The 113,067-nt window shown below is 60.8% G+C and carries 110 protein-coding genes and 5 tRNA genes (1 of these 115 only partly in view); 59 read left to right on the forward strand and 56 right to left on the reverse strand.

The features are described from left to right. Positions 1–30: 30 nt before the first annotated feature. Both ACT3UA_RS06780 and ACT3UA_RS06785 read right to left on the reverse strand, forming a co-directional pair. A complete protein-coding gene (locus ACT3UA_RS06780; RefSeq protein ID WP_141393511.1) occupies positions 31–561 on the reverse strand; it encodes a hypothetical protein in 531 nt (176 codons plus the stop codon). Between the two features lie 410 nt (positions 562–971). After that, the gene (locus tag ACT3UA_RS06785; protein ID WP_141393512.1) at positions 972–1,274 is read right to left on the reverse strand and encodes a hypothetical protein; all 303 of its coding nucleotides are present in this window, start codon (positions 1,272–1,274) and stop codon (positions 972–974) included. Between the two features lie 215 nt (positions 1,275–1,489). Between ACT3UA_RS06785 and ACT3UA_RS06790 the strand changes: the two genes are divergently transcribed. Beyond that, complete coding sequence (locus tag ACT3UA_RS06790; RefSeq protein ID WP_096285329.1) at positions 1,490–1,798, forward strand: hypothetical protein; 309 nt, start codon at positions 1,490–1,492, stop codon at positions 1,796–1,798. Positions 1,799–2,297: 499 nt separating this feature from the next. Here the strand turns inward: ACT3UA_RS06790 and ACT3UA_RS06795 are convergent, their stop codons facing one another. The 5 genes from ACT3UA_RS06795 to ACT3UA_RS06815 form a co-directional block, all read right to left on the reverse strand. Beyond that, positions 2,298–3,140: an aldo/keto reductase gene (locus ACT3UA_RS06795; RefSeq protein WP_096285331.1), complete on the reverse strand. Its 843-nt coding sequence runs from the start codon at positions 3,138–3,140 to the stop codon at positions 2,298–2,300. Positions 3,141–3,199: 59 nt separating this feature from the next. Further along, positions 3,200–3,649: a hypothetical protein gene (locus ACT3UA_RS06800; protein ID WP_096285333.1), complete on the reverse strand. Its 450-nt coding sequence runs from the start codon at positions 3,647–3,649 to the stop codon at positions 3,200–3,202. Between the two features lie 151 nt (positions 3,650–3,800). Beyond that, a complete protein-coding gene (locus ACT3UA_RS06805) occupies positions 3,801–3,992 on the reverse strand; it encodes a YbdD/YjiX family protein (protein WP_096285335.1) in 192 nt (63 codons plus the stop codon). Between the two features lies 1 nt (position 3,993). Then, the gene (locus tag ACT3UA_RS06810) at positions 3,994–6,228 is read right to left on the reverse strand and encodes a carbon starvation CstA family protein (protein ID WP_255248398.1); all 2,235 of its coding nucleotides are present in this window, start codon (positions 6,226–6,228) and stop codon (positions 3,994–3,996) included. A 109-nt stretch (positions 6,229–6,337) separates the two neighbouring features. Beyond that, positions 6,338–7,315 carry an NAD(P)H-quinone oxidoreductase gene (locus ACT3UA_RS06815; RefSeq protein WP_096285988.1) on the reverse strand — a complete coding sequence of 326 codons (978 nt, stop codon included), beginning with the start codon at positions 7,313–7,315 and terminating at the stop codon, positions 6,338–6,340. Between the two features lie 62 nt (positions 7,316–7,377). Between ACT3UA_RS06815 and ACT3UA_RS06820 the strand changes: the two genes are divergently transcribed. Beyond that, positions 7,378–7,465, forward strand: a tRNA-Ser gene (locus ACT3UA_RS06820). A gap of 49 nt (positions 7,466–7,514) precedes the next feature. On the opposite strand, the gene ACT3UA_RS06825 is transcribed toward ACT3UA_RS06820, so the two are convergent. After that, positions 7,515–9,533: an FAD/NAD(P)-binding protein gene (locus ACT3UA_RS06825; RefSeq protein ID WP_096285339.1), complete on the reverse strand. Its 2,019-nt coding sequence runs from the start codon at positions 9,531–9,533 to the stop codon at positions 7,515–7,517. Between the two features lie 130 nt (positions 9,534–9,663). Between ACT3UA_RS06825 and ACT3UA_RS06830 the strand changes: the two genes are divergently transcribed. The 4 genes from ACT3UA_RS06830 to ACT3UA_RS06845 all read left to right on the forward strand — a co-directional run bounded on the left by ACT3UA_RS06830 (position 9,664) and on the right by ACT3UA_RS06845 (position 13,104). Beyond that, positions 9,664–11,754 carry a prolyl oligopeptidase family serine peptidase gene (locus ACT3UA_RS06830; protein WP_444615722.1) on the forward strand — a complete coding sequence of 697 codons (2,091 nt, stop codon included), beginning with the start codon at positions 9,664–9,666 and terminating at the stop codon, positions 11,752–11,754. A gap of 63 nt (positions 11,755–11,817) precedes the next feature. Beyond that, positions 11,818–11,909, forward strand: a tRNA-Ser gene (locus tag ACT3UA_RS06835). Between the two features lie 112 nt (positions 11,910–12,021). Continuing rightward, positions 12,022–12,426: a hypothetical protein gene (locus tag ACT3UA_RS06840; RefSeq protein ID WP_096285343.1), complete on the forward strand. Its 405-nt coding sequence runs from the start codon at positions 12,022–12,024 to the stop codon at positions 12,424–12,426. A 126-nt stretch (positions 12,427–12,552) separates the two neighbouring features. Next, positions 12,553–13,104, forward strand: a complete 552-nt coding sequence (locus tag ACT3UA_RS06845) for a DUF308 domain-containing protein (RefSeq protein ID WP_096285345.1) — start codon at positions 12,553–12,555, stop codon at positions 13,102–13,104. A 386-nt stretch (positions 13,105–13,490) separates the two neighbouring features. Here the strand turns inward: ACT3UA_RS06845 and ACT3UA_RS06850 are convergent, their stop codons facing one another. From ACT3UA_RS06850 to ACT3UA_RS06860, 3 genes are all read right to left on the reverse strand, one after another. After that, entirely contained in the window at positions 13,491–13,649 is a 159-nt protein-coding gene (locus ACT3UA_RS06850) for a hypothetical protein (RefSeq protein ID WP_176484140.1), read from the reverse strand. 91 nt (positions 13,650–13,740) lie between these two features. Next, positions 13,741–14,667: a hypothetical protein gene (locus ACT3UA_RS06855; RefSeq protein WP_096285347.1), complete on the reverse strand. Its 927-nt coding sequence runs from the start codon at positions 14,665–14,667 to the stop codon at positions 13,741–13,743. A 30-nt stretch (positions 14,668–14,697) separates the two neighbouring features. Next, complete coding sequence (locus tag ACT3UA_RS06860) at positions 14,698–16,818, reverse strand: RecQ family ATP-dependent DNA helicase (protein ID WP_096285349.1); 2,121 nt, start codon at positions 16,816–16,818, stop codon at positions 14,698–14,700. Positions 16,819–16,962: 144 nt separating this feature from the next. Here ACT3UA_RS06860 and ACT3UA_RS06865 point away from each other — a divergent pair, with 144 nt between their 5' ends. The 4 genes from ACT3UA_RS06865 to ACT3UA_RS06880 all read left to right on the forward strand — a co-directional run bounded on the left by ACT3UA_RS06865 (position 16,963) and on the right by ACT3UA_RS06880 (position 20,633). Then, positions 16,963–18,387: a phosphomannomutase/phosphoglucomutase gene (locus ACT3UA_RS06865; protein WP_096285351.1), complete on the forward strand. Its 1,425-nt coding sequence runs from the start codon at positions 16,963–16,965 to the stop codon at positions 18,385–18,387. A 13-nt stretch (positions 18,388–18,400) separates the two neighbouring features. Then, positions 18,401–18,874, forward strand: coding sequence for a hypothetical protein (locus ACT3UA_RS06870; RefSeq protein WP_096285353.1), 474 nt, complete (start codon positions 18,401–18,403; stop codon positions 18,872–18,874). A gap of 10 nt (positions 18,875–18,884) precedes the next feature. Further along, positions 18,885–19,337 carry an RrF2 family transcriptional regulator gene (locus ACT3UA_RS06875; protein WP_096285355.1) on the forward strand — a complete coding sequence of 151 codons (453 nt, stop codon included), beginning with the start codon at positions 18,885–18,887 and terminating at the stop codon, positions 19,335–19,337. Positions 19,338–19,457: 120 nt separating this feature from the next. Beyond that, complete coding sequence (locus tag ACT3UA_RS06880) at positions 19,458–20,633, forward strand: globin domain-containing protein (RefSeq protein WP_096285357.1); 1,176 nt, start codon at positions 19,458–19,460, stop codon at positions 20,631–20,633. A gap of 76 nt (positions 20,634–20,709) precedes the next feature. Here the strand turns inward: ACT3UA_RS06880 and ACT3UA_RS06885 are convergent, their stop codons facing one another. Together ACT3UA_RS06885 and ACT3UA_RS06890 are read right to left on the reverse strand one after the other, a co-directional pair. Beyond that, entirely contained in the window at positions 20,710–21,708 is a 999-nt protein-coding gene (locus ACT3UA_RS06885; RefSeq protein WP_096285359.1) for an alpha/beta fold hydrolase, read from the reverse strand. Continuing rightward, entirely contained in the window at positions 21,705–22,232 is a 528-nt protein-coding gene (locus tag ACT3UA_RS06890; protein WP_096285361.1) for a PadR family transcriptional regulator, read from the reverse strand. Before ACT3UA_RS06890 ends, ACT3UA_RS06885 begins: the two co-directional genes overlap by 4 nt. 613 nt (positions 22,233–22,845) lie before the next feature. On the opposite strand from ACT3UA_RS06890, the gene ACT3UA_RS06895 reads away from it, so the two are divergent. From ACT3UA_RS06895 to ACT3UA_RS06910, 4 genes are all read left to right on the forward strand, one after another. Next, the gene (locus ACT3UA_RS06895; protein WP_444615727.1) at positions 22,846–24,042 is read left to right on the forward strand and encodes an integrase catalytic domain-containing protein; all 1,197 of its coding nucleotides are present in this window, start codon (positions 22,846–22,848) and stop codon (positions 24,040–24,042) included. 85 nt (positions 24,043–24,127) lie between these two features. Continuing rightward, positions 24,128–25,195: an IS110 family transposase gene (locus ACT3UA_RS06900; RefSeq protein ID WP_096285363.1), complete on the forward strand. Its 1,068-nt coding sequence runs from the start codon at positions 24,128–24,130 to the stop codon at positions 25,193–25,195. A gap of 336 nt (positions 25,196–25,531) precedes the next feature. Next, entirely contained in the window at positions 25,532–26,314 is a 783-nt protein-coding gene (locus ACT3UA_RS06905) for an EamA family transporter (protein ID WP_444615729.1), read from the forward strand. Between the two features lie 31 nt (positions 26,315–26,345). Then, positions 26,346–27,554: a multidrug effflux MFS transporter gene (locus ACT3UA_RS06910; protein WP_096285367.1), complete on the forward strand. Its 1,209-nt coding sequence runs from the start codon at positions 26,346–26,348 to the stop codon at positions 27,552–27,554. A gap of 92 nt (positions 27,555–27,646) precedes the next feature. On the opposite strand, the gene ACT3UA_RS06915 is transcribed toward ACT3UA_RS06910, so the two are convergent. Then, positions 27,647–29,479 (reverse strand): phosphoenolpyruvate carboxykinase (GTP), encoded by a 1,833-nt coding sequence (locus ACT3UA_RS06915; RefSeq protein ID WP_105553392.1) that lies wholly within the window; start codon positions 29,477–29,479, stop codon positions 27,647–27,649. A gap of 319 nt (positions 29,480–29,798) precedes the next feature. On the opposite strand from ACT3UA_RS06915, the gene ACT3UA_RS06920 reads away from it, so the two are divergent. From ACT3UA_RS06920 to ACT3UA_RS06980, 13 genes are all read left to right on the forward strand, one after another. Beyond that, positions 29,799–29,875, forward strand: a tRNA-Arg gene (locus ACT3UA_RS06920). 748 nt (positions 29,876–30,623) lie between these two features. Next, positions 30,624–31,598, forward strand: coding sequence for an ABC transporter ATP-binding protein (locus ACT3UA_RS06925; RefSeq protein ID WP_096285371.1), 975 nt, complete (start codon positions 30,624–30,626; stop codon positions 31,596–31,598). Further along, on the forward strand, positions 31,595–32,500 hold the full coding sequence (locus ACT3UA_RS06930) for an ABC transporter permease (protein WP_096285373.1): 906 nt from the start codon (positions 31,595–31,597) through the stop codon (positions 32,498–32,500). Before ACT3UA_RS06925 ends, ACT3UA_RS06930 begins: the two co-directional genes overlap by 4 nt. 40 nt (positions 32,501–32,540) lie before the next feature. Beyond that, on the forward strand, positions 32,541–32,669 hold the full coding sequence (locus tag ACT3UA_RS06935) for a hypothetical protein (RefSeq protein WP_255248399.1): 129 nt from the start codon (positions 32,541–32,543) through the stop codon (positions 32,667–32,669). Between the two features lie 74 nt (positions 32,670–32,743). After that, a complete protein-coding gene (gene lxmK, locus ACT3UA_RS06940; RefSeq protein WP_255248400.1) occupies positions 32,744–33,850 on the forward strand; it encodes a class V lanthionine synthetase subunit LxmK in 1,107 nt (368 codons plus the stop codon). Then, positions 33,850–34,797, forward strand: coding sequence for a T3SS effector HopA1 family protein (locus ACT3UA_RS06945; RefSeq protein ID WP_176484141.1), 948 nt, complete (start codon positions 33,850–33,852; stop codon positions 34,795–34,797). The genes lxmK and ACT3UA_RS06945 overlap by 1 nt, the downstream gene beginning before the upstream one ends. A 171-nt stretch (positions 34,798–34,968) precedes the next feature. Then, entirely contained in the window at positions 34,969–35,139 is a 171-nt protein-coding gene (locus ACT3UA_RS06950; RefSeq protein WP_181148426.1) for an LxmA leader domain family RiPP, read from the forward strand. 44 nt (positions 35,140–35,183) lie between these two features. Beyond that, positions 35,184–35,354 (forward strand): LxmA leader domain family RiPP, encoded by a 171-nt coding sequence (locus ACT3UA_RS06955; RefSeq protein ID WP_181148426.1) that lies wholly within the window; start codon positions 35,184–35,186, stop codon positions 35,352–35,354. Between the two features lie 44 nt (positions 35,355–35,398). Further along, entirely contained in the window at positions 35,399–35,569 is a 171-nt protein-coding gene (locus ACT3UA_RS06960) for an LxmA leader domain family RiPP (RefSeq protein ID WP_176484142.1), read from the forward strand. Between the two features lie 92 nt (positions 35,570–35,661). Further along, positions 35,662–36,300, forward strand: a complete 639-nt coding sequence (locus ACT3UA_RS06965) for a flavoprotein (protein ID WP_096285377.1) — start codon at positions 35,662–35,664, stop codon at positions 36,298–36,300. Beyond that, entirely contained in the window at positions 36,297–37,157 is an 861-nt protein-coding gene (locus ACT3UA_RS06970; RefSeq protein WP_141393514.1) for a hypothetical protein, read from the forward strand. Before ACT3UA_RS06965 ends, ACT3UA_RS06970 begins: the two co-directional genes overlap by 4 nt. Positions 37,158–37,166: 9 nt before the next feature. Further along, positions 37,167–38,396, forward strand: a complete 1,230-nt coding sequence (locus tag ACT3UA_RS06975) for a M16 family metallopeptidase (protein ID WP_096285381.1) — start codon at positions 37,167–37,169, stop codon at positions 38,394–38,396. A 77-nt stretch (positions 38,397–38,473) separates the two neighbouring features. Then, positions 38,474–39,334, forward strand: a complete 861-nt coding sequence (locus ACT3UA_RS06980) for a hypothetical protein (protein ID WP_444615736.1) — start codon at positions 38,474–38,476, stop codon at positions 39,332–39,334. A 16-nt stretch (positions 39,335–39,350) separates the two neighbouring features. Here ACT3UA_RS06980 and ACT3UA_RS06985 read toward each other — a convergent pair whose 3' ends face one another. Both ACT3UA_RS06985 and ACT3UA_RS06990 read right to left on the reverse strand, forming a co-directional pair. Next, positions 39,351–40,025: a response regulator gene (locus ACT3UA_RS06985; RefSeq protein WP_096285386.1), complete on the reverse strand. Its 675-nt coding sequence runs from the start codon at positions 40,023–40,025 to the stop codon at positions 39,351–39,353. Positions 40,026–40,120: 95 nt separating this feature from the next. Next, on the reverse strand, positions 40,121–41,356 hold the full coding sequence (locus ACT3UA_RS06990; RefSeq protein ID WP_255248401.1) for a sensor histidine kinase: 1,236 nt from the start codon (positions 41,354–41,356) through the stop codon (positions 40,121–40,123). A 190-nt stretch (positions 41,357–41,546) separates the two neighbouring features. On the opposite strand from ACT3UA_RS06990, the gene ACT3UA_RS06995 reads away from it, so the two are divergent. Continuing rightward, positions 41,547–41,620: transfer RNA gene (locus tag ACT3UA_RS06995), tRNA-Arg, on the forward strand. 70 nt (positions 41,621–41,690) lie between these two features. On the opposite strand, the gene ACT3UA_RS07000 is transcribed toward ACT3UA_RS06995, so the two are convergent. The 6 genes from ACT3UA_RS07000 to ACT3UA_RS07025 all read right to left on the reverse strand — a co-directional run bounded on the left by ACT3UA_RS07000 (position 41,691) and on the right by ACT3UA_RS07025 (position 49,944). Continuing rightward, positions 41,691–42,710, reverse strand: coding sequence for a LacI family DNA-binding transcriptional regulator (locus tag ACT3UA_RS07000; RefSeq protein WP_096285390.1), 1,020 nt, complete (start codon positions 42,708–42,710; stop codon positions 41,691–41,693). 82 nt (positions 42,711–42,792) lie between these two features. Continuing rightward, on the reverse strand, positions 42,793–44,211 hold the full coding sequence (locus ACT3UA_RS07005) for a GH1 family beta-glucosidase (protein ID WP_096285392.1): 1,419 nt from the start codon (positions 44,209–44,211) through the stop codon (positions 42,793–42,795). Next, positions 44,211–45,026: a carbohydrate ABC transporter permease gene (locus ACT3UA_RS07010; RefSeq protein ID WP_444615813.1), complete on the reverse strand. Its 816-nt coding sequence runs from the start codon at positions 45,024–45,026 to the stop codon at positions 44,211–44,213. The genes ACT3UA_RS07005 and ACT3UA_RS07010 overlap by 1 nt, the downstream gene beginning before the upstream one ends. Before the next feature lie 61 nt (positions 45,027–45,087). After that, positions 45,088–46,239 carry a carbohydrate ABC transporter permease gene (locus ACT3UA_RS07015; protein WP_096285994.1) on the reverse strand — a complete coding sequence of 384 codons (1,152 nt, stop codon included), beginning with the start codon at positions 46,237–46,239 and terminating at the stop codon, positions 45,088–45,090. A gap of 68 nt (positions 46,240–46,307) precedes the next feature. After that, positions 46,308–47,639, reverse strand: coding sequence for an ABC transporter substrate-binding protein (locus ACT3UA_RS07020; protein WP_096285396.1), 1,332 nt, complete (start codon positions 47,637–47,639; stop codon positions 46,308–46,310). Between the two features lie 376 nt (positions 47,640–48,015). After that, the gene (locus tag ACT3UA_RS07025) at positions 48,016–49,944 is read right to left on the reverse strand and encodes an ExeM/NucH family extracellular endonuclease (protein WP_096285398.1); all 1,929 of its coding nucleotides are present in this window, start codon (positions 49,942–49,944) and stop codon (positions 48,016–48,018) included. 219 nt (positions 49,945–50,163) lie between these two features. Between ACT3UA_RS07025 and ACT3UA_RS07030 the strand changes: the two genes are divergently transcribed. Genes ACT3UA_RS07030 through ACT3UA_RS07040 form a run of 3 tightly spaced genes read left to right on the forward strand, consistent with a single transcriptional unit; the run spans position 50,164 to position 54,050 of the window. Next, positions 50,164–51,108 carry an ABC transporter ATP-binding protein gene (locus tag ACT3UA_RS07030; protein WP_141393515.1) on the forward strand — a complete coding sequence of 315 codons (945 nt, stop codon included), beginning with the start codon at positions 50,164–50,166 and terminating at the stop codon, positions 51,106–51,108. Positions 51,109–51,111: 3 nt separating this feature from the next. Then, complete coding sequence (locus ACT3UA_RS07035; RefSeq protein ID WP_096285402.1) at positions 51,112–53,442, forward strand: YhgE/Pip domain-containing protein; 2,331 nt, start codon at positions 51,112–51,114, stop codon at positions 53,440–53,442. Beyond that, positions 53,439–54,050, forward strand: coding sequence for a TetR/AcrR family transcriptional regulator (locus ACT3UA_RS07040; protein WP_096285403.1), 612 nt, complete (start codon positions 53,439–53,441; stop codon positions 54,048–54,050). The genes ACT3UA_RS07035 and ACT3UA_RS07040 overlap by 4 nt, the downstream gene beginning before the upstream one ends. 19 nt (positions 54,051–54,069) lie before the next feature. On the opposite strand, the gene ACT3UA_RS07045 is transcribed toward ACT3UA_RS07040, so the two are convergent. The 4 genes from ACT3UA_RS07045 to ACT3UA_RS07060 all read right to left on the reverse strand — a co-directional run bounded on the left by ACT3UA_RS07045 (position 54,070) and on the right by ACT3UA_RS07060 (position 58,514). Further along, positions 54,070–55,731 (reverse strand): ABC transporter ATP-binding protein/permease, encoded by a 1,662-nt coding sequence (locus ACT3UA_RS07045; RefSeq protein WP_096285404.1) that lies wholly within the window; start codon positions 55,729–55,731, stop codon positions 54,070–54,072. An 8-nt stretch (positions 55,732–55,739) separates the two neighbouring features. Further along, entirely contained in the window at positions 55,740–56,894 is a 1,155-nt protein-coding gene (locus tag ACT3UA_RS07050) for a DUF1611 domain-containing protein (RefSeq protein ID WP_255248403.1), read from the reverse strand. Positions 56,895–57,108: 214 nt separating this feature from the next. After that, positions 57,109–57,636, reverse strand: a complete 528-nt coding sequence (locus tag ACT3UA_RS07055; protein ID WP_096285406.1) for a SixA phosphatase family protein — start codon at positions 57,634–57,636, stop codon at positions 57,109–57,111. A gap of 86 nt (positions 57,637–57,722) precedes the next feature. Further along, entirely contained in the window at positions 57,723–58,514 is a 792-nt protein-coding gene (locus ACT3UA_RS07060) for a winged helix-turn-helix domain-containing protein (RefSeq protein WP_096285407.1), read from the reverse strand. A gap of 613 nt (positions 58,515–59,127) precedes the next feature. Between ACT3UA_RS07060 and ACT3UA_RS07065 the strand changes: the two genes are divergently transcribed. Beyond that, entirely contained in the window at positions 59,128–59,868 is a 741-nt protein-coding gene (locus tag ACT3UA_RS07065; protein ID WP_096285408.1) for a response regulator transcription factor, read from the forward strand. Beyond that, positions 59,865–61,346, forward strand: coding sequence for a sensor histidine kinase (locus tag ACT3UA_RS07070; protein WP_096285409.1), 1,482 nt, complete (start codon positions 59,865–59,867; stop codon positions 61,344–61,346). Before ACT3UA_RS07065 ends, ACT3UA_RS07070 begins: the two co-directional genes overlap by 4 nt. A gap of 11 nt (positions 61,347–61,357) precedes the next feature. Here ACT3UA_RS07070 and upp read toward each other — a convergent pair whose 3' ends face one another. Next, a complete protein-coding gene (gene upp / locus ACT3UA_RS07075; protein ID WP_096285410.1) occupies positions 61,358–62,005 on the reverse strand; it encodes a uracil phosphoribosyltransferase in 648 nt (215 codons plus the stop codon). A 200-nt stretch (positions 62,006–62,205) separates the two neighbouring features. On the opposite strand from upp, the gene tadA reads away from it, so the two are divergent. Together tadA and ACT3UA_RS07085 are read left to right on the forward strand one after the other, a co-directional pair. Then, positions 62,206–62,682, forward strand: coding sequence for a tRNA adenosine(34) deaminase TadA (tadA, locus tag ACT3UA_RS07080; protein ID WP_096285411.1), 477 nt, complete (start codon positions 62,206–62,208; stop codon positions 62,680–62,682). Between the two features lie 94 nt (positions 62,683–62,776). Then, positions 62,777–62,867 (forward strand) — tRNA-Ser (locus ACT3UA_RS07085). A gap of 175 nt (positions 62,868–63,042) precedes the next feature. On the opposite strand, the gene ACT3UA_RS07090 is transcribed toward ACT3UA_RS07085, so the two are convergent. Continuing rightward, entirely contained in the window at positions 63,043–63,588 is a 546-nt protein-coding gene (locus ACT3UA_RS07090) for a DinB family protein (RefSeq protein ID WP_217990363.1), read from the reverse strand. A gap of 104 nt (positions 63,589–63,692) precedes the next feature. Here ACT3UA_RS07090 and ACT3UA_RS07095 point away from each other — a divergent pair, with 104 nt between their 5' ends. Beyond that, entirely contained in the window at positions 63,693–64,649 is a 957-nt protein-coding gene (locus ACT3UA_RS07095) for a helix-turn-helix transcriptional regulator (protein ID WP_096285420.1), read from the forward strand. A gap of 237 nt (positions 64,650–64,886) precedes the next feature. On the opposite strand, the gene ACT3UA_RS07100 is transcribed toward ACT3UA_RS07095, so the two are convergent. The 10 genes from ACT3UA_RS07100 to ACT3UA_RS07145 form a co-directional block, all read right to left on the reverse strand. Further along, positions 64,887–65,429, reverse strand: coding sequence for a YaeQ family protein (locus ACT3UA_RS07100; protein WP_096285421.1), 543 nt, complete (start codon positions 65,427–65,429; stop codon positions 64,887–64,889). A gap of 27 nt (positions 65,430–65,456) precedes the next feature. Beyond that, the gene (locus ACT3UA_RS07105) at positions 65,457–65,795 is read right to left on the reverse strand and encodes a YciI family protein (protein ID WP_096285422.1); all 339 of its coding nucleotides are present in this window, start codon (positions 65,793–65,795) and stop codon (positions 65,457–65,459) included. 130 nt (positions 65,796–65,925) lie between these two features. Beyond that, positions 65,926–66,192 (reverse strand): DUF6457 domain-containing protein, encoded by a 267-nt coding sequence (locus ACT3UA_RS07110; RefSeq protein ID WP_096285423.1) that lies wholly within the window; start codon positions 66,190–66,192, stop codon positions 65,926–65,928. Positions 66,193–66,211: 19 nt separating this feature from the next. Continuing rightward, positions 66,212–66,820 (reverse strand): molybdenum cofactor guanylyltransferase, encoded by a 609-nt coding sequence (gene mobA, locus ACT3UA_RS07115; RefSeq protein WP_096285424.1) that lies wholly within the window; start codon positions 66,818–66,820, stop codon positions 66,212–66,214. Next, positions 66,817–68,055 (reverse strand): molybdopterin molybdotransferase MoeA, encoded by a 1,239-nt coding sequence (locus tag ACT3UA_RS07120; RefSeq protein WP_096285425.1) that lies wholly within the window; start codon positions 68,053–68,055, stop codon positions 66,817–66,819. The genes mobA and ACT3UA_RS07120 overlap by 4 nt, the downstream gene beginning before the upstream one ends. A gap of 94 nt (positions 68,056–68,149) precedes the next feature. Continuing rightward, on the reverse strand, positions 68,150–68,911 hold the full coding sequence (locus tag ACT3UA_RS07125) for a sulfate/molybdate ABC transporter ATP-binding protein (protein ID WP_096285426.1): 762 nt from the start codon (positions 68,909–68,911) through the stop codon (positions 68,150–68,152). Continuing rightward, positions 68,908–69,720 carry an ABC transporter permease gene (locus tag ACT3UA_RS07130; RefSeq protein WP_096285428.1) on the reverse strand — a complete coding sequence of 271 codons (813 nt, stop codon included), beginning with the start codon at positions 69,718–69,720 and terminating at the stop codon, positions 68,908–68,910. The genes ACT3UA_RS07125 and ACT3UA_RS07130 overlap by 4 nt, the downstream gene beginning before the upstream one ends. Further along, positions 69,717–70,532, reverse strand: coding sequence for a molybdate ABC transporter substrate-binding protein (gene modA, locus ACT3UA_RS07135; RefSeq protein ID WP_096285429.1), 816 nt, complete (start codon positions 70,530–70,532; stop codon positions 69,717–69,719). Before modA ends, ACT3UA_RS07130 begins: the two co-directional genes overlap by 4 nt. A gap of 696 nt (positions 70,533–71,228) precedes the next feature. After that, positions 71,229–71,651 carry a molybdenum cofactor biosynthesis protein MoaE gene (locus tag ACT3UA_RS07140; RefSeq protein WP_096285430.1) on the reverse strand — a complete coding sequence of 141 codons (423 nt, stop codon included), beginning with the start codon at positions 71,649–71,651 and terminating at the stop codon, positions 71,229–71,231. Further along, complete coding sequence (locus tag ACT3UA_RS07145; protein WP_096285431.1) at positions 71,648–72,862, reverse strand: ThiF family adenylyltransferase; 1,215 nt, start codon at positions 72,860–72,862, stop codon at positions 71,648–71,650. The genes ACT3UA_RS07140 and ACT3UA_RS07145 overlap by 4 nt, the downstream gene beginning before the upstream one ends. 60 nt (positions 72,863–72,922) lie before the next feature. Here ACT3UA_RS07145 and ACT3UA_RS07150 point away from each other — a divergent pair, with 60 nt between their 5' ends. From ACT3UA_RS07150 to ACT3UA_RS07170, 5 genes are read left to right on the forward strand one after another with little or no spacing between them, the layout of a single operon-like run. Further along, entirely contained in the window at positions 72,923–73,192 is a 270-nt protein-coding gene (locus tag ACT3UA_RS07150; protein ID WP_096285432.1) for a MoaD/ThiS family protein, read from the forward strand. A gap of 9 nt (positions 73,193–73,201) precedes the next feature. Next, a complete protein-coding gene (locus tag ACT3UA_RS07155; RefSeq protein ID WP_096285438.1) occupies positions 73,202–74,464 on the forward strand; it encodes a molybdopterin molybdotransferase MoeA in 1,263 nt (420 codons plus the stop codon). After that, positions 74,457–74,945 (forward strand): cyclic pyranopterin monophosphate synthase MoaC, encoded by a 489-nt coding sequence (gene moaC, locus ACT3UA_RS07160; protein WP_096285440.1) that lies wholly within the window; start codon positions 74,457–74,459, stop codon positions 74,943–74,945. Before ACT3UA_RS07155 ends, moaC begins: the two co-directional genes overlap by 8 nt. Continuing rightward, the gene (locus tag ACT3UA_RS07165; protein ID WP_343252120.1) at positions 74,929–75,435 is read left to right on the forward strand and encodes a molybdopterin-binding protein; all 507 of its coding nucleotides are present in this window, start codon (positions 74,929–74,931) and stop codon (positions 75,433–75,435) included. Before moaC ends, ACT3UA_RS07165 begins: the two co-directional genes overlap by 17 nt. A gap of 30 nt (positions 75,436–75,465) precedes the next feature. Further along, positions 75,466–75,675 (forward strand): DUF1653 domain-containing protein, encoded by a 210-nt coding sequence (locus ACT3UA_RS07170; RefSeq protein ID WP_096285442.1) that lies wholly within the window; start codon positions 75,466–75,468, stop codon positions 75,673–75,675. Between the two features lie 103 nt (positions 75,676–75,778). Here ACT3UA_RS07170 and ACT3UA_RS07175 read toward each other — a convergent pair whose 3' ends face one another. Next, on the reverse strand, positions 75,779–76,072 hold the full coding sequence (locus ACT3UA_RS07175; RefSeq protein WP_096285444.1) for a DUF6966 domain-containing protein: 294 nt from the start codon (positions 76,070–76,072) through the stop codon (positions 75,779–75,781). A gap of 92 nt (positions 76,073–76,164) precedes the next feature. Further along, a complete protein-coding gene (locus ACT3UA_RS07180; RefSeq protein ID WP_096285446.1) occupies positions 76,165–76,833 on the reverse strand; it encodes an alpha/beta hydrolase in 669 nt (222 codons plus the stop codon). 215 nt (positions 76,834–77,048) lie between these two features. On the opposite strand from ACT3UA_RS07180, the gene ACT3UA_RS07185 reads away from it, so the two are divergent. Continuing rightward, positions 77,049–77,441: a VOC family protein gene (locus ACT3UA_RS07185; RefSeq protein WP_096285448.1), complete on the forward strand. Its 393-nt coding sequence runs from the start codon at positions 77,049–77,051 to the stop codon at positions 77,439–77,441. Positions 77,442–77,445: 4 nt separating this feature from the next. On the opposite strand, the gene ACT3UA_RS07190 is transcribed toward ACT3UA_RS07185, so the two are convergent. From ACT3UA_RS07190 to ACT3UA_RS07210, 5 genes are all read right to left on the reverse strand, one after another. Then, a complete protein-coding gene (locus ACT3UA_RS07190) occupies positions 77,446–78,228 on the reverse strand; it encodes an IclR family transcriptional regulator domain-containing protein (protein ID WP_176484143.1) in 783 nt (260 codons plus the stop codon). A 99-nt stretch (positions 78,229–78,327) separates the two neighbouring features. Continuing rightward, complete coding sequence (locus ACT3UA_RS07195) at positions 78,328–78,984, reverse strand: 3-oxoacid CoA-transferase subunit B (protein WP_096285453.1); 657 nt, start codon at positions 78,982–78,984, stop codon at positions 78,328–78,330. Beyond that, positions 78,984–79,655: a 3-oxoacid CoA-transferase subunit A gene (locus ACT3UA_RS07200; protein WP_096285455.1), complete on the reverse strand. Its 672-nt coding sequence runs from the start codon at positions 79,653–79,655 to the stop codon at positions 78,984–78,986. The genes ACT3UA_RS07195 and ACT3UA_RS07200 overlap by 1 nt, the downstream gene beginning before the upstream one ends. Positions 79,656–79,696: 41 nt before the next feature. Continuing rightward, on the reverse strand, positions 79,697–80,908 hold the full coding sequence (locus tag ACT3UA_RS07205; protein WP_444615753.1) for a thiolase family protein: 1,212 nt from the start codon (positions 80,906–80,908) through the stop codon (positions 79,697–79,699). Between the two features lie 269 nt (positions 80,909–81,177). Beyond that, positions 81,178–81,393: a hypothetical protein gene (locus ACT3UA_RS07210; RefSeq protein ID WP_096285459.1), complete on the reverse strand. Its 216-nt coding sequence runs from the start codon at positions 81,391–81,393 to the stop codon at positions 81,178–81,180. Between the two features lie 169 nt (positions 81,394–81,562). Between ACT3UA_RS07210 and ACT3UA_RS07215 the strand changes: the two genes are divergently transcribed. The 8 genes from ACT3UA_RS07215 (at position 81,563) to pcaC (ending at position 88,043) form a co-directional block, all read left to right on the forward strand. Beyond that, positions 81,563–82,309 carry an IclR family transcriptional regulator gene (locus tag ACT3UA_RS07215; RefSeq protein WP_096285461.1) on the forward strand — a complete coding sequence of 249 codons (747 nt, stop codon included), beginning with the start codon at positions 81,563–81,565 and terminating at the stop codon, positions 82,307–82,309. A gap of 14 nt (positions 82,310–82,323) precedes the next feature. Further along, a complete protein-coding gene (locus tag ACT3UA_RS07220; protein ID WP_444615756.1) occupies positions 82,324–82,461 on the forward strand; it encodes a hypothetical protein in 138 nt (45 codons plus the stop codon). Positions 82,462–82,620: 159 nt separating this feature from the next. After that, complete coding sequence (locus ACT3UA_RS07225) at positions 82,621–83,817, forward strand: 4-hydroxybenzoate 3-monooxygenase (protein WP_096285463.1); 1,197 nt, start codon at positions 82,621–82,623, stop codon at positions 83,815–83,817. A 56-nt stretch (positions 83,818–83,873) separates the two neighbouring features. Next, complete coding sequence (gene pcaH / locus ACT3UA_RS07230) at positions 83,874–84,707, forward strand: protocatechuate 3,4-dioxygenase subunit beta (protein WP_096285464.1); 834 nt, start codon at positions 83,874–83,876, stop codon at positions 84,705–84,707. Next, positions 84,708–85,286, forward strand: a complete 579-nt coding sequence (gene pcaG, locus ACT3UA_RS07235; protein WP_096285465.1) for a protocatechuate 3,4-dioxygenase subunit alpha — start codon at positions 84,708–84,710, stop codon at positions 85,284–85,286. A gap of 143 nt (positions 85,287–85,429) precedes the next feature. After that, positions 85,430–86,836, forward strand: a complete 1,407-nt coding sequence (locus ACT3UA_RS07240) for a lyase family protein (protein ID WP_096285467.1) — start codon at positions 85,430–85,432, stop codon at positions 86,834–86,836. Then, entirely contained in the window at positions 86,818–87,615 is a 798-nt protein-coding gene (locus ACT3UA_RS07245; RefSeq protein ID WP_176484144.1) for an alpha/beta fold hydrolase, read from the forward strand. The genes ACT3UA_RS07240 and ACT3UA_RS07245 overlap by 19 nt, the downstream gene beginning before the upstream one ends. A gap of 17 nt (positions 87,616–87,632) precedes the next feature. After that, a complete protein-coding gene (pcaC, locus tag ACT3UA_RS07250; RefSeq protein ID WP_096285469.1) occupies positions 87,633–88,043 on the forward strand; it encodes a 4-carboxymuconolactone decarboxylase in 411 nt (136 codons plus the stop codon). A gap of 83 nt (positions 88,044–88,126) precedes the next feature. Here the strand turns inward: pcaC and ACT3UA_RS07255 are convergent, their stop codons facing one another. Beyond that, positions 88,127–88,567, reverse strand: coding sequence for an acyl-CoA thioesterase (locus ACT3UA_RS07255; protein ID WP_255248404.1), 441 nt, complete (start codon positions 88,565–88,567; stop codon positions 88,127–88,129). Positions 88,568–88,617: 50 nt separating this feature from the next. Further along, entirely contained in the window at positions 88,618–89,742 is a 1,125-nt protein-coding gene (locus tag ACT3UA_RS07260; RefSeq protein ID WP_096285474.1) for a hypothetical protein, read from the reverse strand. A gap of 180 nt (positions 89,743–89,922) precedes the next feature. Here ACT3UA_RS07260 and ACT3UA_RS07265 point away from each other — a divergent pair, with 180 nt between their 5' ends. Continuing rightward, on the forward strand, positions 89,923–91,770 hold the full coding sequence (locus ACT3UA_RS07265) for a calcineurin-like phosphoesterase C-terminal domain-containing protein (RefSeq protein ID WP_444615761.1): 1,848 nt from the start codon (positions 89,923–89,925) through the stop codon (positions 91,768–91,770). 144 nt (positions 91,771–91,914) lie between these two features. Then, complete coding sequence (locus ACT3UA_RS07270) at positions 91,915–92,889, forward strand: D-2-hydroxyacid dehydrogenase family protein (RefSeq protein WP_096285478.1); 975 nt, start codon at positions 91,915–91,917, stop codon at positions 92,887–92,889. Here the strand turns inward: ACT3UA_RS07270 and ACT3UA_RS07275 are convergent. Beyond that, a complete protein-coding gene (locus ACT3UA_RS07275) occupies positions 92,855–93,571 on the reverse strand; it encodes a phosphatase PAP2 family protein (protein ID WP_444615763.1) in 717 nt (238 codons plus the stop codon). The two genes, ACT3UA_RS07270 and ACT3UA_RS07275, sit on opposite strands and share 35 nt — an antisense overlap. Positions 93,572–93,635: 64 nt before the next feature. On the opposite strand from ACT3UA_RS07275, the gene ACT3UA_RS07280 reads away from it, so the two are divergent. Further along, a complete protein-coding gene (locus ACT3UA_RS07280; RefSeq protein ID WP_444615765.1) occupies positions 93,636–94,094 on the forward strand; it encodes a 23S rRNA (pseudouridine(1915)-N(3))-methyltransferase RlmH in 459 nt (152 codons plus the stop codon). A gap of 194 nt (positions 94,095–94,288) precedes the next feature. Here the strand turns inward: ACT3UA_RS07280 and ACT3UA_RS07285 are convergent, their stop codons facing one another. The 4 genes from ACT3UA_RS07285 to ACT3UA_RS07300 all read right to left on the reverse strand — a co-directional run bounded on the left by ACT3UA_RS07285 (position 94,289) and on the right by ACT3UA_RS07300 (position 98,335). Next, complete coding sequence (locus ACT3UA_RS07285; protein ID WP_444615767.1) at positions 94,289–95,584, reverse strand: sodium/glutamate symporter; 1,296 nt, start codon at positions 95,582–95,584, stop codon at positions 94,289–94,291. Between the two features lie 7 nt (positions 95,585–95,591). After that, positions 95,592–96,530: a formimidoylglutamase gene (hutG, locus tag ACT3UA_RS07290; protein WP_096285486.1), complete on the reverse strand. Its 939-nt coding sequence runs from the start codon at positions 96,528–96,530 to the stop codon at positions 95,592–95,594. Between the two features lie 827 nt (positions 96,531–97,357). After that, positions 97,358–97,996 carry a hypothetical protein gene (locus tag ACT3UA_RS07295; protein WP_096285490.1) on the reverse strand — a complete coding sequence of 213 codons (639 nt, stop codon included), beginning with the start codon at positions 97,994–97,996 and terminating at the stop codon, positions 97,358–97,360. Positions 97,997–98,044: 48 nt separating this feature from the next. Further along, a complete protein-coding gene (locus ACT3UA_RS07300) occupies positions 98,045–98,335 on the reverse strand; it encodes a hypothetical protein (protein ID WP_096285492.1) in 291 nt (96 codons plus the stop codon). Between the two features lie 487 nt (positions 98,336–98,822). On the opposite strand from ACT3UA_RS07300, the gene ACT3UA_RS07305 reads away from it, so the two are divergent. From ACT3UA_RS07305 to ACT3UA_RS07320, 4 genes are all read left to right on the forward strand, one after another. Then, complete coding sequence (locus ACT3UA_RS07305; protein ID WP_444615770.1) at positions 98,823–103,487, forward strand: ATP-dependent helicase; 4,665 nt, start codon at positions 98,823–98,825, stop codon at positions 103,485–103,487. 21 nt (positions 103,488–103,508) lie between these two features. Next, positions 103,509–104,324, forward strand: a complete 816-nt coding sequence (locus ACT3UA_RS07310; RefSeq protein WP_444615772.1) for a DNA-formamidopyrimidine glycosylase family protein — start codon at positions 103,509–103,511, stop codon at positions 104,322–104,324. Positions 104,325–104,335: 11 nt separating this feature from the next. Next, entirely contained in the window at positions 104,336–105,343 is a 1,008-nt protein-coding gene (locus ACT3UA_RS07315; RefSeq protein WP_096286003.1) for a pseudouridine synthase, read from the forward strand. A 105-nt stretch (positions 105,344–105,448) separates the two neighbouring features. Continuing rightward, entirely contained in the window at positions 105,449–106,348 is a 900-nt protein-coding gene (locus ACT3UA_RS07320; protein ID WP_444615774.1) for a hypothetical protein, read from the forward strand. On the opposite strand, the gene ACT3UA_RS07325 is transcribed toward ACT3UA_RS07320, so the two are convergent. After that, entirely contained in the window at positions 106,345–107,121 is a 777-nt protein-coding gene (locus ACT3UA_RS07325) for an SDR family NAD(P)-dependent oxidoreductase (protein ID WP_444615776.1), read from the reverse strand. The genes ACT3UA_RS07320 and ACT3UA_RS07325 overlap by 4 nt on opposite strands. Before the next feature lie 133 nt (positions 107,122–107,254). Beyond that, positions 107,255–108,703, reverse strand: coding sequence for an MDR family MFS transporter (locus tag ACT3UA_RS07330; protein ID WP_096285503.1), 1,449 nt, complete (start codon positions 108,701–108,703; stop codon positions 107,255–107,257). A 185-nt stretch (positions 108,704–108,888) separates the two neighbouring features. Between ACT3UA_RS07330 and ACT3UA_RS07335 the strand changes: the two genes are divergently transcribed. Further along, a complete protein-coding gene (locus tag ACT3UA_RS07335) occupies positions 108,889–109,428 on the forward strand; it encodes an NUDIX hydrolase family protein (protein WP_096285505.1) in 540 nt (179 codons plus the stop codon). A gap of 8 nt (positions 109,429–109,436) precedes the next feature. On the opposite strand, the gene ACT3UA_RS07340 is transcribed toward ACT3UA_RS07335, so the two are convergent. Continuing rightward, the gene (locus ACT3UA_RS07340; RefSeq protein ID WP_444615779.1) at positions 109,437–110,525 is read right to left on the reverse strand and encodes an FUSC family protein; all 1,089 of its coding nucleotides are present in this window, start codon (positions 110,523–110,525) and stop codon (positions 109,437–109,439) included. A gap of 134 nt (positions 110,526–110,659) precedes the next feature. On the opposite strand from ACT3UA_RS07340, the gene tgt reads away from it, so the two are divergent. After that, positions 110,660–111,952 carry a tRNA guanosine(34) transglycosylase Tgt gene (tgt, locus tag ACT3UA_RS07345; RefSeq protein ID WP_444615781.1) on the forward strand — a complete coding sequence of 431 codons (1,293 nt, stop codon included), beginning with the start codon at positions 110,660–110,662 and terminating at the stop codon, positions 111,950–111,952. Between the two features lie 87 nt (positions 111,953–112,039). Here the strand turns inward: tgt and ACT3UA_RS07350 are convergent, their stop codons facing one another. Beyond that, positions 112,040–113,067 carry the 3' portion of a DUF6297 family protein gene (locus ACT3UA_RS07350; RefSeq protein ID WP_444615783.1) on the reverse strand. It continues 580 nt past the right edge of the window, so 1,028 of the gene's 1,608 nt are visible here — the last part of the coding sequence; the start codon falls outside the window, past its right edge; its stop codon occupies positions 112,040–112,042.

Here is a 113,067-nt window from a genome sequence, read left to right on the forward strand (position 1 = left end):
AAGTTTTTTGGGTGGGGCACGTTTCGCGCGTTAACAGCCTGATCTGGTGGCGCTCACGTCGCCGCCAGCGGTTTCAACAGTGACCCGCTCGACTTCATCAGAATTGCAACCATAAAATGACATGAACGACCGGGCATAATCCTCCATGTCGCTTTCTGTCCAGCCATCATCGGACACGATAATTGTCAGTTCACCCTCAGTCTCGGACTCCCAATAATCCGTTGCACGCTGAGGCGTTCCTTCCGACCAGCCCTTGAAACTGTTGGCGCCGTTGTTCTCTAGGTATCCCGCGATCTGGATATCTTCCCACGGTCGAATAGTTACACCGTCTGAACTTGTGGGATACACCGTCTCGCTCGGTGTCGCACTCGACGTAGGTGTCGGCTTTGGTGTCGTTCTTGCCTGAACTATTGGTGTGCCGGCGTTGGCTTCGGCGGTCAGTTTCGCGTCATTCTTCAAAAACGACGGGCTCGTAGCAGCGAACACGAGCACGGCAACCAAAGCGACGAGCGCAGTTAGAACACTGACATTGCCGACAATACGCTTAATTGCACGGGACAAGGTTTCCTCCAAAAGGTTTCGATACGAGTGTAACGAGGTCAGGCGACAGATAGCGAGAGAGTTACTTTGCCCATTCCATGCGAGCACCGGGGATTCGGCCATAGTTCGCGCTGCGCGCTAGCGAAGCCTAGCGACCGTCCTGATCTTGGCAGCTACGGCCTCTGTGTGTGCAATTAAGTGCACATGCTGCCGGGTGAATACTGAAATCCCACAGACTCATAGCCCAAATAGCCCGATTCCTAGGCCCCATGGAACCGCTAAAACGCCCTAAGTGTCGCTTTCGTCTGTCTCGTTAAGTGCAGGTCGGCGGTTCAAATCCGCCACGGTCCGTGTGAAGAAAAACCCCGGACACCGGTGTTACCGTGTGCTTCCGGGGTTTTTCGCTGTCTTGGGACGCCGAGCCTCGCTCATCACGGCTTCTTCTGCACCAAAAACATCAACATGGCGATGGTTTTATGAATGACGACGAGCCCAAATATGAAGGCCAATGCGAAGCAGCCAGTCGAGGCGATCCCGAATGGTGAAAGCGCCATGGGATTAGGATCCCCGTCTCGAAATGCCACCTGAGCCCCGAAGAACTGCAGGAAGAATCCTAAGAAACTCAGCGCGATGCTCAACCAAAAATAGATCAGGGTGTCATATCCCGGTTTTTTCATAGGCAATAAGTCATCCTTAATTTTTCTATTCTGATCGCTGCAATGATAATCAATCATGCATCTTTTACCCTAAACTACTTCGGATAATCGCTGGCGATGAACCTGCCTACACAAGTAAACGTTAAGCAAAGCGCCAAGGCCGGCCTCTCTAGATTCAACTTCGCCTCTTCTCACCTCGGCTGAACGGTCACACATCGACACCGTTTATTCACGAAGGTAGGGTCCATTTCAAAGAGCGGGGAACTCAGGTTTCCCCCGGTTGGGAATATTCGATGAACGACTGGATGATTGTTTTCGGCAACGATGCGCCCCCGGCAGCGGGATATGACTGGACGCGGATTCAAGCCGCTACACGGTCAATGTTGGCGGTGCAGGCACACTTGCAGCGTGCCTCCCAAGGAAACGCCGAACTAGCCGAATCCGAATTGGCAGACGCCCAGCAGAGCATCGCAGAGTTCGAAAATTCGATCCTTGAGGCATTAGACAATGGGGTTGCGGTAAGCCCGATCGCTGATTATACGAATCTAAGCCAGGCGGCGGTCACCAGGCTCCGCGATACGGGCACGCTCACGGGAGCCTAATTCGCAGCCCCGCGATCTTGCAGGAAAAGCGCTATGCGCGGACATCCGACGTGAACACGTGCTTAGTCAACCAAATACGAGATAAGCCTGCGCACAGTTCGATGCGCATAGCTTCAGCTGTCGGCTGCGAGGAGTTCTGATGCCATCGTTCGTCAGACGCCTCAAAAAAAATAGCGCCGAGCGAACGAGCACGATTGGGACTTCAGCCATGGGCGACGGACATCCCGCGCTTTACCGGCTTGCCCGGGCGCCATAAGCCATCCTGGGCCGATCATGTTTACCGGGGAACCGCACCGTCTGGAAGTTGCGGCTTCGGCACCCGATGAAGTGAGAATCTGCCTTGCGCCGAACGCCTGACGGCGTTTCGCCTCAGCGGGGGTATTCGGCGCCGATCTCAGTCTAGTGAGGATCTCGACAACCGCTCTTGGTTTCAAGCAGGCAAGGACCCTGGTTCTTGCCGAAACCAGGGTCCAAAATTGAATGCTCTGCAGATTCGGATTTATTCGAAGTCTGAGATGGCCGGATCTGCCGCGATGCGCCCCTCGGGACCACGATCCAACCCATTGATCGCAGCAAGGTCCTCGTCATCAAGCTTCAACTCGATTGCCTCGAGGTTCTCGATGATTCGCGAATCGGTGACTGACTTTGGAATCACCACGTTGCCCAAAGCCAAATGCCAAGCAATGACTACCTGCGCGGCACTGGCCTCATGCTTTTGGGAGATCCCTAAAATGACCGGGTCGGTCAAGAGCTCACCGCCGTGGCCAAGTGGAGACCATGATTCGTGGGCGATGCCATGCTTAGCTTCGTAAGCGCGCAACTCGGCCTGTGGGAAGTACGGGTGAGTTTCAACTTGGTTGATCACCGGACGCACACCGGTGTGCTCATAGAGCTCTTCCATGGCCTCAATGGTGAAGTTGCAGACGCCGATAGAGGTCGCCTTTTCATCTTTCTGTAGCTGAATCAGGGCCTTCCACGTGTCCACATAGGTGCCGCGCTGAGGCTGCAGCCAGTGAATCAGGTAAAGATCCACGTGGTTCATTCCCAAACGTTCGAGGGAAGCTTCGGCCGCCGCCAATGTCTTGTCGTAGCCCTGGTCGGAATTCCAGACTTTAGTGGTCACGAAGATTTCGCCACGCGGAATGCCGCTGTTGGCGATTGCGCGCCCCACGCCTTCTTCGTTGCCGTAGATACGGGCTGTATCGATATGGCGGTATCCGGCTTTCAGCGCCTTGCCAACTGCGATCTCAGCATCGGCATCGGATACCTTCCAGACGCCGTAACCGATCTGGTCGATGCAGTTGCCATCGTGGAAATTAGATTGTGGAATAGTTTGGATCATGCAACTAATTTAGTGCATCGGAGCGGACTTTGAGGTGAAAGGCACCATATTTTAACGGTTCAGCTCAAGTCAGCCAGCATTTTGGCTGCGTGCGAAATGTCGTCTTTGACGATCTGTGCACGGTGTTCAATCGGTTGCATATTGTTTTCCGCTCCACCTTTGGCCTGCATTCGCATCATCGCGATTGCCTGAGCCGTCGCGGCTAAGTCGTTGGCTGACTTGGTCAGCGCTCGGTGCACCTTGGAGGTGGATTGCGGAATGTGCTCGTCATCGCTTGGCGTCACCCGCTGGGCATCGATGCACAGCTGACGCACCTGCGGGAGCAGATCTGCCAGCTCATTAGCTCGCGTAACTACCTCGTTATACAGGTCGTTGTCTTCGATTCCTTCTAAGACCTGAAAAACGCGGTCCAAAGAGCGCACGAACCTGTCATGGGCGCGGCGCCATACGCCTTGCCCAAGGTCACGGTTTGTTGCGCGTTGTTCGCGCAGACGCGAGAAAAAACCCATCACACTCTTTTTTGCTAGGTCGCTACGAAATGACTAGTACCAGACTACCGGTCGCTGCTCAAAACTCCCCAGCTTCGTGGCTTCGCTTGACGTGAAAAGGAGCCTTGGAACTCGAAATCCAGTTCCAAGGCTCCTTCGTGTCACCCTCCAATTAGCAGCAGCGACCTTGCGGGTTGCGCTCTTGCCAGTTGGTGTATTCGCGCCAAAACTCGCGTTCCGTCATCGGTTCGGCTTCGGGATGGGTATCAGCCAAGTGCTCCAGGTAGTGCCGGTACTTATCTGCACCGAGCACGCCTTCCATGAAACGTCTAGCTTGGCCGAGCTTTTCGCGAAGTTTTTCCATTTTAATGTCCGCCACGGCTCACGCGTTGGCTTACTGGAACGTTCTTCCACTGAGTTTCGAGCGCCTTTTCTGCGGGCGAGGAGATCAGGCCTTGTGCAGCGAAGATCTTCGATTCCGTGTATGGGTCCTCGGTGTCTTTTCCGCCGCCATGGGACTTCGCCTTGACGGTTTCGGCTACCGCCGCGGCGATCACGATGACCGATAGCACCAGGAAGATCACCGAAAGCCAGCCCTGCACACCGGTATTGCGCACGACGGCTTCCATGGCTTCAACGCCGTTTGCAGAACCGAAGGAAGTCTCACCGTTGGCCAAGGCTTCCTTGAACGCGTTGTGGTTTGCGAAGTAGCCAACCTTGGTGTTCGTGGAGAAAATCTTCTGCCACGAGGCGACGAAGGTGACCACGACGGCGAACGCCAGCGGGAGCACAATGACCCACAGGTGCTTGAAGTTACCGCGCTTGGCGACAATCGTCATGACCACCGCCAAAGCTATAGCAGCAAGCAACTGGTTGGAGATACCGAACAGCGGGAAGAACGTATTGATGCCGCCAAGGGGGTCGGTGACTCCGAGAATGAGAATGTAACCCCATCCGGCCACCATAAGTAACGTACATATCCAGGCTCCGGGGCGCCACGAGGTGTCCTTAAACTTTGGAACGAAGTTACCGATAGCGTCCTGCAGCATGAAGCGAGCCACGCGTGTCCCGGCATCTACCGCGGTCAGAATGAACAGTGCTTCGAACATGATCGCGAAGTGGTACCAGAAGCCCATCATGGCGACGCCACCGAACCACTGATTCATGATCACCGCAATGCCGACCGCTAGCGTTGGAGCGCCACCGGTTCGCGAAACCACCGATGGTTCGCCCACGTTGGCCGCCAGCTCGGTCAGCTGGCTTGGAACTAGGTCCACGCCGGCTAGTCCCAAGGAGTTCACAAAGGCCACCGCGGTCTCCACGGTGCCACCGGTCGCGGCTGCGGAGGAGTTCATCGCGAAGTAGATGCCGCGATCAATGGAGATCGCCGCAACCAATGCCATGATGGCCACCATGGACTCCATGAGCATGCCGCCGTAACCCAGGAAGCGGGTCTGGCGTTCCTTCTCGACCAGCTTCGGGGTGGTTCCCGAGGCGATGAGCGCATGGAAGCCGGAGAGCGCACCACAAGCGATGGTGACAAATAAGAATGGGAACAGTGAACCGGAGACGACCGGACCGTCTGAACGTGAGGCGTACTCGGAGAAGGCCGGGGTACTGATCTCCGGCCGGACGACGACGATGGCCACGGCCAGCAGTCCAATCACACCGATCTTCATGAAGGTCGACAGGTAGTCGCGCGGCGCAAGCAACAGCCAGACCGGAAGTACCGCAGCGATGACACCGTAAACAATGATCGCCCATGCAATGGTGGTGCGTTCCATGTGGAAGAACTCAGCACCCCACGCCGATTCGGCGATCCAACGGCCAGAGATGATAGCGAACATCAATAGCGCGAAGCCGATGACCGAAATTTCCAGTACCTTGCCTGGGCGGATAAAGCGCAGATAGATCCCCATGAACAGCGCGATCGGGATCGTCAGACCCACCGAATAGATGCCCCAGGCGGATTCCCCCAGCGCGTTGACAACCACCAGCGCCAAGATGGCAACGATGATGATCATGATGGCAAGAGTCGCAATCAACGCCGCGGTGCCACCAATCAGGCCCAGCTCTTCACGGGCCATCTGGCCCAGCGAACGCCCACCACGGCGCATCGAGAAGAACAAGACCAAGTAGTCTTGCACCGCCCCGGCCAGAACTACACCGAGGATGATCCAGATGGTTCCCGGTAGGTAGCCCATCTGCGCTGCGAGGATCGGCCCAACTAGCGGCCCGGCTCCAGCGATTGCCGCGAAGTGGTGCCCAAAAAGCACACGTCGATCGGTTGGCACAAAGTCTCGGCCGTTATTCATATACTCGCCGGGAGTGGCCCGGAAATCATCCGGCTTGGCGATCTTGCGCTCAATGAACTTCGCATAGAACCGGTAAGCGATCAGGTACGTCGCCACCGCGGCGAAAACGAACCAGATCGCGTTGATGGTTTCACCGCGGGAGAATGCGAGCATGGACCAAGCCACGCCGCCGATCAATGCAATGACAACCCAGACTGCGATGCGCAACGGAGTCCACCGCTTATCTTCGCGTTCGACAATCTCTGGGTCCACGCCCGCCGGCGGCAGGGCTTCTTGGGTACTCACTGGGAGTAGCCTCCTCGGAATCTTTCAAGTGATGTGGATAACTAGTTCCTGTGGAACGAGTCACGTGGTAATACCACGGGTCACTTTACGCGAAGGAGGTATGGATAAATCAAGCCCGCACGACAATTTTTCCCAGATGCGTCCCCGAATCAAAATGTTCATGCGCCGAGACGAGGGCTTCGAAAGAATAAATCTTGGTGACGTTCAGACTGAGTTTCCCCTCTGCCAGCAACGGTTCAATACGTTTTGAAGTTTCCTCGACGATTACGGTCTTTTCGTTCGCCGGACGAGCACGCAACGTGGTGCCGATAACCCTGGCACGCTTAGACATCAGCATGCGCAAATCCAGTTCCGCCTTGGCGCCGCCTTGCAAACCAATGACGACCATGCGGCCGCCCACGGCGAGCGCCTTCACGTTCATCGCCAGATACTTCGCACCAACCACGTCCAAGATCAGGTCAACACCTTTGGCCGCGGTCAATTCGCGAACCCGTTCCAGCACATCTTCTTCGCGATAGTTGATCCCCTCATCAGCGCCCAGCGATTTGCAGTAGGCGATCTTGTCTTCAGACGAAGCGGTGACAATCACTGTCGCGCCGGCGGCCTTCGCCAGCTGGATTGCCATAGATCCGATTCCACCGGAGCCGCCATGGACCAGAATCGTTTCTCCATCCTTGAGCGCTCCCTCAAGGAAGATATTTGAGACGACGGTAGCGGCCACCTCGGGGAGCCCCGCAGCTTCGACTAGATCCATCTGGGCAGGGACTGCCAGCACATGTGAGGATTCAACATTGACGTACTGGGCGTAGCCTCCTCCTGCAAGCAAAGCTGCCACGCGGTCTCCAACGTTCCATTCGGTGACCTGCTTGCCGACCTTGGCGATGGTTCCGGAAACTTCCAGCCCTGGGATGTCGCTGGCACCGGCAGGTGGCGGGTAAACACCCTTGCGCTGCTGGACATCTGCCCGGTTCAGGCCGAAGGCAGTAACCTCAATCAGTACTTCATGATCTGCTGTTTCCGGGATTGGGCGAGCCTGTGCTTTAAGCACCTCTGGTCCCCCTGCGCCGGCGTAGATGTAGGCCTGCATCGTGTCACTCATGTATGTCGATTCCCTTCTTGGCTTACTCATAGCGTATAGTTTTTCGGGTTGGATGGTTGTCCGAGCGGCCTAAGGAGCTGGTCTTGAAAACCAGTGTGCGGTAACCCCGTACCAAGAGTTCAAATCTCTTACCATCCGCGTTGCGGTCTGGGGCAGTAGATCAATTGATCTACTGCCCCAGACTTTCTTATTTTGAGCTACCCGCCAATAGTTCCTCCAGATTGACTCCCGCCATGCGGGCAATCTCGATGACCACCTGCTCCGCATCGTGCAAGGTTCGCGCGGCCGGGTGCGTCGGGTCTCCGGCCTGGGCCGCAATTGCAGTGCCCCACTGTGCCGAAGAAAGCTGCAAGCCGAGCACGAAGATTCCGCGATGGGGCAGACCGTCTGCGTTGATCAGCCGGTAGGGCTCGCCCACCACGTCGAATCCGGATCCCGCCATCAGTTCGCCTTCGGCATTGCGCCAGGTATGTGCACGGGCTACCTTGTCTGCTAGCAGTTGGGTCATTAGTGGGGTGTTGTTCTGCAGTACCCGGTTGCTGGGCATCATCGCTTCGCACAAGACCTTCGCTCCATAGATCTCGGTATCTACCCACGGCGAGGAAACAGTGAATTTCCCGCCCACATCGTCGAAACCGAACTCGGGTTCTGGCCCGATGAAGCTCACCAGACCTGCGCGGGACAGTGCCAGGAGCTGTTCGATCCGTTCCAGGGGTGGCCCCGAGGACAGGCCCTCGACCAGCGGCTCAAAGTGGGCCTGCACTTCGTCAATTCGGGATTGCTCGTCCAAGATCCCCTTGGTTACCAGATCCTTAATAACCATGCGCCCGGCATTCATCGTCATGATGGCACAGGACAGCGGGTCGCGCAGCCCGGCAGAACTGTGCTGCGCATTGCCAACGAGATAGTCGCGCACAGCCTGCTGGTACTGCTCATGGGAACCGAAGCCAATTTGATCAAAAGGTCGGGCCAAAGCCGGAATGTCCAACCATTTCAGATGAGGGAACTGATCAATGTAGTCGCGCAGTTCGCTGAGCCACACCTGATTGCCTTCGTGGTGTTCGGCTTCGAGGATCCGTTCCAATCCAGCTAGTATCCGGCTGGCGTCCGCGGTCGATTCGGTCGCCTCGGTGGTGACGCATTTTGAGTAGTAGACCCACAGTATGTCGCGGTGCAGCTGGGGCCAGATATGGCGGGAAAAGCTCAAGGCGGCGTCCGGATTCGAATGACGAGCTTCGGCGACCCTTCCGATCAGCTCTTCGGCGTGCAAGAAACGCAGGGTGATTTCCGCTGGAATAAATTCTTCTACTACCGGTTTCCCCCAATATGGAGTTCCCCGACGCGAAGCGGCGATCAGCTTGGGCTCCTTCCCCGAGGCAATGTATTCAAATCGGTGTCCCGGGTCTTGGCTCACTTCTTTAAAAATTCCTCCGCGGCCGCTAGTCAATTCGGCCATGCCGTCAAAGAAATTGAGCCCCATTCCGCGCAGCAGTGCCGACTCGCCTGATTTGAAGTTCGAGTAGTCAACATCTGCCGGAACGTTTGGCGGCAGATAAGTGGCCCCAGCTTGTTCGGCTGCCCGTTGCAGCTGTTTTTGCCACGGGTTCAATTCAGCATTCTGATGCCCCAATGCCAAAACCACGCTGTTGCACTCCAATTGCCCGGTGCCAGGATCTCCTTGGGCAAAGGACCGGTAATCCAGTCGGTAGCCAGCCTCCTGCGGGCGAACCGCCAACACTTCAGCGCGGATGTAGTTCAACACGAAATTCGGATGCTCATCAAGCACGCGAGCGCACGAGTCATACACGTGCTCCAGGTAGCGACCGTATATTGCCCGTGGCGGGTAGGTGCCCGGTTGCGTGGCGCGCAGCGCGGCGGCTTGACGCTCTTCGAGCCGGAGTCCATCCCCATTGGCCTCAACAAACTGTCGGAAGCTAAGCCCCGGCTCAGCTGCGATCCTTTCGGGAGCTACCGTAGGAAATGAGGCAGGGGTGTTCATCAGGAAGTGTGGCGACTGTTTTGGATTCCAAACATGCCCAGATCCCGGGCGGTGCGGGTCGAACACCGTTACGCGTACCAAGGTAGCCAGCTTGGGCATCTTGACGGCCAGCTTAGCTAGGCGTTCGATGACGCTGGTACCGCGCGGGCCAGCGCCAACTATAGCGACGTTGTACTGTGGTTGGGGTTCTTCCCAGAAGTTGCTCACCTTCCAAGATTATTGCCTAGAAGCAACTTGTCACGCCATCAAGTGCCCCAGCCTCCCGGCAAAAGCTGCGGCCCTAATTCAAATGAGCGGCGCTGGCGCATGATCTACCTTGAATGCATAGACTGTGGCTATGCATTCAACCCCGTCTGATTCCCTGGAAACGACCGATCCTTATGCCTGGCTCGAAGCCACCCACGGTGATGCCGCGTTGGATTGGGTTCGCGCTCAAACTCAACGCACCGAAGCCGAACTTCACGATGACGACTTTTCACAAAGCGTCGAAGCTATTCGCCGGGTACTGGATTCACAGGACCGCATCCCGATGGTCACCAAGCGCGGAGACTACTACTACAACTTCTGGCGTGATGCCGAGCACCGTCTGGGCCTCTGGCGCCGTACCACGTGGGATTCATATCGCACCGAGAATCCCCAGTGGGAAATTCTGTTGGACATGGACGGCTATGCAATGCAGCAGGGCGAACCATGGCACTTCGCCGGGTCTGCGTTTTTGCGGCCGGCAGAAGGAGAGCCGCACCGTAGAGCACTCATCCGGCTAAGCCCGGACGGTGGAGATCAGGTACGTGTGCGCGAATTCGATTTGGAAACCCTGTGCTTCATCGATGATGGTTTCGACCTCGCGGTTGCAAAGACCTCGGCAAGCTGGATCGATGAAAATACGTTGCTGGTCGCTTCGGCTACCAACGAGTCCGATACGACACGTTCAACTTATGCACGCACCGCACGGAAGCTCACCCGCGGCTCAGCTCTGGAAGATGCCGAGATCATTTTTGAAGTTGCCCAAGAACATGTGGCGGCCTTCTGCTATTTCGATTCGGCCCCGGGCTTTGAACGCATCGTGACTACCGATGCCATCGACTTCTACAACTCACGCACCGGCGTCATCCTCGACGGGACCCACCATAATATTGAGGTCCCGGCCGATGTGCAGGTCAGCCTGCACCGCCAATGGGTGTTGTTCGCCCCGCAAACCGACTGGGAACATCATGCAGAACTCATTCCTGCAGGCTCCTTGGCAATCAGCAGACTCGATGATTTCCTGAACGACGGCCGCATCCAGAAGGTCATCTTCCAACCGGATGCGAAGACCTCCCTGCAAGGCATGGACTTCACCGCCAACTACCTGCTGGTCTCGGTGCTACACGATGTGGCCGCACAAATTCGGATATTTGATCTGCGCGCGAACTTTGCCGAAACATCGCTGCCGCTCGCCGACCCGATGCTCAGCGTTTCGGTGGGTGCCGTGGACGATGAGGATGCCGCGACCGCCGACGATTATTGGATGACGGTCACCGGCTTCACCACCCCTACGACCTTATTTCGCGGGTCGATCGGAGCGGAGGCAGAGGTCGTCAAGCGATCTCCGGAGCGTTTTGACGCTGCCGGGTTTAGCGTGACGCAGCACTTCGCGCTCTCCAAGGACGGGACCCGTGTGCCCTACTTCCAGGTTGCCGATGCACGGTTGAAACTCGACGGCGAAAATTCTGTGTTGATGGACGGCTATGGCGGTTTCCAGCACAGCATGACACCTGGTTATGCCCCGGCGATGGGAGCCGGATGGTTGAGCAGACGCTCCAGCAATGGGCGCCTGCCGGTATACGTCATGACCAACATTCGAGGCGGCGGCGAATACGGCCCCAACTGGCATCGTGCGGCGCTGCGCGAAAACCGCCATCGTGCCTATGAAGACTTTGCAGCCATAGCCGAAGATCTGGTCGCCCGCGGAGTGACGCGACGTGCCCGTCTGGCGGCGACCGGACGGTCCAACGGTGGCCTGTTGATGGGCAATATGATTGCCGGCTACCCGCAGCTGTTCGGCGCGATCTCTTGCGGTGTGCCATTGCTGGATATGCAACGGTATACCCAGCTGGCGGCGGGACACTCGTGGATTGCCGAGTACGGAGACCCCGACGTTCCGCAGGACTGGGTGTTCTTGCGCACGTTCTCCCCACTGCATCGCTTGGATGATCAGCCGCATCCGATCGATGGCTATCCGGCCTCGCTGATTTGGACGACCACCACCGACGACCGCGTTGGTCCCTCTCAAGCCCGGAAGATGGCGGCGAGAATGATCGACAAGGGCATCGCCAACGTTCGCTACCACGAACCGGAAGACGGCGGGCATGCGGGCTCCACCGACAACGAATCGACCGCCAGAATGTTGGCTACCAGCTACGAATTCCTGTGGCGACAGGTACGTTAACACTCTCGTTTTGGAACACTCGACCATGTTCGGGTAGGCTAGATTCTGCTGGAAACAGCGGATGGATACGTGCCAGAGCGGCCGAATGGGCTTCACTGCTAATGAAGTGTCGGGGTTAAACTCGACCGGGAGTTCGAATCTCCCCGTGTCCGCCAAAGAAGGCCTAGTAACAGGAGAATGTTACTGGGCCTTCTCCCGTAATCGGCGAAAATCCCCGCAAGAACACCAAGGGTCAAATTACCAGCTACCAGGTCGAATGACTGGACAATGGCACACGTCAACGCCAATGTTTCAAAAACGAAGGCCAAGCGGTCCCTATGGAAAAAGCTGCTCGAAGCCGTAGGCGAAGACACCAAAAAAGCCGAGATAACTTTACTCCTTCAAACCTCCAAGTCTCCCATTCTTGAAGAAGTAGCGCACGCCCATATCGAGCATCTAGTCAACGCCCGTGAGTACACGATCAAGCGGCGTAAAGGGCACAACCGAATCGATTTCGAAGGCCTCGGGCACGTGCCAGTCGATCAATTTACCGAAGACGATATGAGGCTTATAGGCCCGCTTACGGGCGGGGTGCTCTTCGCCTTCTGGTCGGCGCTTTGGGACACTCCTTCTCCTCCCCCTGAGTCGAAAGTTTGTTCAAATGAGAAATTGCTTCAAGCTTACACTTTTTGATCGACAGCTTGGAAACAGGATAACGTTACGGTCTCAAATCGTTGAGAAGTACGTAAAAATGACTACATACAGCAATCATTCAGATAGGGTAAATCCCGATCCACAAACACTCGCACAGGAGACAAAATGACTCAGCAAACACTCGTCAAGCAAGGCAACGGCCTCGGAGTTGCGGCCCTAGTTCTCGGCATCATTGCCGTCCTTTTTGCATTCATCCCGCTCATTGGCGTGGTCGCGTTCGCCCTCGGAGGTCTGGCGCTGATCCTCGGAATCATCGGAGCACTAAAGAAGAATCGCCCAAGAGGAACATCCATTGCAGGCGCGATCCTTGGACTCGCATCCATCATTATTGCTGGCGTGATTACTGCTGGCACTGTGGCGGCGGTTGATGCAATCGACCAGGAGATCAACAAAGAGTCCGTGATCACCTACAAGGCAACTTCGGAAAACGAGGCTGATGCAACTTTTGGGGAAACCTCGGGTACTTCGAACGAAACCTTCACTGGTGAATGGACTACGGACACTACCGTCACTGGCTGGGACGCAGCATCTTTGATCGTCCAGAACAGCGACTACATGACGGATCAGAAAGTCTCTTGCGAGATTTTGGTTGACGGCGAAAGTGTTACCAAGCAGTCGGGCACTAACATGGCCACCTGCTCGGGTTCCACTAACTAACCGTTTCGATACAGCCCCGCTATTCTTGGCTTTAAGGTCAGGGGCAGCGGGGCTTTCGTTTTGTCTACGCTGGAACGTAGTGCTCTCCCCGTTAGGGAAATAGCGTTACCTCACCAATCATGCGTGTTATGCGGTTTGGTGATTAGGTGCGCTTTGGGTGGTTTTGCCCCGGAATCATGCGTTAGAATCCATGAAAAGGCCGGTTTAGGGTATGGAGTTCGAATCTCCCCGTGTCCGCCAAAACCCCCTAGGTGACTAGGGGGTTTTACTTTTCTTCTAGGTCTTTGCAGAACTGCTGCTTCCGGATGTTCACCCGGTATTGGCGCGTTAACGCAAAGACCCCCCGAACTCGGCTCTTGGACCGAAAGTTCAGGGGCTTGCGATGATCATTTCAGGTCGCGCTCTACATCGTGCGCGGCTTCCTTGATCCGTTCTTCCGTCTCGCGCAGCTTAGCTGCGGCTTCTTCATTTAGCTGCTCGTTCTGCTGCTGATCATCGCCGATCGGAGGTATGGTCTTGTCCGCATCCTTGTCACTTGGATCCACGGTCAGGTTCCTTTCGTGAGCGATTGAACTGGCTGGTATCTCCTCACGATAGCCATCCATTGAGCACGAAGCAACGAAATCGGCGACGAATCTAGTCCTTGCGCTTCACGAAGGTGCGAAGCATGTTTTGCACGATGTCGTCAGGCAATTTCGTGTGGCGCACAATGATCTCGGACATTCGTTCAAGGTCGGTGTGCGCGATGGCGTCAAATAACGCTTCGCGTTCCGCTTCGGGCAGGTCGGCCGCGTCGAAGTGCACCGGTCCATCTGGCCCTTGGCCTTCGAAACGGAAATCTGCCACGTTCCCCTGCGAGCTCTGCCCGGCAATTGGCGAAGTAGAGATCATGCGTTCAAGGTCTTCGACGGGGAGTCCCGTGTGCCCGTGCAGGATTTCGGCGGCACCAGAAAAGTTCTCGTCCCGCAGCATCGAGAACAGCTGATCGTATTCGTTGGGTGGCAGTTCTTCGCTGGAGAACTCGTGCGCCTCTCCCTCAACTTCGAAGGCCATCTTAAAATGCGTGGCACTATGTTCTTGCTCGGAGCCAAACTGATTGCTCCACTCTTCGGGAACTACCCACAAATCCTCAGACTTATCCTCATCGGCTTCCGGGGCAACGGCCGGAGACGTCGCTACGCCCGAGTCCTCTTCGGAATCGGCGATCTGAGCTTCCAGCTTGTCCCGAAGCGCCTGAATTTCGGCTTCATCAACCGGCAGTTCCTTAACCGGCGCGGTCTGCGGATAAGCGTCGAGGCTACGCACTGCGATCACGCAGTTCTTTACCGTGTCACCGGTTACCGCACGATAATTCTGCACGGCCCCCATGACGTCGCCCTTAGCAAGGTTCCGATAGATGGCGTTGCGTGAGCTGTCATCGAGCTTCGCGTTTGCATCCTTCGCTGCTTCCCGACTGATAGCTTGCGAAATCTGAGTAGTATTTTTCTTCCGGACAGATTGAAGCCACACGTAACCGAGGGTAATAACAGCAATAGCAACAACGAGCCAGATGACGATCTCCATACATCCAGACTACTTCGTTTAACTGTGCAATTACCCTGCTATGCCCAGAGTGAAAGGCAAAACACCCGGTGCTCCGGCGATCCGCAATGCACGGCCCGCCATCGCCAAGGACCAGCGGGAGTCGGCGAGATCGTCAACCAGCATCACCGGCCCCGGTGCGGTGGACAGCAGTTGATCGATCTGTGCAGGAATTTCGAAGGCGTCTGCCACGGCTGCCAGACGGAAGGCCGAGTTACCGCCCGGTCCGCCCTGTGGCGGCGTCCCGCGGTATTCCAGCTGCCCCAGATAACGTAGCCGGCCGATCTGCGCCAGCCCCTGAGCCAACGAACTGATCAACTGTGGACGCTTGGTCGAGGGCATCGCCAGTACGGCGACCGGACGCTGTTCCCAGTTCCACTCGGCCAGCACCTTGGTGCAGGCCTCGAGCATGGCGGGGTCAATTGGCTTGTCCACCGGGTCAGCGAAGAGCTGACGCAAGCGGTTACCCCAGCCTAGGTCGGTCAGTCGTGCCAGCGAGCGGCCGGTGGCCAATTGCTCATCCACCGGGATTTTGCCCTTCAGCGAATGCCCCAGTCGCTGCAGACCCGAGGGGTAGAGCTTGCGTGGTTCTATCTGGACGCCGGCACGCACCAGGGCGGCTTGGGCGTTGTCTTTGGACGCATCCGGGATGTGGTCATCGAACCAGGTGCCAGCGCAGTTATCGCAGCGTCCGCAAGGGGCTGATTCCGGGTCGTCAAGCGCCTTGGTGAGGAACTCCATCCGGCAACCCCGGGTGTTCTCATAATCAATCATCAGGGTCTGTTCATGCACCCGGCTTTGCGCCACTCGCTTATAGCGCTCTGCGTCGTAGGCCCAAGGCATGTCGGTGCGCATCCATCCGCCGGCCACGCGTTCGACGGCACCATCTACGGCGAGGACCTTGAGCAGCAGCTCCAGCGGGGAGCGCCGCAGGTTCACTGCGCTTTCCAGAGCTGGCACGCTCATCGCCCCGTCGGTTTGGGCCAAGGCCTCCAGGACCTGGTTCGCTCGGTTCTGGTCGGGCATGGAGCTGGTAGCGAAATAGTCCCAGATTTCTGCGTCATCCGAGCCCGGCAGCAGCAAGACATCGGCATTGATGCTGCCACGACCGGCGCGACCGACCTGCTGGTAATAGGCAACAGGTGAACTTGGCGCCCCCACGTGGATGACAAAGCCCAGATCTGGTTTGTCGAAGCCCATGCCCAAGGCACTGGTGGCGATGAGCGCCTTGACTTCATTGGCTTTCAGCGCGCGTTCGAGTTTTTCGCGTTCTTCTATGTCGGTGCGTCCGGTGTAGGCGGCAACCGGATGCCCGGCATCGCGCAGCAGCCGGGCGATGTCTTCGGCGGCAGAGACGGTTAAGGTGTAGATGATTCCCGAGCCGTGGAAGTCGTCGATGTGGCTGAGCAGCCAGGCTAGCTGCATTCGGGGCGAGGGCAGGCGGAGCACCCCTAAGCGAAGCGAGTCGCGGGCGAGCGTGCCGCGCAAGGTGAAGACTTCTTGGGTTCCGCCGGAGAGCTGTTCGGCCACGTCCTGCACCACGCGGGAGTTCGCGGTTGCGGTGGTGGCAAGCACCGGCAGGCCCTGCGGGAGACGGTTGATCAGGTCACGAATGCGCCGGTAGTCGGGGCGGAAATCGTGTCCCCAGTCGGAAATGCAGTGGGCTTCGTCAATCACCAACAGCCCCAGGCGGCTCATCAGCATCGGCAGCTGCTGTTCCCGGAAAGAGGGATTGTTCAGGCGCTCGGGCGAAACCAGCAGCACATCGATCTCGTCGCGTTCCAGCTTGGACAGAATCTCGCGCCATTCGAGTACATTGGCGGAGTTGATTGCCGCGGCCCGCACTCCGGCACGCTCTGCCGCGGCCACCTGATCCCGCATCAGGGCCAGCAGCGGGGAGACGATCAGGGTGGGGCCGAAGCCCTGTTCACGCAACAACAACGAGGAAATGAAGTACACCGCAGATTTACCCCAGCCGGTGCGTTGCACCACCAGCGCCCTGCGGCGTTCTTCGACCAGCGCGCTAATCGCTTCGTACTGTCCGTCGTGAAACTGTGCCTCGGGATGCTGTACGAGGGCACGCAGTTTCTGCAGCGCGAGATTCTTCAGATCATTGTGCTGTGTGGCTTCCATATCCACAGTATTTCAGTATCGGCCCACGTTTTTGTTCTCCTCGGCGCGCATTGGGTACAACCGCGTGGAAGTGTAAGCCATTTCCCATGTACTAACTGGCCATTCGCCACCGCCTGGCACCGCCAAACCGGTAGTCTGAATGCTGTGAGTGAAGAAATTGACCTGAACCAGAGTTTCAAAGCCTATGACGTGCGAGGCGTAGTCGGTGAAAGCCTGGATGCCGAAGCCGTCGAAGCTATCGGCGCCGCTTTTGTCGACGTGTTGTCCCTGGCCGGGAAGGATGTCCTCGTTGGCGGCGACATGCGCCCGTCAAGCACGACTTTTGCCCAGGCTTTCGCCCGGGGCGCCACCTACCGCGGCGCCAATGTGGTGATGCTCGGCCTGATCTCCACCGATGAACTTTATTTTGCCTCCGGCAAGCACAGGGCCGCCGGCGTGGTGTTCACCGCCAGCCATAACCCCGCCCAGTACAACGGGATCAAGATGTCCAAGGCCGGGGCGCGGCCGATCTCTTCGGACACCGGGCTTTTCGACATTCGCGACTTGGCGCAGCAGTACCTGGATGAGGGCCTGCCGATTTCCGGTGACGGCGCCCAGGGCACCGTCAGCGAACGCGACGTGCTGGCCGACTACGCAGGCTACCTGCGCGACCTGGTGGACCTTTCCGCGATCCGCCCGCTGAAGCTGGTGGTTGATGCCGGCAATGGCATGGGCGGTTTGACCACGCCCGCGGTTCTCGGAGATCAGGTCCTTCCCGGCCTGCCGCTGGAGATCGTGCCACTGTATTTCGACCTCGATGGGACCTTCCCGAACCATCCGGCCAACCCGCTGGAACCGGAAAACCTCAAGGATCTGCAGGCGGCGGTGCTGGAGCACGGCGCGGACCTGGGGCTGGCCTTCGACGGGGATGCGGATCGTTGCTTCGTGATCGACGAGCGCGGCCTGCCGTTGTCTCCTTCGGCGATTACCGCCTTGGTGGCGGTCCGGGAGATCGCACGGGTGCAGGCCGAGGGCGAGCAGCAACCGGTGGTCATCCACAATCTGATCACTTCCAAGGCGGTGCCCGAGTTTGTGCAGAAGTTCGGTGGTGTTCCGGTGGAGACCCGTGTGGGTCATTCGTTCATCAAGGCCGAGATGGCGGTCCAGGGGGCGGTGTTTGGCGGTGAGCACTCGGCTCACTATTATTTCCGTGATTTCTACAATGCCGATACCGGCATGCTCGCTGCCATGCACGTGTTGGCGGCCTTGGGTGAGCAGCAGCTGCCGCTTTCCGAGTTGGGCCGGGAATACGAGCCTTATGTTGCCACCGGGGAAATCAATTCGGAGGTCGCGGACAAGGCTGGTGCCATCGCTCGGGTGGTAGCGCATTTTGCCGGCCAGCCGGTGGACGTCAGCACGCTGGATGGCACAACCTTCAGCGCACAGGACGGCAGCTGGTGGATCAATTTGCGTCCTTCGAATACCGAACCGTTCCTGCGTTTCAACGGTGAAGGCGCCACGGCGCAGCATATCGAACCGATTCGCGATACGGTTTTAGCAATCGTGCGCGAAGCAAACACCACCAAGTAAAGGGGTCAAAGCCATGAATCTCGAAGAACTAGACGAGTCCGTCAAGGACGCACTGAACAAGGTTTTGGGCACCGCACTGGGTGTGGCCCGCGAGCAGCTTGAGGAGCAGGGCGTCTTCCTGCCTTTCGCTATCGCCTTGGAACCCACGGAAGCCGATGGCGAGCCAGAGCTGCGCCTGATCGCGGTTCCACCAACGGACAACCCCGAAGACCCGGATGCGGACATCGACACCGAGGCCATGGCCGCGGATCTGGTTGAGGTGCTCAACCAGCAGGGAACCCACTTCGACGCGATTGCGATCGCCTCGGACGTGCTGCTCGAAGCAGATGACCGCGACGCCATCCATGTGGTGGCCGAGCACAAGGTCGGCGCGGCGCTGGCGATCGTCCAGCCATACGCCATGCCGTCCGAACCAGGCGGCGAGTGGACCTTCGAAGATCCTGCCGCGGAATCCGCCGAGTCGGTGTGGGCCAACACCCAGCAGTAGACTTGAGTTCATGAAACTCAGCGCCTTCGCCGACGTGTGCCTACGAACCGTAATGGTTCTAGGCGCACCGGGCGTAGGCCAACTGACCAGCCGTGAAGTTTCCGACCTGGTCGGGGTTCCCTATAACCACGTGGCCAAGGCCGTACTGGAATTGCGCACCCTGGGCCTCATCGACGTCACCCGTGGGCGTCATGGTGGCGCGCAGATGACCGAGCAAGGTTTAGCGTTCTCCGTGGGCGCGCTCTTGCGCCGGCTGGATTGGCGTGAAGATGTCGTGGACTGCACATCTCATGACGCAACGGACGATTGCCCCCTGGCTGGCGGTTGCCGGCTGCGCTTGGCATTGCGGGCAGCCAGAGAAGCCTTTTATGCTTCCCTAGACCCGTTGACGGTCAAAGAGATTTGCGAAAACTCGCCGGCAATTAGTCTCCTCCCCTTCCCCACTGTTCGTCATGGCGCGTAGCCAAGCCCAAGGCTTCCGCTAAGTTCCTGATCGATTTGCAATCATCTTCTACAAGGAGTAGAACTAAAAGCATAATCTTGTATTTCAGATACAAGTTATTCCCGCCTTCAAGGAGACCAGATGCTTTCAACCCAGTCCCGCCCAATCATCGAAGCCACGCTGCCGATTATTGGTCAGCGCATCTCCAGCATCACCCCAAAATTCTATGAGCGGCTCTTTGCCGCTCACCCGCAGCTGCTCGACGGAATCTTCTCCCGGTCGAACCAGAAGAACGGAACGCAGCAGCAGGCTCTCGCCGGCTCCATCGCGGTCTTCGCCGCCCACCTGTTGAATTCGCCAACGACGCTGCCCGAAACCATGCTGGCCCGCATTGCGCACAAGCACAGCTCGCTCGGTGTCGTCGAGGAGCAGTACCCCATCGTGCATGAGCACCTGTTCGCCGCCATCGCCGAGGACCTTGGCGACGCGCTGACCCAGGAAATCGCGGAGGCCTGGAGCGAGGTGTACTGGCTGATGGCCCACGCGCTGATCAAGATCGAAAAGGGCTTGTACGCTCAGCAGGCAAACGACGTCGTCTACAGCCCGTGGAGGCTCATCGAACGTACCGAAGCTGCCAACGGCTCGCTGACCTTCAGCTTCGAGCCGGGCGATGACACCGCGGCTACCCTAGCCAAGCCCGGACAATTCATTTCGGTGCGCATGCCGATGGCCGATGGCCTGCGCCAGGTTCGCCAGTACACGCTCAGCGCGGATATCGAGAACACCGCACGGCGCACGTTCACCGTGAAACTTGATGTGGCTGGCGAGTTCAGCCCGGTCCTGCATGGCGCGCTGCAGGTCGGGGACGAAGTCGAACTTTCAAATCCCTATGGAGACCTCATCATCGACGTTTCTGGCGCACCGCTGGTCATCGCCACCGCTGGCATCGGCTGCACTCCTAGCGCCGCGGCCCTGAGCACCCTGGCGGCGCACGGCTCGACCCGTGAAATCACCGTGCTGCATGCGGACCGGGACTACGCCTCCTGGCCGTTGCGCGAGCAGATGCTCGATTCGCTGTCCCAGCTGCCACAGGCGAAGCTGCGCACCTGGTTCGAACGCGGAGAACTTCCGGAACGCATCGAGGCCACCGCGGGCTTCATGGACCTGAGCGATCAAGTTGCCGCCGGCAGCCACCTCTACCTGTGCGGGCCGCTGCCGTTCATGCACGCGGTCCGCGGCCAGGCGCTGGCCGCCGGGGTCCCAGCCCAGCACATCCACTACGAGGTCTTCGGACCGGATGTTTGGCTAGCAGCCTGAATATAGACCGGCTAAGCGCGGTGCAGCTACATCAATGGGGGCAGCTGCACCGCGCTTAGCTGTCAGCCGAAGCCATTCACTTCTTCTCGGGCTTTTTAGCTTTCGGTTTCTCGTCCGGGACCGCGGACTGCGGCGCTGAGGCTCGCTCCGGCTTTTCTGCGGGCGCTTCAACAGTTGCCGCGCGCTCGGGCTTTGCCTGCTTGGAAGCCTTGGGCTGTTTCGATGGCTTGGCGGTTAGCGGATCTACGAGGATCGGGTGGATCGTCGAGTCGGTAATCCAACGCCGCACCACGGAGTTGAACAGCAAGGGGTTCTCAATATTCCATTGGTGGTGCATTCCCGGGACCACCCGGGTCACCGCCTGCCCAAGCTCCTCGCGGAGCGCCGCGAAAGACTTCTGCACGAGTTTGGGTTCTTTGCCCCCAGCCAGCGCGAGCACCGGGCCGGTGTAGGCAGAGAGCCTTTCCGGCACTCCTCCGGGATCCAGATCGTCCATGATGGCGCGCAGATTCTCCGGCTTCAGCATCACCCCGTGTTCGGTGAACAGCTCCCTTTCGTCATCCACCATGCCGTAGGCGCCGGCTTGGAACCGCCAGTACCATTCGCTGCCGATGAGCTTGAGCTGCATCCGGTTCACCGCACGTGCCGCGGCCGGAACTCCGGTGACCGGAGTGCCGGTCAGCAACAGCGAATCGATCAGTTCCGGATGCCGGGCCGCCACATGCAAGGCAATGACACCGCCGAGCGACATCCCGACTAGATGCACTCCGCCTTCGGATACTTCGTCGGCGATCAGCGCCGCCACATCGTCTGCGGCGGAATCCAGTCCCTGCCAGGTTTCTTCGCTGCGCGCGCCGAAGGCCGGCAGGTGCAAGGTCAAGACGTTATAGTCGCCAAAGGCCAGGACCTGCGGATCCCAGCTCCAGTTGCCGACGTTTCCGCCATGCAGGAACACCAGCGTCTGTTCGTGCTTATGCGGCCCCGCCTGCCGGCGAGCCGGATGCAGCTCGGGGTAATCGGTAGCCTCGCGGGTGAATTTCTTCGCCGTGGGCCCCTGATCTTTGCCTAGCGTCATGGCAGATGCTCCAATACTGCGTCGAGCCACTCCAGCTCGGCGGCCTGCTGTCGGATTGCATGGTCCAAGGTGGCGGCCATCAGGAAGCTACGACGGTCCGCGGCAGCTCGCATATCGATGCCCTCGCGCTGCGAGAGGTAGTCATCCAGGATCGCCTGCGTCTTGGCCCGGCGTTCCACCAGCAGCTGGTCGATGTCCTCGCGCGGCAGCTCGGCAGCGAAAAAGACCTGGCCCATGAACGGATCTCGTTCGGCACCGTGGGCCGCGCCGTTGGAAAGCCACCCGACCAGGGCCTCGCGCCCCGCATCGGTGATGTGGTGCTCCTGGCGGTCGGGATAATTCGACTGGGCCACGGTGGTCACCGTGGCCCAGCCTTGATCCACCAGCTGCGCCAACGTGCGGTAGATCTGTGCCTTGTCGGCGTTCCAGAAGTGATTAATAGAGGAGTCAAAGTGCTTCTTGAGCTCGTAACCAGTCATCGGCGCCAAACAAAGCAACCCTAGAATCAATCGTGCCAAAACCATGGATTCATCTTTTCATATTTAGTTGATTTTGCACCCACTTACCCGTCGGTAGCTGGAAACTGAACCCGGATTGTGACAATTCCACGCCGTATTCTTGGCCAACTGACCTGCCTGCACTTCAATCAGAGAGGCCCCGACTCGAAAAAGGTTGTCCCCCTATGAACTCCCAAGCTCAAAGCAAACCGGCCGCCCCGCCACATTCGGGTGGCCGCGCGGCGCTTTTCGTGGTGCTGGGTTCGATCGGAGTGCAGAGCTCCTCGGCAATCTCGGCAAGCATGTTCGAGGCTCTCGGCTCACCCGCTGTCAGTTCCTTGCGGCTAGACACTATGCAGTGAAGGGATACGTCGGGGCCTCCACCACTCAATCTATTCGTGGGTCACCCCACCGTGAAACTGTCTCTTCCAGCCAATGGCTGTAAGGGTGTTCACTGGGAGCACCACATTTGAGACTGGGGAGGTCCCGACATGATTCAGGATACATTTATAGGTTTGGATGTCCATGCCCCGCGTTGACTCATAAAAAACCTCCGGCACAGATACTACGTTGCGTCACAAGAAAACCTCCGCCAAAGTACCTCTTGCTTCTCGGACTCTGCGGGTATCTGCTCAGCACCATGGGACTGACAATGGGCGCACGCAAACAAGTCACCAAACAACTCGCGAACAGCTACCGACTCGGCGATAAAGCCGGGAAAACTCGGATACTGGATGAACTGGTCGAAATCACCGGCTGGCACCGCGACTACGCCCGCTGCGCCCTGCGAGAAGCACTGAAACCCGCCAAGCCACGAATCGTCAGAGCAGGCAGGAAACCGACCTACCCGGCCGACCTGCAACCGGGCCTGATCCTGTGCTGGGCCGTCCTGCGTGGGCCAGCGTCGAAACTGCTGACGGCTTCCATGCCGTTTCTGGTGCCGATGCTGCGCGCCGAGAAGGCACTGGACGTCACTGACGAGCAAGCAGCGCTGCTGATCAAGATGAGCGCGTCAACCATCGACCGGCGCTTGGCGAATGAGCGTCGGAAGATGATCCTTCGTGGCAGGTCCCGTACCAAGCCCGGCTCGCTGCTCAAGTCCCAAATTCCTATTCGCACGTGGGCCGAATGGGATGACGCGGTGCCCGGATTTGTCGAGATCGACTTGGTTGGCCATGAAGGCGGCCATAGCCAAGGCGAATTCTGCTTCACCCTGACCGTCACAGATATCAGCACGGGTTGGACGGTGAACCGGTCGGTGCGCAACAAGGCGCAGAAGCACGTGTTCGAAGCGTTGATGCACGTCATGGCGGTTTTTCCGTTCCCCATCATTGGGATCGATAGCGACAACGGCAGTGAATTCATCAACCATGAATTACTCCGATTCTGCGAAGAACAGCAGATCACGTTCACCCGCTCCCGGTCAGGGAACAAGAACGACGGGGCGCACGTGGAACAGAAGAACTGGTCCAGGGTGCGTGAACTGGTGGGATATCAGCGGTACGACAGTGTCGATGAACTGGATCTGCTTAATCAGATTTGGGAGCTGGACAGGGTGTTCACGAACTATCTTCTGCCGCAGCAGAAGCTACTGCACAAGACTCGCAAAGGGGCCAAAGTCATCAAGGTCCACGATAAGCCGGCGACTCCTCACCAGCGTGCAGTGGTCCATTCGGCGGTGAAGAAGATGCCGGTGATTCGGATGAATGCTCAGTTCAAGAAGATACGGGTCATGGCGTTGTCGCAGCAGATCCTTGGGCTGACCGGCAATCTGGAGCAATTGTCGGTTTCTAAGTCCGGGTCGCCGGCCCGGCAGGCGAGAAAGGCATCACAATGAGAAACCTATTTCCCGGAGGTTTTCATCTGACGCAACGTATCAGAGTTCCCGGAGGTATTGACATGACGCAACAGGTGCCCAAACAATTGTCGCCTGCGCTCTGAACACCACCACCGGTGAGCTTAAGCGAGCCAAGATGAGCTCGGATCCAGAAGTCGTCTGCTCCTGGATCCAGCAGTTCCCCACGGACGCGAAAGTCGTCTACGAGGCCGGCCCCACCGGCTACCCGTTGGTCAGGCATCTTCTCGCCAATGGCATTGACTGCGTCATCGCTGCCCCATCCAAACTCCTGCGCGCACCGGGGGACCACGTGAAAACCGATAAACGCGACGCTCAAGGATTAGCGAAACTGCTGTCCCTGGGCGAAATCACCGAAGTGCGCATCCCTTCGGAATCTCAAGAGGCTCTACGTGATTTATCCCGCGCCCGTACTCAGGCACAAAAGGCCTTGTCTCATCAACGCCAGCAACTCAACGCCTTGCTGCTTCGGCACGGCCGCCGATACACCGACAGCAGTAAATGGACGAATGCTCATCTTGAGTGGCTGAGGAAGCAACGCTTCGAACAGGTAGCCACGCACATGGCATTCGAAGCCGATCTTGAGCTCGTCTTGACCTTGGCGGAGCATGTGAAGCGCTTGGACCAGCACATTGAATCCCAAGCGCAAGCCTGCGAATACAATGCGGTGATCAATTCATTAATGTGCTTGCGCGGCATACAAATGACCACAGCCTTTGGGCTGGCTACCGAGATCGGTGACTGGACCAGATTCACCGGGGCAACCATTGCATCTTATGTTGGGTTGACGCCCAGCGAGTATTCTTCTGGTACGAAACGGGCGCAAGGGCCGATTACCAAGGCCGGGAACAAGCATGTGCGCAGGTTGCTGGTTGAAGCGGCTTGGCAACATAAGCGAGCGTATTCTCGTCCTGGGGTGCGGTTGCAGCGTCAATTGGATTTGGTGGATTCACCCACGAGGTGCCGAGCGCTGAAAGGCAACCGCAGGCTTGCTGACCGATGGATAGCGTTTGATAAGCGTGGCAAGCTCTCGGTGAAAGCAAATACCGCGATCGCCAGAGAGCTGGCTGGGTGGTGTTGGTCTTTGGCTGCACCGTTGCAGAACGCTTCAAAGATGCACGACCTCACGAGATAATCATTCGGTTTTGTTCAACGAACGTGGTGGCCAGAAAGGAAACCGGGTCACCGAATCAAAACGTACCCCGCAGTAAGGTAAAGGCTGGCAGAGCAGCAATTGGAGCTAACCCACGACAGGACTACGAGATGCCTAGTCATTGGTGATGCTCGGTGCTAGACCTTGGTACGCTCCGCGCCGAAACAATTGTCATGCGGTAATCAACCCGCGTATATCAGAGTGAAATTGTTTTCGTTACGAACGCTCCTGCAGCTTTGAGATTTTTGTGGTGGTACTAAAAAGTGACCGATCTCGGGCCCACTGAATAAATGGTTCGAGATCGGTCACCTGTGCCTCTTGACAAACTTTTACTACATATCAGTCCTTGCGGCCGTGGTGCTGCTGGTCTTCTTGCGTCCGACCGTGCGCGGGCACAGCGCGAGCGCGTGGTCGGCGATTGCCTGCTACGGAATCGTCATGGCGGCGATGAACTTGTTGCTTTATAAGGCGATCGAATATTTGCCCCTAGGCGTTGCCGTCACCCTGGATTTTCTGGGCCCTGCGGTGGTGGCGCTGGTGTTCTCCCGCCGTATCCGCGAAGCCGCCTGGGCATTGCTCGCCCTGGGCGGGGTGATTCTCATTGCCGGGCCCGGCGGCCATTTCGATCTGCTCGGCTTCGCCTTCGGCATCGGGGCGGGACTCTGCTTCGCGTTGTATACCCTGCTGGCCGAGAAGGTAGGCAAGGCAGGCGACTCCTCCGTCAGCTCGCTGGCGCTGTCCGTGTCGATCGCCGCGCTGGTCTCCTTGCCCTTCGGCATCCCGAAGGTTGCCGAGGTGACCGGAGCGCAATGGGGACTACTGGCCCTGAGCGGCGCGATCGGGGTGACCATCCCCTATCTGGTGGACACCCTGGCGGCTCGCATATCCTCGGCCCGCGTGGTGGGCACGCTGTTCGCCATCGACCCGGCCATGGGCACGCTGATCGGTTGGCTGGTGCTCGGTGAGCAGCTGGGTTGGTTGTCCCTGCTCGGCATCCTTTGCGTGGCGCTGGCCGGTGCCGGGGTGACCTGGTTTGCCGCCAGGCCGCCCGGTCCGCTGGAGCAGGTACCCGCGACGGACCTCGCCAGGGAACAAGCGTAGCTAGGGCGGTTTCCGCTTCTAGAATGGGCTTATGCCTTCTGCCTTCGAGCGCTCACGCTTGACCCCACCGCTTTTTGCCCTGCTGATCCTGCTGGGCACCACCGGCCCGCTGGCCACGGACATGTATCTGCCTTCCTTCCCGGCGATGACGCAGGAGTTCTCCACTTCCGCTTCGGCGATCCAGCTGACCCTGACCTTCTTCCTGCTGGGGATGGGCCTTGGACAGCTCCTGTGGGGCGCGCTCTCGGACCGGCTAGGCCGCGCCAGGCCGTTGCGCTGGGGCACCGCATTATTCGTGCTGGCCTCGGTGGCCGCCGCGCTGGCGCCATCCTTGGAGGCGTTGAGCATCGCCCGCGGTTTGCAAGGCATCGGCGGAGCGGCGGGCGTGGTGATTTCCAAGGCGATCGTGGCCGACACGACCAAGGGCGTCCAGACCGCACGAACCTTCAGCATTTTGATGACTTTCGGGGCAATAGCTCCGGCGGTGGCGCCGCTCTTGGGAGCCTACCTCGGTGAGCTAGGCGGCTTCCGCCTAGTGCTATGGGTGCTCAGCGCCGCCGCGCTGCTCATGGTCACCGGATCCCTGGCCATCTACCGAGAAACCCTCGCCCCCGCGGCACGTTCGGGCGGAAATTTCCTTGCCCCGCTGAAGCTGGCGCTCTCCCGCCGGCGATTTGTCGGCTACCTGGTCCAGTTCGGCTTCGCTTTCGGCGCGATGATGGCCTATGTCTCGGCCTCGCCCTTCCTCTATCAAGAGGTGCTGGGTCTCAGCGCACGGGGCTACGCCCTATGCTTCGGCCTCAACGCGGCGGGCCTGATCCTTTCGGGCTTGGTCTCTGCACGGCTGGTGGGCCGGGTCCCGCTACGCCGCACCATATCGGTCGCGCTGACGATTCTGCTGGGCGCGAGCCTGGTGATCCTCCTGCTGGCGATGCTCCAGATACGCAGTCTGGGCCTGGCGGCGGTGATCTTCGTGCTGGTCTCCTCGATCGGTTTCACCATGGGCAATACCACCGGATTGGCGTTGGCCGAGGTGCGCGATGTTTCGGGCTCGGGCTCCGCACTCTTGGGGTCGGCGCAATTCCTCATCGGCGCGTTAGCCACCCCGCTGGTCGGTCTGTCCGGGGCGGATTCCGCGTTGGCCTTTGCGCTCACCGCGGTGGCCAGTTCGCTGATCGCGTTTGGCGCGCTCGTCTACACCGCGGATCGTTTCCACCCCGGCGCCATGGAGCACCCCTAGCGATGGGCGGGCAATCAACTCCGCGTGGTTAAACGAAGATCCCGCGGAATCCGCAGTTCTGCGGATCCCACGGGATCTTCTGCCACCGAAAGCTAGGCGCTGAGGCGGGCTTTCAAACCGTCGAGCTCGGCACGCAGCGATGCTGGCAGCGCGTCACCGAAGTTCTCGTACCATTCTTCGATTCCCTCGACCTCGGTGGCCCATTCGTCCTTGTTGACCGCCACGGCGGCCTCCACGTCGGCTGGGGTGAAATCCTTCAGACCCGTCAGGTCCAGGGAGTCGCCGGTTGGCACGTTGCCGATGATGGTCTCCTTGGCGTCCGCGGTGCCTTCGATACGCTCGATGGCCCACTTGAGCACGCGCGAGTTATCTCCGAAACCAGGCCATGCGAAGCCGCCGTCGGCGGTGCGGCGGAACCAGTTGACCAAGAAGATCTTCGGCATCTGCTCCGGGTTGAGCTTCTCGGAGATCTTGTCCCAGTGGTTCAGGTAGTCCCCTGCGTTGTAGCCAATGAATGGCAGCATGGCCATCGGGTCGCGGCGGATCACACCGGTTGCGCCGGAAGCGGCGGCGGTGGTCTCCGAGGACAGGGTTGAACCCATGAAGATCCCGTTGGTCCAGCTGCGCGCCTCGGTCACCAGCGGGATGGTCGTCTTGCGACGTCCGCCGAAGAGGATCGCGTCGATCTTCACGCCGTTTGGCGAGTAGTAATCCTCGGACAGCATGTCGACCTGGTCGATCGGGGTGCAGAAACGGGAGTTCGGGTGCGCCGCGTTGGTGCCCGACTCTGGCGTCCAGTCATTGCCCAACCAGTCGGTCAGGTGCGCCGGAGCCTCGTCGGTCATGCCCTCCCACCAGACGCCGCCTTCGTCGGTCAGCGCTACGTTGGTGAAGATGGAGTTGCCCTTGGTGATGGCACGCATGGCGTTCGGGTTGGTGGACCACCCGGTGCCCGGCGCCACACCGAACAGGCCGTATTCCGGGTTCACCCCGCGCAGCTCGCCGTCCTTGCCGATGCGCATCCAGTTGATGTCATCGCCCAGCGTCTCGGCTTTCCAGCCTTCAATGGTTGGTTCCAGCAGGGCGAGGTTCGTCTTGCCGCAGGCCGAGGGGAAGGCCGCTGCAATGTTGTAGGACCTGCCCTGTGGGCTGGTCAGCTTCAGGATCAGCATGTGCTCGGCGAGCCAACCCTCGTCGCGGGCCATTGCCGAGGCAATGCGCAGCGAGTAGCACTTCTTGCCCAGCAGGGCGTTTCCGCCGTAGCCCGAGCCGTAAGACATGATGGCGCGCTCTTCGGGGAAGTGCACGATCCACTTGTCTTCGTTGCATGGCCAGACGACATCTTCCTGCCCTGGCTTAAGCGGTGCGCCGACCGAGTGCAACGCAGGAACAAAGAAGGCTTCTTCGGCTTCCATCTTGCGCAGCACTTCGCTACCGATCTTGGCCATGACGCGCATCGAAGCGACCACGTAGGCGGAGTCGGTCAGCTCTACACCGTATGCAGGCTCGTCGGCGTTCAGCGGGCCCATGACGAAAGGAATGACGTACATGGTGCGTCCGCGCATCGATCCGTCGAACAATCCGTTGAGCATCGACTTCATCTTCGCTGGGTCTTCCCAGTTATTGGTGAAGCCGGCGTCTTCTTCCTTCTCCGAGCAGATGAAGGTGCGCTCCTCAACACGGGCGACGTCCTTCGGATCCGAGAATCCTGCGTAGGAATTCGGGAAGTTCGGGTCGGTCAGCTTAACCAGAGTGCCGGCCTCAACCAGTTCAGCGGTCAGGCGGTCATTCTCCGCAGCGGAGCCGTCGACCCAATAAACACGTTCGGGCTTCGTCAGCGCGGCAACTTCCTCAACCCAAGCTGCCAACTTTGCGTGCGTGGTTGGCGCTGCGTCGATTACGTTCTGATCGGAGCTCGTGCTCATTATCCATTCCCTCCATTGGGCTGAATTTGTCAATAAATCAAGGCTAGGGGTACTCCAGCTGGCACATTGTGTGACCCAATCCTCAGCATTGGGCTGATGTTAGACTTGGGAAGATAAATTTCCCGAAATTTCGGGGGTTTATCGATGAACATCAACCCATTTATGTGACCAAGGTCACGTAGACCGGTACCCTTTTGGATTCTTCACATAACCTTCTGTTCACTTTCGATAGATACCGTCCACCTGCGATTTGTACCGATCGAATTTCATCTGTATAGTTATTCGAGGTTCGCGAGAGTGAATCACGCAAACTAAATATGCGCCCATAGCTCAGCTGGATAGAGCGCCTGTCTACGGAACAGGAGGCCGGGGGTTCGAATCCCTCTGGGCGCACCAAAAAGTAAAAGTCTCGGGACATCGTTGATTTGATGTCCCGAGACTTTTTCGTTTAACCTTCTGCAAGTCCTTAATGCCGGATCCCGCTGTCTGCGTCCCGTATCGGCGCCGCAAGGGTCAGCGAGCAGGAGCGAATGGACTCAGCGCGGCTTGTAGCACCTTATTCTGCATTTGCGCGAAAACGCGTCATGGGGCTATCGGCAGCTGCTGAATCCCATGGCCCACTGAGTCATGAGCAACGTTTATACCTTTACTCAGCGTGGAATTCGCAACCTGAGCTAGCAGGAGAATCCGAAGTACTGGCATAGCAATGCTCCGCTGAATGCCGAGTCGGCCAAGGAAATAAGTGTGGTGTTGAGTGCAACGGTTCCAGCGGTAAGCAACTTGACCATGAGTTTCTCCAGTTTTCGCGATCTAGATGATGACGTGCCCGGCAGCTTTGTGCCACCAACAACTTTTCACCGCCCCGCGCATGCGGCACATATACAAAAGACCAATAATTCCGCTCTATATGATTCAGCTGGATTAAATGGCGGCAGGCCGAATACCCACACTTCGAACTGCGGGAAGCGAATCGATAGTCTGCGAATATACGCTCAAATAATCTGTCAGGAGTGCTGATCAGTTCCCGCTCAGGAAGGAATATTGGCCTTTAGAACAATGCAGAACTGTACTCAAGTACAGGGTCAGCTCGTTCTTCGCTCCATAGAGTCGGTATCGATAACGAAACCAACACGAGGAGCACCTCATGAACGGACTGCAGCTCACCGGCATCGTCCGCAGCTTCGGCAACCGCACGGTTCTGCACGATATGGACCTTTCGGTTCAACGCGGCGAGATCGTCGGGTTCATTGGCGGTAACGGCGCCGGCAAGACCACCACGATGCGGCTAATCCTCGGATTGCTGAACGCCGACCGGGGAGAAATCACCTGGGATGGATCACCAATCACCACGGCAGATCGTCGAGCCATCGGCTACATGCCAGAAGAACGCGGACTCTACCCGCAAATGCCAGTCCGCGAGCAAATTATCCATTTTGCCCTGCTGGAAGGCCATATGGGAAAACAGGCCAGAGCGGTTGCCGACGATCTTATCGGCTCCCTGGGCTTGACTGGCCGGGAAAAAACCTTAATCCAGGACCTGTCGCTGGGCAATCAGCAACGTGTCCAGTTGGCTGTCTCGCTCGTCGGCAATCCTGCGCTTCTGGTCCTCGATGAACCGTTCTCTGGTTTGGACCCAACCGCGGTGGCCACGATGGGTTCGCTGCTTCGCGAACAGGCTGCCCGCGGTGTGGGGGTGCTCTTCTCATCCCACCAGCTTGACCTGGTAGAGCGTCTTTGCGACAAGGTTTGCGTCCTCGACCAAGGGCGAGTGAAGGCCAGCGGCAGTGTCGCCGAATTGCAAAACGACGGCCAGAGCAGATGGCAGCTGAGGTTCTCGGCGAATGCCGACGGCTTCGCAGCAGAGATCGCCATGATCCGAGGGCTCACAGTCACGTTGCCCGCCGATGACCACAGCACGGTGTTCGTGTCCATGTCCGGAACCGATCTGGACCTACCGCCGGCGCTACTGGCGGCGGCGCAACGTCATGGTTCCTTGCGCAGCATCGAAGCAATTCAGCGATCCTTGGACGACTTGCTGTCCCAGGACTTCATTTCCGCCGGACGTGGCGAACTGACCATCAACGCACAACTCGCCCAGAATACAGGAGGAATCTCATGACCACCCAGCCGCTAAGCCTTAACACCATGCCGGGCCTGAGCGGAACGTTCCGCGAAACTGGATTGGTAATTCGGCGCGAAATCCTCACCCGGACGGCCAATCGAACCATCTTGATTACCACCGGATTACTTGCCCTGGGAGTCGCCGCAGCAGCAGGCATCGGCGGTTGGTTCCTCGTGAACTCCATGGAGCAATTTCAGGCCTTCACGCTTAATCCTCGAATGCTCTTTGCCACGGCCATGATCTGTGCGCTCCTTACCTCTCTGGTTTATTCGGCTCAAAGCCTGACCACCGGGGTCGTGGAGGAAAAATCTTCGAGAGTCGTCGAAATCCTGCTGACCAAAATCGGTATCACGCCGTTGCTGCTCGGCAAGCTCATCGGCATCGGCCTGGTAACTCTCACGCAATTACTGGTCATCGGTGGCGCAGGGGTGCTCGGGTTCTCAGTGGTGGGAGGCTTCTCGCTACTCGACGTGGAAGCTGGACCTATCCTGGTGTGGTTCCTGATCTGGTTCTTGCTTGGATATGCCATCTTTGCGCTATTGAACACGGCGCTGGCGGCCACCGTGGCCCGCCAAGAAGACTTAGCTTCTGCGGTTATGCCGCTTTCGGTCTTGCAGATGGTGCTGCTGGTACTAGCGCTCTATGTCCTGCCCAATAATCTTGAGAACGGCTGGTTGCACGCCCTGTCGTTCGTACCGCTGTTCTCCTCGTACCTCATGCCGATGCGCGTCGGACTCGATGGAGTAGATGCCTGGCAGATGGCGACCTCCGCCGCAATCGCGGTGCTGTCTATTCCAGTGCTTTTCTGGATGGCCACCAAGCTCTACCGGAACAACGCGCTGCGTACCGGTTCGCGAGTCTCGCTACGCGATGCGCTCAGCTCCGACGATGCCGCCTAGATTCTCCCGCTTCACGCAGTCAATGACGAAAGGACACCCCATGACTGACAACGACAATAACCAGAACCTCGCTAAGAGGCCCTCGAATATTCGAAAGCAACTGCGTAATCTCGCCTTGCTCGCCCTCGGCGTCGCCATTGCCTACGTCGTCACCAATTTCCTCCGCTAGCGACCCCGTCAGCTCTTCGAGATTCCCTGTTCGTATCGGCGTCGCCGGTACGAACAGGAAGGAAGCAGATCATCATGAGCACGACCACGCTTTATCCTCGATCTTTGAACCCCGAGGCTCATCAGGCTTCACTTTTGGCTGATGCGCTATTGGAACAGCTAGGGCGGGCCTCGGTCCGGAGTATTTCTCCGGCAGCTTTTGCCGGGCGCAACGGAACCTGGGTCCTGACGCTAGCCGATGGCAGCAAGGTCTTTGCCAAACGTTTCTCCGAAAAATCTTCGACGCCGCGAGCGTTCAATCGCTCCTTGGAATTCGCACGCTTCACCCACACGCATCCGCACCATGCGCCGGCAAGCGCACGCCTGATCGCCTCGAATGAAATTGAACGCCTTCTCATCTTTGACTACTGCCCCGGTGAAAGCCTGGCCAGCATGGTGGTTGAGGAACGGGTGCCGGCAGATTTCGCGTCACGGGCCGGTGAAATCCTTGGACGTTTGCATACCGCTGCCCCGACAGGTCTGGAGCCCACCACCATTTCCAGTCCCCCGATTGAAATGCTGCACCTCGGCGTTCCGCAGGCCCAGTACCAGAATTTTACCCTCGCCGAAATCGCGCTGTGGGCGCAGTTGCAGTCCGATAATCTACTCATCAATGCAGCCGTTGAACTGCGTGACTGGGAACTGCAGCATCAAACCAGCCCAATCCACGCGGACCTGCGGCTCGACCAGTTTCATCTTGAGGAGAACGAGCTACTCCTGCTCGACTGGGAGGAATTCGGACTAGGAGATCCCGCCCGGGATCTCGGCATGCTGGCCGGAGAATGGATCTACCGCGCGGTTCTCGACACGGTCACCAGCCGGGGCAATGCCGGGGCGCCCCCGGAACATTTCGACGAAGAGCTGGCCACAGCGGTCATGGCGCAACGCATGGGCATGGTGGTCCCGCAGATCCAGGAACTCTGGCGCAGCTACACCCGCATCGCTACCGGCTATGACGAGCAGCTCCCCGTGCGCGCCACCGCGCATCTGGGTTGGCATCTCATCGATCGTTCAATTGCCCGAGCTGCAATGGTCTCCCGGCTACCTGGCATCGAACGAGCCGCAGCCGGCGTCGGACGAAAGGCGTTGCTTAGTCCTGGCAGCTATTACCAAGCCCTTGGATTCGGAAGGAGTGAACACTGATGCCACCGACCCTCACCCGCTGGGCGAGCTTTGAGCGAATACTTGAAGGATTGGCCGATCACGTCAGGGTGGACTTGGCGGCGAATACGGCGCGTATCGGGAGCACCTCATTGAGCGCAGGAAGTCGAAGTGAGCTCAGATCGCAGCTTAGCGCGGCCACCTACACTCACCTGCACATCAGAAATCCGCTCATCGAGAATATGCCAACGACCGGGTACCAGGATCTCGCGGACGAATTAATCGCGGATATCCCCCACCGAAGCATCTGGCAGCAATCCGGATCGCCCGCAAGGCAAACGGTCGATGTCCAAGGTCTCAAGCACCACGTAGTCACCCTCGGCGGCGTCAAGGTACTTGTCCCACACCACGATGTGTCTCGGTTGGATCCCTCATCCGAAGCGGCCGTGCGCACGCCCAGCTGGCGCACCCGGACCACTCCCGGATACGTCTTGGCGCTCGGAGCAAGCGGAATCGATGCGGAGCAGGTCACTGCACGAATCTATGTCACCTGCGATTCGGCGGCTCAAGCCTTGGAACTCTGGCCTATCGTCCTAGATGTCTTAGCAAAGTCAGCCGGCGGCTATCAGGCTAAAGCGCTTTCCTCTTCCCTCGCCTATCCGCGCAGCGACGCGATGGTGCTCTACGTGCCAGACACCGCTGTGCAGGAGATCGCCGACCGTCTCACCGCCGCAACGGCTCGGATCTCAGCCCCGCACACGGAGCACTCGATCTTTACCCAGCGGCTGTCTCCAAGATTCTCGCAAGCGGGAGAATCGGCGGATCCACGGCCTTCCCACCGAGGGCTGAGCTTCGGACAGCACCGCTCCCGGGTACTCACCGATGCACTGCTGACCGCGGCCAAGAACGAGATGCGACTGCAGGATGCCTGGGCATTTGAGGCGACCAGAGCCAGGATCGATCCCCGTAATCCGGCAACCAATCTCTGAGCTTCTCATACTTTCCGCATTCACGAGCCAGCGAATTCAGCGCCTCGGTGAAGCACCCCCAAAAATTTGCGTACCGTCGAGGCGCCCCCGCAGCCTCTGGAAACGCGTTCACACCTCATCCGAGGAACAACACAATCAGCCTTCAACGGCAATTATCTCAAGGAGCAAAACATGGACAACAACGCACTCGCACCACAAGCCAACCTCACCGACCTCGCCCAGGCGCACAACACCTTCACCACCGCCGGTGAACTCGGCGCCGACGCCGCCACCGAAGCACCCGCCACCAGCCCGCTTTGCGTCGGCATCATCATCGGCGCCACCCTCGGCGCCGGCTGCTAAGCCCCCACACCCACCAACCCATCACACCCAAAAAGGAGCAAAACATGGACAACAACGCACTCGCACCACAAGCCAACCTCACCGACCTCGCCCAGGCGCACAACACCTTCACCACCGCCGGTGAACTCGGCGCCGACGCCGCCACCGAAGCACCCGCCACCAGCCCGCTTTGCGTCGGCATCATCATCGGCGCCACCCTCGGCGCCGGCTGCTAAGCCCCCACACCCACCAACCCATCACACCCAAAAAGGAGCAAAACATGGACAACAACGCACTCGCACCACAAGCCAACCTCACCGACCTCGCCCAGGCGCACAACACCTTCACCACCGCCGGTGAACTCGGCGCCGACGCCGCCACCGAAGCACCCGCCACCAGCCCGTTCTGCGCTGGCGTGCTCATTGGCGCAACGCTCACGATGGGCTGCTAGTCCCCGTCCTACCCCGGTCAGGCGACGGCCCCAGAGCCGTTATTCGGGCCGTCGCCCAACCGGACCCATCAAGTCCCTCAAAAAGGAACACCATGACCACCGCAGAAAGTAAGGCCGACGCCTCCAAGCTGGATCTCACGCTCGAAGGATTCGGCTACCGAAAAGTCGTGCTGGTCCTTACCGGATCCGCTGCCACTCAAATGATGCCGTTTTGGCTTGAATGGGCCCTAGAAGCTGCCCCCGAAACACAGTTCAGGATCGTCATGCGCGATTCTGCCAGCCGTTTCATCACCCGTCACAGCCTTGAGACTCGGCTACGGGCCCGGATCCAATCCGACCATTGGGACGATGAAATTATCGCGGCCCATATCGATTTGGCCGAGTGGGCGGATCTGATCCTGATCTACCCGGCCACGTTGGACTACACTTCGCGGCTTGCCCACGGCATCAGCGATTCCCCCTCACTGCTTGCGGCGCTGAGCACCCATGCAAGGGTGTGCATAGCGCCGTCGCTTCCTCCACGTGCAATGGAAAACCAACTGGTCAGGGATATTCTGGAGAAGTTGCGCAAACCGAAGAACTTCCTCGTGATCAATCCTGTCCCCGGCCCGAGCGAATCCAGCGCTATTTCCGACGCCTGGGTTCCACCCGCCTTTCCAGCAGTATTGCGCCGCCTCGAGTCGGAACGTCGTTTACTCGTTGATCTTGTTACGGGGGTTGAGCGGCAATGACTACAACCGAAGTGCAACCGCGCAGCACGCCAAGGCGCCGGCTCACGACGGGCCTGCTCGTCACGGAGCTGCATTTGGGGCAGGGCAAAGCCGTGTGGACTCGACGATTGGGTGCCCAGGCACCACTCGATTTCTCCCAGACGCAAAACCCTTCTGCGGAGAATCAGCGGCAACACATTGTGTGGGGAGAGGGAACCGCCACATTTCGCAGCTACGCTACCGCTGCCGGCACAACCGTTGCTGAACAACTCCAGCAACGCTCCCCCAAGGACATGCACCGCATAGGTCTGCTGTGGGGTGAGGCGCTCAATAATCTGCACGCTACCCCCATAACCGGTCAAACAACGCTTCGCGAACCGCGCACGTTGCAACGGGCCGAAGGCTGGCTGAGTGGAAAATGGTTGCCTGCGTTGCACACGTTGGGCCCCATGGCCCTAGGCCAACTGAAGCGGTGGTCGCAGCGAATGCTGGGCACTCAGGATTCGGCGTTGGCGCATGGCTCCCCCGGCATGGCTCATTGGGTGCTCACCGCAAATGGCCGTAGTGGATCGCTGTTGACCGGAGAGGACACTGGACTTGCGGCTCCCGCCTATGACTTCGGATGGGTTCTTGGTGAAATTGCCGAGCTCTATGCCTTCTACCCCGCATTGCGCACAAACCTCGACCCGCTGCGCTTGGGACTGCTGGATACCTATCCCGAGGCCATTGGCGAATCCGGCTTTAGTTTGGCCTGCGCCTACCGGCTGACCCAGCATGCTTACGACTGGCACCACTACGGACATGCCTCGTTGCGCGAAGCCCAACTGCTCTTGGACTTGGCCGTCAACCATCTGTCTACCCAGTACGCGAAACTTTAGGAGAAGGCCTTGCTCACCCGTATCGATGCCAGCACACGGCACATACAATTCCGCTCGCTGAAATCGGGGGCACGCATAGCGGCCGTTCATGCTCCCCAAACGCGCAATGCCTCGGTAGTACTGGGCGTCGCCGCTGGAATGCGTCATGAGCGGGAAGGCGAAGAGGGAATGATGCACCTGCTGGAACACCTAATTTATCAGGACAGTTCCACGATCACCGGAGCGGACCGTGAACTGCAGGTGCTCCACGCCGGCGGGGTCCTCGGCGGTCATACGCATATGGACTACACCGAATTCTATGAAACTGCTCCGGTAAACCAGATTGACGACATGGCTCGGCGGATCGCGGACCAGGTCTTTTACCCAAGGCTCAGAGAAGAACAGATCACCACACAGGTCACTGCCGTGGCCACTGAGCGCGCTAGCCGCCTCGCCTCGGCGCCCGGCGGCGTTCTGCCTTGGCCGCATCTTTCGGCGCACTGCTGGCAAGATCATGCAAATTCCCATGACGGTTCGGGAGACGCCGACCTCCTCGGGCGCGCGACCGGAGGGCGGTTGCGCGAGCTGCACGCACGCCATTACCGCACCTCCAACGCGGTAATGGTCGCTTTCGGGCCCAAAGAACCGGCGGACATGTTGCAGAGTCTGCAAGATGCCCTGCCCACTGAAACCCCCGAGGCCCCGGCGGTGCCGCCCGCGCAGGAGTCCATTTTCCGCACGGCCAGCCGGCGCACCGTAACCGTTCCAGGACTGCAGCGCCCCCGCCTGCTCGTAGCCACCCGCAGTGCGCCGGCACCACGAGTGCATTCCGAAATTTTGGGAGACCTGCTGGCCGCAGCAATGCTGTCCCTGCCTTCAGGATTGGATGCCAGCGCGGGCATGTTTGGCCCAGGCGACCGTGTCCACAACGATCTCTTTGTGTTGGTTGATGACACAAACTCGGGAATCGAACCTGTCGAACGCCTCGCTGCCCTGAGGTTTTGCGATGATGACCTATTGCTGCGTGCCGGCCAGCGAGCACTATTTACCGCCGAAAAACTTGTGCATGACGACCAACGGTTCGCCCGCGCCGTGGCCCGCGATATCTTGCTGCGAGATGCCCCCGGTTTCGCGGCCAGTTTAGTGCAAAAACTACGCGACGGCTTAGGCGATGTGCCCGGCCTGCGCGCTGCGCTCCAAACCTCGGCTAAACGTCTCGCTGCACAGCAGCACCACCATTTGACCCTTGAACCCGCATAGGAGTCCCAGCCGTGAACAGCGCATTCCCTCCCGTCCGATCCATACCAGATGACCGAACGCACTTCACCCTAGTCAGTTTGGCTTGGCGCACCGATCAGCGGCGTTCCTCCGAAGCGGAGCAAACCCTGCGCGCGGTAGCCGACAGAGTCTGCGCCTCGAATTCCGGAACAATTTGGCACGACTGGGCGGTCAGCGCTGGAGCAGTCAATGTGACGGCAGCACTTCCCTTGCGCGGTGCGGAGCGGTGGCTCCAAACCTTCGCCGAGCATGCCCAGCAAATCGACCCGGATTTGGCCGGCGCTCCCGCCCTGGCGCTGGTCGGGCCGCAAGCGCAGCTAGAAAACTTAGCAGCACCCGGTGCAGAACTTTTCGGGCACCTCGAAAGCAAAGACAACCCGGGGCTTTCGGACCGCCTGGAGCGAACGACTACCCAAGGTTATGAACAAATCACGGTTACAGGTGCCGATCCCTCCGCGGCTCTCGGTTCGGCGGCCACTTTTTTGGCCCTTGCCACCTTGTCCGGAGGTCCAGTCGCGCTTTTGCCCAAGGCCACGAAACAGGCCGGGCACGCTGCATTGATAAAAATAATGCGCGTCCTGAAGGACCGCCAGCCTGCGATCATGTGGCAGGTCATTGCTCAGGAGAACCACTCGCTGGGCTCCTTGGAATCAACGCTGGACGCGGTCGCAGATCTTGGCCTGCGGGTGACCCGGGATGAGGAGCTGCTAATCAAGCAGTTCGCGATCGCCAATCTGAATCGTGCCTGGTGCTCACCAGTGGAGTTGGTTCGGGCGCTGGCCCAGTACGAGGTCATGGGTTGGGGTGGCGACTTGATTCTGAATCCCGAGTCGCAGGTGAATGAAGTCGCAAACGCCGACCTCGAATTGGCATTGGAAGGCTTGTTGCGCTCCCCGCGTGCGGTGCTCGGCAAATCCTAAGCTACCGGAGTTGCGCCTAGCGTGCGCGTGACCCCGGCTTCATGTCCAGAAGCCCATGTTCCACGGCCTTGACTAGAATCTGCACGCGGTCCCGCACACCAAATTTCTCCATAACCTTCACGAAGCGAGCTTTGATAGTTGACTCGGTGACAAAAAGTTCCGTGGCCATCTCCTTGTTGCTCATGCCCCGCCCGAGAAGCTTGATGACTTCCAGTTCCTTGTCGGTCAGGGCATCGATCAGTTCTGCATCGGCTTCGACTTCGGCTGGGATTGAGTTCGCCAGCCCGCTGACCACATGTCGAGCCACTTGCGGCGACAGAATGGACTCACCGGCTGCCACTTTATTAATCGCATCGGTGATTTCCTGGGGCTTAGCATCCTTGACGATGTAGCCCGAGGCACCAGCACGCAGCAGGTCCACCACATATCGGTCGGTGGCGAAAGTGCTCAAACCGAGAATCGCGATCTCAGGGTTGCTCTGGTGGATCTGGGCTGTTGCCGCAACGCCGTCCATGACCGGCATTTGCATATCCATCAAGATGACCTCGGGCTGCAACGAGGCCGCCTGGACTACGGCGGATTTCCCATTGGATGCTTCGCCGACGATTTCAATGGTGGGGTCTGAGGAGAGATAATCTCGCAAAATTTCCCGGGTCAAGGCCTCGTCATCCACAAGCAGCACTGTTGTCACTGATAACTCCTCGCTTGGCGGTAGTCCACGCACTTGGTTCTCATGCGCGTACGGTGATAGCGCATCTGGTCACTATTTTTGCATGGTTGCCGTCGTTATCCGGTAGCGGGCAAGCCTTCAAGCGGGATAGTTACGCCGATCGACCAGCGGCCGGTGGAATCGCTGGTCTCCACGGTGCCGCCAAATACCTCGCAGCGTGCGCGCATCGCTTCCAAACCTGTCTGCGACGACATGATGGGAGTGCCCTGTCCAATATCATTTGTCGAGCTGAGCAATACGCGGTCTGGCCGGATACGGAGCTGGAGTTCCACTGCTCCGTCAGGATTCGCGTGCTTGAGGATATTGGTTCCCAGTTCCCGGATGGTTCGCCGAAGGGCTTGGCGCAAACTCGCCGGAATACGCGCTACTTCGCCTTCTAGCGCGAAGGCCACGTCGAATCCGGCCCGTTTGAGCGCTTGCATGACCTTGTCCAAATCATGTACCAGCCCTACCGCGGTAGTGGTCTCCCCGGAAAGTTCATCGGACTCCAAGATCTGTTGGCCTTCTTCTGCTTCCAGCCCCGAGGGACTCTGAAATTCATTTTCGTTGGCTTCCGTTTTCAGCAAGACGACAAGGCTGCGAAGATCCTGCAGGGTTTGCTGCGCGGCATTGCCAATTCCAGCGAGGATTTCCGCAGTCTTCTTCGGGTCGTTGACGAACTCGGCCCGACGGGCTTGCATAGCCATGATCGTGACATCGTGGGCAACAATGTCGTGCAGCTCATGAGCGAGCTGCGTTCGTTCCTCGGAGCGAATTCTCGCCTGCTCGACTTCCAGATCCCTGATTCGTTTGGCGCTCGTTTCATTCTTCCGGCGATAGACATTCAGGCTCAACCCGGCCACGGCCGACATGACGCCGAAACCGCACAGCAACATGACCGCCAGGAGCTCCACCTCCGGCAAGAGTAGATACAGCAGGAACAACATGCCCATGGCTGCGGAGGGAAAAGCGAGTGCCGCCCGCCACGGCAGCAAATAGCAGGAGAGCACAATGACAAATACCGAGGGAAAAACCATGCTGGCCAATAAGACCCCGGGCATACCGACCGCCGCGATAAGCAGCAACCCCACAAACCATGCGGCAATGCTTGGCAGGACCCCAAGCGACAAAGCCGCCAGGGGCAGGTACGGAAAAGCCAGGTACAACACGCCAAGTTCTGCGAGGTAGCCGGCTGTCCCCAGCCACACATCACCCGCGTACATGAACAGCGCAAGCGCCAGCGGGACAAAACGACCGAGGCGCCCGCCAGGTAACGGTTTAATTTCACCAGTCCATGCAGTCCAAGTATTCACACCAGCTATTGTGTCATTTCAGCACTCAAGCACGCTCCACTGGTTGCATACCCAAGGCAGTTTTGACGGACCCAGGCGACATTCACCACGGCCGATGTGAAACGCCACACTTTGGCCTCTCCGGCTTTTGCCCTTCGGATAATCTGGTGTAAAGTCATTGGAGTCGTCAAGGCGAAAAACAACTAAATATGCGCCCATAGCTCAGCTGGATAGAGCGCCTGTCTACGGAACAGGAGGCCGGGGGTTCGAATCCCTCTGGGCGCACAAATTGAAATTCCCACTCTCCGGAGTGGGAATTTTTTGGTTAACTGTTTGCTTAACTCCAAGCACTTATTTAGCCGCCGTGGGACCCGCGCAAAATCAGCTTTGTTGGCATGATGATTCGTTCGGGCACCATTTCACCATTAATGCGCTGCACCACAACCTCCGCCATTTTGGCTCCTTGCTCTTCCGCATTCTGCGCCACGGTAGTCAACGCAGGCGAGGCATTGCGCGCAAATGAATCATCATCGATGGTGGTGATGGCGATGTCTCTGGGCACGGAAAGCCCCGCCTCAGCGATCACCTTCATCGCGCCAAAGGCCATTTGCGCGCTGGCGGCAAACAACGAGTCGATTTTTATGCCGCTGGCCAGCAAATCGCGCATGGCGGTTTCTCCGCTGCCCGGGGTGAAATCGCCCACCGCAACCGCGGCAACGCCAAGACCGGCGGCGTGCACCGCCTGTTCGAAACCCAATTGGCGGTCGAGGGCCGCACCCATGTTCTGCGGTCCCGAGATCGCCGCCGGGTATTTGCGACCCGCTTTGAGCATGGCTTCAGTTGCTTCCCGTGCCGCGGCCGCGTTATCTACGTCAACGACGAACACGTCGCCGTCTTCGTTGCTCATGGGGCGGCCGCCGAAGACCAACGGCAACGCTCCGGCCAGTTCGCTGTATGAGCTGTCATCCGCGTGGTGCGAAAGGATCAACGCCCCATCAACGTTTCCGCCGCGTAGGTAGCGGCTGGTTTTCGCGGGGTCAGACTCGGTGGCGATCAACAGGGACAGCGTAAATTCTGTGGTGCTCAGGTACATCGCAGCTCCCTGTATTACCGCAGCGAAATATGGGTCTGCGAAGAACTTCGCGGTGCTTTCGGGGATGACTAGGGCGATGGAATTGGTACGACCCTGCGCGAGGGAACGGGCCGCCCGATTCGGGACGTAGTTCAGTTCCGCGATGGCCTTTTCCACTGCCCGCACCGCATCGGCCTTGACCTTGTCCGACCCGTTGACCACGCGCGACACCGTGGCTCTGGAAACTCCTGCACGTTCGGCAACGAGTTCCAGCGTCGGCTGTTGTTTGCGTGGTTCGGGCATCGTTACTTCTTTGCGGTAGCTGGGCGGGTCCTTATGACTATCGTGTGGTGCGTGGCGCTTGGCTAAGCGCCACGCACCAGTGCTATGCCATTGTACGGTTGGCGGCAATTAGTCCCGCGTAGGCCCTGCCGCTGTCCTTAACAATGCGTTCCTGTGTTTCATAGTCGACGTAAATGATGCCGAATCGCTTCTGGTAGCCCCAGGCCCATTCGAAATTATCGAGCAAGGACCAGAGGAAGTAGCCACGCACGTCCACTCCGTCCTGGATGGCACCGGCAACAGCATCCAGGTGGCTAAAAACGTATTCACGTCGTTCGACATCGGCCACGACTCCGTCCGCTGACAGTTCGTCGGCATACGAGGCTCCGTTCTCGGTGATGTACAAGGCCGGAAGACCCTCGTACTCGTCCCGTAGCCGGTTCAGCAGTACCCGCAAGCCCTGCGGGTTAACTTCCCAACCCATCGCAGTACGCGGCAGGTCTCGGCTCGGAAAGCTGACATATTCGCTGCCCACAAAAGGCGAGGACTTCGGCGCCTCGGTTGGTACAACCGCCGCCGGCTCGCCTTCGCCAAGCGGATGCCCCGACACGTTGTCATCGTGATAATGGTTCACCCCGAGAAAATCGATGGGCTGATGAATGATCTCTAGGTCCCCTGGCACAATAACCTCGGCCAGCCCTAAACCCTCCACGTCTACGAGCAGGTCTTCGGGATAGGAACCGCGCAGCAAGGGATCCAGGAACATCCGGTTCCACAGCGCATCGATACGACGGGCCGCTTCCAGATCCACCGGGTCGATTGGATCGTTTGGCACCGCGTTGGTCAGATTCAGAGTGATACCAAGCTCTTGGGCGCCGAGTTCACGCAAACGCTGTGTCGCCAGGCCATGTCCCAGATGCTGGTGGTGCACGGCCGCCAAAGCCGCCGCCGGATCTTGGCGTCCCGGTGCATGCTCCCCGGCTGCGTAACCTATCAGCGAGGAACACAGCGGCTCGTTAAAGGTCGTCCAGTGTTTGACTCGGTCCCCGAGCTTTGCATAAACCAGCTCGGCATACTCAGCGAATTTATAGGCGGTGTCACGGTTGGCCCAGCCGCCTTGGGCTTCGAGGGCCTGCGGCAAATCCCAGTGGTACAGCGTCAGCCAGGGCAGAATTCCCTGTTCCAACAGCTCGTCGACAAGCCTCGAATAGAAATCCAGGCCCTCGGGGTTGACGGTGCGCCCGCCGGGAACCACTCGCGCCCAGCTGGTGGAGAAGCGGTAGGAATCAAGGCCGAGCTCACGCATTAACCCGACATCCTCTCGGTACCGGTGGTAGTGGTCTACCGCAGTCTCCAGGTTGTCGCCGCCGGCGATCACCCCCTGCTTGCGCGCGAATGCGTCCCAGACGGAGTCTTCTTTACCGTAGGCGTGGCTGGCGCCTTCGATTTGCGCCGCCGCGGTGGCCGAGCCCCAGAGGAATTCTCTGGGCCAGGCGAAATTCTCAGATAAGTGGGTTGTCATTAGCCCTTTACAGCTCCTGCCATAATTCCGGATACAAGTTGTTTACCCGCCACTATGAAAAGCAGCAGCAGCGGGATGGTTGCCATCAGCGCACCGGACATCACGATCGTGTAGTCCACATAGCGTGCGGATTGCAGCTGGCTCAACGCCACCTGCAAGGTGGGGTTTTGGGGTGCGACCAGCATTGGCCAGAGATAGTCGGTCCATGCGGTCATGAAGGTAAAGAGTGCCAAGATGGCCATCGCCGGTCGGGCCGCGGGAACTCCCACATGCCAGAAGGTACCGATCATGCTGGCGCCGTCGATTCGGGCGGCCTCGATCAATTCATCTGGCACGACGTCCACCAGATACTGGCGCATGAAGAACACTCCGAACGCGGTGACCAGGGTGGGCACCATGACTGCGCCGAGCGATCCGGTCCAGCCAAATTCCTTCATCACCATGAACAACGGGATGATCCCCAGCTGGGTCGGCACCGCCAGGGTAGCGATCACGAAGACCAGCAGCCCCTGGCGTCCGCGGAAGCGCAATTTTGCGAACGCATAACCGGCCAGTGTCGAGAAGGTCACCACCGAGATCGTGATGACCGAGGAGACGAGGATACTGTTTCCCAGTGCGCCCCAGAAATCGATGGTGTTGAAAACTTCGGCGGCATTCGTCCAGAACGAGCCTCCGGGAAGTAGCGGTGGGTACGTCGAGGCGAATACCGCCCCGGTATTCGAACCAATCACCATCGAATACCACAGCGGGTAGGTGCTCCCGAGGAAGAACGCGATCAGCAACCCGTAAGTGAGAAAGCCTGGGCGGCGATCCATGGAGAAGTTTTTGCGTTTGGCTGCAGGTTTCCCGGCTTCCACAGCATTGTCCAAGGCGGTGCTAGTCATGGGAATCCCCCTCCTTCGGGCTCAATGCTGCGTCTGTTAAACTTTCGCCCTTCGAGGCGACTTTGGCTTTTGCCAGCTGCACGGCGTTTCGGTGCGCCAGCCGTTGCGCTCGGCGCCGCTTGCGGCTTCCCCCTTCGCTAGCTGAGGCAATGGAACCGGAAAGAACGAAGTTGATCAGGCCGATCACGATAATGATCAAGAACAGCATCCAGGCGACCGCAGATGCGCGACCGAAGTCGCCGCGGTTGAAGGCCAGATCCCAGAGGTAGAGCACCGTGGTTTGGTATTCACGCTCTGGCCCGCCGGGCACCGAGCTGCTGGCGTTGAACAGTTTCGGTTCGGTGAAGATCTGCAGGCCACCGATGGTCGCGGTGATGATCACGAAGATCATCGTGGGGCGAATGCTTGGCAGGGTGATCGAGAAGAACCGGCGCATCGACCCGGCTCCGTCCAGAGCCGCGGACTCGTGCAGTTCGCGCGGTACGGCCTGCATGGCAGCCAGCAGGATCAGCGCGTTATAACCGGTCCACCGCCAATTCACCATGGTGGCAATGGCTAGGTGCGAGGGAAGCACCTCGCTCTTCCATGCCACCGGATCGATGTGGACCACCTGGAGCAGGTTGTTGATGAGTCCATATTTCTCATCGAAGGCCGAGGAGAAGATCAGCGTCACGGCCACCGGGGTCACCACATAGGGAATCAGCACGCTCATCCGCCAGAACGTCTTGGCTCGAATATTCTGGTCCAGCATGGCTGCGATGAAGGTGGCCACCAGCAGCTGGGGAATCGCCGAGAGCAGGAAGATGCTGAACGTGTTGAACAGCGAATTCCAGAACAGTGGTGAGCTAAGTTCCGCGGCGTAGTTCTCCAGTCCGACCCATTCCCCTGCTCCCCCGAGTAGGTCCCAGTCATTGATTGACACCACGAAGGTGTAGATCAATGGGAACAGTCCCACAAGGGCGAAGAGAATGAAGAAAGGTGAGACGTAAAGATATGGGGAGTATTTGAAATCCAACCGTCCCCAGCGGTGACGCCGGCGCGTTTTCTTCCCGGCTGCCGGATCAACCTTGCGGCGCTTTTCGCCTGGGGGCTGTTCCCCCGGCGGCCCCGAGGCACCTGAGGTGCCCGAAGCGTTGTTGGTCATGATGCTCATTTATCGGATTCTCTTTCCGCATAGGCCGGCCGCATTGCCGGCCGGCCTACAGGTGGTGATTACTTGATGTCCAAGTTCGTCAGCGTCGACATGGCCTCATCCCACGCGGCTTGGCCGTCCTTGCCGCTATCCAACGCGATAGTTGCCGGGCCAAAGACCTGCTCCTGGATGACCGAATCATCTGCCCCCTTGAACTGTGCCTTCACGCCCTCGGCCCGGTTTGCCAGGAGCTGGCCGATGGGAGCATCGTTGAAGAACTTAGTCAGCTCGTTGCTTCCGGTGACCTGTTCGGAACCCTGAGCCTCGAGGTTGCTGGGGAATGTCCCGGCAGTTTCAAAGGCGGCTGCCTGCGACTGCGCATCGGTCAGCCAGGTGGCGAGTTTGGCCGCTTCGGCTGGATTCTTCGAGGTGGCGGGAATGGTCAAGAAGGTTCCGCCCCAGTTTGCCGGACCGCCAGGGAAGACATCTGCAAAGTCCCAACCAGAAGATGCATCTCCACCAGCACCTTCAACCTGTCCCTTGACTACTCCTAACATCCAGCCTGGGCAGGGCATAGTGGCGAAAGAGCCGTCCAGGAAAGCCTGGCCTTTACCCCAGTCCCACTGGGTCTGCCCCGACGAGAGCCCTGCTTCGGTGGCCCCTGCCAGCTGCTTCCAGCGTTCGCTCAATTCTGCGTTGCCCTGGATATTCAGCGAACCATCTGACTTGTAATAGCCCTCATCGAGTTGGTTGACCATGGCATTCCAGACGAACCCGGACTGGTCGAACCAGGCTTTGCCGGTTTTTTCCTCATATTTTTTGCCGGCTGCGAAGTAGTCCTCCCAGCTGGCATCCTCACCACCGATGAGTTCCGCGAATTCGGTGCGATCTGCCGGCATATCTGCCTGTTCTAGCAGCTTGGTGTTGTAGCAGAGTCCTTCTGGACCGATATCCGTGCCGTAGCCGATGATCCGCCCTTCGGCGTCGGTGGCCTGTTCGACCTTCCAATCGACCCACTGTGACTTGAGATCTTCTATGCCGTAGTCGCGCAGGTCGGTGAAGGAATCGGAAACGGCCATTACCTGCCCGAGCCAGCCTTCTTCAACGGCCTGGAGGTCGGGCAGGCCCGCACCCGAGGCTTGTTTAGTCTTCCAATCAACCAGGGCGTTTCCACCGGTATCGATATTCGTCGCCTCGATGCTGACGCCAGGATTTTCCTTTTCGTATTTCTCGTACAGGGCTTCCAGGCCCATGGTGCCGAAAGTGGTCACGGTCAGGGTGACCGGATTATCCACCGAGGCAGGCTCGGCATCGGCCGCGTTATCTGCTCCGCCGCATCCGGTGGCCAGCAGGGCAATGGTGCCGAGCAGGGCTGCCGACTGCGCGAGCTTCGATTTGCGCGAGGTTTTCATGGGGTCTCCAGGTGTGAGTGCGGGTTTCGAGAGACTCGTGCACATTCAAAATGAGAGCGCTCTCAAAATAAAACAAGTGTCCAACTCTTGCGAGTTTCCATCCGTGCCATGAAGTATAAAAGCGCTTGAATCGAACCCGTGTGAGCGCTCTCACAAATCATCTTCCATTATTCTGCCCGATTGCGAGGCGATGTCAAGAACGAATTTGCATCCCACCGCCAGAGCCCGTCACCCCGGACGTTCCATGGTGCCATCGGCCCCAGCAAAGACCACAGGTCAAATTAGGATTTGAAGAACATGGCGGCACGCTGTCGCGAAAATAAATCAGTGCAAAGAGAATCCGGCGAGCCAAGTGGGCCCGCCGGATTTTCAAGGCCTACTTCTTGTTCAGCTGCAGCCCCACGAGCACCGGATCATGATCCGAGGAGCGGAACTGGTCAGGCGAGAACAGCTGGGCGACGTTGTTGTTGTAGCGGCTGTACTCAAAGGCGACCGATTCGGTGGCATTGATGTTCCAAATCGTTTCTCCGGTGACCTTGTCGGCAATTTCGGCCGAACCCAGAACATGGTCAAGCGAACCGGTGCGACCGCCGAAGAGGTAGCTTTGAGTGCTCGCTTCGGCACCCAGATTAACGTAGCCGGCATCGGTCATCACCTTGATGGGATCCTCGGCCGAGTAGGAGTTGAAGTCGCCGGCCAGCAGCACCTTGTCGGTGTTGCGCGAATCCTTCAGCCCTTCGGCGAAACGCACTACCGCGTGAGCCTGCTCCACGCGCGCTGCGTTCCATGCTCCGGCGCCGTCGCCCTGGTCGGCATTGGCCGAACCGTCTTTTGGATCGGACCCCTTGGACTTGAAGTGGTTGGCGACCACGAGGAAGCGAGTCTTCGAATTGCCGCCCACGCGCTGGAATGCCTGGGCCAGTGGATCACGCGCGTTGTCGAAGGCCGCATCGTCCAAGACCACCGACTCGTCGATCAGCTTGACCGCGTCGCGCTGATAGATCATTGCGGTTCGAATGACGTCTTCATCGGCTGGCAGTTCTTCGGGGCTTGGCGCGAAGCTCCAACGCTCCTGCCCTGCCGCCTCATTCAAGGCAGCTACCAGGATCTTCAGCGCCGCGTCGCGGTCCTGAGCGAAGCGGGCGGAGTTCTCGATTTCCTCCAGCACGACGACGTCGGCATCAAATTTGTTCAGCGCCGTGACGATCTTGGACTGCTGGCGCTCGAGGCTTTCGGCGCTGGCCGCACCGCGAGCATCGCAGCCGCTTCGTACCGAAATCGGGTTTCCTTCGCGATCGGTATAGTAATTGCACCCATCAAGCTGGTCGCCGGTGGTGGTGAAGTAGTTCAGCACGTTGAAGCTGCCCACGCTCACGTTGCCGCCGACGGCTGCCGGGGCATCCTGCGTGACCTGCTCAAAACTCACCGGGATATCCGGGTCCTCGGCACCGACAATTTGCCCCTGCGGCTGCAGGCGCCACAAATCATAGCGGTAATCCATGATTACCGGGCCGGTGAAGCTCACCTGCCTGCCCACGGTGACATGCTGATCCGCGGAGATATACGGCAGCTCGACGAGCTTGTTCGCCTTCGCCCCCAGGAAATTCAATGTGGCCCCGTCATCCAAGACCAGCTCACGGGCCTGGTTCTCGGCCTCCAGCGCCTGGGCTTCGTCGCTTCCAGGAGCGAAGACGTCGGTGGCCTGGCGCAAGGTGCGCTCGCCCTCGATAATTGAGCTGGTTCCCTCGGCAAGGGTTACTTCACCGTACTGGTTCAGCCGGTAGTTATCGGCCACGGTCCATTGCCCCTGCGGGTCGATCAACATCCCCTCGAAACGCTCGCGCTCGGCATCGGCTGCCGGGATGTCGATGGCCAAAGGCTTGATGGCTTCGGCTGGTTCGACCAGCACCTCGACCGCTTGGTCCGAGGCACTGATTTGGGTCATGCCGTAGTATTCGCTGACCTCGCCGGAGACCTGAACGTGATCACCTACGGCTACCTTGCCCACGCCGCCGGGAGAATATACGAAGATTGCAGAGCTTCCGGCCGGGGAAATTTCGCTTCCCGAGCCTGCAGTTTGCACATAGAAACCGCGAATGCCGCCTTCGGGGTAGGCGCCGGTTACTACTCCTCGGACGTTGACCTGCTGGCCAGCCATGCCGGTAGCATCTTCGGTGCCCTGGATTTCTTCGATGGACGTCAACTCGACTTCGGGCTCGACGGCGGAGGCTGGAGCCATCGTTCCGGTCACCAGCGCGGCACCCAAACAGGTAGCCGCGAACGCTGTTGTAGCGCGCTTCTTCATGGATTGTCCTAATTCGTTGTAAGTACCGCAGCGCGGTAGCGCGCGGTCGACCCGCAAACGATTCAATCAGCCAGTTATGAACTCTTGGTGAATTCATAAACAGCGACCGGTTGTTGGTCCACGAACTATCCAAGTCCATGAGCCACGTCACGTCCAGAGGTGAGCAAAGAAACTAGCACACTAATTGAACTGACCGGTCAGTTCAATTAGTGTGGAAGTGTGTTAATTGCTAATTCAATGAGCTTCCAAGGGCGCCACAGCCAACTTGTCGATGCCACCTCGCTGACAGCCAACCGCGGTTCGCTGCTGCTCGTCGTCGCAGACTCGCAGAGCGCGCGCACCGCCACCGCGTTGATGCTCTCCGGCCGCATGAAGCCCAGCGCAGGTGAGTTGAGTTGGGATGGCGCTTCGCGACTCAAGGAAATACGCTCACACAGCGCGCTACTCGACGCACCCCAGATCAATGAACCAGAGGCCCATCTGAAGGTTCGCGATGTTGTCAGCGAAGACCTCTCCTTGGTGCCTGCACCCCTTTGGCGCCGCGCCCGGAGCAAGAAATGGTTGGCTCGGCATGGTTTCGAAGACATCGCCAGCAGCTGGATCGACGCGGTCGATGCGCTGACTCGCATCAACTTGCTCACGCGCTTGGCATTAGAGAACCATGACGTTGATGCCCTGGTCTTCGACTCCCCCGACCGCCATGGCATCGAAGAAACCAGCTGGTTGGAAACCCTCGAGCGGTTTACCCGAACTCGCCGGAACCTCGCGGTTATTGCCGTGGTCTCACGCATTCCAGATTGCTGGGATGGGCCGGTGGCCGTCATCGGGCAAACCCAAGACATGCCAGAAAACGCTTCGTTTACCGACGAAGTTCCACAGCTGGATTCAGCACTACCGGTGCACGATTCCGCTACCGGGTCTGAGGCTGAAGACGCGGAAACTAGCCGGGCGCCGCTCGCGCAGCACCCTGAACCCAACACCGAGATGGCGGAGCTGCCGGCGGCAGACCCGGCGGAAAATACTTCGAACGAATCCTCTTCCGACGAAGCTCCGGCCGAGCAAGGCCAAGCCCCGGAGGGGGAAACCGTGGCCGCCGAAGCGCGAGTAGCTCTGCCTTCCCAGGAAGCCGAGCTTCCACTTGAACCACCCACGACTAAGGACTAACTCATGACGACTCTGGGCCTAGCTCTCTCCGAGCTCAAGCGCATGACCCGTGGAACCTTGCCAAAGCTGGCACTGATCGCGGTCACCTGCGTACCGCTGCTCTACGGAGCCCTCTACCTCTATGGCAATTGGGATCCGCAGTCGAATCTGGATGGCGTCAAAACAGCTCTGGTGAACCTCGATGAAGGCGCCGAACGCGAGGGTGAAGCCACAAATGTCGGCGACGAAGTTGTTGATTCCCTGCTCGAAGACTCCACCTTCGGCTGGGAGGTAGTCGACTCGCAAGAAGCCGCCTTGGACGGAGTTGCGCACGGTGACTACGCATTCGCGATGACCATTCCGAAAGACTTTTCCGCCTCGTTGACTTCCCCGGCGGAGCTGAAAAGCGCGAATGCGGCAAATCTGGAGCTAACTACCAATGACGCCAATAATTTCATGGCTGGCAATTTCGCAAAGACCCTGGCCAATGAAGTGCGTGATTCGGTCTCCAAAGAAGTCGGCACCGAAACCGCCGAAGGGATGATTGCCGGCTTTGTCGACATCCACGATTCGATGGACGAGGCGGCCGATGGCGCGAAGAAACTCTACGACGGCACGATTTCTCTTTCGGATGGGGTCCTCACCCTCCAAGACGGCACCACGCAGCTCGTGACCGGCGGCGCCGAACTTGAAGCTGGCGCACAAACCCTGCATGACGGCACCGGCCAGCTATCCGGCGGCCTCAAGAAACTCGTTGACGGGCAAGGCAAGCTCGTAGCTGGCACAGATGACTTGGCCAGTGGCAGCGCCGAGCTCAATTCCGGGGCGAAAACGCTCAGCAGCGGGCTAGACACCCTGGAGTCAAAGACGGCCCCCCTGCCCAGCTCGGTTTCCAAGCTCAACGACGGAGCCCAACAGGCCGCTGCCTCGGCAGATCAACTAGCCGCCGGATCGCGTCAGGTAGCCAATGGAAACGCCGAGCTCAGCGCCACGGCCGACGAGGCAATTGCGGTCATCCGGGATCTGCAGGCGGATGCCGAATTCCGGCTGGACCAGGTGCAGCAAAACACCAACGCGTTCCTTGCACGGCAGGTCGAATCCGGAACGCTCACCCAGGAACAGGCTGAGCAAATCAACGCACAGCTGCAATCCACCGTGGAAAACTCCACGCTCACCGAGCAGTTGAACTCCAAGGTCAAAGACGTCAACGTGAAACTCACCTCGGCGCAAAACGACCTGGATAAACTCGCCGAAGGCTCCGAACAGGTTGCCGACGGCAATAAGCAGCTGGCCACCGGACTGCACACCCTGGCCCAAGGCACCGACAAGCTCAACGATGCCGTTCCCGCCCTTGCCGATGGCATCTCATCCGCCGCGAACGGCGGCAGCAAACTCGCCGACGGAGCCGCAAAGCTCGCTTCGGGAAGCTCCACCCTTGCAGAAGGCCAGAAATCCGCACTGGCAGGTACCAAAGACGCGGCCCAAGGCAGCAATAAACTCGATGCCGGAGCCAAGGACCTGGCAGCCGGAACCACCACCTTGCACGATTCACTGGTCACGCTGGACCAAGGAGTCGGCGAACTCGGCGATGGCGCAAGCGAATTGCAAGACGGCTCGGGCGATCTTTCCGAAGGCCTGGACAGCGGTGTGGGCCAGGTGCCGAACCCCGACTCGCCAACTTCCGCACAGCTAGCCGACGTGATCGGTGACCCGCTGCGGGTGAACTCCCATGCGCAATCCGAGGCCAGTGCCTATGGTGCGGGACTCGCACCGTTCTTCATGACCCTCGCTACCTGGATCGGCACCTTCATCCTCACCCAGGTGATGCGCCCGGTCAACAACCGTGCGTTGGCTTCCAACGGCAGCAGCTGGAAGATCGCGTTGGGCGCGTGGCTTCCCTTTGCTTTCATTTCACTCATCCAGTGCACCGCGCTGTACGCGGTGGTGGTGTTCGCCGTCGGGCTGGAACCCGCACACCCATGGTTGACCTTGGGCTTGTTCCTACTCGCCGCACTATGCTTCAGCGCATTGATCCAGGGAATCTGCGCCTTGCTGGGTGCCGCAGGTAAGTTTGTGGTGCTATTGCTGATGGTCCTGCAGCTGGTGACCGCTGGCGGCACCTTCCCTTGGGAAACGTTGCCGGCACCATTGCAGATATTGCACCAGGTTCTGCCGATGAGCAATGTCGTGGTGGCATTGCGACATGTGATGTATGGTGCAGACTTGGGAATGCTCGTCGCCACCATCCTCCCAGTCATCGGTTACACGCTGCTGGGTCTGCTGCTGAGCTTCCTGGCGGTGCGCAAGCACAAGACCTGGACTTTGAAGACGCTACAACCGGAGCTGACGGTATGACTACACCACCAAGCGCGCGGCCCCGTGTGCGGGCCACCGCCTCCAAGAAGCGTCTGTTCGCGGCCTCGATGCAGCTGCTCGGCGCCCGCGGCCCCAACGCCGTATCGGTGGACGAGATCGCGCAAATGGCAGGTGTCTCCAAGGGAACCGTGTATTACAACTTTGGTTCCAAGGACGAGATGATCGGCCAGGTTCTGGAATTCGGTGCCGATATGCTGGTCGCCGAGCTGGATCAGGCCGCGGCGAATCCCAAGCCCCGCGAGGCTTTGCGGGCAATGGCCACTATCGCCGTTGAATTCGTCGAGAAATACCCGTCATTCGCGCAAATCTGGATCAGCGAGCAGCTGCGGCCCGAAAGCGACTGGGGCGACCAAATTACCCCGGTGTATTCACGGGTCACCTCGACCCTCGTTGAAGTCTTGGATCGCCTGGTCATCTTGGCTCCCGAGGAAAAGCAGCCAGCGGCGACGGCGATCTTCGGCGCGGCCTTGTTCTCCGCACGTATGCGCACCGTTTCTGACAACGTAGCCGACCGCGAAACCACCCTCAACGCGGTGCTGTACAGCGTTGACGGTTTGCTTGCCACCCACCAGCATGTGGCGTCCTAGGCGAGCATCCTCGGCTTGGCTATTCCGCGTCTTCCAGCGGGGCCGGGTTCTCGGCATGGGCTCCGACGCGCAGCGGTGCCTGCCACGTGCCGGTTGCTTCGAGCCCCGGAATTTCTCCTTGGAAAATCACCACTCCGGGATATTCGTTGAGTTTTCGAATCACCGCTTCGCGGGCGGCGCTCGGCAGGCGGTTGAGCACCGGGTCGAGGATCAATACCGGCGGCTGTCTCAGCAGGGCGCGTGCCATGATCAGGCAGGCGCGCTGTGCGGAGTCCAGAGGTTCTCCCCCACGACGCAACATGGTGCGCTCCGCGGCGGGGAGCGGGCCGAGCTCTAGCCCGCAGTCGGCGGCCACGCGCAGCGCGCGTTTCACCGAAGACCCCGGATGCCGGTAGGTCAGCGCACGGATGATGGTGCCCCGTTCGGGAACCATGGAACTCAACGCTGCGCCTATCAGCTTACGTCGTTCGGTAGCCGGAAGGTCCTCGCTGCGCCCCTCGGCGATCCACAACCCACCGAGCGAATCGCCGTGAGCGGAGATCCTGCCGGTGGCCAAAGATTCGAGCAGCGCTCCGGATTCTGCCCCGGGCCCCACCACCTGGATCCGTTGCCCTGCGTGCGCTCGAAGCACCGGCCAGTTCTCCAAGCCCGGTGCCGTGGGACGGATCCGCACGGTGATTTCTTTGCGGTTCAGGTCCTTCAACTCTCGGGTGGAGATCATTTTCTGCTCCGCGATGCTCCAGGATTTCACTGCGTGCAGCAGCGGAGCAATAATCCGTCGGCCGGCTCGATAGTTTTGCCGGTACTCAACAATTCGCCCCCATTCGCCCATGGTCCCGGCACAGATCCCCATCAACGTCAAGGCGCTGGCCAAGGTCCCCGCGCCAAGGCCCGCCCAGGAACCGGCAGCCACCACCAGCGCGGTGCCCAACAACGGCACCGTCAGCGATCCGGCCCGCAAGGCGCCGGCATACTTTGCGCGATCCACGGCGGCCTGAACGACTTTCTGCGAGCTTCGGTCGACTCGTTCGACCTCGCGGCGCACGCCTCCGGCCGCGGCGATGGTGGTGGCCGCGGTGACCGTGTCGGCGATCCGTGCCGCAAGATTCCCCCGGTGCCTGCGCAGCACGCGCGCGGTGCGCAAGGCACCTCGGGCCAAGAACGCGAGCAACCCAACTTCCAGCAGGACCGGAACTACCAGCGCCGCAGCCAGCAATGGGTGCAGAGCTCCCAACCCGAGCGCGGCGAAAACGATCAGCGGGATGCCCGCGAGCAAGGGCACGATTCCTTGGGTGACCCAATTGCGGATGGAAGACAGGTCATTGCTTGATCGCGCCACGGTGATCCCCACCGAGGGTCCCCGGCGAGCTTTGAGGGCATGCGATATCAATGATCCGCGCAGCTGAGCCACATAGTGCTGGCCAAGCCTTTCGGCCAGCACCCGTTCGATAAACTTCGCACAGAAAAACGCCAGGGACAGGACGATAACCCAGGTCAGCGCTCCGAGGCCGAAGGCCGTTGCCAACTGGCCTACCTGCCAAGCGATGGCGATGGACAGCGCCCCCACGCCCAGCGCCAGCGCCAGCAGGGCAGCCAGCAGCCCGCGTCGCCCCGGCGCCAGCAACGCCGGGAGCGAAGGTTCCTTGATAGTGGGTGGATCTACAGGCTGCGAGCCGGTCATCGGGCCTCCTAGCGTGTCGGCAGCAGTGCGCTGGCCACCTGTGGGTCGCACAGGTCATAAGTGTCGATGATTTCGGTGTCCATGTGGGATCGCGCTTCCGAGGCCGCCAGCGGGGATGCGGTGAGCACCCCGGAAACCGCGGCGAGGTCGAGTCCTGCGTCCAGGAGAATTTTTTCTCCCGCCTTTGCCCCGAGCGCATCCTGGGCGCTGAACAGCACACGGTCGACGTGTTCCTTGAATACCGGGTCCCGGAGCAGTCGCGAGGTCTCGCCCTGGAACAAGCCGTCGGCGATCTCGATGATGACCGCGTCGGCGCCGGAGGCGCTCTGCTCATTGATCATCGAGACCAGCAGCGCGCGAACGGTTTCATAGTCCAACCGGTAGGTGGTGGGGTAACCGAAATCGGTGAAGTCGCAGACGCTGAAGGCACCGGCGTCGGTGAACAGGTTCGGGTCGTTCCCCGCACCGGTTCCGGTCGCCTTACCTGCGGCGACCCGCAGTCCCGCGTTGCTCAACCCATTGACCAGGCAACCGAGGGTGGTGGATTTTCCGGAGTTCATCGAGGTTCCGAGCACCGCGATCACCGGTGGACGCTGGCCTGCGATGCGGGAGGTGACATTAACCGAAGGGTTCTGGACGCTTAGCGGGGCGAAGTCGCTGAGCGTGACGACCATGCCGCCGCGCATCAGCAGACCGACCGGTTCAATTTCGGTGGCCTTGTCAATCGAGGCGTGCTGTTGCTCCACGCGCGAGGCCAGCCCGCCACCGGCGACCAGCTCGCATGGCCCAAGATCGGTTGGTACGTGGGAAAGGAACTGGTCCGGTGCGTAGCGGTGGCCGTAGGCCACCATGATTTCCTGGCCGACAAAGAGCTTTTGGCGGCGCGCGTGCGGCGACTGCAGGCCCTTGTGCTTGCCCAGCTCGGAAACCTTGGCGATCACCACATCACCGGAGCGCGGAGCCATGCCCGAGCTGGAGACAATCTGGAAGTCCTGTGGATTGCGGGAGAGTTCGGCTGCGACAAAGCGCGTGGTGTAGGCCGCCTTGATGGTGCTGGCGCGGAGGGCGTCGATCGCAATCCGGGCTTCTTTGATGGTGCAGGTTTCGGTGCTTTCGTTCGGGATGATCTCTGCAATGATGCCCATGGCTTCGGCCTTTCTCACTTCGGTTCCCGCAGAAGCGGAAAACCGTCATCTTCAGTCGGCCGTTTGGCTCGATGAATATCAGTCAAGCGAGCGAAGATGAACCGAAGATGAATCAATCCTGAGGCCTTGGGAAGAAAATGATGAGGGCGTTCTCATGCACGCCTCATAAAGCCAACACAGCTCGTATTACGAGACTGACAAGGGTCTTTAAAAATTCCTCATGAGAATCTTCTCATTCAGGCCGCGGGACGATGAAATGCGTGACCCGCGCATCGCGCGCATCCAAAAGTGAGTAGGAATGATCTGTTTCTAGCACCGTAGTGCCCAACGTCGGATAGTTCATCGCCAGTTCGTAGACTGCTTCCTCATCGGATTGCGCCGAGGCCAGACGCAGTGCGAGGTCCTGGAGCGTCGGCTGGTGCCCGATGACCAGCAAGGTGGAGACGGTATCAGGGACCTCGTTGATGATTGAGCATAAGGCGGTGGCCCCTGCGCCGTAAACGCGCGAGTCGACGTACGGGGTTGGACCTTTTTCGCCGAGCTCCGAGAGCACCCAGGCGCAGGTTGCCCTAGCGCGCAACGCGTCGGAGCAGATGATGTAATCCGGTATCAGGTCATTCTCTACCAGCCAGGCACCGGCGGCCGGCGCTTCGCGGTTGCCGCGAGCGGCCAGCGGGCGGTCATGATCACTCACTCCCAGCGGGTAGTCAGACTTTCCATGGCGCATGAGAATCAGCCGACGGCGCTGCATAGTATTCATAGTCCAAGCTTAGACGCGCGGGACCTAAAAAACTGAGGCGAACAAACCTGAGTGGTTTGCTCGCCTCAGCGAAAAAAGCGTTCTGCTTAGATGGAGTATTCCGGAGCGGCCCAGACGACTACCTCTGGGTGCTCGTAGAAGCGGTAGCCCTGTCCACGCACGGTGCGCACGGTGTTCGCCAAGCGACCCAGCTTCGAGCGCAAGCGACGGATGTGCACGTCGATGGTTCGCTCATTCGGGATCTCCTCGGCATTGCGCCACAGGTTTTCCAGCAATTCTTCACGGCCCACGGTGCGGGTGCCGTTCTCCACCAAGAAATTCAGCAGTTCGAATTCCTTGAAGGTCAGGTTCAGCGTTTCACCATCGAGGTAAACCTCTCGGCGGGACAGATCGATCAGCACGCCGGATGGGCGTGGCGCGCTTGGACGAGCTTCGGCACGCGGGCGACGTGACAGGGTGGGATCCCCCAGCGCCTGACGAACGACGTCAATTGGCTCGCCTTGCGCGCTGGTTGGCGCCAGCGCTACTGCAGCATGGGTCTGCGCCTGCGGCGACAAGGTCGCCAGGAATGCGCGAACCTGGGTTGCCAACTTTCCCAACGAGGTTCCCTGAGCCTGGGCGGCAGCTTCATCCAGTCCGACATACAGCACGAAACCACGAGCGCTGGTGTCCGCGCTAGGCGTGCCAGAGGACTGTACTGGTGTGGCGATAGCTTGAGTCATCGGTTCACGCGTTTCATGAACGTTGTTGACCGCACGCAGCGGGCGATAGCCGGCCGGAGCATAGCTTCCGCTACCAGCAGCGGCGCGCTGTGCTGCCGCCGCGCGATTCTGAGCGTTGCGAATTGAAACGTGTACGTATCCGGATCCAGCCGACATGATGACTTCCTTTTCGTGCGAAGGCCAAGTGATTTGGCGTTAATGCTTCGGGTTTTGCTTGCGCCGCCCGCGACCTTCTTTCACGAACAGCAGTTGGGTTTCCCGTCGGTGTCTCTGGACTCGGCCGCTTGTTACTTCAGCCGATCGATCCAATTTCACCGACGCCGAGCATTCGACAACAGCACGCAAGCGTACCCTCAGGGCCTCTACCCTGATTGCTGTTGTTGATCTGCGCCGTACTCACACACCAAGTATTCCCCGTAACATTCGAAACTTGCAAGTAACAAAGGTCACCACTGTTCAGTATGTGAGACAGATGTGTCCAAAAGTGACGGAGAGCACCTTGGGCAAATCTCAGGTATCTAAGCGCTTAACTAATCGGAATGACCAATATCGAGGCCAAAAATATGCAGAATGACCATGCCATTCACGGTCATGAATATTCATTCAGGCTCATGGGTGGTCCATAGGTCAAACATTCGTGCATTGCGGCATTTGACCAAATTAACCGCTACCCGAACGGAATATTCCCGCATAAACTCGACATACAGTCATAGCTGTTGCACAGCTGAAACATAAAGTAGCCCAATGACAATAGGAGAAGCTGGTTAACATGAGCGATTCACGTTTTTCTCCCGCACAATTACCCCGGCTGACCCATCCAGATGGCACACCCATCAAGGTCCTGGTCGTCGATGATGAACCGTCATTGGCGGAACTGGTGGCCATGGGTACTCGCATGCTTGGCTGGGAAGCAACGATGGCCCACGATGGTCCGGAAGCCGTAGCCACCGCGCGCTCACTCTCCCCGGATGTTTTGGTTCTGGACTGGATGCTCCCCGGCTTCGACGGCCCCGAGGTACTGCGCAAGGTACGCAGTTACCTGCCAGAAGTCCCCGTACTATTTCTCACCGCGAAGGATGCGGTCGAGGACCGGATCGAAGGGTTGGGTGCCGGCGCCGATGATTACGTGGCGAAACCGTTCAGCCTCGAAGAAGTACTCATTCGCCTACACCGTCTGGTTGAACGCTCCGGTGCCTCGACCGCGGACTCCGCAGAACTTGTAGTTGGCGATCTGGTGCTGAATCTGGATTCACACGATGTCTCCCGCGCCGGACGCTCGATCTCGCTGACCGCAACAGAGTTTGATCTGCTCAGCTACTTGATGAATAACGCCCGGCGAGTGGTCTCCAAGTCGCAAATCCTCGACAACGTCTGGCATTACGACTTCGACGGTCAAGCAAATATTGTCGAGCTCTACATCTCTTACCTGCGCAAAAAGATCGATGTCGACGCCGAATCAATGATCCACACGGTGCGTGGTGTGGGCTACGTCCTCAAGCCCGCTGCATGAGTTCATTTCCCACCGGCCTCCGGCCAAGTTCGCCACACGCGCTGCAGCGCAAACTGCTAATGATCCTGCTGGGCTCGCTGACCGCAGTCTGCGTCTTGCTCGGGCTGCTCTACAACGCCGGCATGCGCCAAACGCTGATGGACCAGCTGGACGAACAGCTCAAGGCCTCGGTGGAACGAGCCAGTAGCTACTCGGTAGGGCTAGCCCGCCCGGATCAGCGCCTCTATGCGCCCGGACAGGCCGCGGGCACTCTGACCGCGCGCTTCGTGGATCGCTATGTTTTCTCCGGAGACGTGCTTGACCAGCATGGCGAACGAGTCATGCTCTCCCAGGATGACGCCATCCATCTGGTGACCATCGACATCAACGCGGAACCTGTACGACGCACGTTGTCCGTGGGCGACTATCTGCTCTCGGCGGTTCCAGATCCTGGCTCCGGAGGCGTGCTGATCGTTGGCTTGCCGCTGGATTCCACGGATCAAACACTGCTCGAAATGGCGTGGCTGACGCTGTTCATCGCGATCAGCTTGGTGATCGGCACCGGTTTGGTGGGAACCTGGCTCATTAGCCGGTCATTCGCCCCGCTCAAACGCGTCGCGGCGGTGGCCTCCTCGGTAGCTGCCGAAGAACTTGAATCGGGAAAGGTCGAGCTGACCCAGCGAGTCGCTTCCGAAGATGCCGTTCCCGGCACCGAAGTTGGCAACGTGGGACGCGCCTTGAACGCCATGCTCGACAACGTATCTACCGCGCTGACGGCACGTGAAAAATCTCAGGACCAGATGCGTCAATTCGTGGCGGATGCTTCGCATGAGTTGCGCACTCCGCTATCGGCGATTCGCGGCTACACCGAATTGCTGTCGGCAACCGAGCATTTCTCCCCCGACGGCAGGCGTTCGGTGGATCGAGTACTGCAGCAAAGCAACCGCATGGGTTCGCTGGTGGAAAATTTGTTGCTCTTGGCCCGGCTGGACGAGGAGACTTCGTTCACCATGAAGCGCCTGGATTTATGCGCATTAACTTCAGATATCACCGAGGATTTCAAGGCCACCGCGGATGACCATCTCTGGGAATTTGTCTGCCAGGCACCGGGGACAACGGTCAACGCCGATTCGCCCTCCCTGCGCCGAGTGATTACCAATTTGCTGGCCAACGCGCGTAAGCACACCTCGGCTAGCAACTCCGTAACCGTCAGCGTGGGGCAAGATCTCGAAAGCGGCGAGGCGGTGCTGCAGGTGCATGACACCGGCGAAGGGATCTCCGAAGAGTTCCTGCCGAAGGTCTTCGAAAGATTCACCCGCGCCGACAAGGCCCGCTCCGGAATGGACGGCACCACCGGCCTCGGGCTGCCTATTGCCAAGAGCATTGTCGAGGCCCACCGGGGCACCATTTCGGTGACCTCAGAGCCTGGTCATACGCTCTTCGAGGTGCGGCTGCCGCTGGCGGGCGAAATGCCCGCCAGCGACGAAACCGCAGGCTAAGCGAGGGCCGTCTAGACGATCGGTGGGGTGACGCCGTACAGACGGTCCCCGGCATCTCCGAGTCCGGGGATGATGTAGGACTTCTCGTCCAGTCGTTCGTCCATCGCGGCAAGCACGATGTGGACGCGCTCGTCGGCACCGTGGATTTCCTTCAGGCGTTCCACGCCCTCCGGAGCCGCGATCAGGCAGATGCAGGTGACCGATTCGGCGCCGCGCTCGAAGATGAACTTGATCGCTTCGGCCAGGGTGCCGCCGGTGGCCAGCATCGGATCCAGCACGAAAACCTGACGGCCGGACAGATCGTTTGGCACGCGGTCGGCGTAGGTGATGATGTCCAGGGTTTCTTCGTTGCGGGCCATGCCCAGGAAGCCGACCTCGGCGGTGGGCACCAAGCGGGTCATGCCTTCAAGCATGCCCAGACCCGCGCGAAGAATCGGCACCACCAAAGGGGTTGGCTTGGCGAAGGTGATTCCGGTGGTGGTGGCTACCGGGGTGACTACCTCGACTTCTTCGGTGCGCACCTCGCGGGTTGCTTCGTAGGCCAGCAGGGTGACCAGTTCGTCGGTCAGCTGGCGGAAAATCGGGGACGGAGTATCTTTGTCTCGAAGAACTGAAACCTTATGTGCCACCAATGGGTGGTCGACTACCTGTACGCGCATAAGTAGAAATCTATCAGCCCACCAATGAAGCAAACGAGATAAAAGTGCGAAATCCCGGTGTAATCACTCCATGATGTGCCCAACTAAACAGGAATCAGCGGGATTGCGGTCCCCACGGCAAAGGCATATCGGTGTTTTGCGGAGTGCTAGTCCCCAAGCGCATGCACTGACGAGGCTAAAACACGTAAGGTAAAGGCACTATGGCGCACGTACACGAGACTTGGATGGACCTCGCCCTCGCAGAGGCCCGAGCCGCATTGGACACCGATGATGTTCCAATCGGCGCGGTCGTCATCTCCCCCGAAGGCAAGCTCCTTTCCACCGGACGCAATGAGCGCGAGGCGCACTTTGATCCGACGGCTCACGCCGAAGTGGTGGCCATCCGCAACGCAGTCAAAGCGCTACAGGTTAAGGACAACGCCGACGGATGGCGACTAGAAGACTGCACGCTGGTCGTCACGCTGGAGCCCTGCGCCATGTGCGCCGGAGCCATCGTGCTTTCGCGCATCCCCCGACTGGTCTTCGGCGCTTGGGATGAGAAGGCCGGAGCCTGCGGCTCGGTCTTCGACATCGTCCGCGAACCCCGCTTGAACCACTGGGTCGAGGTATACCCGCGGGTCAAAGAAAACGAGTGCGCAGACCTGCTGCGCGATTTCTTCCGATCCAAACGCGGCTGAGCGAACACCCATATGTGTTTCGAACCACTTACCGGGATTTTCGCCTCGTTCGTTTTGGTGTTCTCGAAAGGTTCGTTATAGAGTTATCAGGTCTGGTGACGTGTCCGAGCGGCCGAAGGTGCAACACTCGAAATGTTGTGTACGGTAACCCCGTACCGTGGGTTCAAATCCCACCGTCACCGCCAGCGAAAACCCCGAGAATCATTGAATTCTCGGGGTTTTTCATTGCCTTAAAATGTCCGTGCTGGCTGAGAAGCTTATTTTGTCGCCACTAACAGTGGCCAGCATTCGGGGTCGCCTGATTATCCCCAGGAGCGCATCCTTCTTTGCCACCAATATCGCGACGCCCGGCTTCGGTGGTTAGCCCATGGTTTTTTGTCCGTCCAAGGATTCGCGGATGATGTCGGCATGCCCGGCATGCTGGGTGGTTTCGGCGATGATGTGCAGCAACGTGCGGCGCACCGTCCAATGGGTATCGACAAACCAGGGTGCCTTGGGCAATTCGTGGACGGTATCCATGTCTAACTCTGCCAGAAAGTCATCGGTGTGGGCTGCGACCCGCGCGTAGTTTTCCAGCAGCTCATCCAAGCACTCTTCGCGCGACATGCGGAATTCATTCTGGAAAGCCTCCACTGCTTCGGGTGGCATCTTGCTGAAGTCTGCCCCGTCCCAGGCCATGGCGGCCCGTCCCTTGACCATGAATTCCTGCCACTGCTTTTCCACTGCGGTCACATGCTTGATTAGTCCGCCGGGGGTCAATTCGCTGTCGGTGGTGCGCTGTGCTGCCTGCGAATCACTGAGTCCACGGACGGTGAAGCGCAGGAAGTGCCGGGCGTTGGCTAACGCCTGGAATAGGTCGGCGCGTTCCCCGGTCAGGGTGGTTTCGGTGGTGGCCATGGTGCTCATTGTTGCCTCCTGGCATCAGCTTCAGCCGGTATTTCCAGCTGATAATTACCAGCGTAGAAGCAATAAGCGCCAGTTTTTGTCCTAAATTAAGGCAGACTAATTGCATGAGTACCAGCACCAGATTCTTGCGTTTGCTCTCCTTGCTGCAAACCCGCCGCTACTGGTCCGGCGACGAGCTGGCCGAACGGCTGGAAGTCAGTTTGCGCACCGTGCGCCGGGACATCGACCGGCTGCGCGATCTGGGCTACCCGGTGCAGGCTGACCGCGGGGTGGGTGGCGGCTACCAGCTGGCCTCCGGCACTGCCCTGCCTCCACTGGTACTCGGCGATGAGGAAGCCGTGGCGCTGGTCATCGGGCTGCAATCTACGGTGCATGGCGGCTCTTCCGCGTTAGCCGAAGCCGCATTGCGCGCGCTGTCCAAGGTCGTTCCGGTGCTGCCGGCCAGGTTGCGGCAGCGGGCCCAGGCATTGACTGCCAGCACCGTCCCGTTGAACTCGCAGCACGCTGTTCCAGAACCGGTGGACCCCCAGGTGCTGGTGGTGTTCGCCCAGGGATGCCGCGACCGCGAACGGGTGGCCTTCGACTACCGCGATGCTAAGGGAACCGCCAGTTCAAGGCGGGTGGAACCGGCTAAACTGGTCAATGTGGGCAACCGCTACTATCTGGTGGCCTATGATCTGGATCGCGCGGATTGGCGCAGCTTTCGCGTGGATCGAGCTGAAAACGCCGCGGCGCGGGCACTGCGCTTTGTCCCGCGGGAGATTCCCGGCGGCGATGCAGCCCAGTTTGTCCGCGAAGGGCTGCGCGGAGCCGGTCAGCAACAGATCAGCGCGCGGGTGCATGCCAGCGCAGAGGAGCTGGCACCGCGCATCGGCCGGTGGTTCGAGATCCAGCCGCTTGATGAGGACAGCGCCATGGTGCGCACCGAGAACGCCAACCTACCTTGGGCTGCCTTCGGCCTTGCGTTGAGCGAGGCGAAGGTCAGCGATGTGCAACCGGAGGAACTGCGCTCACTGCTTGACTCATGGTCGGCAAACCTCGCCCCGGGGCCCGGAGAGTAAAGCTGGGAAAGCAGACTCACAGGTATGCAAGATGAGGAGAGCCGCGAAAGAGCGATCCAGGTCGCACGGCCAGCACCGCTTTCCCGTGAAGCCACGGACTAATACCTTATAAAACGGAGGCAATCGGCCTTTTGGATTGGACCGGAAACTAATAGCAATTCCGGGTGCCTTTGCAGGCAAAATCATCCGTTCAATAATGATATTCACGCTGGAGGCGTGCTTTACCGCCTGCGGCCACTACTCGATGTGATGCTCGTGTATTTGAGTCTCAAAATTGCTGCCGTTGAGTTCGAGATAGATCTGCCCCTCGGTCACCGAGACCGACATGGTGTTGCGCCGGGTGAGGGCCTTGGCTGCCAAATCGATGAAGCCGGGGTCAAAGGAACGGACAACAATCTCATCGGCTTGGTAGATGGTCTTGCCCTTCCACGAGGCCAACAACTTCGCAGGCTCTCGGTGGGTGTAAACGGCGGCACGCTCTGCGCGCTTACTTCCCTGGTGAAGGCGCTGGGCATCCGGGGCGCCTACCTCAATCCAGGCCAGGATGCTTCCGGTGAGGTCCTTGACCAGCACCGCCGGTTCCTCCCCCGTGGATACCCCTCCGGCAGAAAATGCGATGCCTTCCTCCGCTTCGAGGCAGTAGGCGAGAACCCGGGTCACCAGATAGGCGTCGGTCTCCGAGGCTTGCTGTGCCACACGCAGTGAGAGATCTTCGTAAACACCGCGATCCACATCAGCCAGTTGGACTTCAAAAGTTTGTATTGTCGCGCCGATTGCCATAAGACACGAGTCTACAGTGGTGCGGGGCTAGCTCGCCGAGTCATAGGCGAATTCGCGCAGCTCTTGTGCGCAACGACAGGCCACCGCGATCTTTCGAGCCCAGCCCAGCGCTTCTTCACGGGTTGGCACCTCCAGCACGGTAAATCCGCCTTTGAGCTCCGAGCCCGAATAGATTTCGTCACTCACCGAACCATCTGCCGATACCAGTACCGGACCCACGCGTTCCTCGATGCCACCACCGAAGACATAGACACCTGCCGCTTTGGCCTCGGAAATCACGGCACGGGCATCGGCGGCGACACGCGGCAGCTCTTCGTCCGCAATCACCATGGCCCGGCTCGGAAACGAGATCAGATATTTAGTCATCTCCCGATTGTGCGCCCGGAGGCGGCACACGGCAATGCTCAGCCCGCTGAAGCCGGAGATGCCTACCTCGCCATTGGGTGGCTACAACGCGTTGAGCTGAGACACGTGGTGGAACTTCAGCAGCTCGGGCTTACTGTTGCTCGGCCGCCCAACGCGCGGCCCGTGCGTTGAGCTTCTCGGCGAGCGCTGACAGCTCGGTGCCCGGTTCCGCGCGGCCAAGAGCCAAGCCCAAGAGAAAGGTGCTCAATGGGGCAGCTGGCCGCGCGACGTCGTGGGCAACGTGCTTGGCCACGTCGAGCAGCGTGCCTATAGATACCTCGTTGGCGTCCAAGCCGAGTTCCTCGGCCGCGGCCTCCAGCCACGGAATGAGTGCCTCGGGTGGGAGATGCTGTGCCATGATTATTTTCCTTTGCTCGCTAAGTCTTGGTTGGCTTCGTCGATTGAGTTGAATTCTTTTGCCGCAGACGGGCCTCTTCCAACGCTTCGGGGGTATCAATATCCGCCGATTTCTCCCCCGAAATCTTGGCCCTGTTCAGCCGAAGGTTGTTGAAAGCCCGCCTGACCGGTGCATTGACGACGCCGGCGCCCAGCGCCTCGCAGGCTTCGCGCAGCGGCTCGGTGCGGTAGCAACCCGCGAGCCATTGGGTCCGTTCGTTGTCGTCTACCAGCACCACGCCATCCGCCCCAGGAGTCTCCATGGCCGCAGAAAGCGCCTGGCAGACCGCGGCCGGATATTCCAAGTCGCAAGACAGAACCACTACCCAGTCAGCCTTCACCGCGCGAAGCCCCACCGCAACTGCGGCTAACGGTCCGGCGAATTCAGGTTCTTCGCGCAGTACCGCGTCCGCTTGGGTTCCAGCAGTTTCGGGACCCACAACGATCACCTGGCCACTGATGCTTTCCCGGCAAGCGCGCACCACGCGGTCCACCAGCCGCTGCCCGCCAAGGAGCAGTTCGGCCTTATCCAGGCCACCGAGCCGGGACCCACAGCCACCGGCAAGAATCAAAGCGTCGGCGGCCATCATGGAAGCATCCGGATGACTTGCACGCTATCGCCTTCGGCGATGTCCCCGCGTTCGGGTTCGACCAGGGCGTAGCCTTGGGCCGCACCGAAACCACCGACGGAATGCGACACCCGCTTGGTGTGCACCACCGGATAGCAGCGCAAAGACGGCCCATATTCGAACTCAACTGGGAGCACCTGCAGCTTCCCGGTGAAACCGCGCCATCCGGTCCCGGCCGTAGCGGTCAGTCTCGGCCGCTGGGGTATTTCATGGCCCTGCATGGCACGCAGCGCCGGGACTACGAACAGTTCAAAGCCGACGGCCGCGCTGACCGGATTGCCCGGCAGCGCGAAGACAAACGCGCCGGCGGCCAATCGCCCGGTGCATTGCGGCTGTCCGGGGCGGGCATCAAGCCTCACGGCACGAACTTCTGCCTCATCTGCCAGTGCCAACCGCATCACGTCCCGTGTGCCCGGGCCCACCCCGCCGGTGCTCACGATGGCGTCGTAGCTCGAACCCAGTTCGGCCAGCCTTTGGGTCACCTCGGCTACCTCATCGGGGCAATGCTGCACGCTGACCTCGACGATGCCCGCCTCGGCCAAGAGTCCGCCAATGAGCAAGGAGTTTGATTCCGGGATCTGCCCGCGGGTCAGCGTCGCGCCGAGTGGTTGCAGTTCGGCACCCGTGACCAGCACCGCAACTCGCGGCGCCCGCCGAACCAGTACCTTGGCTATTCCGGCCGCGGCCAATGCCGAGAGGCGCACCGCGGTCAGCTGATCTCCGGCGCGGGCCACCAATGCACCTCGGGCCAGGTCTTCTCCCCGGGCGCGGATCTCCTGGCCGGGCTGAACCGGTTTGAATACTCGCACGAGTTCTTCGGCCCAGGTGCTCTCGCCTTGATCGCCAATGGTCGATTCGACGCGCACCACAGCGTCGGAACTCGTGGGGATGGGTGCACCGGTCATGATGCGCACCGCCTGGCCAGGCTCCAGCGGCGCATCCCACGAACTTCCCGCGGCCACTTCGCCCATCACGTTCAAGACGATCGGCTGCTGCTCGCTGGCGTTCGACGTATCGCAGCTGCGCACCGCGTAGCCGTCCATGGCCGAGTTCTCCCACAACGGCAGCGGATGCGCGGCGAACACATCCTCGGCAAGGACCGTACCGCGCGCCTCGGCCAAGCCAACCGTGCTGGTGGCTACCGGGGTGACTCGGTCAAGAATCCATGCCAGGTGTTCTGCAGGGCTTATCCCCATCGCTCCTCATCCTTCATAACCATCAAAAGTTGTTTAGGCCCGGAAACAAGCAATAATCGAAAGGTGCCGGACGAAGAAATCTTTGGCTTCATTGCTAAGAGGAACATCTCTTCTCCGGTTCGCTCTCGTAGCCCGCCGGAACGCTATTGGCCACGGCCCGCACAAACTCCGTACCCGGCTGCGCAAGCACTTGGCGCGTGTATCCCTGTTGAACGACAACGCCGCGTTCGATCACCAATAATCGCTCTGCCAGGGCCAGCGCATCCGCCCCCGAATGCGAGACGACAACCGCGGTGGTTCCGGTGCGCGATAGTTCTTCCCGGACCAGCTCGCGCATCTCCACCGCCGCTTGGACATCAAGTGCGGAGAAGGGTTCATCAACCAGCAACAGCTTCGGTCCCGCGGACAAGGCACGAGCCAGCGCGATGCGCTGCTGCTGCCCGCCGGAAAGCGCGGCGGGTCGTTGCGTCGCGAATGCCGTGAGCCCTAAGCGTTCAAGCCAGTCGTGCGCCACCTGTCGGGCGGCACGTTTGCTCAGGCCAGCCGCGCGGGCCGCGAAGGCGATATTTTCCGCGGCGTCAAAATGCGGGAAGAGCCTGGGCTGCTGCCCGAGCAGTCCGATCGCTCGGCGGTGTGGCGGCAGGTGCACTCCGGGACCGGAGAGCACCGTACCGTTCAGGGAAATCTGCCCGGCTGCAAGGTGCTGAATTCCAGCTATTGCATGCACAATCGTGGACTTGCCAGCTCCGTTGGGTCCCATTAATACGAGGGTCTTGCGGGGTTCAAGGTCCAGTTGCACGTCGATTTCGAAGTTTGGGCGCGCCACACGGATTTCAGCCAGAAGCCCGGTGGTCATTTCAACGCCCCTGGACGCCAGGCACGCAGGCAAACCAGGACCAGTACTGCGGCCGCGAGTAACAACAATGAAAGCGCAACGGCTGATTCTCGTCCGGCGCCTGCCCCGTTGAAAGCCGTATAGATTGCCAGTGGCATGGTCTGGGTGCGTCCTGGCGCATTGCCGGCAAAAAGCGCGGTAGCCCCAAACTCGCCCAGAGCCCTGGCGAAGCAGAGGATCATCCCGGCAAACAGCCCCGGTGCGGCCAAGGGCAGGCTGATTCGGGTCAGCACCATCCAGCGTCCGGCGCCAAGCGTGGCCGCGGTCTGCTCATAGGCCGCCCCGCTGGTACGCAGGGTCCCTTCGACGGTGAGCACCAGAAAAGGCAGTGCGACAAACATTTGCGCCATCACCACCGCGGCGGTGGAAAACGGGAGGGTGAACCCCCAGAACTGTTCCAGCAGCTGGCCAATGCCGCTAGTCCGGCCGAAGAGCAGCAGCAGCGCGACACCGCCGACCATAGGCGGGAGTACCAGGGGCACCGCCACCAATGCACGGAGAACCTGTGCAACGTGCGGGGAGCTACGGGCAATGAGCAGTGCCAGCGGCACTCCGAGCAGCGTGCACAGCACGGTAGCCAGCAGCGCGGTGCGCAGCGATAGGCCAAGCGCCTGCAAGGCCTGGGGGCTGGTCACATCCGCCCACAAGGTACCCCAGGAGGCTTGCGTCAACAAGGCAAACAGCGGAAGGACGAGCAAGGCCACAGCCAATACTGCGGGCAGCAGCACCAGGCTCGGCGCCCGGGTGCCGACATCTACTTGGGCGGTCATTTCTGCCCGGACTTCAACTGGGCGGAGGACATCGGGCTTCCGAAGCCATATTCGCGCATCACCTGTTGTCCATGCTCGCTCAGAACATAGTCCACGAACTCTTCGGCAGCCTCGCGCTTGGCCACTTCTTGTTTGTCCCCGCTTGCATTGGCGACTACCGAGATGGGATACGAGTTGACGACCTTCTGTGCCTCGGGAGGAATAATGCTTTCCGCGGTCGGCTCATTGGCCATTTCCGTGCGGTATACCAGTCCCGCGTCCGCTTCCCCGGTGGCAACCTTGACCAGTACGGTGCCTACATTCTGTTCCAGACTTGCGGCTTCGACCTGCACGCCGGCAAGATCTAGCAATTTTTTGGCCGCGGAACCACAGGGCACTTCGGGAGCGCAGAGCACCGTGGTGGCCTCTGCAAGGTCCGCCAGCTCACTGATGTTGCCCGGGTTCCCCTGGGGAAGGGCAATCACCAGCGTGTTGGTAGCGAAGATGCTCGGGGTGGCCACCAAGCCGGCCTCCTGCAACGCGTCCATGTTGCGTTCATCTGCCGAGGCAAAGACATCTGCGGGCGCTCCGGCGATGATCTGGGTGGCGAGCGTTGCGGAACCGTCATAGCTAATATCGGAGAGCAGAATATCTGGGTGCTGCTCCCGGAATTCCTGAGCCAATTGTTCGAAGGGCTCATGCAAAGAGGTTGCTGCCGAAATGTTGATTTGGGTCTGCGGCTGCGCGGCGTTTTCCATCCCGTCATTTGCTGCGCAAGAGCTCAGAGCCAGAATTAGGAATCCAGCTAACGCCAGCGTTGGGCGTAGTTGCATGCTCGGCTCCTTCAAAAACGGTACTTTGCCATGCTACCGCCGATGTCACGCGCGTCACGAGTTATTTCCGCGCCGACTTCACGATCCATCACAGCCGCTCGTCCGAGGATGCCGGCACGGTCTGCGGCCGCGTGGCGCTAAGCCGAGGTGCGGCCATCCCGCCGGCGGCGCCATCTGAGTTACAACCCCTCGAACGGCAGCTTCTGAGTGGCGAGCTGGCATATACGTTTTCAGGCTCTCGCACGATGGCGGCAGCCTCCGTATCGCCGGGCCTCGCCGACACCCGCGGCGGTGGCTGACCCGGACACGGAAATGTGCCGCAGCTAGAGATATCATGTGATTTGCTACTGCCGCGGGCGGTTTACCGGGATTGGCAAAATCAGGCGTTTTCGAAGCGCTCTGGATCTGGGACTAAGCGGAAATTGGTGACATGAAGAATTCCACGGTTTCACCCACAACTGCCTCGGTTCTCGCGGCGCTTTTCCTGATCGTGGGTGTTTGGCAGATGACAACCGGCACGGTTTGGCCAGGCGGTGCGATGCTGGCGCTTGCTGCCCTATGGGTTGCTGTCGCTGTGCGCCAAGCCAGAAAACCACCGGTCTAAGCGAATATCCCTCGTCGTTTGCGGCAGATCTAGCTTTGCTGTCACCTCAGCCGCGCCGAGATGACTGAAACCGGTGGCTAATGTCTCCGTGCTTAGAGTCCCACCCATTGACTGGTTCCCGCTTCGAAATGCTGACGCTTCCAGATCGGCACCTCGTGCTTGATGCGCTCAACCAGCGCTTCGATGGCGGCGAAGGCCTCGCCACGGTGCGCGGCAGCAGACGCCGCGACCAAGGCAGCGTCGCCAATTTTCAGTTCCCCCACGCGGTGCACCGCCGCCATACGCACCCCGGAGCGTTCCTGCTCTTCGGCCAGGATCTTGGCCAGGAACTCTTCGGCCTGCGGGTGGCTTGAGTAGTCCAGTCCCATGACCTTTTCGCCGCCGTCATGGTTGCGTACGATGCCATGGAACATCACCACCGCTCCGGCGTCCGGTCCGTCCACCGCCGCTCGAACCGCGGTCTCATCGATGGCCTCAGTGCTGATGCGGGCAAGTGAATTGTTCAACTCGGTCATGAGTTCTCCTTCAAGCTGTCTGTTGATGCCATCGCGGCATCCGTCGCGGTGAATTCCGGGGCAAGCGGGGCGAACTCGTGGATACCACCTGAAAGGTAGCGCACCGGCACCCCGCGCTTGGCTAATAGCTGTGCGGCACGGATGGACCGGGGGTCACGGGCGCAATAGACAATCAGCTCGCCGCTACCGGGCAGGAACAATGCCTGCTCCGCTTGGGAAGCCGCTTCAAGCTCATCCAACGGCACAAACTGGGATCCGGCGATGCGCAGCTGTTCGCGTTCTGCCAAGGTCCGCACATCAAGCAAGCGCGGGGCATCACCGGAACGCATCATTCCCGCGAGCTCGGAGGCCGAGATCGCCTCGGGCTGCGGTTCCGCGCCGGCGCAGAATAGTTCGTAGTCGATCAATTCGCTCACCGGATTTCCTTGCGGGTCACGGCCGTAGGCGATTTCCCTGGTGCGGCCGGCGAGCGCGTCATAGATCAGCACCCGGCCAATGAGCAGGTCGCCTAGTCCGGTGATCACCTTCAAGGTTTCGGTGGCCAGCAAGGAACCAACCGTTCCGCAGAGCCCCGGCAGCACCCCGCCGACGGCACAGTTCACCACGGTGCCCGGTTCCGGCGGACTCGGGAACAGATCCCGGTAGCCCGGGCCGTACTCATGCCAAGCCACGCTGACTTGCCCATGATGGGCGAGGATGGATCCCCAGATCAACGGAATCCCGCTGAGCTGAGCCGCATCATTAACCAGATAGCGGGTGGGGAAATTATCGCTCCCATCAACTACCAGGTCGTAGCCGGCAAAGATCTCCAAGGCGTTCTCGGCGGTCAACCGCAGGTTGTGTTCAACAACCGTAATGCTCGGGTCCAGCGCCCTGGCCGCCTGCGCCAAAGACGAGGTCTTGGCCACGCCGAGGTTCGCCGTGGTGTGCGCAACCTGCCGATGCAGATTCGAAAGTTCGACCACATCATCATCAACCAGCCCGATGGTCCCCACCCCGGCCCCGACCAGATACGGCACGCTCGCGCACCCGAGTCCACCGGCGCCGATGACCAAGACCCGCGCGTGGGCGAGCCTGCGCTGGGACTCAAAACCGAAGCCGGGCAGTGAGAGCTGCCGCTGGGCACGAGCGCGCTGTTCGTCGTTGAGTTCCGCGCCCACCTGCACCGCGGCAGGAGGCGTGGCACCACCCGGAGATACGCTTTGATTCATACTGGGATCCTACGCGTTTATCGACTTACCTGCCCGCTACGCACAAGATAGCATGGAGATATGACCTCGATCCTGATCCGTTACTTCGCCGCCGCCGCCCAGGCCGCCGGCACCGAAGAGGAGCATTGGCCAACCGTGACAACGCTCGCGGAATTACGCGCCGGACTCCAGGAAAAGTACGGCCAAGAGATGGCAAAAGTGCTCAACGCCGGAAGTTTCTTGGTCAACGGCACGGTCCGCCGCGATACCGGTGCGCTGCGCACCGCCGGGGATGAAACAGACGGCAAACCGCTGACCGTTGATGTGCTTCCACCCTTCGCCGGCGGGTAACCACCCTTCATGAGTTGCACTCTCGAATCCCACCGCGTCCATGTGCGCGATCTGCTGGCGCCAATGCTGCAGCGCCTTCGCGGCGAAGCGCCGGAACTCTTGAGCGTCGGCCACCCTGCGCTCGCCGGTCGGGTCACCGCCGCGCAAATGACCGCCACCCTGCCGATCCCCGCCTTTACCAATTCGCAGATGGACGGCTACGCCCTTCACTCGCAGCAGCTCGCCGCGGCCAGTAGGCAATCCCCGCTGACCTTCCCGCTTGGTTTCACCGCCGCGGCCGGCGACCCGCGATTGACCCTTGAACCCGGTACCGTCATCCCGGTGATGACCGGCGCTCCCATCCCCTCCGGGGCAGACACCGTGGTTCCCATCGAGGAGACGGTTTCTGCAGCTTTTCCTGCGCTGGTTCGGGTCGGTGCAGGCACGCCGAGCGGCACGGCCACCTTTACCGGGCCAAGCGGCGCGGGGCGTTTCATCCGCGAGGCCGGCGAACAACTGGCCGGCGGCGCGGTCGTGGCCGAAGCCGGCGAGCTGCTGACCCCCACCTTGATCGGCGCGCTGGCAGCCAGCGGCGTGCATCAAGTTCCGGTACAGGCACGACCACAGGTGCTGCTGTGCACCACCGGCGACGAGCTGGCCGCTCCCGGATCCGAGGTCGCGGCTGCGCGCATCCCGGATGCCAATAGCCCGATGCTCGCCGCCCTCTTGCGGAACTACGGTGCCGAGGTCTCGGTGGCGCGCTTGCCCGATGATCCGCAGGCTTTCTCCGAACATCTCTTGAAGCATGCCGCGCAGGCTGACTTGCTGCTCACCGTTGGCGGGATCAGTGCCGGGGCATTCGAGGTGGTTCGCCAGGTACTCGAACCCCTGGGCGGCGACTTCCATCATGTGGCGATGCAACCCGGCGGGCCCCAGGGACATGCGCGCTTGGAAAACCCAGATGGTTCGCGCACCCCGGTCCTCTGCTTCCCCGGCAACCCGGTCAGCGCGCTGCTTTCCGCCGAGCTCTTCCTCGCCCCGTTGCTGCGCGCTTTCGCAGCTCTTCCACAGCCGCAGGCAACGCGCGGAGTGCTTGCCCATGAGGTCAGCTCCCCCGGATCCAAACATCAGGTGCGCCGCGCGATGCTGGCAGATGGGCAGGTCACCGTGCTCGCTCCGGGCTCGCACCTGATCCATGATCTTGCCCGAGCCGATGCGCTAGTCCATCTACCGGTGGGGCTGACCCATTTGCCCGCCGGCGCAGAAATTGAAACCTGGAGCTTTAATGTCTGAGAACCAACGCCTCACCCACCTGCGCGCCGATGGCACGTCCCACATGGTTGATGTCAGCGATAAGACCGTCACTAAGCGGGTGGCCACCGCCGAGGCGCTGTTCGTTACCCGCCCCGATGTCATCGAGCAGCTGATGAGCGGCAACCTGCCCAAAGGCGAGGCGCTGGGCACCGCCCGCGTGGCCGGCATCATGGCGGCAAAGCGCACCTGGGAACTGGTGCCGCTATGCCACCCGTTGCCGATCTCCAAGGTCTCGGTGGACTTCGCGGCCGAGGCAGACACCGTGCGCATCACCGCACAGGTCACCACGAAGGGGGTCACCGGTGTGGAGATGGAAGCACTAACCGCTGCCAGCGTCGCGGCCCTGACCCTGTACGACATGACCAAGGCGGTAGACAAGCACGCCGAAGTCACCGGCATCAAGGTGCTGTCGAAGTCCGGCGGAAAGAGCGGGGACTGGACTCGTGACAATCAGCGGTAAGGCAGGCGGCGACCGAGCCGCGGTCATTGTTGCTTCCACCAGCTGCGCGGCCGGAACCGCCACGGACAAGACCGGCCCGGTCATTGCCCGGTGGCTCGTCGAACGCGGCTTTGCTGCCGCCCAGCCGCTGGTGGCCGCCGATGGACTACCGGTGCGCGTTGCCGTGGAAGAGCAGCTTGCCGCCGGAGCCCGCGTGGTGGTTGTCACCGGAGGAACCGGAGTTTCCCCGGATGATCAGTCACCGGAGATGGTCGCCCCGCTGCTGGATGTGCAGTTGCCCGGGATCATCGAGGCCATCCGCCGGCGCGGCGAAGCGATGACCCCGATGGCAATCATGACCCGTGGCGTCGCAGGGTTCGCCGGGAACAGCTTTGTGCTGACCCTGCCCGGATCCACCGGCGGCGTGGCCGATGGTCTGGCCGTGCTGGACCCGATCCTGGATCACCTCTTGGACCAGCGCAGCGGTGCTCGCGAACATGGTCCACGCTAATTTGCATCTTCTGGCAGGAAAGGCCACCCATTGAGCGTTGAAGCAGGCATTTACGAACATTTTAAGGGACAGCGCTATGAGGTGCTGGCCGTGGGCAGGCACAGTGAAACCGAGGAGCCGCTGGTGTTCTACCGCAAGCTCTATGATGACTACAGCTTTTGGGCCCGCCCGCAGGCAATGTTCGAGGAAGTGATAGAGCGCGAGGGCTATCGCGGGCCACGCTTCAACCGGATCGCCTAGCTTCTGCAGCCTCGTGCTTGAGTATCGTTCACCGTCGAATAAAAAATCTGCGGGCCAGCCGGTCGATTTGCCGGGTTCTTCCGGCGGGCCCAACGAGCCGCGATTAGTCCCGCAGCAACCACGAGCGGGCTGCGCTTAGCGCATGGCGCAGTCCGTCCACGGCCTCAGCCATGACCGCGGTACCCACGTCTTGGAAAGAACCCATTCCTCCCCGGTAGAGCTCCAAGGCCTGTCTGGACGCCTCGCGCAATTGTGCACGGGATTCAACGTTTTCAAAGAGCCCGTCGAGCCAGTGCGCCGCGTGGGCACGCTGCGGATCCCGATCGTGTGCCGCGGCGCGATGCAACTTCGCGATTGCCGCGCGGATTTCAATCAACGTTCGTTCTACCCTGGCCATGAACCAAGATTACCCTTGACCACCAGTGCTACCGCTCCAGCGACTGACCCTGGGCGCCTCTGCTCGGTTCACCGAAACCGGAGATCCCGATCTCACAAGGTGCCCGCGGGCTCAGTCTTTGCCGACCGGCAAGGCGGCCAGCTGCTCGGTGACGTGGCTGCGCACGTCGTCCAGTTCATCGAGGTTGATCCCGTGGGCCAGCCCCGGGTAGGTGCCTCGGTCAGCGACGAGTGCTGGGGCAGGAAGCCGGTGGTGCGTGCGATCGCCACTGGGGCGATCACCCGGTCCTCGGTGCCGCGGCCCCAGAACACCGCCGGACGCTGAGCGGCGAGCCGGGCATCGGCCGGCTGCTCGCCGCCGAGCACAAATCCGCCGAGGATCGTGGTGGCTAGTACGCGCTCCGGACGGGTGCGCAGCAGCTGGCTGGCCATCAGCCCGCCCTGCGAGAAGCCGATGGGGATGATCTTCGTGCCGGCATCGAGGTTTTCATCGATCCAGGCCCAGATGGCCGCGGTGGCCGCCTCGACGGGTGCCGCGTCGGGCACTCCCGGGGTGGTGATCTGGAACCAGGCGGCGCCGCCGTTGCCGAGTTCCAGCGGGGCGCGAAGCGATGCCCAGGGCAGTTTGAATCCGAGCGGCTCCGCCAGCGAGCTCAGATCGTTTTCGTTGGAGCCGAAGCCGTGCAAAAACAGGATTACCGCGCCGGATTCGGCGGCGCGGTTCCAATCTGCCGAACGGATGTCGCTCAGTATCTGGGTCATGGCGGGTCAACTCCTTGTGATTTGCTTCCGGGCCGGGCCCGGCGATGGCTGGGTTTCCGTTGCCGCCTTGGAGCGGCGAAGGACTCCGCTACGACAATTTTACAGGATTTAGTTGAAGTTACAACAAATTCTTTGAGAACCTTAATTTTCCCCGCCGGAGGTCTCCCCCTCCGCGGAGCTAGGTTGCACAACGGCCGCCGGATAGATTGGTTCCCATGGAAATCCTTTCAAGCCGAGTGCTGCTGCGGCCCGTGAACCTGGCCGAAACCCAGAGCTTCTACCGCGACGTGCTGCAGTTGGCGGTGTCCCGCGAGTTCGGGCCGCCCGAGCACCGCGGCGTGGTGTTTTTCCTCGGCAACGGACTGCTGGAGGTCTCCGGACAACGCGCCCCCGAGGCTACCTCGTCCCTGGTGCTGTGGATCCAGGTCCGCGATGTGGGGGCCCAGCTGGAGCTGCTGGCTGGCCAGGGAGTGCCCATCCTCCGCGAAGCGCTCACGGAGCCATGGGGTCTCATCGAAGGATGGATCCAGGATCCCGACGGGACCCGCATCGTGCTGGTACAGGTTCCCGAGCGCCATCCAATCCGGCGCGATGCGCGTGAGCTGTAGCTGTTCAGCGGCTCGCGGCCAGGGCTTCGCGCACCTGCTCGGCGGCCTTCAGCAATTCGGGCAGAACGGCTTCCGCCGCCTGCTCGGCGCTTAATGCCGAATTCGGGTGCACGCTCATCGACACATTCATCGCGGCCGCCACGCTTGTCTCCGAATTGAAAACCGGGACCGCCACCGAGCGCAACCCGATTTCCAGCTCCTGGTCCACCACGGCGAACCCCTGTGCGCGGATCCGCTCCAGCTCCACGCGCAGCTGATCCGCGCTGTCGATGCCCAGCCCTGTGGTCGCATGCACCCCGGCAGCCAGCACGGATTCGCGCACCGCTTCGGGCTGGTAGGCCAGGAGCACCCGGCCCATCGAGGTATTCACTGCGGGGAAGCGGGTGCCCACCGAGATGCCGACCCGCATGATCGAGCGGGTATGTACGCGGGCGATATAGACAATTTCGGTTCCGTCCAGCACCGAGGCCGAGGCCGACTCATGGACCGTCGCCGAGAGCTCTTCCAGTACCGGCTCGATCAGCTGCGGCAACGTGGCGCTGGACAAATAGGAGTAGCCCAGCTGCAAAACCTTGGAGGTCAACTCGAAATGCTTGCCATCAGAACGGACATAACCCAGATCTTGCAGGGTCAGCAGAAAACGGCGTGCGGTGGCGCGTGATAGCGAGGTGCGCACCGCGACCTCGGAGAGCGTCATCGACGGATGCTCAGCGTCGAAGCTGCTGATCACCTGAAGGCCCCGCGCCAGGGACTGGACCGACGTACTACTTGCTGCCTGCTCGCTCACCGTGCTCCTTGCGCGCGCCTCACCGTGCGGCGCGCAGGTTATGAAAATTGGGGGTGCCCCGAAAAAAACTCGGAAGCACCCCCACTAATCTACTGTGTTTTAGGCTTTGGTCAGTTCTACCGGCACCTTGGACTGCAGATCATCGAAGCTGATTCCGTGCGAGGAACGTACGAAGACCTTCCCGTCGCGCAATTCAAAAATTGCCACTTCGGTGTAGATCCGCGAGACGCATCCTAGACCGGTCACCGGGTAGCTCAGTGCTTCGACAAGCTTTGATTCACCCGTCTTGGTGAACAGGCTCATCATCACCCAGGTCTGCTTCGCACCGATAGCCAGATCCATGGCGCCACCGACGGCAGGGATCGCGCCCTCGGCACCGGTGTGCCAGTTGGCCAGATCGCCGGATTCGGAAACTTGGAAGGCTCCAAGTACGCAGACATCCAAGTGTCCGCCGCGCATCATGGAGAAGGAATCTGCGTGATGGAAGAAAGAAGCTCCAGGAAGTTCGGTCACCGGGATCTTGCCCGCATTGATCAGATCATCATCGATATCATCCCCGGTAGCTACCGGACCCATACCCAGCATGCCGTTTTCGGTGTGCAGGGTCACGCCCTGCTCACTGGTCAGGAAGTTGGACACGTTGGTCGGCTGGCCGATGCCGAGGTTCACAAAGGCGCCGGACGGAATATCTGCGGCAACCTTCTGAGCCATTTCGTCGCGGCTGAGTTTTTCTTGCGTGCTGGAGTAGTTGCTCATTATTTGTTCCCTCCAAGTGCCACAACGGTATCCACATAGATGCCCGGCGTGATGACGTTCTCCGGATCCAAGTCGCCAGCTTGGACAACCTCGTCCACCTGCACAATGGCCTGCTTGGCCGCGGTGGCCATGATTGGGCCGAAGTTCCGCGCGGTCTTGCGGTACACCAGGTTGCCTTGCGTATCGGCCTTCAGCGCCTTGATCAGCGCGAAGTCCGCATTGATCGGGGGTTCCAGGACATAGCCCTTGCCCTCGATGACCCGGGTTTCCTTGCCTTCGGCCAGCAGCGTGCCGTAACCGGTCGGAGTGAAGAAACCACCGATGCCGGCGCCTGCGGCGCGGATACGCTCGGCCAGGTTGCCTTGCGGAACCAGTTCGAGCTCGATCTCGCCGGCCCGGTAAGCCTCATCAAAGTGCCACGAATCCGACTGGCGCGGGAAGGAACAGATGATCTTCTTGACCCGGCGCTCCTTGATCAACAACGCGAGGCCCGCGTCAGCCTGCCCGGCGTTGTTGTTCACGACGGTCAAGTCCTTGGCGCCGCACTCCATGAGTGCATCGATCAGTTCCATCGGCTGGCCGGCGTTGCCGAAGCCGCCGATCAGGACAGTGGAGCCGTCCTTGATTTCGGCGACGGCGTCCGCCGCCGAGCTGGCTATACGTGGTGCCATAATTCTGCCTTTCTAGAGATTCGTGGACCGAAGCAGTTGGACTACTTGGTAGCGTTTTCGTTCTCGATGACTACTGCCAGGCCCTGGCCGACACCGATGCAGATCGCTGCCACGCCATAGCGTTCACCAGTTTCCTGCAGGCGACGTGCCACGGTGCCCAGAATGCGCAGACCCGAGGCGCCCAATGGGTGGCCAATGGAGATTGCGCCGCCCCAGGCGTTGACGATGGTTGGGTCGATATCCCAGGCGCGGATGCAGGCAAGCGACTGCGCCGCGAACGCTTCATTCAGCTCCACGGCGGCGATATCCGACCACTTCAGCCCGGCCTTGGCCAGGGCCTTGTTCGCGGCCTCCACCGGCGCGAAGCCGAAGAACTGCGGATCCAGCGCGGAAGCTCCGTTGGAAACGATGCGGGCCAGCGGGGCGGCGCCCAGCAGCTCGCCGCCGCGCGCCGAGCCGATGAAGGCCGCCGAGGCGCCATCGCTCATCGGCGAGGCGTTGCCTGCGGTGACCGTGGCGTTCTCGCCGGTGCGGAAGACGGTGCGCAGCTTGGCCAGGGTCTCGGCGGTGGAATCCGCGCGAATGGTCTCATCACGGGTGAACTCGGTCCCGCGCTTGTTCGCCGGCGGCACCGAAACGACCAGATTATCGTACTTGCCAGCGTCCCAGGCCGCTGCCGCTTGCTGGTGCGAGAGGGCGGAGAATTCATCCTGGTCCTCGCGGGTGATGCTGTGCTTTTCGCGCAGCTGCTCGGTGGCTTCACCCAGCGAGACGGTCCATTGCCCCGGCATGGCCGGATTGACCAGGCGCCAGCCCAAGGTGGTGTTCGCCAGCTCGAGATTGCTCATCGGGAAGGGACGCTCGGTCTTTGGAAGTACCCAAGGCGCACGGCTCATCGACTCGACGCCGCCGAGCAGCACGAGGTCAGCATCGCCGGTGGCGATCTGGCGGGACGCGGCGATCGAGGCATCCAGGGAGGAGCCGCACAGGCGGTTCATCGTGGTGCCGGGCAGCGAGGTGGGCAGACCGGCAAGCAGGGTGGCCATGCGCGCCACGTTGCGGTTTTCTTCGCCGGCGCCGTTGGCGTTGCCGAAGATCGTCTCGTCGATGGAGTTGGTATCAAGCTTTGGGGCACGGGCCACCAATTCGCGCACCACGTGCGCCGCGAGATCGTCCGGGCGGTGGGAGGAAAGGGCTCCGTCGATCTTGCCGAACGGGGTACGGATTGCGTCGTAAAGGTATGCCTGCTGCATGTATCCACTGCTCCATCGCTGCGCTTTGTTCACACTGTGAACTTCTGTTCGTAGTATGAACTTTAGCAGTTGCCGAAGTCCCATTCAAGAGTCATTTCAATAGACATCCGGCCCGGCGCCGGCAGAAAATCGGGCCGAGGGGGCCGCAAATCTCGGTCCCACTAGTGGAGCAGAGCCCCCGTTTGCATAGCTGCTTGCACTAGCGTCGAGCATACCGACCCAGGCCCGCGTAGCCTTTACTGGGCGCTGAACTCCACTCCGATCGAGTGCTAGCCGGCCGACTTATCAATTTCAGCATGAGGCACGGCGATATTGCCGACCGATCCCGCAAACTCGCCATGCTCGTCGTAGGCCATAGCCACCCGGCGCTCCGCGAAATGCTCGCAGGATACGGCCTGGTATTCGCCGCCGCGCTTGGGATCTCTGTCCCCGATACGGTAGCGCCCCAACGGGAACGATGGCTGAATAGTGAACATTTTGTTCATTCGGCATTCATTGCGGCATGCCGCCAACAGCTGGCACGCATTTCACGCCGAGCAAGATCTCGCTGACCCTGCGCAGGCTTCGGAGATTGCCGGCAGCGCCGGGCCATGACCTAGCGGACTGTCGGGTCATCGCGAAGCACCGCGCGGACCGCTGGTTTAGAGTAGATCCATGGCCAATTCGCCCAGCGGGGATTCAATGTTGGACCGTTTGGTGCGGATCCTCGATTCCTTTGACGCGCAAAATCCGACGCTGACCGTCAACGCGCTGGCCCGCCGGGCGGATGTGCCCCGGGCAACCACCTACCGGTTGCTGGAAAATATGGTCACCCATGGCCTGCTGGCCCGCGACCCTGACGGCCAAGTGCGCCTGGGGCTGCGGCTCTGGGAGCTGGCTAACCGCAGCGCTTCCACGCTGACCCTGCGCCAAGCGGCCCTGCCCTTCATGGAGGACATCAACCAGCTGGTGGGACAGAATACCCAGCTGGCGGTACTGCACGAGGATGACGTTCTGGTGATCGAGCGGCTCTCCCGACCCGGCTCCGTGGTCAACCAGGCCAATGTGGCCGGGCGGATGCCGGTGCATCTGACCTCCATGGGCATGGCGTTACTGGCCTACTCCCCCGCAGATGTGCTGGAGAGCTATCTGGAACGCCACTCAGAGGCCATGCTGTCCCGGCACCCGAAGCTGCGCCACGAGCTGGCGGAGATCCGGCGCAATGGGTTCGCAACCTTCGACGGGTTCATCGACCCCGAGTCCACCGGCGCCGCCGCACCGATCCTCGATGCCCGTGGCCACGCACTGGCCGTGCTCTCCGTGGTGGTTCCGAGGGGCTCCGATCTGCTGCCCTCGGCCGTCATGGCGCTGCGGACCGCGGCACGCGGCATTTCCCGCGCCTTGGGGCCGGGGACAGAATAATTCACGGACCACGGATGGTGAATACAAGTGCCACCTACCCGGGATTCTTCGACCCCGCCCTAGGCTATCTCGGCGATGCGCGCCGTTGCCGGCCCAACCGTCTTGCCGAGGCGCAAAGCCGTTCGTGGCAATCTCGAAATGAGCCGGCGTAACCAAAGACCAAGTTTTCTCGTTCAATGAGACGACTGATGCTTGGCCGGAAGATTCCACCGCATCCTTGAGGAAGTTCCACCTCCTCGACCACGCACAGGGATTCCGGCAGCGCCGCCGAAATTCGATGCCGATGGTCCCGCACAGATAGGCAGGTTCCCATGGTTCAGAGTCGTAGGATCATCAAGACCAAGGTCGGCATTATCGGCGGCGGCCCCGCAGGCCTGATGCTTTCGCACCTGCTTTCCAAGTCGGGCATCGACAACCTCGTCGTGGAAATGCGCGACCACGAGACCATCCGCAACACCCACCGCGCCGGCATCCTCGAAGCCCAAGCGGTCAAGATGCTCACCGAGTCCGGCGTGGATGGACGCGTGCTCACCCACGGCGACGAGCACGCCGGCATCGACCTGCGCTTCAACGGCGAATCCCACCCGCTGGACTTCCGCGACCTGGTCGATGCCACCGTCACCCTGTATGCGCAGAACGAGGTCTTTGTTGACCTCGCTGCGGCCCGCCAGCGCGACGCCGGAGACGTGCGGTACTCCTGCGAAGTCACCGAGATCCTGGATGTGGAGACCTCCACCCCGAAGTTCCGCTTCACCGATGCGCAGGGCAGCCTCTTCGAGGTGCATGCGGAGGTGATCGTCGGGGCCGACGGCTCACGCTCCTTCGCCCGGCGCCAGATGCCGGAAACTGTGCGCAAGGACTTCAAGGTCGAATACCCCTTCGCCTGGTTCGGCATCCTCACCGAGGCCCCCAAGAGCGCACCGGAGCTCATCTATGCCAACTCCCCGCATGGCTTCGCGCTGATCTCCCAACGGTCCGAGACCGTCCAGCGCATGTACTTCCAGTGCGATCCCAACGAGGACGTCAACACCTGGAGCGATGACCGGATCTGGTCCGAGCTGCAGCGCCGCGTCGATGGGCCGGACGGGTTCACTCTTAAGACCGGGAACATCTTCGACAAAACCGTGCTGAAGTTCCGCTCCTTCGTGCGCGAACCGCTCTCCCACGGCCGCATGTTCTTGATCGGCGACGCAGGACATACCGTGCCGCCCACCGGGGCCAAGGGCTTGAACCTCGCCTTTGCCGATGTGAAGGTCCTCTTCGAAGCGCTGGATTCCTACTTCTCCACCGGCAGCGACAAGTTGCTGGGCGGCTATTCGGAGCTGGCGCTCAAACGCGTCTGGAAGGCGCAGAACTTCTCCTACTGGATGACCTCCATGCTGCACACCCCGGTTGGCGGCGACCCGTTCATGGCCCGGCGCGCCTTGGGCGAGCTGGAAACCGTCACCTCCTCGCGCTACGGACAGCAATACCTGGCCGAGTCCTATACCGGCTGGCCCCACGCCTAGCCTGCACCCCGCTTTTTCTCCACCACACCATTACGCCCCATCGAAAGGAGCACGCAGTGAGCACAGAAACCACAGCGAACGAGACGTTCAACGATTCGCACGTGCTGGACCCCGCAGCCACGACACTCTCGCAGGAAGCCATCAGCCAGGAAATCACCGACATCCATGCGGCCTACCGCCAGTCGGTGGTCGAGGGCAAGAAGGCCGAGACGCAGCCGCGCATCGACTTCGCCCCCTACCGCTCCTCGCTGCTGCGCCACCCCACGAAGAACCTGCACCACGTGGATCCCGAGACCATCGAGCTGTACTCCCCTGCCTTCGGCGAGCGCGACGTGCACGCCCTGGAATCGGATCTGACCATCCAGCACAACGGCGAGCCTATCGGCGAGCGCATCGTGGTGGCCGGCCGCGTGCTCGACGGCGACGGCCGCCCGGTCGCGGGCCAGCTGGTGGAGATCTGGCAGGCCAACGCCGCCGGACGCTACATCCACAAGCGCGACCAGCACCCTGCCCCGATCGACCCGAACTTCACCGGCGTGGGCCGGGCGATCACCGGACCCAATGGCGAATACTCCTTCACCACCATCAAGCCGGCACCGTACCCGTGGAAGAACCACCACAATGCCTGGCGCCCGGCGCACATCCACTTCTCGCTCTTCGGCACCGACTTCACCCAGCGCATGATCACGCAGATGTACTTCCCGGGCGATCCGCTCTTCAGCCTGGACCCGATCTACCAGGCCATCACGGACAAGGACGCCCGCGACCGCCTGGTCGCCAGCTACGACCACTCGATCACCAGCCACGAATGGGCCACCGGATACAACTGGGACATCGTGCTCACCGGGTCCAACCGGACCTGGATGGAAGACGAAGAGGGAGATCACTAAATGTCTCAAGCACCAGAACTCAAGCTAGCCCCCACCCCGGGACAGACCATCGGCCCGTTCTACGGCTACGCGCTTCAATACGAAAACGACAACGAGCTGGTCAACCAGGCCAACCCGAATTCCGTCCGCTTGCACGGGGTCATCACCGACGGCAAGGGCGAGGTCATCCCGGACGCACTGCTGGAAATCTGGCAGGCCGATGAGCACGGAAACGTGGTCTCCAAGGACGGCTCGCTGGTTCGCGACGGCTACACTTTCACCGGCTGGGGCCGCACCGCGGTGGACAACGTCGGACACTACACCTTCACCACGCTGAACCCGGGCGCCACCGAGGCCGGCAAGGCGCCGTTCATCGTGCTCACGGTTTTCGCCCGCGGCCTGCTGAACCGGTTGTTCACCCGCATCTACCTGCCCGAGGACACCGCGGCGCTGGCCAGCGATCCGCTGCTCGCCGCGCTGGATGACGAACAGCGCCAGACGCTGATCGCAACCCGCGAAGAAGATGGTTCGTTACGTTTTGATATTCGCCTGCAAGGAGATCTGGAAACGGTGTTCCTCTCCTACCCGCGCGAAAACTAAGGCTTAGCCGACACCCCGCTGGTTCGCCCCGGCGCCCGAAGTGTTACGGGCGCCGGGGCACCCCGCGGGGTTTTGCCCGTTGCAGGGCACTAGAGTTCTAGAGCAGGGGCAGGCGCCCTTGCAGAGAAGAAGCGAGGAAACGAATGGACGGCGCAGATTACGGCGTGCTCTCCCCCGCATGGGCCGGGACCGCAGTGGCGGCACTGGCCAGCGATGCCGCTTTCGTCCAGGCCATGCTGGATGTTGAGGCCGGTTGGGTGCAAGTCCAGGCTGAAGCAGGCCTGTGCACCGGCCAAGACGCGCAGGCCGTTCGGGCGGTATCCAAGGTAGAGCGCTACGATCTGGCCTTGCTGGCTTCCAAAACTCCTGATGGAGCCAATGCCTTGATCCCGCTCTTGGGCATGATGCGCGAGTTGCTCCACGCCGATGGTGCGCCAAAATCTGCAAGTGCCTCATTGCACCGCGGGGCCACCAGCCAAGACATCATCGACACCGCCTTGATGCTGGTTCTGTCCAAGACTGCCGGCCAGACGTTGGCAGATTTGCGCCGTGCCGCGCAGGGACTGGCTCACCTGGCGCAGGCCAATCGCGGGACTATCTGCATTGCCCGCTCGCTGACCCAGCACGCGCTGCCAACCACCTTCGGCTGGAAGGCGGCCAGCTGGTTGTCGGCAGTGCTCAGCGCCGAGCAGCAGCTGGAATCCGCATCGAAGCAGCTGTCCCTGCAGTGGGGCGGCGCAGTGGGAACCCTCGCTTCCCTCGAGCAGTTCCTGTCGAGCCGAACCGGGGCACCAGCGACCAGCCAGCAACTGGGCACGGATTTGGCGCGCTTGATGGGCTTGTCTGATCCGGGCACCCCGTGGCACACCAACCGGATGCCCATTGTGCAGATCGGTTCAGCACTGGCCGCAACCATTGCCGCGCTGGGGACCTTCGGCGCAGATGTGCTTACCGCCTCCCGGCCGGAAATCGGCGAGCTGTCCGAACCACGCGAAGCCGGCAAGGGCGGGTCCTCGGCCATGCCGCAAAAGCAGAATCCGGTACGTTCGATACTGCTGCGCAATGCTGCGTTCAGCTCCCCCGGTTTGCTCTCCACGCTGTTCACCGCTGCCGGCACCGCCGTAGATGAACGTCCGGATGGCGGCTGGCACTCCGAATGGAACGCACTGCGCGAACTGGCCCGGTTGGCTTCGGGCGCAGCGTTCCATGGGTCTTCCCTCGCCAACGGGCTCATCGTAAATCTTCCAGCCATCGAGCGGAACCTCGCCCTGGGCGGGGATGCGGTGCTCTCCGAACGCCTCGCTACCGTTCTGGCTCCGTTGGTCTCCGGCGGCAAGCCCGCCATCCAGGCGCTGGTGCGCCGCAGCCTGGAGGATGATATTTCCCTGCGCGAGCTATTGCGCTTGGAAATACCAATGCATGATCTGAGCGACCAAGACCTCTTCGAATTACTAGATCCCGCCGGCTACCTCGGTGCCGCGGATCGTTTCACCGAAACCGTACTCGCCGAATACTCGGCACGGAAGGAACTATGGCAGTCCCACAATTAACCCCCTCCCTGTTGCACACCAACAAGGAACTTCCCACCCTCATCGTTGGCCCGTCGCTGGGCACCGCCGTCCTGCCGCTGTGGGCCCCGGCATTGCCTTACCTCAAGGAAAAGTTCCAGGTCATCGCCTGGGACCTTCCGGGGCATGGCGAAAGCAAGCCATCCACCGAAGCATTCTCCCTGTCTGAGCTGGCCACCGGTGTCACCAAGGTAGTCGAAGCACTGCGTGCCGATGGCATTATCGCCGAAGGCAGCAAGCTGTACTACGCCGGTGTGTCACTCGGCGGCGCCACCGCGCTGCAACTGGCCGTGGACTACCCGGGTTACTTCAACGCACTGTCTTCCATCTGCTCCGCAGCGAAGATCGGCACCCCCGAGGGCTGGACCGAACGTGCCGAACTGGTGGCCAAAGCCGGAACCCCGACCATGGTCGCCGGGTCCGCCGAACGCTGGTTCGCACCCGGATTCATCGAGAAGGAGCCGGTGATCTCCACCGACCTGCTGCACAGCCTGCAGGACGCGGACCGCTTTGCCTACGCACACGCCTGCGGCGCGCTGGCCGGTTTCGACGTGCGCGAACAGCTGATCGCAACCACCGATCCGATCATCGCCGTCAACGGCGCACAGGACCAGGTCTGCCCTCCAGCGGACGCTCAGTTCATCGCCGAAAATGCACCCCACGGAACCATGGCGGTCATCGATTCCGCAGGTCACATGGCCCCGGCCGAAGCACCCGAAGAGACCGCAGCCTTGCTGGCTGAGTTCTTCTTGGCCAATTAATTAAGAGAGCCGCTGATATGCCTGATTCACAACGACTGCCCGGCGATGCCTACGACGCGGGAATGGAGGTTCGCCGCGAAGTACTCGGCAACGAGCACGTGGACCGCTCCACCCAGAATTCGAACGAGTTCACCGACGAATTCCAGGAAATGATCACCCGCTACGCCTGGGGCACCATCTGGACCCGTGACGGCCTGCCGCGCACCACGCGCAGCGCCATCACGCTGACCGCCATGATTGCCGGCGGTTACTGGGAAGAGCTTGAAATGCATGTGCATGCCGCCCTGCGCAACGGAATGACTTCCGAGGAAATCAAGGAAGTCTTCCTGCAGTGCGCCATCTACTGTTCGGTCCCGGCAGCGAATGTCGCGTTCAAGATTGGCAAGAAGGTCTTGGATGAGTACGCCGCGCAGGACCCCGCAAAGTAGCGGTTCGCGCCAACACCGGCCAGTGGCCCCAAGAGAATCAGTAGATTCACTTGGGGCCACTGCTCATTTACGCTGGGTAGGGCTTAGGCGTGCGAGTCAATCACTGAGTTTTCAAGCCAAACCCGTTCGAATTCGCTCAGGGCCCTGGAGGACTTGCCATCCGCGGCCAAAGGCACCATCACCGTTGTCGAGTCGAAGACCGGATGACCCTCCTGATAGCCGATCCCGCGTACGCTGAAGGATTTGGTCCCGATGCGGGTAATCCCCATGCGGATCAGCATTTCCGGCTGGTAGTAGAGCGGGCGCAGGTAGTCGACCTGGATCGAGGCGACGACCGTGCCGAATTCGAAGCGGCCGGTTTTGCCGTCTTCACGAGTCCAGCGAATGCGTGCCTCTTCCATCAGCGTGACGATGCGGGCATTGTTCACATGCCCCAATGCGTCCTGATCCGACCAGCGCAATTGCAGCAGGATCTCGGTAGCAGCGGCCAGGTTTTCGGATTTCGCTTCAGTCATAGCTTCCATTGCACCAGATTTCCGGCCGTTCAGCTGCGCCCGTGACCTGCTCATGAATTCTATTGTCCCGTCGTGCAAACCCAACGGCGCGCCTCGCTGTTTGCATCCAGGCAGCTCCAATTCACGGGTTCCGCATAGAATCTGATTTCATCGGTGAACCAATAGGTCTTATCCGGGTCCCATCCGGCGATCGCGCTGGCGAAATTTTCGTCTACTTCAAGGCATTCTCCGGCAAGGCCCAGATATCCGGCCACGCTCAGATGCACGCCGTCGTAGTGCTGCGCGACCAGCGACCAGTCGGGCATCACCCAGGAGCCGTCGCGGCCGGTGGTTCGATACCAGTCGTGGCGTTTGCCCGCGGTGACCTCGATGCCGTATTTGCGGCACAGCCGAACCCAATCGGCACCATGAGAGAGCTCCAGGATCCGCGCCGAGGGCGGCACGCTCGCCGCTCGGGTCACCGCTTGTTCCCAGCCGAAACCGTCTTCGACGCAGCTCAAGCCCACAGGCTGTCTGTCGGCGAAAATTCCGCTGGTGGCCACGAGGTTCATGCTGGGCATGGACCACCAATCGCCGCTGAGGTTTGCGCTGGCCGGTGTCGGCTCTTCGGCGGCAGAACGCTCCTCGGTCAAGATCAGCAGTTCCTTCCAGCGCTTGAGTTCGTTGGCCACGCTGCAGTCTGCGAGTGTCACCGAAGCGCTGGGATCTAGTTGATCAAATTCCACGTGAAACTGTGAGCGCAGATCAACGGGCGCACACCACCATTGCGCATTGCCGGAGTCCGCAATGTGTCCAGCGATTCGTTGCAGCGGCTCCGCGAGCACCGGCGCGGCCAACAGCGTGTCTTCGCCATCCGGTTCCTGCCAGTATCTGGCAGCATCGACTGAGCGTTCCAGCGCCGCCTTCAGGAGCATGTCGGTCACCGCAACTAGCTCGGTGGCATTCAAGAGTTCGGCAAGCTCTTCCAAACCGACTTTGATCCCGCGTCCCACCTCGGCTCCCGGCCCGAACATGACCACGGAATCACCGCGGCATGCTTCTACCTGATAAGCGGCATGGAACATTCCCGAACGCAGCGGATGCTCATCAAAGGCAGGCAGCGTCTGCTCTTCGCCGGCCAGCGCAAATTCCCACAGCAGGCGTCGCCCGCGCCGTCCGGCCAGCAGGGCATGCGCTAAATCCACTTCTGACTCCTAGTATTCGACGCATGAACACGTTAAATAAGCCCAAGACACCGAGTTAGTTTTAACGAGATCGATTATTCGAGATTACCTCAGCAGGGCTTGCTATTTACCTCCGGCTGGCAACGTTGGCTCTGGCCGGCCAAAGGTCCGGCAGATGGTCACCACCCCGGAGGAACGTTCGTGAAATCATTCGCTCGACCCGGCAAAACCAATCGCATCACCCCCGTACGACTCACCGCAGGCGCTCTGGTCGTCGTTGCAACCTCGGTTGCCCTTACCGCAGCGAATTCCTCCCCTATTCCTGAACCGGCTAATACATCCGGCGCCACCTGGGAATCCAGCGCCTACCGCGGCACCGTCGAAACGATTCCCACCCCCACCCAAGACCAGGCTGTAACCCCGAACACCATCAATGGTGTGGTGTTCGAGGACAGCAACCAAAACTCCAAGCATGACTCCAACGAGCCGGGCAGGCCAGGGGTCGCCGTCTCCAACGGACGCGAGGTGACCACCACGGACGGCCAGGGACGCTACGAATTGCCGTCCTTCGAGAATATGACCATGTTCGTCACCCAACCGCGCGGCTACCAGGTGCCGGTTGATGAAAACAACGTCGCCCAGTTCTCCTACACCCACCTTTCGGAAGGTTCACCGGAGTTGAAATACGGCGGAATCGAGCCCACCGGCCCGCTGCCGCAAGCCGTCAACTTCCCGCTGACCCGCAGCTCCGCCACCCAGTCCCCGGAGCAGAGCTGCCTCATCGGCGCGGACGTGCAGACCTACGACCAGGAAGAAGTTGAATTCGCCCGCAACGGCGTCTTCACCGATCTGGCCGAGCGCACCGATTACACCGGATGCGGGGCGCTGTTCATTGGCGACTTGGTCGAAGATGACCTGTCCTTGTTCGCACAGACCCGAGAGCTGACCTCCATGCTCAACGGGCCGGCACGCTTCCTTCCGGGCAACCACGACATGGACTTTGACGCCCTGGACGGCGAGCACGAATTCGACAGCTACCGCGCCCAATTCGGTCCGGAGTACTACTCCTATGACGCTGGCAAGGCGCACGTGGTCGCGCTGAGCACCATCGCGTACCCCACGAAAGTTCCCGCCAAGAAGAGCGACTACACCTATGATCTGGGCGAGCGGCAGCTCCAATGGCTGCGCGCGGATATCGCCAAGGTTCCCAAGAACAAGGCCATCGTGCTGGCCGGGCACAGCCCGCTGCTGGAATTCTTCTACAGCGATTCGCACACCACCAAGCAGGTCAAGGAAATCTACGAGATCCTTGAGGGCCGCGAAGTCGTGTCGCTGGGCGGGCACACCCACATGTCCGAGAACCTGCGTGCCGGGGATCTGCTGGACGGATGGCGTGACGAGGTTGGGGCGGAGGGACTGCCCTTCACCCACCTGACGGTCCCGGCGGTCTCCGGGCAGTGGTACGCGGGCCGAGTCACCGACAGCGGATACCCCACGTCCATTCAGCGTGATGGCACCCCTCCGGGTGTACTGACCCTCGATATCAAGAATGACGTCATCACCGAACGCTTCACCGTCACCGGCGGCGACGAGACCAAGCAGATGGCCTTGGGCCTGAACACCCCGGCCTACCGCGAATGGTACGCACAATACCTCGACCAGCCACGCGGCACGGTGGACCCACTTGAAAATCCCCTGTCCGTGAGCCGCGCCGAGCTCTCCGCAGAGACCTGGCTGACCACGAACTTCTGGATGGGCAGCACCGGTTCGAGCGTGGAGGTCACCCTGGATGGCGGAGAAGCTTCGCCGGCCACCCGCACCCAGCAGATGGCGGGGGAACGTCCACTGGTGGGCGCCGAATACTCCGATCCGGTGGCCATCGCCGAACAGTTCGTCCACGGTGGCGGGCTGGCCGAGAAGACCACCCACCTGTGGCGTCTTGAACTGCCCACGGGATTGCCGGTGGGAGAACACACCGCCGCGGTCACCGCTACCGATGTCCACGGCCGCTCCTTCACCGAGGAACTCACCTTCGAGGTCACCGAGTAGTCTGCAGCAGCTTCTGGTGGCGTCCGCATAATCCAATGCGGGCGCCACCTTCTTTGTGTCTTCGCCTGCCCCGCCGGTCCCGCGCGGCCGACTCATTGGCTCAAAGCTGCGGTGCCAAAGCCCGCCCACGCATATGATGAAGGCATGCGCATTGCTATCTTGGACGACTATCAGAACGCGGCTCGCGACTTCGCGGAATTCGACGAGCTCGCGGCCGAGCTGAACGCCGAATTGACCGTATTCAACGAGCACCTAGGCCACGAGGACAGCGCCGTCTGCACGGCTTTGGAACCCTTTGATGCCATCGTGGCGATGCGCGAGCGCACACCCTTCACCGATGCCCGCTTCCAGCGGCTGCCCAACCTGAAGCTGCTGGTTTCCACCGGCCGGCGCAATGGATCGATCGACCTGGATGCTGCCGCGGCGCACGATGTTCTCGTTACCCATACCGGGTACGTTCCGACCGACGCGGTGGAGCACACCTGGGCGCTGATTCTCGCCGCCGCCCGCCGGCTCGACGTGGAGCTGTTCTCCACCGACTCGCCGCGCACCGAATCCGCGCCCTGGCAGTCGTCCTTCGGCATCGGGCTGGCCGGCAAAACCCTGGGCGTGTACGGCTTGGGGAATCTCGGCTCGCGGGTGGCCAAGGTCGGCTTGGCCTTCGGCATGCGGGTGATCGCCTACAGCCAGAATCTGACCAAGGCCCGGGCCACCGAGGTGGGCGTCGAGCTGGTCTCCGAAGCCGAGCTCTTCGCCACCAGCGACGTGCTCACCATCCACTTGAAGCTCTCCGCGCGCAGCACCGGGGTCGTCTCCGCCAAGCAGCTGTCCTGGATGAAGCCCGAAGCGATCTTGGTGAATACCTCGCGCAGCCGCATTGTAGAAACCCCGGCGCTGATCGCCGCCTTGGAGAACCAGCTGCTGCGGCTGGCGGCCGTGGACGTATTCGATGTGGAACCGTTGCCGGTGCTTGACCAGCTCACCCGCACGCGCGGGCTGATCGCCACCCCGCATATCGGCTACGTGACCGCCGAACAGTTCGAAATGTTCTACCGGGACTCGGTGGAGAACATCCGCGCCTGGGCTAAGGGTTCGCCGATCCGCGTGATGGGCGGCTAACCACCGGCCGGCGGGGCACGAAGTAGAAATGCAGGATCGCTACCACCGCAGCCCAGGCCGCCCCGATGAGCAGCCCCACCACCACGTCCGAAACCCAATGATGCCCGAGGTAGATGCGCGAGGCACCCATGGCGAGAATAAACAGTCCGGCCAGGATAGCGATCAGGTAGGCGTAGCGGCGCAGTCCGTAGACGATGGCCAGATAGCTGGCGATGCCGATCAACGCCATCGCGTTCAGCGTATGCCCGCTGGGAAACGAGAATGATTCGGGCGGCGCGGGTCCGCCTGGGATCCCTTGCGGGCGCGGCACCCGAAGATTCGCCTTCAGCAGCACCGTCAGCAGCACCGAGACCAGCGCCGTGAAGGCGACCGCCGCCAACGGCCAAACGCTGCGCGTGAACCAGCACAGCAGCCCGGTCAGCACCAGCATGATCAGCGTCATTCCCGGGGTGGAACCCCAGAAGTACAGCAGCTCGGCGAGGGACTGCCACGCGGGGACCTGATGCTCCAAGGCCCAGCGGTATGCCGGCTCATCCAAGTCTTTGGCCCAGCCTCCCACATGCAGCGAGACCAGCACCCGACGAGTGAAGTAGAACATGGCAACCACGAGGCCAAAGATGATCCACAGGATCTGCGTGCCGCGGGGCCGTTGGCCTTGACGGAAATACCAGGAAGATCTCATGACTTCCATCGTAGTGGCCAGCCGGGCACACCGGCGATGCCGGCTCATGCGGAAGAATAGTCACATGACGATCAAGGTTTTAGCCATTGGCAAGAAGCACGAGTCCTGGGTGGACGAGGGAATCTCCCGCTACGCAAAACGCCTGAAGAAGCCCTTCGATTTGTCCTGGCAGCTGCTGAACCATTCATCACGCGAGAACGACGCGGCACGCACCGAGGAATCGGCACGGATCCTGGCGAAGATCTCCGCCGATGACTTCGTGGTGCTCCTGGATGAACGCGGCAAGAACGTGGACTCCCCCACGCTGGCGGACACGCTTCGCGCTCCGATCGATTCCTCGCGCAATGTCGTCATCATCATCGGCGGCGCCTACGGAGTGGACACCTCGGTCCACCAGCGCGCGAACTTCGCCTGGTCGCTGTCCAAGCTGGTCTTCCCCCACCAGCTGGTGCGGCTGATCCTCACCGAACAGCTCTACCGCGCCCAAGACATCCTCGCCGGAGGCAAGTACCACCACGTATAAACCGGTGATAGTCCACGGGACCTAGAGTTGGAACACCTCTAGCTGGGGCAGCCCCAACGGTTGCCGCAAGATTCCGGGCGGCCAGCAGTCCCTGGGGCAAGACCGGGCAAAACCGGCAACGGAGATCGTTTTCTCGGGACGCAAAGACCGCAACCCGCCGGTCGGTGACCGGCGGGTTGGCTCCCCGGGCTCGGCTAGCCGACCAGGTTCATGCACCACACGATCCAGGGCAGCGCCACCATATCGATCAGCACGGCGCCGGCCAGCGGCACGATCAGGAACGCCCGCTCGGAGCGGACGCCGAACTTGGAGTTGAAGGCATCCATATTGGCCAGCGCGTTGGGTGCGGCGCCCATGCCGTGGCCGATGAAGCCGGCGACCATGGTGGCCGCGTCGTAGTCCTTGCCGAGCATCCGGAAGACCACCAAGACGGCGAACACCAGAATGAACAGCACCTGCACCACCAGGATGAGCAGCAGGGGGCCGGCCAGCGAGGCGAGCTCCCACATCTTCAGGCTCATCATCGCCAGGGTCAGGAAGAAACCGAGGGTGAACTTCGCGACCAGCTCGACCGCTTCGTCGCTGATCTTGAACCAGCCCAGCTTGTCATTGACGTTGCGGAAGATCACCGCAACAATCATCGCGCCCACATAGGCGGGAAGGGTCAGGCCGGTGATCTCCGAAAGCCAGCCGCCGAGCACCGTGCCGGCAACCATGAGTGCGGCAATGACCACCAGGACGGTCAGCAGCCGGTTGTATTGGAATCCTTCGCCCTGGGCGTTGGCGTCCTCGGTCCGCCGGTCGGTGGCCACCGCAGCCGCGCCATCCTTGCCTCCGGCGGCATTGGCACCGGTCACCATGTTCTTGGCCACGGCCCCGGCTACCGCCATCTTGCCCAGCAGTTCGGCCTTTTCGGGGATCTGCACGTTATGCCGAGCCACCAGGAAGCTGGCGGTCATGCCGCCGAGCATGCTGCCGGCCACCAGGCCGAAGGTTGCCGAGGCAATCGCCACCGTGGTCGCACCCTCGAAACCCATGGCCTCGGCGGTCGGGCCGAAGGCCGCGGCGTTGCCGTGCCCGCCCTCGAGGCCTACCGCCCCGGCCATGATGCCGAGCATCGGCTCGATACCGACGGCTTTGGCCATCCCTATCCCGATCACGTTCTGCATGATCGCCAGCGACCAGCAGGCCACCAGGTAGATGAGCAGCAGCTTGCCGCCCCTTTTGATGGTGGCCAGCGAACCGGCCAGGCCGATGGTCGTGAAGAACGCGACCATGGCGGGAGTCTGCAGCGTGGTATCGAGCTGGATCTGCGCGAGGTCGGTCTGACGCAGCGCTAGCACCAGCAGCGCGAACAAGAAGCCGCCGACCACGGGGGCCGGGATGCAGAAGCGCTGCAGGAAGCCAATCCTGCGCCGCGCCCATTCGCCGCCGGCCAGCAAGATCATTGCCAGAGCCGAGGTCTGCACCAGGTCAAGTTGTATATCCATATAGCTTTTAGCCTTTGCTCATGATGAGGTCGTGGACCAGGCGGGCACCGGTGCGGGCGGTGCGCTGGTCGATGTCGAAGTCGGGATTCAATTCGGCGATGTCCGCGTGAAGCAGCTTGCCGCTGGCCGCCGCCGCCAGCACGATGGCACGCACTACCTCCAGGCCTATGCCGTAGCCGGCCGGCGCGCTCACCCCCGGCGCCACGGACGCGGGCAAGGCGTCCAGATCGATGGTCAGGTACAGGTGGTCCACCGTGCCGGCGAAGCCGGTTACAAATTCCCGCACCGCGTCCAGATTGCCCAGATGGCATTCAGTGTCGAGCAGCACCTGCACACCGAGGTCCTGCGCGCGGTCGAAGAGCAGCTTGGTGTTGGACGCCTCGGAAATGCCCACCGCGGCGTAGCGGAATTGACGGCCTGCGGCCGCCTCGGCCGCGGCGATCTGCGCAAACCCGGTGCCCGAGGTAGCCGCCTGCGCGACGCGCAAATCGAAGTGCGCGTCGATATTCAGGCAGCCCAGGCTCCACGGACCGGCGGCACCCAGAGCCTTGGCGATGCCGGCATAGGACGCGAAGGTGATCTCGTGTCCGCCGCCCAGCCCCACGGTGAATTGGCCGTCGCGCAACAGGCCGGCCAGCGCTTCCGCGAATTCTTCCTGGCCCGCTTCAAGCTCTTGGCCTTCGACCACCACGTCGCCGGCGTCGAAGAGCGTGGCCGGTTCCTGGACAGAGATGGAAGACAACGCCGCGCGCAGCGCCGCGGGGCCGGTCTTGGCCCCGGTGCGGCCCTGGTTGCGGCGCACGCCCTCGTCGCTGGCGAAGCCCAGCAGCGCGGCACCGGCTCCCGCGCCTGCCTGCCACGGCTTGATGCTGTTGTGCCAGCGTGCGTTCTGCACCCCGGGACCGTCATCGCGTCCGGACCAGGGTCCGGCTCCATTCCAGGTCATCTTGTTCCTTCGCTCAGCTTGGCCGCGGGGTCGCGGATACGTTCGGTCAGTTCGGCTTTGCGGAGCTGCCTCTTTCATTCGGCTCGGCCCTTGCACTTGATCAGCAGCAAATTCTCGGCCAGAGAAAATTCTAGGGAACTAATTCGAACCGCCAATTTGCCTGCCTGTTGCCGGTGCCGAAGGCAGAACGACAGTTAAAGTGCCGAAACATGGGGGCAGCAGGGTGATGGGCACTACAAGGTGGAGCGATTCAGCTCTCATTCCAAGCACTCGAATGTGCCAAGAATCACCGATTTTTGGCCGGAATCGGCGGCCCGCAACACGGAAACCCGACAAAAGCTCAGCCGACCGCATTCTTTAACGTTCAAATATTCGATTGGATTCGACCGCTCGAAGCGGCTCGACGTGAGCCTCAAATTCGATGGCTAGGGCCAAACGAGTTGGCGCAGCAAGCCGCGTTTGCGACTGGGTGTCAGGTCAACCGCCGGCCGGGCAGCAGAGGATGGCAGAGCGAATAGCGCCCCTGGCAGCAGCGCAATTCAGTTCGGCTTTGGAGGCCGCAAGGCCTCGCTTAGTCGGTTCGCACCCCTAAGATCGAAGATCTGAGTGAGATTCTTTCCCGGTTCGGGCGAGACCCTCGCAGCCTTCCTCTGGGCGCTGGAGCGGCTCCAGCGGCACGACAGCTCTTTTCGCGAGCTGTCCAGGGCGGTTGGCCTGAGGACTAACGCTGCACTTAAGGCAGTCAAGGCAAAAGCCTGGAGCACCATGAGCATAGGTGTTCCAGGCTTTTGTTCAGTGGTAGGGAAGAAATTTTTACCCTAAGTGGTTTATAGGTATTCCCAAATAATGCCGCCGGCACAGCTGATCGCTCCCAACACACCAAGGCGACGAATGACGAACTTTGCAGCGTTTTTAGGAGTAGCTAGTTCTTGAAGGAACAGCTCAAAAGTTGCAGCACCATGCGAGCCAACACCCAGACAAGCGGTGATTATTCGCTTGACTTCAGGATGAAGCCAACCGGCTGGTTGGGCAATTGTGGAAGAAACAAGGTTTTGAGTATTGGAATAGGCAGGAGCGACTTCCTCAATGATCGTGCCTTTAGCGCTCAGGGTTACGATCCGTCCAGAATCGAAATAACGCATAGCTTTGACATTTACTCCGAAAGCCGGTTCGCCCGCGGCGATCCGCGACTTGTTGATAACCACGAGTGTTGCCGTATCAAATTCTTCCGTGATTCCGGGACCTAGATTATCGCCGAGCTTGCTAGCTTTCGGGGCCTCAATATTTGTCGTAGGGCAATCTTCGAACCGGTTTGAAGTCAGATCGAGCGCCACCGACTTGGGCTGCCCGACAGCGACTGAAGGTACGTTAGGGCTTTCAGCCGCAAGAGCACTGCTTGGTGCTGCTACTAGAAGAGTTCCTACGAGAACCCCCGAGCAAAGCATCACAACGCGCTTTTTAAACATCGACACACATTCTCCAAAATATAAACAAAAGGACGTTGCCTTATCTATTTACTGCTCGTCTTCGTTTCGCGCGGGCCCTTCTTTAGCACGCAGCAGTGAGCGTTCAGATACCACGGTAGAAAACAAGAGCAGTCCCGTTGCAAACATGCCGGGGATATATTTGGTGAAGTCTTTTGGTTGCACTTCTGCGAGCAACCATGACGTTACAAAAAAGACAGCTATCGCCAGAACTAGGGAAACTGAAAAGTAGATTACCCGTTTTTTCTTGTTTGCACCCTGCCAGATGGGCAATGTTCCATCATCTGCGTCATCCTTGGTTAGTCCAAAAAATTTCAGCATTTTTCTCCTGCGTTGCCTGTAGCCTAAACCGAGGGGTACCGTGCCCTCTAAGGGAAAGCTCACCGAACAGAAGACCTGCTTACTCCTGACGATTTGCTATATTGAGCATAGTCAATGCCGAAATACTTGTAAATCATACTTAAGTACGGGGTGTCGAAATTTTCAGAACGAACCGGACACCACAGAGATAAGTTGAGCCTAGAGACGGTGCTGAGTTGCTTAGCATCATCGGTAAACGAGAGCTAAATGCCTGCCCTACTGATTCAGGACGTGGCGCCACGCCTAAAGTGGAACCGAAGTTTCTTCGGTCCTGCTTTATTACTTCTCCCAACAGCGAAGAAACGCAACCTAATATGTCGAAGCTGAGCATGTGCGTCACGCTATGGGGCAGACAGAGTGAATAGCGCCCCTGGCAGCAGCCCGATTCAGTTCAATTCGGATACCAGAAGGCCTCGCTTAGTCGGTTCGCACCCCTAAGATCGAAGATATGAGTGAGATTCTTTCCCGGTTCGGTGCCGCGACCCGCCAGTGGTTCACTGACGTGTTCACCGAACCAACCGCGGCCCAGCAAGGCGCCTGGGATTCGATCTCCAGCGGGCACCATACGCTGGTGATCGCCCCCACCGGTTCGGGCAAGACCCTCGCAGCCTTCCTCTGGGCGCTGGACCGGCTCCATCAGGCCGAAATCCCCAAACCGGCCCTTCCGGGTCTCGAGCCGGAGAAGACCCAAGGCTCGGGCAGCGGCACCAAGGTGCTCTACATATCCCCGTTGAAGGCGCTGGGCGTGGACGTCGAACGCAACCTGCGCTCCCCACTAGCCGGAATCCGCGCCACCGCCCATCAACTGGGCATCTCCCAGCCCTCGGTTTCGGTGGGCGTGCGCTCGGGAGACACTGCCCCCAATGTGCGCCGTCAGCTACTGAAGAACCCGCCGGATATCCTGATCACCACGCCCGAATCCCTGTACCTCATGTTGACCAGCCAGGCGAGGCAAACCCTGGCCACGGTGCACACCATCATCATCGATGAGGTCCACGCCATCGCCAGTTCCAAACGCGGCACCCATCTGGCGTTGTCCCTTGAACGCCTCGATGCACTGCTGCCCGCCCCGGCCCAACGCATTGGGCTGTCGGCCACCGTGGAACCTGCCGAAGAGGTAGCCCGCTTCCTGGCCGGTTCGGCCCCGGCAAATATTGTGCGTCCCATTTCCACCAAGAAATGGGAACTGGCGGTGCGAGTCCCGGTAGAGGATATGACCGATCTGCCCTCGGCGGCGGGCGCCCACGATTTGGGCCCCGGATCTTCGCCAACGGCCGGCGCAAGCATCTGGCCGCATGTGGAAAACCAGCTGGTGGATCTGGTCTTGGCGAACCACTCGACGATCATCTTCGCCAACTCGCGTCGGCTGGCCGAAAGGCTCACCGGGCGGCTGAACGAAATCTACGCCGAACGCGAAGGCTTCGCCGCCGAGAATACCGCAAGCTCCAGCCCGGCGGCGATGATGGCCCAAGCCGGATCCAGCGCGCCCAGCGACCCGCAGGCGCCGCTTTTGGCCCGGGCGCACCACGGTTCGGTCTCCAAGGATTCCCGCGCCCAAATCGAAGAGGATTTGAAGCTCGGCCGCCTGCGCGCGGTCGTCGCCACCAGCTCCTTGGAACTCGGTATCGATATGGGACTCGTTGACCTGGTCATCCAGGTGGAGTCCCCCAATTCGGTGTCTTCCGGGCTGCAGCGGGTAGGCCGCGCGGGGCACCAGGTCGGTTCGGTGTCCAAAGGCATTTTCTTCCCGAAGCACCGCGCGGACCTGCTCTCCACCGCCTTGGTGGTCACGCGGATGCGCGCGGGCGCCATCGAGAAGATGTCCATCCCCGCCAACCCGCTGGATGTGCTCGCCCAGCAAACCCTGGCAGCGGTGGCGATGGAGGAGCTGAGCGTTGAGGCCTGGTTCGATACCGTCCGCCGGGCGGCTCCCTACCAGAAGCTTCCGCGCAGCGTATACCTGGCCACCTTGGATATGCTCTCGGGCAAGTACCCCTCCGATGAGTTCGCCACGCTCAAACCCAGGCTCATCTGGGACCGCGACGCCGGTACCCTCACCGCCCGCCCCGGTGCGCAACGCCTTGCGGTAATTTCGGGCGGAACCATCCCGGACCGGGGCCTCTTCGGGGTATTTCTGGCAGGGTCCGAGGATGACAAGGCGCCCAAGCGCGTGGGTGAGCTCGACGAGGAAATGGTCTACGAGTCCCGCGTCGGGGATGTCTTTGCGCTCGGTGCCACCAGCTGGCGCATCGAGAACATCACCCACGACCGGGTGCTGGTCACCCCCGCCTTCGGGCAGCCGGGCAAATTGCCTTTCTGGCACGGAGACGGGCTGGGACGCCCCGTTGAGCTCGGCGCCGAATTAGGAAAATTCACTACCGGTCTGCTCGCCGAGGAACGCGGCAGCGCCGCGGCAAGGCTAGAGTCCGGAGGCCTGGATCCCTACGCTGCGCAGAACCTGCTGAACTATCTGGGCGAGCAGCGCCGCGCCACCGGCCAGGTGCCCAACCACCAGAACTTCGTGATCGAAAGATTCCACGACGAGCTCGGCGACTGGCGGGTGATCCTGCATTCTCCCTTCGGGCTTTCGGTCCATGCCCCGTGGGCCTTGGCCATCGGGGCCCGGGTGCGTGAACGCTGGGGGTTGGATGCCTCCGCGATGGCCGCGGACGACGGGATCGTGCTGCGCATCCCCGCGATGGACGACGAACCTCCCGGAGCCGAGCTCTTTGCCTTCGAAGCGGATGAAATCCTCGACGTGGTCACCTCGCAGGTAGCCAACTCGGCGCTGTTCGCCGCCCGCTTCCGCGAGTGCGCCGCCCGTGCGCTGCTGCTGCCGCGGATCAACCCGACCAAGCGTACCCCGCTGTGGCAGCAGCGCCAGCGGGCGAGCCAGCTGCTGGATGTGGCACGCAGCTACCCGGACTTCCCGATTATCTTGGAGACCGTGCGCGAGTGCCTGAATGATGTTTATGACCTGCCGGCGCTGAGCGAAATCCTCTCCCAGGTCTCCTCGCGGGCCATCCGCCTGGTTGAAGTGCAGACAGAGCTTCCTTCCCCGTTCGCGCAATCCTTGCTCTTTGGCTATGTGGCCCAATTCCTCTACGAGTCGGATGCTCCGTTGGCCGAGCGCCGGGCCGCGGCGCTGAGCCTGGACCCGGTGCTGCTGGGCGAATTGCTTGGCCGCAACGATGTGCGCGAGGTCCTCGACGCCCAAGTGATCGCGCAGCTCGGTGAGCAACTGCAGCATCTGGCGGAGAACCGCCGGTTCGCCGGCTTGGAGGGCGCCGCGGATCTGCTGCGTTTGCTCGGCCCGCTCACCGCACCGGAACTTGCCCGGCGCCTGCGCCACCCGGAGAACCAAGCTGAACAGCTCGATGAGCCGGCCGCCCGAGCGCACGCCGAAGCGCTGGTCGCGACCCGCCGCGCCTTCACGCTGCGCTTGGGTGGCGAGCTGAGCTATGCGGCCATCGAAGACGCCGCAAAGCTTCGCGACGCCTTGGGCACGCCCTTGCCCACCGGGATCCCGGCAGTGTTTCTGGAACCCGCAGCGCAACCGGTCGAAGACCTCGTCTCGCGCTACGCACGCACGCACACGCCATTCACCGCCACCGAGCTGGCAGCCACGCTGGGCCTGGGAGCTGCCCTGCTGCGTCCGGTGCTGGACAGGCTGGTTGCCGCCGGACGGTTGTCGCTCGGCGCCTTCCGACCGCTGGAACTGGTCCCGGAAGGCATTTCCGGAGACGAGTTCAGCGACGTGTCGGTCCTGCACACCATCCGCACCCGGTCCCTGGCGGCCTTGCGCGCCGAGGTGGAACCCGTCGACCAAGCCACCTACGCGCGGTTCCTGCCGGCCTGGCAACAGGTCGGTTCCCAGCTGTTGGGCAGCGACGGGCTCTACGAGGTGATCGGCCAGCTGGCCGGTTCCGAGCTGCCCGCCTCCGCCCTCGAATCCTTCATCCTCCCGGCCCGGCTGCGCGATTACCAGAGCGCCTGGCTCGACGAACTGACCAGTTCCGGCGACGTGCTGATCTGCGGTGCCGGTGCCGCCGGCGGCAAGGATGGTTGGCTCTCCTTGCACACCACCGAACATGCCGGACTGACCCTCTCCGGCGGGGACCCCAGCGACCTGACCGCACTGGATCTGAAGGTACTCGATTCTTTCCAAAGCACCGGCGCCTACTTCACCGAGGAGCTCGCCGCGCGCATCGAGTCGGAGGACGAGACTCCGCCGACGCCCCAGGAAGTCACCGACTCCTGCTGGAACCTGTTCTGGGCGGGGCTTATTTCGCCTGACACCCTCGCCCCGGTGCGCGGCTACCTTGCCGGCGGCAGCACCGCGCACAAGATCGCCAAACCGGCTCCGCGAGCCCGCGCCGCCCGGCTGAACAGACTTTCGGGCCTGAACCGCTTGGCCCGCGAGCAAGCAGGGCAGTCTGCCCGCTCCATTCGCGGCGGGGCCAGATGGTCCCTGCTCCCTGCCCCGGTCAGCGACCCGACTATCACCGCGCATGCCACCGCCGAGGTATTGCTCGAACGCTACGGGGTGCTCACCCGTGGCTCGGTCGCCGCCGAATCCGTCCCCGGAGGTTTCGGCCAGCTCTACCGGGTCCTGACCAAGTTGGAGGAAGCCGGCCACGCCCGCCGCGGCTACTTTGTTGAAAAGCTCGGCGCCGCCCAATTCTCCACCTCCAACACCATCGACCGGTTGCGCGGCTTCTCCTTGCCCGAGGACCCACGCCGCAAACCAGCCGCAACCGTGCTGGCCTCGACCGATCCAGCCAATCCCTACGGCGCGGCACTGCCCTGGCCGGTCGGCGACACCGGGCACCGCCCGGGGCGCAAGGCAGGAGCCGTGGTCGGCCTGCTCGACGGATCGCTGAGCCTCTACCTTGAACGCGGTGGCCGCACGGTCCTGACCTTCGGGGAGCACGAAGAAGCGGCCTGGCAGCTCCTCGCCACCGAATTGGTGGCGGTCTTGCGGGCCGCGAAGATCGACAAGATCGCCATCGCAACGGTCAATGGCCAGGCCGTCGGATCCCACCCGTTGGCGGCACCGCTGCTCGCGGCGGGATTCTATTCAACTCCGCAGGGCATCCGGTTCCGCCGGTAGACCATAAAACGAAGGAGCCCCATGCCCGAAGGCGATTCGGTATACCGTGCCACCGCACGGCTGCACCAGGCGTTGGCCGGCCAGCGGCTGATCCGCAGCGACTTCCGGGTGCCTCAGCTGGCCACCACCGACCTGGCGGGTTACACCGTTCACGAGGTTCGGCCGCGCGGCAAGCACCTGCTGATGCGCTTGAGCCCACCCGAAGGCAGCGGCCAGGCACCGTTGACCTTGCATTCCCATTTGCTGATGGATGGCCGGTGGGATCTCTACGCGCCGGCGGAACGCTGGAAGCGTCCCGCGTATACCGCCCGTGTAGCCCTGCATACCGTTCCCTGGACGGCCGTCGGGTTTGATATCGCCCAGCTCCAGCTGGTGCCCACCGCCGAGGAGCAGGGGCTGGTCGGCCACCTCGGACCGGACCTGCTTGGGGACAACTGGGATCCCGAGCTTGCCGCCCGGAACCTGCTCGCCGATCCCGAGCGGGTCATCGGAGAGGCACTGCTGGACCAGCGCCTGTTGGCCGGAATCGGGAACATCTACCGCTGCGAGGTGCTGTTCCTCACCAGGGTTCATCCGCTGGCCCCCGTGGGCGAGGTCGAGAACCTGTCCGCGGTCATCTCGATGTCCCACCGTCTCCTGCAGCTAAATAAGAACCGCGGCCGCCGTGTCACCACCGGGGATCCACGCACCAGAGAACCGTTATGGGTCTACGGCCGCGCCGCGAAGCCTTGCCTGCGCTGCGGGAGGAGCGTGGCGGTATTCAAGCTTGCCGGGCAGAAAACCGGGATGGAACGAGACTGCTATTACTGCCCGAATTGCCAGGCAATGAAAGAATAGGTCCCATGGCAATGCTCTCCCCACTCCCGGTTCGCAATGGCGTCAACGCAACACGCTTGCGTGTGCCGAAAAACGGACCGTGGGAAACCGTGGCCGAGTACCTGCTCGAACGCTTCGGGCACGTGGATCCGCAAGGGCTCATGCGCCGCTTCGAAGAGCAGGAAATCGTGGGCCTGGGCGGGGTGCCGCTCAGCGCCAGCACCACCCTGGGCGAGCATGAATTCATTTGGTACTACCGCTCCTTGCCCGTTGAGACACCCATCCCCTTCGAAGCAAAAATACTGCATCAGGATGAGCACCTGATCGCCGTGGACAAACCGCATTTCTTGCCTTCCACCCCGGGCGGCCGTTTCATTCAAGAATCCGCGCTGGTGCGACTTCGCAACCAGACCGGCAACCCCGAGCTGGTTCCCATGCACCGCTTGGACCGCGCCACCGCAGGTGTCATCCTCTTCGCGGCGAACCCGCAGACCCGTGGCGCCTATCAGATGCTTTTCGAGAATCGAAAGATCTCCAAGAAATACCAGGCGGTCGTGGCCCTGCAACCGGGTGACGGATTGGAAACCGGGCGCGTGCTCGAAGCCAATGGGGAACACCCCAACGTACGGACCACCGAAGAACTTCATGGTTTGCTGCAGAGCATGCCGTTGGTCTTCGAAAACCGGATGGCCAAGGTCAAAGGCCAGTTGCGTTCCACCGTCGAAGACGGGATTCCCAATGCGCAAACGCGGATCTCGCTCGGTGCCCTCGGCATCAGCAAGGGGCATCATGCCGGCCTGCAGGTCGCGCTGATGGAGCTGGATCCGTTGTCGGGTAAAACCCACCAGCTTCGGGTTCACCTTGCCTCGTTGGGGTTGGGCATCATCAACGACGCCTTCTACCCGCGCTTGTGGGATCTGGCACCGGATGATTATTCGCGCCCCCTGCAGCTGCTGGCGCACACGATTTCATTCATCGACCCGCTAACCGGGCAGCCGCGCAGTTTCAGCTCGCGGCAACGCTTAATCGAGGCGCCTTAGCCTGCGGCTCTTCTAAAATCCGTTGGATTATCCTAGGCTGTTGCACACACCTGGCGGTTACTCATACCGCAGAAGAAGAAGTGCCTACCCAAGGACGGTACCCCGATGGCAGAGCCGCAGCCCACCGAGAATTTACGTTCGCTAGTGGACTCGGCCCAAGAGGCGATCGCCGCGGCATCGCAGAAGCAGAGCCTGCAATTGCCCTACGCAGCCCCGGATCGCCGTCCCAACCCTGTGGTGGAGACCTTCGACAAGGTCCGTGCAGCGCTCTTTGCCCTGGCCGCGGCCCTGCTGCTGGTCACTTCGCTGAACTCCGCCTTGGGGACCAGTTCCAGCACCCAGGGCGGCTTGCTCGATACCTCACCGGTGCTTGCCTTTGTGTGGCCGGCCATCGCGATCATCATGATCGCCAGTGCAGGATACTCGGTACTGCCGCACCAGCTATCTTCACGCAGGCAGCGGGCCATCACCGTCTATGTGCTATCCGCCGTGGCGCTCATGGCCTGCGCGCTGACCTTCACCGCCGGGTTCCTCCACTGGCCAGGAGCCCTGCTGGCCACACTGGCGACCGGTTTCGGGATGTACGGCATGCTCCAAATGAACCGGAACACCGCCCGCAATCACCTCGAACGTATCGCAACCGATTTGCCGGTCAGTTTTTTCACCGGCTTTTCGCTGGTCTTCACCCTGCAGCTGTGGATTGCCGCGGCCGGCTGGAACCGTCCGGAGCACCTGCTGGCGATCAGCATCGCCACCGTTTTAACAACTCTCCTGGCCGCCGGATTTGCACAGACCGAACGCGGCCGCCACGCCCTGGCAACCGGTTATGGCTTTGGCATGTTCGCCGCCGCCTTTCAGGCCTGGCGGCAGGAGAGCGCACCGCTGTGGTTCGCAGCATTGCTGGTTTTCATGGCAATAATCGTGTTCATCTGCGCCGAAAGCCGGCGGTTCCAGATCAGCCACGCCGAGCATCGCAACCAGCGGGGGTTGCGCGCCGAGGATTAACGCGGTGCCATGCGGATGGCACCGTCCAGTCGGATGGTTTCTCCGTTGAGCATTGGGTTGGAAACAATGTGCGCCACAAGATCAGCATATTCTTCCGGACGTCCCAGCCGTGAAGGGTGCGGCACCTGCGTACCCAAAGAATCCTGGGCCGCTTGCGGCAGCGAGTCCATCATGGGGGTGTGGAAAATTCCCGGAGCGATGGTCATCACTCGAATCTGGTGCGCCGCCAGCTCGCGGGCCAACGGCAAGGTCATGGCGGCCACGGCGCCTTTGGATGCCGCGTAGGCGGGCTGGCCGATCTGACCGTCAAAGGCTGCCACCGATGCGGTATTGATGATCACTCCCCGCTCGCTGGTGCCCTTCGCATCGAGCACGGCCTCGCTGTGCGCCATCGCTTCGGCGGCGAGACGCACCACGTTGAAGGTGCCGGTGACATTGATTTCGAGGACCTTGGCGAACTTCTCCAGCGGGAGCACTCCCTCGCGGCCGAGCACCTTGCCCGGAGTCGCCACGCCGGCACAGTTCACCACGACGCGCAGATGCCCCAACTCGGAAGCGCGTTGCACCGCAATGGCCACGTCTTCGGCCCGGGTGACATCCGCGGGGACGTAACGGACGTTTGCAGAAATCTGGCCCGCAATTTCGTCTCCGTCTTCACGGGGAAGATCAAGCACCACCACGTGGGTGGCGCTCTGGGCGAGTCTTTGTGCCGTAGCTCGACCCAGACCGGATAGCCCTCCGGTGACTAGCGCGACAGTATCCTGCAGTTCCATCGAATCCCCTTTTTTGGCGTTGTTGACTTGGGATTTAGCCTAACGGCCACGAGAAGATTTGAGAAGAGTTCGCATTTGGGAACGGCAAAACCCCCACAGATTTTCACCTGCGGGGGTTTTGTCCGGTGTCGAATTAGTGCACGGCAGAAGTGCTCTCGGCCTCTTCCGTCACGAGCTGTTTTTTGCCACCCATCAGGAAACCGATGATGAGGATGCCGACGGAGCAGGCGGCTCCCACGAGGAAGCCCGGGGCGAAGCCCTCGACGGCTGCGACTAATTCGTCGGTTCCCTCGGCAAGCTTCGAAGCGGTGGTAGCGGCAACGACGCCAACCACCAATGCGGTGCCCAGGGCGCCGCCGAGCTGCTGCAAGGTGGAGAGCAGGGCGGAACCGTGCGAGTGCAAATGATGCGGCAAGGGGTTCAGCGCGGTGGTGAACGCAGGGGTGAAGATCAGCGCCAGGCCCAGGCTCATCGCCAGATGCAACAGGACCAAAAGCCAGATCGGGGTCGTTGAATCCAGAATCATTGCATAGGCAAGCATCACCGCGGTGAGCACCAAGGCACCGGGAACAACCAATGGTCGAGGTCCGACCTTGTCATACAGCCGACCGACGAATGGGGCCAGGATTCCCATTAGCAGGCCGCCGGGCAGCATAATCAGACCCGTAGTCAGCGTCTCCATGCCGAGCACATTGGTGAAGAACATCGGCAGCAAGATGATCACACCGAAGAGCGCCACCATCGCGAACATCATCAGTACCAGTGAAAGGCTGAAATCGCGATAGGTCAGCGGTCGCAGGTCCAGCAGTGCCTTATCTTCACGTTGCAGCCGGCTTTGCAAGACGGCGAACGCCACCAAGCAGAGCAATGCGACGAAGAGAATCCCAAGGTTAAGCGGCGACGCACCGGCTGCCGAGAGGCGGCTGAGGCCGTAGACCAGACCACCGAAACCGGGCACTGCCAGCAGGATCGAAGCGAAGGACAGCGGGGCCTTCGCCTGCCCCGGTTCGTTGCCCAGACGTGGAGTGCCGATGACCAAGGCAAGGATCGCAATCGGAATGATCACGATGAACATGAAGCGCCACGAGAGGTACTGCAGAATCAATCCCGAGAGTGTCGGGCCGATGGCAGGAGCCACCGAGATCACGATCGATACGTTCCCCATAAGCACGCCGCGACGCGATGGTGGGACCAGATCGAGAATCGTGGTCATCAGCAATGGCATCATCACCGCGGTGCCGCAGGCCTGAATGACGCGGGCTACTAGCAGCACTCCGAAGCCGGGGGCCACGGCCGCCAGCGTGGTGCCCAGGGCAAACATGCCCATGGCCAGCAAAAAGACCTTGCGGGTGCTCATCTTCTGCAAGAGGAAGCCGGTCATTGGAATGACGACGGCCATGGTGAGCATAAAGATCGTAGCCAGCCATTGAATAGCGTCGGCGGTGACATTGAATTCGATCATGAGTACGGGCAACGCCACGTTCATGATGGTCTCGTTGAGGATTACCACGAAGCTGGATACGATCAGCACCGCAATCGTGGTGAAGTTCTTTTTGCTCAAGCGCTCTGGGGCGTTCGTCAAGGCTGGACACTGCTTCCGAGAGAAGTTCGAGGAGAAAAATACCGCCAAAATAAGGTGAAACGGTGCAACTAATCCTACAGTTCGGCCTTTTAATGCACCAGAGTGAATAGTTCTGATCGACAGTGAATTACGCAACACAGCGGGAAGTTCACCACGGTCGAGCAAATATGTATGAAGATGGTTCTATGAACGTGCGTACGCCCGACCCTTATCCAGGCTGGCTCAACGAGGAGGACCTCTACGAAGCCCGCCAACGCCTCCCCATGCTCTACGTCGAGGCCATTCCGGTGCGCCTCGATCCGCTCGGCTACGTCAATGAGGTGGGTTTGCTGCTCACCGGCGACGAGACGGGGCATATGCTGCGCACCTTTGTCTCGGGCAGAGTCATGTACCGCGAGACCATCCGTGCCGCCCTGATCCGCCACATTGAGAAGGATCTGGGCACCATGGTCCTCCCCCAGCTCCCGGCGTCTCCGGTCCCCTTCACCGTCGCCGAATACTTCCCATCTCCCAGCGAGACCGGGCTGACCGACGATCGCCAGCATGCCGTGGCGATGTGCTATATCGTTCCGGTGCGTGGTGAATCCACCCCGCGTCAAGACGCGCTCGAACTGACCTGGCTTTCGCCGGCGGAAGCGCTGAGCGAAGACATTCAGGGCGCGTTTGCCGGGGGCCGCGGAAATATTCTCCGTCAGGCATTAGCGCATGTCGGAATAAACATTTAGCCAGGTTGCTATCCGTTTGCCTCGGTGATTCCAAGTCGCCGCCGCATTTGGTTTCCAAACCAGCTGCCGAGCAAGACGCCCAGGATGCCCACCGCGGAACCAATGATCGTTTCGACCACACGGTCGTACATCACCGCGGTGGACAGCCCGGTGATCAGGGTGGTACCCACCAGGGCCAACGGAGTGATGAAAACCTGCGCGAGGAAATAATTGCGCATCACCAGCATCTCGGCCAAGAACTGGAACAGCCCGATGAAGGCAACTAGTATCCACATGGCCGGGTTGATCAGAATCAGCACCGCGATGAGCAGCATGCCGGCCAAGGTGCCAAGTACACGGTGCACGCCACGGCGCACGCGCAACGCGGTGGTGTGCCCGGCGAGCGGAACCACGGCCGCCACCATGGCCCAATAGTTGTGCCCCGCTTCGACCTGGCTGCCAACGATATTCGCCAGGGCACCGGCCACACCGGCGGTCAGCACATAGAACAGGCCTTCCCACCAGATAGCCTTGCGCACGTTATCGGACAACGGCGGCACCGGGGTGCGTTTCCACAGGCTTGACCACTGGCCGAGGGCGCCGCTGGCCCCGATGAACAGCGCCAGCAGGATCGTCGCCGCGGCGGCGAACATCGCTTCGCCAAAGGGTGCGGGCTTGGCGATCGAGGCAATCGCCGCGAAGGCGAAGATGTGGAACAGCGAACCGCCCGGACGCAACCGCAGATACCCGGTGACTACCGAGCAGACGCCGGCGACAAGGGTTGTCGCCCCCACCACCTGCCAAGCCTTGAGTTCCGGATTGTCATGGTCGATCCAGAAGGTCGAAGCCAGCAGCGCCAACCCGATCACCACGAAGAACAACAGCCCGGAGCGGGTCTGCATGCGCAAGCGGTTCCAGTAGCCATCCACGCGCCCGTAGACGCCGGTAAAGGCGCCGAAGACCACGAACACCATCAGGTCCAACCGGTCGATCAGGAGCAAGAAGATCAGCGGCGCGAAGACCCCAACGGCAGTACGTAGTCCGATCCAGTGGTCTTTCCGAGCAGGTCCGAGGGTTATCAACGATCGCGCGGATTCCTTGAGATTCTGGAGATTCACTGGATCCTTTCGTCGCATTCGCCACAGTGCAGTTACTTGCATTATTCGCCTTTAACCAAGTCGACCGCTAGGTTTTGGCTCACTTTCGGGTTGTCGTTTTCCTCACCCGGCTACACATACGGCACACTTGGTACGTGTCCGAGAAGAACTTTAACCCCAGCACCCCGCATTCCCGCCAAGCCGAATTCGGTTTCGAGGTAGGCACGCGCCTCACTTCCCCCGAAGGCTCGGAGATGTTGGGCCGCACCGGCGTCATCAACACCCCGCACGGGCAAATCAAAACTCCTGCTTTTATCGCGGTGGGCACCAAAGCCACCGTCAAGGCACTCACCCCGGTTCAGGTAGCGGAGCTTGGCGCCCAAGCGGTACTAGCCAACGCCTACCACCTCTACCTGCAGCCAGGTGCCGACATCCTCGATGAGGCTGGCGGCCTCGGCAAGTTCATGAGCTGGCAAGGCCCGACCTTCACCGACTCCGGTGGCTTCCAGGTCATGAGCCTCGGCTCGGGCTTCAAGAAGGTCATCGACATGAAGTCGGTGGATCAGTCCGGTCCGGACGACGCGGTAGCCCCAGGCAAGGAACGCCTGGCAAATGTCGACGACGACGGCGTCTGGTTCAAATCCCATCTCGACGGCAGCAAGCACCGCTTCTCGCCGGAAATTTCGATGAATGTGCAGCACCAGATCGGTGCAGACATCATGTTCGCCTTCGACGAGCTGACCACCTTGCAGAACTCGCGCGGCTACCAGGTTGAGTCCTTGGAACGCACCCGCTTGTGGGCCCAGCGCTGCATCGCCGAGCACTTCGCACTGACCGATTCACGTGCGGGCAAGGATTACCAGGCCTTGTTCGGCGTCATTCAGGGCGCCCAGTATGAAGACCTTCGGCGCAAGGCCTGCCAGGACCTTGGCGCGATGGCCTTCGACGGTTTCGGCATCGGCGGCGCCTTGGAAAAAGAGAACCTTGGCACCATCGTCGGCTGGTGCTCCGAGGAACTGCCCGAAAACAAGCCACGGCACCTGCTGGGGATTTCCGAGCCGGACGATATCTTCACCGCCATCGAGAACGGCGCCGATACCTTCGACTGCGTCTCCCCCACCCGGGTGGCCCGCAATTCCGCGTTCTACACCCCGCACGGACGCTTCAACCTCTCGGGGGCCCGCTACAAGCGCGATTTCACCCCGCTGGTCGATGGCTGCTCGTGCTATACCTGCCAGAACTTCACCCGTGCCTACATCCACCACCTGCACAAGTCGAAGGAGCTGCTCAGCCACACGCTCATTTCGATCCACAACGAGCACTTCACCGTATCTCTGGTGGACTCGGTCCGTGAAGCCATCGAGGATGGCAGCTTCTTTGCGCTGAAGGAAAAGGTCCTGGGCGAGTACTACAAAGGCGAACCCGACCCGCAGGGCCTGCGCGGCTAACGGCGCGGAGCATTAAAAACGGCGGCGGGTTGCCCACCACGGTTCAGGCCGAGCACGGGTAGCCCGCCATCGCGCTGTCCTCGGCGGCTAGCTGATCCTTGCGGTTTGCTGTTCGCCGGCGCGGCGCAGGGCAAGATAGCCGGGGTATGCGCATAGCGTGCTCAGCGCCCACACTCCCCACGGCACCGGCGACCCCGGCGCCAGAAGCAAGAAGAATATCGGCAGCCCCGAGGCCAACGCCTGCAGGAAATGACCAAATTCCTTGAGCGCCAACGCACCGGTGTGCAGCTCATTGGCTGATCCGAGGATCAAGGATTCCCAGTCGCGTTCCCCGCGCGTGGCCCGGCCCCACATCGCTGCCGTGATGCCACAGGCAGCCACCAACAGCCCGGCGCACCAAGGCCAAATATTCGCGCTCGGGATCATTCCCAGCGCGGCCGGCAACGCCGAACAGATGAGCAGCCCACCGAACGCCAAACCCAAGGTGAACCCCAGGGCGGGGCGTACCAGCCGGCTCCGCGGCAATCCCAGCAGCTGGGCTAGACCCGGTTGGCTGGCCAGTGGCCGGTTCATTTGGGAGAGGTTCTCCGTCAGCAGGCATAGTGCAAGCACCAGGAATCCGGTCAGCGCAAGCGGGTTGGCGATGCCGCGGACTCCCAGCGTCAAGGCCAGGGCCGTGAGGACCAGGCTCAGCGGTCCATGCCAATACCTGCCTCGCAGGTAGCGCAGCACCAAGATCTGAAGCACCACCGGCAACCTGCGCAGCGTACTGTGGGCCAACCTGGTCCGTGCGTTGCGCCCCGCGTTCGGCACCGGCAGGACTCCTCCCAGGTCCATCTGGATCATCGATCCGACCAGCTGGTTCTGTACCTGCCCGGCCTGCCGCATGGAATTCGCGTCCAAGCGCTCGATCCGGCTGAACGCCAACCATGTGGCGGCCGCTGCGAGCACTAGCAACCCGGAGCAGGCAACGGCCCAGAGGCTCGGTTCAAAGACCAGCTCTCCGAGCCGCCCGTAGACTCCCTGAAGCCAGCGGTTCCCGAACAGCAGCAGGCTCCAGGAAATACTCAGTCCCAGCAAGAGCAGTAACCAGAGCGTCCGGCACACCCGGAGCG

It is taken from the genome of Glutamicibacter sp. 363 (assembly GCF_052379505.1).
Classification (GTDB): Bacteria; Actinomycetota; Actinomycetes; order Actinomycetales; family Micrococcaceae; genus Glutamicibacter.

Excerpts from the sequence above, each read along its gene's own strand:
- ACT3UA_RS07310 (WP_444615772.1), top strand. The coding sequence starts at position 103,509 with ATGCCCGAAGGCGATTCGGTATACCGTGCCACCGCACGGCTGCACCAG.
- ACT3UA_RS07070 (WP_096285409.1), top strand. The coding sequence starts at position 59,865 with ATGAGTTCATTTCCCACCGGCCTCCGGCCAAGTTCGCCACACGCGCTG.
- ACT3UA_RS06955 (WP_181148426.1), top strand. The coding sequence starts at position 35,184 with ATGGACAACAACGCACTCGCACCACAAGCCAACCTCACCGACCTCGCC.
- ACT3UA_RS06815 (WP_096285988.1), bottom strand. The coding sequence starts at position 7,315 with ATGCAGGCCTACATCTACGCCGGCGCAGGGGGACCAGAGGTGCTTAAA.
- ACT3UA_RS06845 (WP_096285345.1), top strand. The coding sequence starts at position 12,553 with ATGACTCAGCAAACACTCGTCAAGCAAGGCAACGGCCTCGGAGTTGCG.
- ACT3UA_RS06790 (WP_096285329.1), top strand. The coding sequence starts at position 1,490 with ATGAACGACTGGATGATTGTTTTCGGCAACGATGCGCCCCCGGCAGCG.
- ACT3UA_RS07220 (WP_444615756.1), top strand. The coding sequence starts at position 82,324 with ATGGTGAATACAAGTGCCACCTACCCGGGATTCTTCGACCCCGCCCTA.
- ACT3UA_RS06885 (WP_096285359.1), bottom strand. The coding sequence starts at position 21,708 with ATGACGCTAGGCAAAGATCAGGGGCCCACGGCGAAGAAATTCACCCGC.
- ACT3UA_RS07090 (WP_217990363.1), bottom strand. The coding sequence starts at position 63,588 with ATGAGCACCATGGCCACCACCGAAACCACCCTGACCGGGGAACGCGCC.
- ACT3UA_RS07240 (WP_096285467.1), top strand. The coding sequence starts at position 85,430 with ATGGACGGCGCAGATTACGGCGTGCTCTCCCCCGCATGGGCCGGGACC.
- tadA (WP_096285411.1), top strand. The coding sequence starts at position 62,206 with ATGGCGCACGTACACGAGACTTGGATGGACCTCGCCCTCGCAGAGGCC.
- ACT3UA_RS07145 (WP_096285431.1), bottom strand. The coding sequence starts at position 72,862 with ATGAATCAAAGCGTATCTCCGGGTGGTGCCACGCCTCCTGCCGCGGTG.
- ACT3UA_RS07120 (WP_096285425.1), bottom strand. The coding sequence starts at position 68,055 with ATGGGGATAAGCCCTGCAGAACACCTGGCATGGATTCTTGACCGAGTC.
- pcaG (WP_096285465.1), top strand. The coding sequence starts at position 84,708 with ATGTCTCAAGCACCAGAACTCAAGCTAGCCCCCACCCCGGGACAGACC.
- ACT3UA_RS07270 (WP_096285478.1), top strand. The coding sequence starts at position 91,915 with ATGCGCATTGCTATCTTGGACGACTATCAGAACGCGGCTCGCGACTTC.
- ACT3UA_RS07185 (WP_096285448.1), top strand. The coding sequence starts at position 77,049 with ATGGAAATCCTTTCAAGCCGAGTGCTGCTGCGGCCCGTGAACCTGGCC.
- ACT3UA_RS07205 (WP_444615753.1), bottom strand. The coding sequence starts at position 80,908 with ATGCAGCAGGCATACCTTTACGACGCAATCCGTACCCCGTTCGGCAAG.
- upp (WP_096285410.1), bottom strand. The coding sequence starts at position 62,005 with ATGCGCGTACAGGTAGTCGACCACCCATTGGTGGCACATAAGGTTTCA.
- ACT3UA_RS07015 (WP_096285994.1), bottom strand. The coding sequence starts at position 46,239 with ATGACCAACAACGCTTCGGGCACCTCAGGTGCCTCGGGGCCGCCGGGG.
- ACT3UA_RS07020 (WP_096285396.1), bottom strand. The coding sequence starts at position 47,639 with ATGAAAACCTCGCGCAAATCGAAGCTCGCGCAGTCGGCAGCCCTGCTC.
- ACT3UA_RS07225 (WP_096285463.1), top strand. The coding sequence starts at position 82,621 with ATGGTTCAGAGTCGTAGGATCATCAAGACCAAGGTCGGCATTATCGGC.
- ACT3UA_RS07035 (WP_096285402.1), top strand. The coding sequence starts at position 51,112 with ATGACGACTCTGGGCCTAGCTCTCTCCGAGCTCAAGCGCATGACCCGT.
- ACT3UA_RS06890 (WP_096285361.1), bottom strand. The coding sequence starts at position 22,232 with ATGGTTTTGGCACGATTGATTCTAGGGTTGCTTTGTTTGGCGCCGATG.
- ACT3UA_RS07210 (WP_096285459.1), bottom strand. The coding sequence starts at position 81,393 with ATGAACAAAATGTTCACTATTCAGCCATCGTTCCCGTTGGGGCGCTAC.
- ACT3UA_RS06895 (WP_444615727.1), top strand. The coding sequence starts at position 22,846 with ATGGGACTGACAATGGGCGCACGCAAACAAGTCACCAAACAACTCGCG.
- ACT3UA_RS07245 (WP_176484144.1), top strand. The coding sequence starts at position 86,818 with ATGGCAGTCCCACAATTAACCCCCTCCCTGTTGCACACCAACAAGGAA.
- ACT3UA_RS07280 (WP_444615765.1), top strand. The coding sequence starts at position 93,636 with ATGACGATCAAGGTTTTAGCCATTGGCAAGAAGCACGAGTCCTGGGTG.
- ACT3UA_RS06840 (WP_096285343.1), top strand. The coding sequence starts at position 12,022 with ATGGCACACGTCAACGCCAATGTTTCAAAAACGAAGGCCAAGCGGTCC.
- ACT3UA_RS07180 (WP_096285446.1), bottom strand. The coding sequence starts at position 76,833 with ATGACCCAGATACTGAGCGACATCCGTTCGGCAGATTGGAACCGCGCC.
- ACT3UA_RS07095 (WP_096285420.1), top strand. The coding sequence starts at position 63,693 with ATGAGTACCAGCACCAGATTCTTGCGTTTGCTCTCCTTGCTGCAAACC.
- ACT3UA_RS07200 (WP_096285455.1), bottom strand. The coding sequence starts at position 79,655 with ATGGCACCACGTATAGCCAGCTCGGCGGCGGACGCCGTCGCCGAAATC.
- ACT3UA_RS07215 (WP_096285461.1), top strand. The coding sequence starts at position 81,563 with ATGGCCAATTCGCCCAGCGGGGATTCAATGTTGGACCGTTTGGTGCGG.
- modA (WP_096285429.1), bottom strand. The coding sequence starts at position 70,532 with ATGCAACTACGCCCAACGCTGGCGTTAGCTGGATTCCTAATTCTGGCT.
- ACT3UA_RS07285 (WP_444615767.1), bottom strand. The coding sequence starts at position 95,584 with ATGGATATACAACTTGACCTGGTGCAGACCTCGGCTCTGGCAATGATC.
- hutG (WP_096285486.1), bottom strand. The coding sequence starts at position 96,530 with ATGACCTGGAATGGAGCCGGACCCTGGTCCGGACGCGATGACGGTCCC.
- ACT3UA_RS07150 (WP_096285432.1), top strand. The coding sequence starts at position 72,923 with ATGACCTCGATCCTGATCCGTTACTTCGCCGCCGCCGCCCAGGCCGCC.
- ACT3UA_RS07305 (WP_444615770.1), top strand. The coding sequence starts at position 98,823 with ATGAGTGAGATTCTTTCCCGGTTCGGTGCCGCGACCCGCCAGTGGTTC.
- ACT3UA_RS07055 (WP_096285406.1), bottom strand. The coding sequence starts at position 57,636 with ATGAATACTATGCAGCGCCGTCGGCTGATTCTCATGCGCCATGGAAAG.
- ACT3UA_RS07130 (WP_096285428.1), bottom strand. The coding sequence starts at position 69,720 with ATGACCGCCCAAGTAGATGTCGGCACCCGGGCGCCGAGCCTGGTGCTG.
- ACT3UA_RS07100 (WP_096285421.1), bottom strand. The coding sequence starts at position 65,429 with ATGGCAATCGGCGCGACAATACAAACTTTTGAAGTCCAACTGGCTGAT.
- ACT3UA_RS07010 (WP_444615813.1), bottom strand. The coding sequence starts at position 45,026 with ATGGATCGCCGCCCAGGCTTTCTCACTTACGGGTTGCTGATCGCGTTC.
- ACT3UA_RS07255 (WP_255248404.1), bottom strand. The coding sequence starts at position 88,567 with ATGGAAGCTATGACTGAAGCGAAATCCGAAAACCTGGCCGCTGCTACC.
- ACT3UA_RS07195 (WP_096285453.1), bottom strand. The coding sequence starts at position 78,984 with ATGAGCAACTACTCCAGCACGCAAGAAAAACTCAGCCGCGACGAAATG.
- ACT3UA_RS07295 (WP_096285490.1), bottom strand. The coding sequence starts at position 97,996 with ATGTTTAAAAAGCGCGTTGTGATGCTTTGCTCGGGGGTTCTCGTAGGA.
- ACT3UA_RS07140 (WP_096285430.1), bottom strand. The coding sequence starts at position 71,651 with ATGACCGAGTTGAACAATTCACTTGCCCGCATCAGCACTGAGGCCATC.
- ACT3UA_RS07275 (WP_444615763.1), bottom strand. The coding sequence starts at position 93,571 with ATGAGATCTTCCTGGTATTTCCGTCAAGGCCAACGGCCCCGCGGCACG.
- ACT3UA_RS07105 (WP_096285422.1), bottom strand. The coding sequence starts at position 65,795 with ATGACTAAATATCTGATCTCGTTTCCGAGCCGGGCCATGGTGATTGCG.
- ACT3UA_RS06795 (WP_096285331.1), bottom strand. The coding sequence starts at position 3,140 with ATGATCCAAACTATTCCACAATCTAATTTCCACGATGGCAACTGCATC.
- ACT3UA_RS06925 (WP_096285371.1), top strand. The coding sequence starts at position 30,624 with ATGAACGGACTGCAGCTCACCGGCATCGTCCGCAGCTTCGGCAACCGC.
- ACT3UA_RS06785 (WP_141393512.1), bottom strand. The coding sequence starts at position 1,274 with ATGATTGATTATCATTGCAGCGATCAGAATAGAAAAATTAAGGATGAC.
- ACT3UA_RS06830 (WP_444615722.1), top strand. The coding sequence starts at position 9,664 with ATGCATTCAACCCCGTCTGATTCCCTGGAAACGACCGATCCTTATGCC.
- ACT3UA_RS07155 (WP_096285438.1), top strand. The coding sequence starts at position 73,202 with ATGAGTTGCACTCTCGAATCCCACCGCGTCCATGTGCGCGATCTGCTG.
- ACT3UA_RS06950 (WP_181148426.1), top strand. The coding sequence starts at position 34,969 with ATGGACAACAACGCACTCGCACCACAAGCCAACCTCACCGACCTCGCC.
- ACT3UA_RS06970 (WP_141393514.1), top strand. The coding sequence starts at position 36,297 with ATGACTACAACCGAAGTGCAACCGCGCAGCACGCCAAGGCGCCGGCTC.
- ACT3UA_RS07040 (WP_096285403.1), top strand. The coding sequence starts at position 53,439 with ATGACTACACCACCAAGCGCGCGGCCCCGTGTGCGGGCCACCGCCTCC.
- ACT3UA_RS07060 (WP_096285407.1), bottom strand. The coding sequence starts at position 58,514 with ATGTCGGCTGGATCCGGATACGTACACGTTTCAATTCGCAACGCTCAG.
- ACT3UA_RS06930 (WP_096285373.1), top strand. The coding sequence starts at position 31,595 with ATGACCACCCAGCCGCTAAGCCTTAACACCATGCCGGGCCTGAGCGGA.
- ACT3UA_RS07320 (WP_444615774.1), top strand. The coding sequence starts at position 105,449 with ATGGCAGAGCCGCAGCCCACCGAGAATTTACGTTCGCTAGTGGACTCG.
- ACT3UA_RS06960 (WP_176484142.1), top strand. The coding sequence starts at position 35,399 with ATGGACAACAACGCACTCGCACCACAAGCCAACCTCACCGACCTCGCC.
- mobA (WP_096285424.1), bottom strand. The coding sequence starts at position 66,820 with ATGATGGCCGCCGACGCTTTGATTCTTGCCGGTGGCTGTGGGTCCCGG.
- ACT3UA_RS06870 (WP_096285353.1), top strand. The coding sequence starts at position 18,401 with ATGAATCTCGAAGAACTAGACGAGTCCGTCAAGGACGCACTGAACAAG.
- ACT3UA_RS07005 (WP_096285392.1), bottom strand. The coding sequence starts at position 44,211 with ATGACAACCCACTTATCTGAGAATTTCGCCTGGCCCAGAGAATTCCTC.
- ACT3UA_RS07315 (WP_096286003.1), top strand. The coding sequence starts at position 104,336 with ATGCTCTCCCCACTCCCGGTTCGCAATGGCGTCAACGCAACACGCTTG.
- lxmK (WP_255248400.1), top strand. The coding sequence starts at position 32,744 with ATGAGCACGACCACGCTTTATCCTCGATCTTTGAACCCCGAGGCTCAT.
- ACT3UA_RS07065 (WP_096285408.1), top strand. The coding sequence starts at position 59,128 with ATGAGCGATTCACGTTTTTCTCCCGCACAATTACCCCGGCTGACCCAT.
- ACT3UA_RS06915 (WP_105553392.1), bottom strand. The coding sequence starts at position 29,479 with ATGAGCACGAGCTCCGATCAGAACGTAATCGACGCAGCGCCAACCACG.
- ACT3UA_RS07110 (WP_096285423.1), bottom strand. The coding sequence starts at position 66,192 with ATGGCACAGCATCTCCCACCCGAGGCACTCATTCCGTGGCTGGAGGCC.
- ACT3UA_RS06945 (WP_176484141.1), top strand. The coding sequence starts at position 33,850 with ATGCCACCGACCCTCACCCGCTGGGCGAGCTTTGAGCGAATACTTGAA.
- moaC (WP_096285440.1), top strand. The coding sequence starts at position 74,457 with ATGTCTGAGAACCAACGCCTCACCCACCTGCGCGCCGATGGCACGTCC.
- ACT3UA_RS06805 (WP_096285335.1), bottom strand. The coding sequence starts at position 3,992 with ATGGAAAAACTTCGCGAAAAGCTCGGCCAAGCTAGACGTTTCATGGAA.
- ACT3UA_RS06910 (WP_096285367.1), top strand. The coding sequence starts at position 26,346 with ATGCCTTCTGCCTTCGAGCGCTCACGCTTGACCCCACCGCTTTTTGCC.
- ACT3UA_RS07175 (WP_096285444.1), bottom strand. The coding sequence starts at position 76,072 with ATGGCCAGGGTAGAACGAACGTTGATTGAAATCCGCGCGGCAATCGCG.
- ACT3UA_RS07300 (WP_096285492.1), bottom strand. The coding sequence starts at position 98,335 with ATGCTGAAATTTTTTGGACTAACCAAGGATGACGCAGATGATGGAACA.
- ACT3UA_RS06880 (WP_096285357.1), top strand. The coding sequence starts at position 19,458 with ATGCTTTCAACCCAGTCCCGCCCAATCATCGAAGCCACGCTGCCGATT.
- ACT3UA_RS06875 (WP_096285355.1), top strand. The coding sequence starts at position 18,885 with ATGAAACTCAGCGCCTTCGCCGACGTGTGCCTACGAACCGTAATGGTT.
- ACT3UA_RS06855 (WP_096285347.1), bottom strand. The coding sequence starts at position 14,667 with ATGGAGATCGTCATCTGGCTCGTTGTTGCTATTGCTGTTATTACCCTC.
- ACT3UA_RS06800 (WP_096285333.1), bottom strand. The coding sequence starts at position 3,649 with ATGGGTTTTTTCTCGCGTCTGCGCGAACAACGCGCAACAAACCGTGAC.
- ACT3UA_RS07025 (WP_096285398.1), bottom strand. The coding sequence starts at position 49,944 with ATGAAGAAGCGCGCTACAACAGCGTTCGCGGCTACCTGTTTGGGTGCC.
- ACT3UA_RS06860 (WP_096285349.1), bottom strand. The coding sequence starts at position 16,818 with ATGGAAGCCACACAGCACAATGATCTGAAGAATCTCGCGCTGCAGAAA.
- ACT3UA_RS06965 (WP_096285377.1), top strand. The coding sequence starts at position 35,662 with ATGACCACCGCAGAAAGTAAGGCCGACGCCTCCAAGCTGGATCTCACG.
- ACT3UA_RS06935 (WP_255248399.1), top strand. The coding sequence starts at position 32,541 with ATGACTGACAACGACAATAACCAGAACCTCGCTAAGAGGCCCTCGAAT.
- ACT3UA_RS07325 (WP_444615776.1), bottom strand. The coding sequence starts at position 107,121 with ATGGAACTGCAGGATACTGTCGCGCTAGTCACCGGAGGGCTATCCGGT.
- ACT3UA_RS07000 (WP_096285390.1), bottom strand. The coding sequence starts at position 42,710 with ATGCCCGAACCACGCAAACAACAGCCGACGCTGGAACTCGTTGCCGAA.
- ACT3UA_RS07125 (WP_096285426.1), bottom strand. The coding sequence starts at position 68,911 with ATGACCACCGGGCTTCTGGCTGAAATCCGTGTGGCGCGCCCAAACTTC.
- ACT3UA_RS07335 (WP_096285505.1), top strand. The coding sequence starts at position 108,889 with ATGAACGTGCGTACGCCCGACCCTTATCCAGGCTGGCTCAACGAGGAG.
- pcaC (WP_096285469.1), top strand. The coding sequence starts at position 87,633 with ATGCCTGATTCACAACGACTGCCCGGCGATGCCTACGACGCGGGAATG.
- ACT3UA_RS07045 (WP_096285404.1), bottom strand. The coding sequence starts at position 55,731 with ATGACCGGCTCGCAGCCTGTAGATCCACCCACTATCAAGGAACCTTCG.